Annotated in this window: 105 protein-coding genes, 7 tRNA genes and 1 pseudogene (1 of these 113 only partly in view); 80 read left to right on the plus strand and 33 right to left on the minus strand. The window is 73.1% G+C overall.

Features of this window, described 5'->3' with window-relative positions; all coding sequences use genetic code 11:
* Window positions 1–53 precede the first annotated feature (53 nt).
* Window positions 54–365: an SCO5918 family protein gene (locus AMK24_RS18020; RefSeq protein ID WP_073769796.1), complete on the plus strand. Its 312-nt coding sequence runs from the start codon at window positions 54–56 to the stop codon at window positions 363–365.
* A gap of 128 nt (window positions 366–493) precedes the next feature.
* Here the strand turns inward: AMK24_RS18020 and AMK24_RS18025 are convergent, their stop codons facing one another.
* Window positions 494–853 (minus strand): hypothetical protein, encoded by a 360-nt coding sequence (locus AMK24_RS18025; protein WP_073765473.1) that lies wholly within the window; start codon window positions 851–853, stop codon window positions 494–496.
* 286 nt (window positions 854–1139) lie between these two features.
* Here AMK24_RS18025 and AMK24_RS18030 point away from each other — a divergent pair, with 286 nt between their 5' ends.
* Complete coding sequence (locus AMK24_RS18030) at window positions 1140–1595, plus strand: hypothetical protein (RefSeq protein WP_338012698.1); 456 nt, start codon at window positions 1140–1142, stop codon at window positions 1593–1595.
* A 51-nt stretch (window positions 1596–1646) separates the two neighbouring features.
* Here AMK24_RS18030 and AMK24_RS18035 read toward each other — a convergent pair whose 3' ends face one another.
* Window positions 1647–2504 (minus strand): 3-hydroxybutyryl-CoA dehydrogenase, encoded by an 858-nt coding sequence (locus tag AMK24_RS18035; RefSeq protein WP_073769797.1) that lies wholly within the window; start codon window positions 2502–2504, stop codon window positions 1647–1649.
* A gap of 201 nt (window positions 2505–2705) precedes the next feature.
* Between AMK24_RS18035 and AMK24_RS18040 the strand changes: the two genes are divergently transcribed.
* On the plus strand, window positions 2706–4004 hold the full coding sequence (locus tag AMK24_RS18040) for a glycoside hydrolase family 10 protein (RefSeq protein ID WP_443333911.1): 1299 nt from the start codon (window positions 2706–2708) through the stop codon (window positions 4002–4004).
* 97 nt (window positions 4005–4101) lie between these two features.
* Here the strand turns inward: AMK24_RS18040 and AMK24_RS18045 are convergent, their stop codons facing one another.
* The gene (locus AMK24_RS18045; protein ID WP_073769799.1) at window positions 4102–4314 is read right to left on the minus strand and encodes a DUF1918 domain-containing protein; all 213 of its coding nucleotides are present in this window, start codon (window positions 4312–4314) and stop codon (window positions 4102–4104) included.
* Between the two features lie 66 nt (window positions 4315–4380).
* Window positions 4381–5406: a DMT family transporter gene (locus AMK24_RS18050; RefSeq protein ID WP_079190549.1), complete on the minus strand. Its 1026-nt coding sequence runs from the start codon at window positions 5404–5406 to the stop codon at window positions 4381–4383.
* Between AMK24_RS18050 and AMK24_RS18055 the strand changes: the two genes are divergently transcribed.
* The 3 genes from AMK24_RS18055 (at window position 5405) to AMK24_RS18065 (ending at window position 8091) form a co-directional block, all read left to right on the plus strand.
* A complete protein-coding gene (locus AMK24_RS18055; RefSeq protein WP_073769801.1) occupies window positions 5405–6859 on the plus strand; it encodes an aminotransferase-like domain-containing protein in 1455 nt (484 codons plus the stop codon). The two genes, AMK24_RS18050 and AMK24_RS18055, sit on opposite strands and share 2 nt — an antisense overlap.
* Window positions 6860–6921: 62 nt before the next feature.
* On the plus strand, window positions 6922–7497 hold the full coding sequence (locus AMK24_RS18060; RefSeq protein ID WP_073769802.1) for a histidine phosphatase family protein: 576 nt from the start codon (window positions 6922–6924) through the stop codon (window positions 7495–7497).
* Between the two features lie 96 nt (window positions 7498–7593).
* Window positions 7594–8091 carry a peptidylprolyl isomerase gene (locus tag AMK24_RS18065; protein WP_073769803.1) on the plus strand — a complete coding sequence of 166 codons (498 nt, stop codon included), beginning with the start codon at window positions 7594–7596 and terminating at the stop codon, window positions 8089–8091.
* A 508-nt stretch (window positions 8092–8599) separates the two neighbouring features.
* Here the strand turns inward: AMK24_RS18065 and AMK24_RS18070 are convergent.
* Window positions 8600–9001, minus strand: coding sequence for a DUF5997 family protein (locus AMK24_RS18070; RefSeq protein WP_073769804.1), 402 nt, complete (start codon window positions 8999–9001; stop codon window positions 8600–8602).
* Window positions 9002–9059: 58 nt separating this feature from the next.
* Between AMK24_RS18070 and AMK24_RS18075 the strand changes: the two genes are divergently transcribed.
* Together AMK24_RS18075 and AMK24_RS18080 are read left to right on the plus strand one after the other, a co-directional pair.
* The gene (locus AMK24_RS18075; protein ID WP_073769805.1) at window positions 9060–9890 is read left to right on the plus strand and encodes a LysR family substrate-binding domain-containing protein; all 831 of its coding nucleotides are present in this window, start codon (window positions 9060–9062) and stop codon (window positions 9888–9890) included.
* Between the two features lie 112 nt (window positions 9891–10002).
* Entirely contained in the window at window positions 10003–11394 is a 1392-nt protein-coding gene (locus AMK24_RS18080; RefSeq protein ID WP_073769806.1) for a hypothetical protein, read from the plus strand.
* On the opposite strand, the gene AMK24_RS18085 is transcribed toward AMK24_RS18080, so the two are convergent.
* From AMK24_RS18085 to AMK24_RS33210, 5 genes are all read right to left on the minus strand, one after another.
* On the minus strand, window positions 11305–12297 hold the full coding sequence (locus tag AMK24_RS18085; RefSeq protein ID WP_073769807.1) for a MerR family transcriptional regulator: 993 nt from the start codon (window positions 12295–12297) through the stop codon (window positions 11305–11307). The genes AMK24_RS18080 and AMK24_RS18085 overlap by 90 nt on opposite strands.
* 3 nt (window positions 12298–12300) lie before the next feature.
* Window positions 12301–13020: a HEAT repeat domain-containing protein gene (locus tag AMK24_RS18090; protein ID WP_073769808.1), complete on the minus strand. Its 720-nt coding sequence runs from the start codon at window positions 13018–13020 to the stop codon at window positions 12301–12303.
* Between the two features lie 38 nt (window positions 13021–13058).
* The gene (locus tag AMK24_RS18095; protein ID WP_073769809.1) at window positions 13059–13667 is read right to left on the minus strand and encodes a GOLPH3/VPS74 family protein; all 609 of its coding nucleotides are present in this window, start codon (window positions 13665–13667) and stop codon (window positions 13059–13061) included.
* A gap of 198 nt (window positions 13668–13865) precedes the next feature.
* Window positions 13866–14066 (minus strand): hypothetical protein, encoded by a 201-nt coding sequence (locus AMK24_RS18100; protein ID WP_073769810.1) that lies wholly within the window; start codon window positions 14064–14066, stop codon window positions 13866–13868.
* A 131-nt stretch (window positions 14067–14197) separates the two neighbouring features.
* Window positions 14198–15079 (minus strand): helix-turn-helix domain-containing protein, encoded by an 882-nt coding sequence (locus tag AMK24_RS33210; protein ID WP_073769811.1) that lies wholly within the window; start codon window positions 15077–15079, stop codon window positions 14198–14200.
* 188 nt (window positions 15080–15267) lie between these two features.
* Here AMK24_RS33210 and argC point away from each other — a divergent pair, with 188 nt between their 5' ends.
* Genes argC through AMK24_RS18130 form a run of 5 tightly spaced genes read left to right on the plus strand, consistent with a single transcriptional unit; the run spans window position 15268 to window position 20167 of the window.
* Window positions 15268–16296 (plus strand): N-acetyl-gamma-glutamyl-phosphate reductase, encoded by a 1029-nt coding sequence (argC, locus tag AMK24_RS18110; protein ID WP_073769812.1) that lies wholly within the window; start codon window positions 15268–15270, stop codon window positions 16294–16296.
* Window positions 16293–17447 (plus strand): bifunctional glutamate N-acetyltransferase/amino-acid acetyltransferase ArgJ, encoded by a 1155-nt coding sequence (argJ, locus tag AMK24_RS18115; RefSeq protein WP_073769813.1) that lies wholly within the window; start codon window positions 16293–16295, stop codon window positions 17445–17447. Before argC ends, argJ begins: the two co-directional genes overlap by 4 nt.
* Window positions 17444–18373 (plus strand): acetylglutamate kinase, encoded by a 930-nt coding sequence (gene argB / locus AMK24_RS18120; RefSeq protein ID WP_073769814.1) that lies wholly within the window; start codon window positions 17444–17446, stop codon window positions 18371–18373. Before argJ ends, argB begins: the two co-directional genes overlap by 4 nt.
* Window positions 18370–19605: an acetylornithine transaminase gene (locus AMK24_RS18125; protein ID WP_073769815.1), complete on the plus strand. Its 1236-nt coding sequence runs from the start codon at window positions 18370–18372 to the stop codon at window positions 19603–19605. Before argB ends, AMK24_RS18125 begins: the two co-directional genes overlap by 4 nt.
* 25 nt (window positions 19606–19630) lie before the next feature.
* Window positions 19631–20167, plus strand: a complete 537-nt coding sequence (locus tag AMK24_RS18130; protein ID WP_073769816.1) for an arginine repressor — start codon at window positions 19631–19633, stop codon at window positions 20165–20167.
* 10 nt (window positions 20168–20177) lie between these two features.
* On the opposite strand, the gene AMK24_RS18135 is transcribed toward AMK24_RS18130, so the two are convergent.
* The gene (locus tag AMK24_RS18135) at window positions 20178–20888 is read right to left on the minus strand and encodes a L,D-transpeptidase family protein (RefSeq protein ID WP_073769983.1); all 711 of its coding nucleotides are present in this window, start codon (window positions 20886–20888) and stop codon (window positions 20178–20180) included.
* A 247-nt stretch (window positions 20889–21135) separates the two neighbouring features.
* On the opposite strand from AMK24_RS18135, the gene AMK24_RS18140 reads away from it, so the two are divergent.
* The 3 genes from AMK24_RS18140 (at window position 21136) to AMK24_RS18150 (ending at window position 24955) form a co-directional block, all read left to right on the plus strand.
* Window positions 21136–22329, plus strand: a complete 1194-nt coding sequence (locus AMK24_RS18140; RefSeq protein ID WP_073769817.1) for an argininosuccinate synthase — start codon at window positions 21136–21138, stop codon at window positions 22327–22329.
* Between the two features lie 124 nt (window positions 22330–22453).
* Window positions 22454–23881, plus strand: a complete 1428-nt coding sequence (gene argH / locus AMK24_RS18145) for an argininosuccinate lyase (protein WP_073769818.1) — start codon at window positions 22454–22456, stop codon at window positions 23879–23881.
* Between the two features lie 102 nt (window positions 23882–23983).
* Window positions 23984–24955 carry an aldo/keto reductase gene (locus AMK24_RS18150; RefSeq protein WP_073769819.1) on the plus strand — a complete coding sequence of 324 codons (972 nt, stop codon included), beginning with the start codon at window positions 23984–23986 and terminating at the stop codon, window positions 24953–24955.
* A gap of 126 nt (window positions 24956–25081) precedes the next feature.
* Here AMK24_RS18150 and helR read toward each other — a convergent pair whose 3' ends face one another.
* Complete coding sequence (gene helR, locus AMK24_RS18155; RefSeq protein WP_073769820.1) at window positions 25082–27250, minus strand: RNA polymerase recycling motor ATPase HelR; 2169 nt, start codon at window positions 27248–27250, stop codon at window positions 25082–25084.
* 330 nt (window positions 27251–27580) lie between these two features.
* Here helR and AMK24_RS18160 point away from each other — a divergent pair, with 330 nt between their 5' ends.
* The gene (locus AMK24_RS18160; RefSeq protein ID WP_073769821.1) at window positions 27581–28132 is read left to right on the plus strand and encodes a TetR/AcrR family transcriptional regulator; all 552 of its coding nucleotides are present in this window, start codon (window positions 27581–27583) and stop codon (window positions 28130–28132) included.
* The gene (locus AMK24_RS18165; protein ID WP_073769822.1) at window positions 28129–29673 is read left to right on the plus strand and encodes an MFS transporter; all 1545 of its coding nucleotides are present in this window, start codon (window positions 28129–28131) and stop codon (window positions 29671–29673) included. The genes AMK24_RS18160 and AMK24_RS18165 overlap by 4 nt, the downstream gene beginning before the upstream one ends.
* A 72-nt stretch (window positions 29674–29745) precedes the next feature.
* Here AMK24_RS18165 and AMK24_RS18170 read toward each other — a convergent pair whose 3' ends face one another.
* Complete coding sequence (locus tag AMK24_RS18170) at window positions 29746–30417, minus strand: lysophospholipid acyltransferase family protein (protein WP_030088450.1); 672 nt, start codon at window positions 30415–30417, stop codon at window positions 29746–29748.
* Between the two features lie 263 nt (window positions 30418–30680).
* Between AMK24_RS18170 and AMK24_RS18175 the strand changes: the two genes are divergently transcribed.
* From AMK24_RS18175 to AMK24_RS18185, 3 genes are all read left to right on the plus strand, one after another.
* Window positions 30681–31835, plus strand: coding sequence for a glycerophosphodiester phosphodiesterase (locus AMK24_RS18175; protein WP_073769823.1), 1155 nt, complete (start codon window positions 30681–30683; stop codon window positions 31833–31835).
* Between the two features lie 121 nt (window positions 31836–31956).
* Window positions 31957–32499, plus strand: a complete 543-nt coding sequence (locus AMK24_RS18180; RefSeq protein ID WP_073769984.1) for a sigma-70 family RNA polymerase sigma factor — start codon at window positions 31957–31959, stop codon at window positions 32497–32499.
* A gap of 46 nt (window positions 32500–32545) precedes the next feature.
* On the plus strand, window positions 32546–33049 hold the full coding sequence (locus tag AMK24_RS18185; protein ID WP_073769824.1) for a GNAT family N-acetyltransferase: 504 nt from the start codon (window positions 32546–32548) through the stop codon (window positions 33047–33049).
* 21 nt (window positions 33050–33070) lie between these two features.
* Here the strand turns inward: AMK24_RS18185 and AMK24_RS18190 are convergent, their stop codons facing one another.
* Entirely contained in the window at window positions 33071–33511 is a 441-nt protein-coding gene (locus AMK24_RS18190; protein WP_073769825.1) for a hypothetical protein, read from the minus strand.
* A 1-nt stretch (window position 33512) separates the two neighbouring features.
* On the minus strand, window positions 33513–33872 hold the full coding sequence (locus AMK24_RS18195) for a hypothetical protein (protein ID WP_073769826.1): 360 nt from the start codon (window positions 33870–33872) through the stop codon (window positions 33513–33515).
* Between the two features lie 619 nt (window positions 33873–34491).
* On the opposite strand from AMK24_RS18195, the gene AMK24_RS18200 reads away from it, so the two are divergent.
* The 8 genes from AMK24_RS18200 to AMK24_RS18235 all read left to right on the plus strand — a co-directional run bounded on the left by AMK24_RS18200 (window position 34492) and on the right by AMK24_RS18235 (window position 46036).
* Window positions 34492–35577: a methionine ABC transporter ATP-binding protein gene (locus AMK24_RS18200; RefSeq protein ID WP_073769827.1), complete on the plus strand. Its 1086-nt coding sequence runs from the start codon at window positions 34492–34494 to the stop codon at window positions 35575–35577.
* Complete coding sequence (locus AMK24_RS18205) at window positions 35574–36245, plus strand: methionine ABC transporter permease (RefSeq protein WP_073769828.1); 672 nt, start codon at window positions 35574–35576, stop codon at window positions 36243–36245. Before AMK24_RS18200 ends, AMK24_RS18205 begins: the two co-directional genes overlap by 4 nt.
* Window positions 36246–36326: 81 nt before the next feature.
* Window positions 36327–37193, plus strand: coding sequence for a MetQ/NlpA family ABC transporter substrate-binding protein (locus tag AMK24_RS18210; protein WP_073769829.1), 867 nt, complete (start codon window positions 36327–36329; stop codon window positions 37191–37193).
* 140 nt (window positions 37194–37333) lie between these two features.
* Window positions 37334–37981: a GNAT family N-acetyltransferase gene (locus AMK24_RS18215; protein ID WP_073769830.1), complete on the plus strand. Its 648-nt coding sequence runs from the start codon at window positions 37334–37336 to the stop codon at window positions 37979–37981.
* A 142-nt stretch (window positions 37982–38123) separates the two neighbouring features.
* Window positions 38124–39362 (plus strand): precorrin-6y C5,15-methyltransferase (decarboxylating) subunit CbiE, encoded by a 1239-nt coding sequence (gene cbiE, locus AMK24_RS18220; RefSeq protein WP_073769831.1) that lies wholly within the window; start codon window positions 38124–38126, stop codon window positions 39360–39362.
* Between the two features lie 334 nt (window positions 39363–39696).
* Window positions 39697–43524 carry a nicotinate-nucleotide--dimethylbenzimidazole phosphoribosyltransferase gene (cobT, locus tag AMK24_RS18225; RefSeq protein ID WP_073769832.1) on the plus strand — a complete coding sequence of 1276 codons (3828 nt, stop codon included), beginning with the start codon at window positions 39697–39699 and terminating at the stop codon, window positions 43522–43524.
* Between the two features lie 285 nt (window positions 43525–43809).
* Window positions 43810–45120 (plus strand): uroporphyrinogen-III C-methyltransferase, encoded by a 1311-nt coding sequence (gene cobA, locus AMK24_RS18230; protein WP_073769833.1) that lies wholly within the window; start codon window positions 43810–43812, stop codon window positions 45118–45120.
* Window positions 45121–45217: 97 nt separating this feature from the next.
* Complete coding sequence (locus AMK24_RS18235) at window positions 45218–46036, plus strand: TrmH family RNA methyltransferase (protein ID WP_073769834.1); 819 nt, start codon at window positions 45218–45220, stop codon at window positions 46034–46036.
* Window positions 46037–46071: 35 nt separating this feature from the next.
* On the opposite strand, the gene AMK24_RS18240 is transcribed toward AMK24_RS18235, so the two are convergent.
* The gene (locus tag AMK24_RS18240; RefSeq protein ID WP_073769835.1) at window positions 46072–47460 is read right to left on the minus strand and encodes a serine/threonine protein kinase; all 1389 of its coding nucleotides are present in this window, start codon (window positions 47458–47460) and stop codon (window positions 46072–46074) included.
* 683 nt (window positions 47461–48143) lie between these two features.
* Here AMK24_RS18240 and AMK24_RS18245 point away from each other — a divergent pair.
* From AMK24_RS18245 to AMK24_RS18255, 3 genes are all read left to right on the plus strand, one after another.
* Window positions 48144–48350, plus strand: a complete 207-nt coding sequence (locus AMK24_RS18245) for a hypothetical protein (RefSeq protein ID WP_073769836.1) — start codon at window positions 48144–48146, stop codon at window positions 48348–48350.
* Between the two features lie 357 nt (window positions 48351–48707).
* Entirely contained in the window at window positions 48708–49772 is a 1065-nt protein-coding gene (locus AMK24_RS18250) for a phosphotransferase family protein (RefSeq protein WP_073769837.1), read from the plus strand.
* A gap of 65 nt (window positions 49773–49837) precedes the next feature.
* Window positions 49838–50125 (plus strand): TFIIB-type zinc ribbon-containing protein, encoded by a 288-nt coding sequence (locus AMK24_RS18255; RefSeq protein WP_073769838.1) that lies wholly within the window; start codon window positions 49838–49840, stop codon window positions 50123–50125.
* A 103-nt stretch (window positions 50126–50228) separates the two neighbouring features.
* On the opposite strand, the gene AMK24_RS18260 is transcribed toward AMK24_RS18255, so the two are convergent.
* The 5 genes from AMK24_RS18260 to AMK24_RS18280 all read right to left on the minus strand — a co-directional run bounded on the left by AMK24_RS18260 (window position 50229) and on the right by AMK24_RS18280 (window position 50694).
* Window positions 50229–50300: transfer RNA gene (locus AMK24_RS18260), tRNA-Val, on the minus strand.
* A gap of 28 nt (window positions 50301–50328) precedes the next feature.
* A tRNA-Val gene (locus AMK24_RS18265) sits at window positions 50329–50400 on the minus strand.
* A 36-nt stretch (window positions 50401–50436) separates the two neighbouring features.
* A tRNA-Val gene (locus tag AMK24_RS18270) sits at window positions 50437–50508 on the minus strand.
* 1 nt (window position 50509) lies between these two features.
* Window positions 50510–50583: transfer RNA gene (locus AMK24_RS18275), tRNA-Cys, on the minus strand.
* 38 nt (window positions 50584–50621) lie between these two features.
* A tRNA-Gly gene (locus AMK24_RS18280) sits at window positions 50622–50694 on the minus strand.
* Between the two features lie 145 nt (window positions 50695–50839).
* On the opposite strand from AMK24_RS18280, the gene AMK24_RS18285 reads away from it, so the two are divergent.
* The 3 genes from AMK24_RS18285 to AMK24_RS18295 all read left to right on the plus strand — a co-directional run bounded on the left by AMK24_RS18285 (window position 50840) and on the right by AMK24_RS18295 (window position 53652).
* On the plus strand, window positions 50840–51895 hold the full coding sequence (locus AMK24_RS18285) for a chorismate-binding protein (protein WP_199876449.1): 1056 nt from the start codon (window positions 50840–50842) through the stop codon (window positions 51893–51895).
* Window positions 51895–52716, plus strand: a complete 822-nt coding sequence (locus tag AMK24_RS18290; protein ID WP_073769839.1) for an aminotransferase class IV — start codon at window positions 51895–51897, stop codon at window positions 52714–52716. The genes AMK24_RS18285 and AMK24_RS18290 overlap by 1 nt, the downstream gene beginning before the upstream one ends.
* Before the next feature lie 96 nt (window positions 52717–52812).
* On the plus strand, window positions 52813–53652 hold the full coding sequence (locus AMK24_RS18295) for a GNAT family N-acetyltransferase (RefSeq protein ID WP_073769840.1): 840 nt from the start codon (window positions 52813–52815) through the stop codon (window positions 53650–53652).
* A 111-nt stretch (window positions 53653–53763) separates the two neighbouring features.
* On the opposite strand, the gene AMK24_RS18300 is transcribed toward AMK24_RS18295, so the two are convergent.
* Window positions 53764–54282 carry a DsbA family protein gene (locus tag AMK24_RS18300; RefSeq protein WP_073769841.1) on the minus strand — a complete coding sequence of 173 codons (519 nt, stop codon included), beginning with the start codon at window positions 54280–54282 and terminating at the stop codon, window positions 53764–53766.
* 166 nt (window positions 54283–54448) lie between these two features.
* On the opposite strand from AMK24_RS18300, the gene AMK24_RS18305 reads away from it, so the two are divergent.
* Both AMK24_RS18305 and AMK24_RS34235 read left to right on the plus strand, forming a co-directional pair.
* Entirely contained in the window at window positions 54449–54904 is a 456-nt protein-coding gene (locus AMK24_RS18305; protein WP_073769986.1) for a hypothetical protein, read from the plus strand.
* A gap of 157 nt (window positions 54905–55061) precedes the next feature.
* Window positions 55062–55217 carry a hypothetical protein gene (locus AMK24_RS34235; protein ID WP_167345063.1) on the plus strand — a complete coding sequence of 52 codons (156 nt, stop codon included), beginning with the start codon at window positions 55062–55064 and terminating at the stop codon, window positions 55215–55217.
* 32 nt (window positions 55218–55249) lie between these two features.
* Here the strand turns inward: AMK24_RS34235 and AMK24_RS18310 are convergent, their stop codons facing one another.
* Entirely contained in the window at window positions 55250–55822 is a 573-nt protein-coding gene (locus AMK24_RS18310; protein ID WP_073769842.1) for a CGNR zinc finger domain-containing protein, read from the minus strand.
* A 251-nt stretch (window positions 55823–56073) separates the two neighbouring features.
* On the minus strand, window positions 56074–56487 hold the full coding sequence (locus AMK24_RS18315; protein ID WP_030589699.1) for an SsgA family sporulation/cell division regulator: 414 nt from the start codon (window positions 56485–56487) through the stop codon (window positions 56074–56076).
* Between the two features lie 190 nt (window positions 56488–56677).
* Between AMK24_RS18315 and AMK24_RS18320 the strand changes: the two genes are divergently transcribed.
* Both AMK24_RS18320 and AMK24_RS18325 read left to right on the plus strand, forming a co-directional pair.
* Window positions 56678–57133, plus strand: a complete 456-nt coding sequence (locus AMK24_RS18320) for a TIGR02611 family protein (protein ID WP_073769843.1) — start codon at window positions 56678–56680, stop codon at window positions 57131–57133.
* A gap of 54 nt (window positions 57134–57187) precedes the next feature.
* A tRNA-Val gene (locus AMK24_RS18325) sits at window positions 57188–57259 on the plus strand.
* A 108-nt stretch (window positions 57260–57367) separates the two neighbouring features.
* Here the strand turns inward: AMK24_RS18325 and AMK24_RS18330 are convergent.
* On the minus strand, window positions 57368–60055 hold the full coding sequence (locus AMK24_RS18330; RefSeq protein WP_079190552.1) for an SCO7613 C-terminal domain-containing membrane protein: 2688 nt from the start codon (window positions 60053–60055) through the stop codon (window positions 57368–57370).
* Window positions 60056–60193: 138 nt separating this feature from the next.
* Between AMK24_RS18330 and AMK24_RS18335 the strand changes: the two genes are divergently transcribed.
* Window positions 60194–60265 (plus strand) — tRNA-Val (locus tag AMK24_RS18335).
* Between the two features lie 67 nt (window positions 60266–60332).
* On the opposite strand, the gene AMK24_RS18340 is transcribed toward AMK24_RS18335, so the two are convergent.
* Window positions 60333–61058, minus strand: a complete 726-nt coding sequence (locus tag AMK24_RS18340) for a 3'-5' exonuclease (RefSeq protein ID WP_073769845.1) — start codon at window positions 61056–61058, stop codon at window positions 60333–60335.
* Between the two features lie 227 nt (window positions 61059–61285).
* Between AMK24_RS18340 and AMK24_RS18345 the strand changes: the two genes are divergently transcribed.
* The 3 genes from AMK24_RS18345 to thrS all read left to right on the plus strand — a co-directional run bounded on the left by AMK24_RS18345 (window position 61286) and on the right by thrS (window position 65202).
* A complete protein-coding gene (locus tag AMK24_RS18345; protein WP_073769846.1) occupies window positions 61286–61873 on the plus strand; it encodes a DUF4365 domain-containing protein in 588 nt (195 codons plus the stop codon).
* A complete protein-coding gene (locus AMK24_RS18350) occupies window positions 61873–63126 on the plus strand; it encodes a hypothetical protein (protein WP_073769847.1) in 1254 nt (417 codons plus the stop codon). Before AMK24_RS18345 ends, AMK24_RS18350 begins: the two co-directional genes overlap by 1 nt.
* A gap of 99 nt (window positions 63127–63225) precedes the next feature.
* Complete coding sequence (gene thrS, locus AMK24_RS18355; RefSeq protein ID WP_073769848.1) at window positions 63226–65202, plus strand: threonine--tRNA ligase; 1977 nt, start codon at window positions 63226–63228, stop codon at window positions 65200–65202.
* A 30-nt stretch (window positions 65203–65232) separates the two neighbouring features.
* On the opposite strand, the gene AMK24_RS18360 is transcribed toward thrS, so the two are convergent.
* The gene (locus AMK24_RS18360; protein ID WP_073769849.1) at window positions 65233–65910 is read right to left on the minus strand and encodes a potassium channel family protein; all 678 of its coding nucleotides are present in this window, start codon (window positions 65908–65910) and stop codon (window positions 65233–65235) included.
* 66 nt (window positions 65911–65976) lie between these two features.
* Here AMK24_RS18360 and AMK24_RS18365 point away from each other — a divergent pair, with 66 nt between their 5' ends.
* Window positions 65977–66552, plus strand: a complete 576-nt coding sequence (locus AMK24_RS18365; protein ID WP_073769850.1) for an HIT family protein — start codon at window positions 65977–65979, stop codon at window positions 66550–66552.
* A gap of 76 nt (window positions 66553–66628) precedes the next feature.
* Here the strand turns inward: AMK24_RS18365 and AMK24_RS18370 are convergent, their stop codons facing one another.
* Window positions 66629–68299, minus strand: a complete 1671-nt coding sequence (locus AMK24_RS18370) for a hypothetical protein (RefSeq protein WP_073769851.1) — start codon at window positions 68297–68299, stop codon at window positions 66629–66631.
* A gap of 556 nt (window positions 68300–68855) precedes the next feature.
* Here AMK24_RS18370 and pgsA point away from each other — a divergent pair.
* From pgsA to AMK24_RS18445, 15 genes and pseudogenes are all read left to right on the plus strand, one after another.
* Entirely contained in the window at window positions 68856–69554 is a 699-nt protein-coding gene (gene pgsA, locus AMK24_RS18375; RefSeq protein WP_073769852.1) for a phosphatidylinositol phosphate synthase, read from the plus strand.
* A complete protein-coding gene (locus AMK24_RS18380; protein ID WP_073769853.1) occupies window positions 69551–70468 on the plus strand; it encodes a phosphatidylinositol mannoside acyltransferase in 918 nt (305 codons plus the stop codon). The genes pgsA and AMK24_RS18380 overlap by 4 nt, the downstream gene beginning before the upstream one ends.
* The gene (locus tag AMK24_RS18385) at window positions 70465–71625 is read left to right on the plus strand and encodes a glycosyltransferase family 4 protein (RefSeq protein ID WP_073769854.1); all 1161 of its coding nucleotides are present in this window, start codon (window positions 70465–70467) and stop codon (window positions 71623–71625) included. Before AMK24_RS18380 ends, AMK24_RS18385 begins: the two co-directional genes overlap by 4 nt.
* Window positions 71626–72012: 387 nt before the next feature.
* Complete coding sequence (locus AMK24_RS18390; protein ID WP_073769855.1) at window positions 72013–72561, plus strand: hypothetical protein; 549 nt, start codon at window positions 72013–72015, stop codon at window positions 72559–72561.
* A gap of 170 nt (window positions 72562–72731) precedes the next feature.
* Window positions 72732–73652, plus strand: a complete 921-nt coding sequence (gene pdxS / locus AMK24_RS18395; protein WP_073769856.1) for a pyridoxal 5'-phosphate synthase lyase subunit PdxS — start codon at window positions 72732–72734, stop codon at window positions 73650–73652.
* A 6-nt stretch (window positions 73653–73658) separates the two neighbouring features.
* Window positions 73659–74252, plus strand: a complete 594-nt coding sequence (gene pdxT / locus AMK24_RS18400) for a pyridoxal 5'-phosphate synthase glutaminase subunit PdxT (protein ID WP_073769857.1) — start codon at window positions 73659–73661, stop codon at window positions 74250–74252.
* Window positions 74253–74313: 61 nt separating this feature from the next.
* Window positions 74314–75066, plus strand: coding sequence for a YebC/PmpR family DNA-binding transcriptional regulator (locus AMK24_RS18405; protein WP_073769858.1), 753 nt, complete (start codon window positions 74314–74316; stop codon window positions 75064–75066).
* A 164-nt stretch (window positions 75067–75230) separates the two neighbouring features.
* Window positions 75231–75827, plus strand: a pseudogene (gene ruvC / locus AMK24_RS18410) (crossover junction endodeoxyribonuclease RuvC); the annotation flags it as partial.
* A 140-nt stretch (window positions 75828–75967) separates the two neighbouring features.
* Window positions 75968–76594 (plus strand): Holliday junction branch migration protein RuvA, encoded by a 627-nt coding sequence (gene ruvA / locus AMK24_RS18415; RefSeq protein WP_073769860.1) that lies wholly within the window; start codon window positions 75968–75970, stop codon window positions 76592–76594.
* A gap of 30 nt (window positions 76595–76624) precedes the next feature.
* Window positions 76625–77713, plus strand: a complete 1089-nt coding sequence (gene ruvB, locus AMK24_RS18420; RefSeq protein WP_073769861.1) for a Holliday junction branch migration DNA helicase RuvB — start codon at window positions 76625–76627, stop codon at window positions 77711–77713.
* A gap of 166 nt (window positions 77714–77879) precedes the next feature.
* A complete protein-coding gene (gene yajC, locus AMK24_RS18425; protein ID WP_073769862.1) occupies window positions 77880–78353 on the plus strand; it encodes a preprotein translocase subunit YajC in 474 nt (157 codons plus the stop codon).
* Between the two features lie 150 nt (window positions 78354–78503).
* Complete coding sequence (gene secD / locus AMK24_RS18430; protein ID WP_073769863.1) at window positions 78504–80270, plus strand: protein translocase subunit SecD; 1767 nt, start codon at window positions 78504–78506, stop codon at window positions 80268–80270.
* A 1-nt stretch (window position 80271) separates the two neighbouring features.
* Window positions 80272–81360 carry a protein translocase subunit SecF gene (gene secF / locus AMK24_RS18435; RefSeq protein WP_073769864.1) on the plus strand — a complete coding sequence of 363 codons (1089 nt, stop codon included), beginning with the start codon at window positions 80272–80274 and terminating at the stop codon, window positions 81358–81360.
* Between the two features lie 3 nt (window positions 81361–81363).
* The gene (locus tag AMK24_RS18440) at window positions 81364–81915 is read left to right on the plus strand and encodes an adenine phosphoribosyltransferase (RefSeq protein ID WP_073769865.1); all 552 of its coding nucleotides are present in this window, start codon (window positions 81364–81366) and stop codon (window positions 81913–81915) included.
* 217 nt (window positions 81916–82132) lie between these two features.
* Window positions 82133–84685 (plus strand): RelA/SpoT family protein, encoded by a 2553-nt coding sequence (locus AMK24_RS18445; RefSeq protein WP_199876454.1) that lies wholly within the window; start codon window positions 82133–82135, stop codon window positions 84683–84685.
* Between the two features lie 72 nt (window positions 84686–84757).
* On the opposite strand, the gene AMK24_RS18450 is transcribed toward AMK24_RS18445, so the two are convergent.
* Complete coding sequence (locus AMK24_RS18450) at window positions 84758–85987, minus strand: DUF349 domain-containing protein (RefSeq protein ID WP_073769867.1); 1230 nt, start codon at window positions 85985–85987, stop codon at window positions 84758–84760.
* Window positions 85988–86199: 212 nt separating this feature from the next.
* Window positions 86200–86991 carry a peptidylprolyl isomerase gene (locus AMK24_RS18455; RefSeq protein WP_073769868.1) on the minus strand — a complete coding sequence of 264 codons (792 nt, stop codon included), beginning with the start codon at window positions 86989–86991 and terminating at the stop codon, window positions 86200–86202.
* Window positions 86992–87140: 149 nt separating this feature from the next.
* Between AMK24_RS18455 and AMK24_RS18460 the strand changes: the two genes are divergently transcribed.
* The 4 genes from AMK24_RS18460 to AMK24_RS18475 all read left to right on the plus strand — a co-directional run bounded on the left by AMK24_RS18460 (window position 87141) and on the right by AMK24_RS18475 (window position 91614).
* Entirely contained in the window at window positions 87141–87830 is a 690-nt protein-coding gene (locus tag AMK24_RS18460; RefSeq protein WP_073769869.1) for an MBL fold metallo-hydrolase, read from the plus strand.
* Window positions 87831–87847: 17 nt separating this feature from the next.
* Window positions 87848–89110 (plus strand): histidine--tRNA ligase, encoded by a 1263-nt coding sequence (gene hisS / locus AMK24_RS18465; protein WP_073769870.1) that lies wholly within the window; start codon window positions 87848–87850, stop codon window positions 89108–89110.
* Between the two features lie 372 nt (window positions 89111–89482).
* A complete protein-coding gene (locus tag AMK24_RS18470) occupies window positions 89483–90121 on the plus strand; it encodes a vitamin K epoxide reductase family protein (protein WP_073769871.1) in 639 nt (212 codons plus the stop codon).
* A 122-nt stretch (window positions 90122–90243) separates the two neighbouring features.
* Window positions 90244–91614, plus strand: a complete 1371-nt coding sequence (locus AMK24_RS18475) for a replication-associated recombination protein A (RefSeq protein ID WP_073769872.1) — start codon at window positions 90244–90246, stop codon at window positions 91612–91614.
* Window positions 91615–91678: 64 nt separating this feature from the next.
* On the opposite strand, the gene AMK24_RS18480 is transcribed toward AMK24_RS18475, so the two are convergent.
* Window positions 91679–92380 carry a DUF2470 domain-containing protein gene (locus AMK24_RS18480; RefSeq protein ID WP_073769873.1) on the minus strand — a complete coding sequence of 234 codons (702 nt, stop codon included), beginning with the start codon at window positions 92378–92380 and terminating at the stop codon, window positions 91679–91681.
* A gap of 196 nt (window positions 92381–92576) precedes the next feature.
* Here AMK24_RS18480 and rpsD point away from each other — a divergent pair, with 196 nt between their 5' ends.
* A complete protein-coding gene (gene rpsD, locus AMK24_RS18485; RefSeq protein ID WP_003970343.1) occupies window positions 92577–93191 on the plus strand; it encodes a 30S ribosomal protein S4 in 615 nt (204 codons plus the stop codon).
* Window positions 93192–93208: 17 nt separating this feature from the next.
* Here rpsD and AMK24_RS18490 read toward each other — a convergent pair whose 3' ends face one another.
* On the minus strand, window positions 93209–95440 hold the full coding sequence (locus AMK24_RS18490) for an ATP-binding protein (protein ID WP_073769874.1): 2232 nt from the start codon (window positions 95438–95440) through the stop codon (window positions 93209–93211).
* A 220-nt stretch (window positions 95441–95660) separates the two neighbouring features.
* On the opposite strand from AMK24_RS18490, the gene AMK24_RS18495 reads away from it, so the two are divergent.
* The 13 genes from AMK24_RS18495 to nusB all read left to right on the plus strand — a co-directional run bounded on the left by AMK24_RS18495 (window position 95661) and on the right by nusB (window position 109016).
* The gene (locus tag AMK24_RS18495) at window positions 95661–96116 is read left to right on the plus strand and encodes a DUF948 domain-containing protein (RefSeq protein ID WP_073769875.1); all 456 of its coding nucleotides are present in this window, start codon (window positions 95661–95663) and stop codon (window positions 96114–96116) included.
* A gap of 7 nt (window positions 96117–96123) precedes the next feature.
* On the plus strand, window positions 96124–96468 hold the full coding sequence (locus AMK24_RS18500; RefSeq protein ID WP_073769876.1) for a DUF6167 family protein: 345 nt from the start codon (window positions 96124–96126) through the stop codon (window positions 96466–96468).
* The gene (alaS, locus tag AMK24_RS18505) at window positions 96468–99137 is read left to right on the plus strand and encodes an alanine--tRNA ligase (protein WP_073769877.1); all 2670 of its coding nucleotides are present in this window, start codon (window positions 96468–96470) and stop codon (window positions 99135–99137) included. The genes AMK24_RS18500 and alaS overlap by 1 nt, the downstream gene beginning before the upstream one ends.
* An 8-nt stretch (window positions 99138–99145) precedes the next feature.
* A complete protein-coding gene (ruvX, locus tag AMK24_RS18510) occupies window positions 99146–99619 on the plus strand; it encodes a Holliday junction resolvase RuvX (protein WP_199876455.1) in 474 nt (157 codons plus the stop codon).
* 101 nt (window positions 99620–99720) lie between these two features.
* Complete coding sequence (mltG, locus tag AMK24_RS18520) at window positions 99721–101493, plus strand: endolytic transglycosylase MltG (protein WP_073769879.1); 1773 nt, start codon at window positions 99721–99723, stop codon at window positions 101491–101493.
* Complete coding sequence (locus tag AMK24_RS18525) at window positions 101490–102317, plus strand: shikimate dehydrogenase (protein WP_073769880.1); 828 nt, start codon at window positions 101490–101492, stop codon at window positions 102315–102317. Before mltG ends, AMK24_RS18525 begins: the two co-directional genes overlap by 4 nt.
* A 146-nt stretch (window positions 102318–102463) precedes the next feature.
* Window positions 102464–103648, plus strand: coding sequence for a chorismate synthase (aroC, locus tag AMK24_RS18530; RefSeq protein ID WP_073769881.1), 1185 nt, complete (start codon window positions 102464–102466; stop codon window positions 103646–103648).
* Entirely contained in the window at window positions 103645–105282 is a 1638-nt protein-coding gene (aroB, locus tag AMK24_RS18535) for a 3-dehydroquinate synthase (protein ID WP_073769882.1), read from the plus strand. Before aroC ends, aroB begins: the two co-directional genes overlap by 4 nt.
* Window positions 105279–105719, plus strand: a complete 441-nt coding sequence (gene aroQ / locus AMK24_RS18540) for a type II 3-dehydroquinate dehydratase (protein WP_073769883.1) — start codon at window positions 105279–105281, stop codon at window positions 105717–105719. The genes aroB and aroQ overlap by 4 nt, the downstream gene beginning before the upstream one ends.
* Window positions 105720–105860: 141 nt before the next feature.
* Window positions 105861–106763 (plus strand): Pro-rich N-terminal domain-containing protein, encoded by a 903-nt coding sequence (locus tag AMK24_RS18545; protein WP_073769884.1) that lies wholly within the window; start codon window positions 105861–105863, stop codon window positions 106761–106763.
* A gap of 95 nt (window positions 106764–106858) precedes the next feature.
* Window positions 106859–107965 carry a M24 family metallopeptidase gene (locus AMK24_RS18550; protein WP_073769885.1) on the plus strand — a complete coding sequence of 369 codons (1107 nt, stop codon included), beginning with the start codon at window positions 106859–106861 and terminating at the stop codon, window positions 107963–107965.
* Window positions 107966–108015: 50 nt separating this feature from the next.
* A complete protein-coding gene (efp, locus tag AMK24_RS18555; protein WP_073769886.1) occupies window positions 108016–108582 on the plus strand; it encodes an elongation factor P in 567 nt (188 codons plus the stop codon).
* 2 nt (window positions 108583–108584) lie between these two features.
* A complete protein-coding gene (gene nusB, locus AMK24_RS18560) occupies window positions 108585–109016 on the plus strand; it encodes a transcription antitermination factor NusB (protein WP_073769887.1) in 432 nt (143 codons plus the stop codon).
* A 171-nt stretch (window positions 109017–109187) separates the two neighbouring features.
* Here nusB and bldD read toward each other — a convergent pair whose 3' ends face one another.
* Window positions 109188–109688, minus strand: coding sequence for a transcriptional regulator BldD (bldD, locus tag AMK24_RS18565; RefSeq protein WP_006123181.1), 501 nt, complete (start codon window positions 109686–109688; stop codon window positions 109188–109190).
* A 222-nt stretch (window positions 109689–109910) separates the two neighbouring features.
* Between bldD and pyrR the strand changes: the two genes are divergently transcribed.
* The 3 genes from pyrR to AMK24_RS18580 all read left to right on the plus strand — a co-directional run.
* Window positions 109911–110495: a bifunctional pyr operon transcriptional regulator/uracil phosphoribosyltransferase PyrR gene (pyrR, locus tag AMK24_RS18570; RefSeq protein ID WP_073769888.1), complete on the plus strand. Its 585-nt coding sequence runs from the start codon at window positions 109911–109913 to the stop codon at window positions 110493–110495.
* A 94-nt stretch (window positions 110496–110589) separates the two neighbouring features.
* Entirely contained in the window at window positions 110590–111576 is a 987-nt protein-coding gene (locus AMK24_RS18575; RefSeq protein ID WP_073769889.1) for an aspartate carbamoyltransferase catalytic subunit, read from the plus strand.
* A 2-nt stretch (window positions 111577–111578) separates the two neighbouring features.
* Window positions 111579–112440: the 5' portion of a dihydroorotase gene (locus tag AMK24_RS18580; RefSeq protein ID WP_073769890.1), read on the plus strand. It continues 425 nt past the right edge of the window; the window shows 862 of its 1287 coding nt (coding positions 1–862); it begins with the start codon at window positions 111579–111581; the stop codon falls past the right edge of the window.

A 112440-nucleotide genomic window follows, 5' to 3' on the forward strand; every position in this document is an offset into this window, starting at 1 on the left:
GTCCCCACCGCGGCGGAATCCCTCCCTCTTCGTCCCTCTCCCTGTGAGGCATCATGCGTTGTGTCATCGCCCGCTTCCCGTTCGACCTCACCAAGAGCGGCGTACTGGAATCGATGAAGGGCATCAAGCCCGAGCAGCTTTCCGGCGAGTCCGTGACCATCGGCCGCCGCACCTTCCCCCTCAAACAGGTCGGCCAGGTCATCACGCGCCAGGACCGCCGCGACTTCACTGCGGGAGAGGTCCTGCGGGCCATGACCCAGCTCGGGTTCACCTGCCGTGAACTTCCCCGGGCCGCCGCGCCCGCGCCGGTACGCACCCCGATGCAGCAGGCTTCCGCGATGCTCGGCGCCTCCGCGGCGGCCTGACCGGCGGGCGGCCGCGAGCCGTCCGCAGCGCTGGGACGAGGGCCCGACCGGAGTGCGCCGGTCGGGCCCTCGCCCCGTTCTGCCGGGGTGGGGCTTCCCGGTATGGGGCTTCTGGGTGGGGTGGTGGGTCAGTGGTCGGAGTAGCTGAAGTCGCCCATGGTCCAGGCGCTGACGTCCTGGATGGCGACGCGGTACATGCCGCCTGTCTCGGGGATGCCGATGGTGCCCTGGAGGATGCGGGCCACGTGGAAGTGCAGGTGGGTGGGCGGTTCTTCCGCGGTCTTCGTGGCGGTGAAGACGGTGGAGAAGTCGCTGAGGTGGTCGGAGTCGGCCAGGACCTCCGAGACCCGCTGCCTCCAGACGGCTTCGGGGGCCAGTCGGCCGGTGATGACGGCGCCACCGGCGACCACGGTCAGAGTCATCTGGTTGCTGTGCCCTGACTCCACCAGGGCGGCAACGTCGACAAGCAGTGCGTCAGGCTTCGACATGGAGCCGATTGTATTCGCCGGTCCCCGGCCGCCCCTGTGCGGTGCCCGTACGCCCCTGTGCGGCGCCCCTGCCGCGGGCCGGACGGTGCTGAGATACCGGCGTTGAGGCGGTGAAGGCGCCGGCGGCGCGGCAGCCCCATGAGTGGAATGAGTTCATGGCTGAAGTGATCGCAATGCTGGAAGAGCTCAGGAACATCGCCCCGCTGACCGCCGCGGCTGCGGCGGCGCGGTTCTCGGCTCAGGAGTGGACGCCCGGGGGCAAGGTCCGTGAGGGCGTGGAGACGTCGTGGGACAAGGGCGGCGTCGGGGGCTGGATCCAGACACGTCCGGCGATGGGGAGGTCAGCGTTTCGTTCTTCGTCTGGACCCGAGATGTCGACGAGTCGGGCTACTTCGACGACCTGGATGCCGTCTACGAGCAGGGGGAGCAGATGCTGGCCGGCTTCCTCCCCGGGATCGAGGAGTCCCCGCTCGCCGGTCACCTCATCGAAGCCGAGGTGACGGAGGCGGACGGGGACGAGTTCGTCAAGCTGAAGAAGTGGGCCCTCGACGGCCGGGTTCTGACCGCCGGTGTGATCCAGCACGACACCGATCTTCCGGTGATGGTCGTGGTGGCGCTGGAGGAGCCTGGGCTTCGGGCCCACGTATCCGCGCCGTCGCTCCGCAGTGCTCCGGCACGGAGTCGGGCCGGAGGTGGAAGACGAGGCTCTGTCGGGGCCGCACACGGTCCTGACCTCGGGTAACGCGCCCCGGCGGGCCCGGCTGCATGAGCGCCGGCCCCGCCGGTAGGACGGTCAGTACGGGTAGAAACCCGAGCCCGTCTTGCGGCCGAGGCGGCCCGCGTCGACCATGCGCTGGAGCAGCGGGGGAGCGGCGTACAGCGGCTCCTTGTACTCGGCGTACATCGAGTCCGCGACCGAGGCCACGGTGTCCAGGCCGATCAGGTCGGCCAGCTTGAGCGGACCCATCGGGTGGGCGCAGCCCATCTCCATGCCGTTGTCGATGTCCTCGCGGCTGGCGATGCCCGACTCGAACATCCGGATCGCGGAGAGCAGGTACGGGATCAGCAGCGCGTTCACGACGAACCCGGACCGGTCCTGGGCGCGGATCGGGTGCTTGCCGAGCACGTCCTGAACGACGGCCTCGGCGCGCGCGATCGTCTCGTCCGAGGTGGTCAGCGCCGGGATCAGCTCGACGAGCTTCTGCACCGGGGCCGGGTTGAAGAAGTGGATGCCGATGACCTGGTCCGGGCGCGAGGTGGCGACGGCCAGCTTCACCAACGGGATCGAGGAGGTGTTGGAGGCCAAGATCGCGTCCTGGCGGGTCACCACCTGGTCGAGCACCTGGAAGATCTCGGTCTTGACCTGCTCGTTCTCCACGACGGCCTCGATGACGAGATCGCGGTCGGCGAACTCCCCGAGGTCGGTGGTGAAGCTCAGGCGTCCCAGCGTCTCGTCCCGCTCCGCCGCTGTGATCTTGCCGCGCTCGGCGGCCTTCGAGAGGGAGTTGTGCAGACGGGTGCGGCCGATCTCCAGCGCTTCGCCGGTGGTCTCGGCGACCTTCACTTCGAGGCCGCTGCGCGCGCACACCTCTGCGATACCTGCGCCCATCTGGCCGCAGCCCACCACTCCGACGCGTGCAATATCGGCCATAAGGTCCGTCACCTCGTGCCTTTCGCTGTTCTCCGTATCGCAGGGTCCGTCTGATTCCGGTGCCCGCTTCGACCCCCCGACGTTACTCCGCATGCCGACCCCGAGGTCTGGCGGGTCGCGGCGGCTACGGATGGGAAGGATGCGGTTACGTAGAGCCAGTCCGGTCAGGTGCGGGATCACGGCGGAGAGAGGCGGATCAGAATGTGGCGAACGGGCTTGGCGAGGAGGGCGTTCGTGCTCGGCGCGGCCGGGCTGCTGGCGGCGATGACGACGAGCGGCGACGCGATCGCCTCCCCGGTGGAGAGGAAGGGGGGCGGCGGCCTGCCGGAGGCGGCGCCGGGCCAGGTGCGGGGCATGTGGATCGCCACGGTCGCCAACATCGACTGGCCGTCCAAACCGGGGCTCACAGCCGCCCGGCAGGAGTCCGAACTGCTCGCGTACCTGGACCGGGCGGTGGAGCTGCGGCTCAACACGGTGGTGCTCCAGGTCCGGCCGACCGCCGACGCCCTGTGGCCCTCGCCCCACGAACCGTGGGCCGCCTGCCTCACCGGCGCCCAGGGCGAGGACCCGGGCTGGGATCCGTTGGGCACGGCGGTGCGCGCCGCGCACGACCGGGGCCTTGAGCTGCACGCCTGGTTCAACCCCTACCGGGTGGCGAACCACACCGACCCGTCTCGGTTGATCGCCTCCCACCCCGCCAGGAAGCATCCCGACTGGGTCGTGCCGTACGGCGGGAAGCTCTACTACAACCCGGGGCTGCCGGAGGTCCGCCGTTTCGTCCAGGACGCGATGCTGGACGCCGTCCGCCGCTACGACATCGATGCGGTGCACTGGGACGACTACTTCTACCCCTACCCGGTGGCCGGGCAGTCCTTCGACGACGACGCGGAGTTCGAGCGGTACGGGGGCGGGTTCGCCAACCGGGCGGCCTGGCGGCGCGACAACATCGACCGGCTCGTCCGCGAGACGGGCGAGCGCATCCGGGCGATCAAGCCGCAGGTCCGCTTCGGCGTCAGCCCCTTCGCGGTCTGGCGCAACGCGGCCACCGACCCGAAGGGATCGGACACCCGGGCGGGCGTGCAGACCTACGACGACCTCTACGCCGACACCCGCAAGTGGGTCAGGAAGGAGTGGGTCGACTACATCTGCCCCCAGATCTACTGGCACATCGGGCAGAGCGCCGCCGACTACGCCAAGGTCCTCGACTGGTGGAGCCGCACCGTCCGGGGGACCGGCGTCGATCTGTACGTGGGCGAGGCGCTGTACAAGGCGGGCGACCCGGCCCAGGCGGAGGCGTGGCAGGACCCGGCGGAACTCTCCCGCCACCTCACCCTCGGCAAGAACCACGAGGAGGTGGGCGGCCACGTCTACTTCTCCGGCAAGAGCGTGCTGGCGGACCGGATCGGCGCGATGCGGCGGGTGGTGGCCGACCACTACGCGGACCGCGTCCGGCGCTCCCCGGACCGGGGGAGGGGCCACCCGCGGAGGGGCCGGCCGTAGAGGGGCCCGGGGCGGACCCGCCGCCCCCGTCCGGCGCGTCCGGAGCCCGTCTCCGGACGCGCCGGACGGGCCTTCGCCCCGTGATCCGTCGCCGTTCCTACTGCGGCCGCCGCCCGTCCCGCGTCGTCCCGCGGGGCTGGACGACGCTGTCGGGACCGGGTGACATCAGGGATTCATGACCGTCGTCGAAGCGGAGCCGGTACGGGGGAGCGCCCCCGTCGCCGAGCACCTCGACGATCTCCGCGACCCGGTCGTGCTGCCCCACGGTCCTGCCGTGCGTCAGCAGCCGGTCGCCCTTGTGTGCCTCCATCGGGAGCCACCTCCTCGCAGAGGGAGACGGGCCCGTCCGGTGAAGACGGTGCCCATGTCGACAAGTCTATGACCGTACGGGCCGGGTCTCCCGCGCTGCGCCGCGGCCGGCCCGCTGGGTGGCGGCGATGCAGACGAGGACGGCCACCGCCGCGACCGGGGCCGAGGCCGAGATCTCCTCGCCGAGCAGGAGGAAGGACCACACCAGCGTCAGCAGCGGCTGGGCGAGCTGGAGCTGGCTGGCACGGGCGACGCCGATCGCCGCCATGCCCCGGTACCAGACGTACAGCCCGAGGAAGGTCGATCCGGCGGCGACCCACACCAGGCCGACGACGCCGTGCGCGGTCAGGCGGACCGGTTCCAGCGGCAGCGCCACCAGGCTGCCCGCGACCGCGAGCGGCAGGCACAGGACCAGTGCCCAGCCGATCACCTGCCAGCCGGGCATCGTCCGGGCCAGCCGGCCGCCCTCGGTGTACCCGGCCGCGCACACGAGCAGCGCGCCGAAGAGGTACAGGTCGCCGGAGGCGAGGGCCCCGCCGCTCTCCCGCACGGTGAAGGCGATCACCACGGCCGCCCCGGCCAGCGCCGCGCCCCAGAACAGGCGCGAGGGCCGTTCGCCGGTCCGCAGGGTTCCCAGGGCCGCCGTGGTCAGCGGCAGCAGGCCCACGACCACGGCCGCGTGCGAGGTGGTGGAGGTCTGCAGGGCCAGCGTCGTCAGCAGGGGGAAGCCCACCACGACCCCGCCCCCGACGACCGCGAGCCCCGCCCAGTGGCGGCGGGCGGGCGGCGGGATCCGGGCGGCCAGCAGCACGGCGCCCGCCACCAGGGCGGCGAGCACGCTGCGCAGCGCCACCAGCGACCAGGGGCCGAAGCTCTCCAGCCCCCACGCCGTGGCGGGGAAGGTGAGCGAGAACGCCACGACGCCGAGCCCGGCGAGCACGGTGCCGCTCCGGCCGGGCGCGGGCCCGTCGCCGGGCGCCGCCGGAGCGCCCCCGCGAGGGGCCGCCGGAACGGTGCGCGAGGGGGTGTGCTCGGGGAGCGACTCGATGACCGCTATCGATGAAGGCGGGGTAGCGCTATTCTCTGTTCTCATGCAAGAGCGTAGCAGCGTCGCCGAACTGGCCACTTCTCTACGGGCTGAGCTGGACCGCTACTCTCCAGGTGGAAAGCTCCCGTCCAGTCGGGCCCTCGTCGAACGGTTCCGGGTCAGCCCCGTCACCGTCTCCCGTGCCATCGCCCAGCTGGCCGCCGAAGGACTCGTCACCACCCGCCCCGGCTCCGGCGCCTTCCGGGCGCATCCCCGCACCGAGCCGGCCGCCCCGGGCGACACGTCCTGGCAGGAGGTCTCGCTGAGCGGCGACGGAGGGCCCGAGGCGGTCCCCCGTACGGTCGACGCCTCCGGGGTGCTGGTCACGCTCGCCGCACCGCCGCCCGGCGTCATCGAGTTCAACGGCGGTTACCTCCACGCCTCGCTCCAGCCCGAGCGGGCGCTCTCCGCGGCCCTGGCCCGCGCGGGCCGCAGGCCGGGGGCCTGGGGCCGGCCCCCGGCGGACGGCCTGCCCGAGCTGCGGTCCTGGTTCGCCCGTGAGATCGGTCCCGCCGTCTCCGGGGCCGACGTCCTGATCACCGCGGGCGGCCAGAGCGCCCTGGCCACCGCCCTGCGCGCGCTCGCCCCGCCCGGCGCCCCGGTGCTCGTGGAGTCGCCCACCTACCCCGGGATGCTCGCCGCCGCCCGTGCCACCGGCCTGCGTCCCGTCCCCGTCCCGATGGACGCCGACGGGGTCCGCCCCGACCTGCTCGCCGACGCGTTCCGGGCCACCGGCGCCCGGGTCTTCGTCACCCAGCCGCTCTTCCAGAACCCCACCGGGGCGGTCCTCGCCCCCGCCCGGCGCCCCGAGGTGCTGGCCATCGCCCGGGCGGCCGGGGCGTTCGTCGTCGAGGACGACTTCGCCCGGCGGCTCGTCCACGACGACGCCGGGCCGCTCCCCGCACCGCTGGCCGCCGACGACCCCGACGGCGTCGTCGTCCACGTCTGCTCGCTGACCAAGGTGACCTCGCCCAGCCTGCGGGTCGGTGCGCTGGCCGCCCGGGGGCCGGTACTGGAACGGCTGCGGGCCATCCAGGTCGTGGACAGCTTCTTCGTGCCCCGGCCGCTCCAGGAAGCCGCGCTGGAGCTCGTCGGCTCCCCGTCCTGGGGCCGCCACCTGGCCGCCGTCGCCACCGAACTGCGCCACCGCCGTACAGCGATGGCGGCCGCCCTGACCGCCGAGCTTCCCGAGGTCGCGCCGCCGCACCTCCCGGCGGGCGGCGGCAGCCTCTGGCTCCGGCTCCCGGGCGGCTGCGCGGGGACGGACGCCGACGAGCCCGCCGTCGTCGCCGCCGCCCTGCGCGCCTCGGTCGCCATCGCCCCCGGCCGCCCCTACTTCTGCGCCGAGCCCCCGGCCGGACACGTCCGCCTGAGCTTCGCCGCGGTCTCCGGAGCGGGCGAGATCGCGGAGGGTGTCCGCCGGCTGCGCACGGCGTTCGACCGGCTGTCGGGCGACTGAGGGCCGCGCCCGGGCCCGCAAGCCCCCTTGACCAAACAGACGTTCGGCCCGACGATCCCGCCATGACGCTTCGGGTCACCCTGGTCGCAGCGGCGCGCGGCTCCTCCCGAACGGCCGAACGCTTCGACGACGGCCGGCCGCTCGACGATGCCGGCCGGCACGAGGTGCGGTCCGTCGCCCCCGCGCTCGTCCCCCTCGGCGCGGCCGAGCTGCGCTACTGCTCGCCCACCCCGCGCAGCCGGGCCACCGGGAACGCCCTCGGCTTCGCGCCGATGGTCCAGCCGGCCCTGCGCGACTGGGACATGGGGCGCTGGCGCGGACTGACCCTGGGCGAGGCGACCGCCCGGGAACCGGCCGCCGTCGGCCTCTGGCTCACCGACCCGCGCAGTGCCCCGCACGGCGGTGAGACCATGCTCGACTTCATCGGGCGGGTGGGCGGCTGGCTCGACACCCGCCCCGCGGACGACATCCTCGCCGTCGCCGTCGCCGAACCCGCCGTGATCCGGGCCGCCCTCCTCTACGCCCTGAACGCGCCGCCCTCCGCGTACTGGAACCTGGACGTCCGCCCGCTGTCCGCCATCACGCTGACCGGCCTGCCGGGCCGCTGGGTCCTGTGCCTGGAGCCGGGCGTCCGCTGAGCCGGAAAGCGGGCGCGGCCCGGCGGAAACCGGACATCCCACGTGCCGGCCAACCCGGGTTTCGCCTGCGGACGCCAGGAATGTGAGGATGTCACCATGACAACCAAGGTCTACTTCGACATCACCATCGACGACGCGCCCGCAGGGCGGATCACGTTCAACCTGTTCGACGACGTCGTCCCCAAGACGACGGAGAACTTCCGCGCGCTCGCCACCGGCGAGAAGGGCTTCGGCTACGCCGGCTCGTCCTTCCACCGCGTCATCACCGACTTCATGCTCCAGGGCGGCGACTTCACGCGCGGCGACGGCACCGGCGGCAAGAGCATCTACGGCGAGAAGTTCGCCGACGAGAACTTCAAGCTCAAGCACGACCGCGTGGGCCTGCTCTCGATGGCCAACGCCGGTCCGAACACCAACGGCTCGCAGTTCTTCATCACCACCGTGCTCACCCCGTGGCTGGACGGCAAGCACGTGGTCTTCGGCGAGGTCGCCGACGAGGACGGCATGGCCCTGGTCCGCAAGATCGAGGCGCTCGGCTCCCCCAGCGGCCGCACCCGCGCCAAGGTCACCATCGCCGAGTCCGGCGTTCTCTGACCGAGCCCCCGACCGGTCTGCGACCGCTCCGGTTTCCGACGGGCCCGTGGCAGGACCGCTTCCCCGCGTACGTGTACGCGCCGGGGGAGCGGACCGGCCGCGGGCCCGCGGCATGCGCCCGCCCCGACCCCGGTGCCGCCCCGAGGCCGGGCGGGACCGACGTGTCCACGATGGGGGGAGGGGGCGATGCGGCGTTACGCGGGCCGCCCGGGGACCGGGCGCATCCCTTCGCGAACACCGCACCGACAGCGGCGGGCCGGGGGACGGGCTCCGGCTGTGCCGTCGGCCTGTGCGGCGGACGGAAAATCCGAGGGGAGGCGTTCAGCGAGGACGCCCGGGAGACGGCCGGGACGCCGCAGCGGGCGGTGAACCCGGACGAGCCGTCCCGGGGGCGGGGGCGCCGCTCCCGACGCCGTCCCGGCCGGACGCTGAGCGGCTGCCGAGAAGCGGGCGGCTGTCGGCGGCCGGGCCGCACACGGGCCCCGCTCGGCCGGACCGCCGCTGGTCCTTACTCCTGACCGGCGGCCCGCGCGGCCCGCTCGGCGTTGCGCTCCTTGATGCGAGCGGCCTCCTTGCGCACCTCCGCCTGCGTGGCGCGCTCCTGCCGCAGCCACTCCGGCATCTCGTCCTTCAGCGCCTCGATCTGCTCGGTGGTGAGCGGCTCGGTGACCCCGCCGCGGGCGAGCCCCGCGATGGAGACGCCGAGCTTCGCGGCGACGACCGGGCGGGGGTGCGGGCCGGTGCGGCGCAGCTCCACGAGCCAGGCGGGCGGGTCGGTCTGGAGGGCGTTCAGCTCGGTGCGGGAGACGGCACCCTCCTGGAACTCGGCGGGGGTGGCCTGGAGGTACACACCCAGCTTCTTCGCCGCCGTGGCGGGCTTCATGGACTGGGCGGTCTTGTGCGACGTCATGGGTCCAGGGTATCGACCATGGGACATACCTCCGACCACCGACCGGTAGCCTGACCTCGTGACAGGCTCGGACACCCCCTCATCCTTCAGACTCGCGTACGTCCCCGGCGTGACGCCCACCAAGTGGGTGAGGGTCTGGCACGAGCGGCTGCCCCGCACCCCGCTGGAGCTCGTCCAGGCCACCGCGGCCGACGCCCCGGGACTGCTGGTGGACGGCGGAGCCGACGCCGGTCTCGTACGGCTGCCGGTCGACCGGTCCGTCCTGAGCGCGATCCCCCTCTACACCGAGACGACCGTCGTCGTGATCCCCAAGGACCACGTGGCGACCGCCGCCGAGGAGGTGTCGCTCGACGATCTGTCCGACGAGATCGTGCTGCACCCCCTCGACGACGTCCTCGGCTGGGATTCCCCGCCCGGCCGCCCCGCCTTCGAGCGCCCGGCGACCACGGCGGACGCGGTCGAGCTGGTCGCGGCGGGCGTGGGCGTCCTGCTCGTCCCGCAGTCCCTGGCCCGCCTGCACCACCGCAAGGACCTCACCTACCGGCCGGTCCGGGAAGCCCCCGAGTCGCGGATCGCGCTGTCCTGGCCCGAGGCGGAGACCACCCCCGACCTGGTGGAGGAGTTCATCGGGATCGTCCGGGGCCGGACCGTCAACAGCACCCGGGGCCGCGTGGGCGCCGAACGGCAGCGCCCCACGGAGAAGGCCAAGGAGAAGGCCGGGGACAAGCAGCGGTCCGGCGGGTCGGACGGCGCCCGGCAGAAGCCCGCGGCGGGCGGGAAGCCCTCCTCGGGCGGGCGCTCCGCCCAGCGTGCCGGAGGCCGCGGCGGACAGGGCGGCAAGCGCACGGGCGGCCAGAGCGGCAAGCGCGGGAAGCCGCGCGGCCGGTAGCGCACCGAGCGGCCCGGTCCCCGCGGTCCCGGCCGGGCGCCCGAGGAACGCCACCCCGCGCCGGTTCGCTCGTTGATGGGGCGACCGCCGTACGCAGGGGAGCGCCCGTCCGATGCCGAACATCCGCAGAACCCAGCACCGTGGCCTCATCGGGATGCTGCTCGTCGCCGTGGTCTTCACCGGCCTCCAGCTGACGGCGGTCACGGGACGAGCCTCGCCCGACACCAAGAACTACCTCTCCTACGCTCTGAGCCTCAGCGGTGAGAGCCGTGCGGAGGCGGGCCGCCGGGCCGTCGCGTACACGTGCGAGAGCGCGCGGCACGCGCCTTCGCCCACGATCCCCTGGACCAGCGGGAAGGCGCCGGGGGAGACCGGGGAGCAGTGCGTGCGCCGGCTGAACGACTCGATGGCGTACTGGACCCGGCGGGGAAACACGTCCGGCATGACGGCGCCGTTCGCCAACCGGCGGTTCATGGCCATCTTCGAGGCCAGGCCGGGCTACCCGCTGTTCCTGGTCCCCTTCGTGACGGTCCTCGGGGTGACGTGGGGCCTCTGGCTGGCCGGCCTCCTCGTCGCGCTCGCCGGAAGCGTCTGCGTCCTGCTCACTCTCCGCGCGGCGGGCGCTTCCCGGCGCGCCGGCCTGGCCGGGCAGGCGCTGTACCTCGCCCTGCCCACCGGCACCGTCGCCATGAACCCCCTGAGCGACGGGCTCTCCCTGGCGCTCGGCACGGCGGTCGTCCTCGGCTGCACGCTGCTGCTGCGGGACCGGCCGACCGGTACGCCCCGTACCGCCGGGCCCCGTGCGAGCGCGGGGCGATGGGCGGGCGCGGCCGGGCCCCGTACCGGCGTGGCGCTCGTCGTGGGCGGGCTCGCGCTGATGTTCCCCGTCCGCTACTCGCAGGCACTGCTGCTGGCGGCCGCTCTGGCGGCCGTCCTCCTGATCCGGGCGGCGTGGCTCCACCGGAAGGGGCGGCGGCCCGCTCCCGTGCTCCGGGCGGCCGGACTGTGCGGGGTGCTGGCGGTGCTCGTCCACGCCGGTGCGCACCTCCTGTCCTGGCCGATGGGCCAGGACAGCGCCCAGGACCTGCTGACCCATCACTACCAGCGCCCCGACCGGCCCGACCCCTGGCCCGAGTTCTTCGCCCGGGAGCGGGTCTTCTGGTCGGCCTGGCTCCGGCTCCAGGCGAGCCGGCCGGTCCTGCCCGCCCTGCTCGCGCTCTCCGCCTGGGCCCTGCTGAGACGGCGATCGGCGGTGCTGCCGGTGGCCGTGGCCGCCGCGGCGGCCGGCCTCCTCAACCAGGCGGGCCACCCGAACCTGGACCAGCTGCTCGGCCACCGCCTCATCGTGTTCGTCTGGCTGCTGCCCGTCCTGGCGGTCCCCCTGCTCCTGGACCGGCCGCGGACCGAGGGAGCCTCACCGCTCCCCGCGCAGCCGGAGAAGGTAGGCGGCGGTCAGCGCGACGGCGCGGTCCGCGTCGTCCAGCAGGCGGGTGAGGGCGCGTGAGGCCGTAGCCCCCGGGATACCCGCCAGCGCCTGGGTCAGCCGTCCGCGCGCGGGCGCCCCGGTGGCGTCCTGGTCCAGCCGGCCGACGAGGAGGGAGGCGATCCGGTCCGCCGCGTCCCCGGCGGCCAGGACGTGCAGAGCGTCCGCCGCTTCGGTGTCGTTCTCCCCGGCGGCGATCAGGTCCACGAGCACCGGGACCGCCGCCGCTTCGCCCCGGGCCCCGAGCGTCAGGGCGGCGTGGCCGCGGACCACGGCGTCGGGGCTCGCGACGGCGGCCCGCAGCACGGCGTCCGCCTCGTCGCCGGGCAGCTCGGCGAGGGCCCGCACGGCACGTTCCCGTACGGCCCCCACCGGGGAGTCGAGCCCCTGGGCCAGCAGGGCCGTGCCGCCGCCCGAGCGTGCCAGGGCCCACCGGAGGGCCCCGGAGACGTACGGGTCGCTCTCCCCGAGCGCCGCCTCGGCCAGGGCCTCGGCCGGGACGTCGTCGGCCGAGGCCAGGGCCGCCCGGTGGCGGGCGGCGGCGTTCTCGTCCCCGAGGGCCCGCAGGAGGGCGAGGACCTGAAGGACCTCCTCCCAGCCGGCCGGTTCCCGGGCGTGGACCCGGTGCAGCCGGGTGAGCAGCTCGGTCTCCGCGGCGATGCGCTCGCGCGTGCGGCGGATGAGGTCGTCGACGAGCGCCGAAGGCGTGAAGCCGGGGTCGTCGAGGGCGCGCCCGATCTCCCGCAGAGACAGCCCCAGCGCGCGCAGGCTCTCGATGTGGAAGATCCGCCGGATGTCCTCCCCGGAGTACTCCCGGTAGCCGGAGCCGGTGCGGCCCGAGGGCCGTACCAGGCCGAGCGACTCGTAGTGCCGGAGCATGCGGGCGCTGACGCCGGACCGCCGCGCGACCTCACCGATCAACACGCGCTACGCCCCTCCCTCGCCGCCGCCCGCCCCGCCGAGGGCCACGGCCCGCTCCGCCTCCTCCAGGGCGAAGGCGAATCCGGTGTCCGGCTCGTGCCACATCCGCTCGGTGGCGAGGGCGTGCGCGCGTACCGCCGGGTCGGGGGCCCGCCGCGCGTCCTCCAACGCCGGCGCCATCGCCCCGCCCAGGGCGATCAGCGCCTGGCTGAGGCTCAGCCGCGTCGCGCGTCCACCGCGCCCGAGCCCCGTCACCAGCACCGCCGCCAACGCGGCCTCCTCTCCTTCCGGTACGAGCAGGACCGCCGCCCGCCAGGCACTGCGCGCCACCTCCTCGTCGGCGTCGGTCAGTACGGCCCGTGTGATCGCCGACCACCCCCGGGGATCCCCGACCTTGGACAGGGTGTGCAGCGCCTGACTCCGTGCCTGCGCCCGCTCCGAGCGGACCTCGCCGAGCAGCCGGGGCAGCGTGTCGGCGACCGGATGGCGGGTGAGCGCCCAGGTGAGCATGTCGCGGACGAAGAACTCCGGCTCGACCGCGCACCTCTCGATCAGCCCTTCCACGCAATGCGGGGCCGGGGCCGAACCGATCACCAGAGCGGCGCGCAGCCGCACCGACGCGTCCTCGTCCCGCAGCGCCCGCAGCGCCGCCCCCTCGTCCGTCCCCTGCCGTCCCGTGACCGTCACCGAGACCACCTCCTCGGTGGACAGTGAAGGGCTTGTCACCGTGTCAAGGTCAACCCGGCCCGGACGCCCCCCCCGGCTCAGGGGCCGCGCCAGACGTTGGCGAAGGCGGTGTTCTCGATGGTCCGCCTCTGCCGTACGGCCTCCAGCTCCATCACCGCCTCGTGGACGGTGGCGACCACGGTGGTCACCGTCTCGTCGCCGAGGCCGGACCCGTCCTCCTCGGGCCGCTCCCCGCCGAGGCCCACGGCCGACGCGAGGGAGGCCAGCACGGGGTCCCCCTCCTCCCGGCGGGCCACGGCCCGGCGGCGTGCGGGCGTGTCCACCGGCTCCACCTCCTTGGGCCCGAAGGGGAGCAGGCCGCTCCGCTTCCGGGTGAGTTCGCCGTCCTCCTCCAGCGCGTCCTGGTAGGCGGCCGCGAGGTCCCGGCCCCGGCGCCACAGCCAGTCCTCGACCCGCTCGTACGGCGGCTGCCGGGTGATCCCCTCCGCGGCGGCGGCGAGCAGCCGGTCCTCGGGCACCGACGACCCGCCCGGGACGACGAGGTCGCCGTCCACGGTGACGGTCCCCGCCTCCAGCAGGTCGAGCAGTTCGGCCCCGGCGAGCGCGAGGGACAGGTCGCCCTGTCCCACCGCCTGCTCCGGCGCGGGGTCCAGCGCGATGATGAACAGGTCTTTCGCCGTGGTCATGAAGGGTTCCCCTCGAAGGCATCGACGCGATCGGCGCAGGCGGGCCCCCGCCGGCCCGCCCGGCGGGGCGCCGGTTCGGGGGCGGGCGACTGCTGCGACCAGTATCGCCCCCGTCCGCTCCGGTCCGGCGGCCGCGGCGCAGCGCGAAGGCCTCAAGCACCGGTGAGCCGCCCGGGGGCGCAGCGCGTGGCGGCCTCGTCACCGCGCCAGGGCGGCGAGGGCGGCGGTCGCGGCGGCGAGGAGTGTCACGACCGCGGCGAACGCCGCCGCGGCGCGCGTGATCGCGGCGGGGTACGTGGCGCCGTCCAGACGGGCGAGCTTGCCCGCCACGGCGGCGGCCAGGACGGCCAGGACGAGGGCCACGGCGGTGCCGAGCAGAACGGTGGCGAAATCGGACATGACGACTCCCGGAGGTGTGAGGGCTCGGGCTGGTGCGTCGAAGGTCCCGTGGACGCCGTTCGGCGGGGTTCGGGGGAGTCGAAGACGAACACGGGTGAACACGGCTGAACGACCCCGCGTCGTCGGCGGGTTCAGAAGCGGTCGGGGAAGCAGGGACCCGGCACCTGGCCGTCGAACGCGTCGAGCGAGGGCCAGGGGGCGTGGACGCCGCCCTCCGTCTCGGCCTCCAGGAACCACTGCAGCTCGTGGAAGAGGAGCGAGTCGATCTGGAAATCGGCCAGGAACACCATGGCGGTGCCGTAGACCTCGTCGTACACGTCCGCCACCGCCGCATCGGACGGGTACCGTTCCTCCAGCACCACGGCGAGGTAGACGAGGAGGAGCATCACCTCCACCCCGTCGCGGCGGCTCTTGATCCGGTTCTTGAACGCGAGGCATTCGTCCGCGCACCGCACCATCAGTGCGGGGAGCGCCGGATCGTCGAGGCGCACGGAGCGGTGGACCTCCACAGCTCGGATCCTCAGCCGGACCAAAGGGGAATCCCCCAGCTTCCCGTGGAGCACGCGGAGCAGACTCGTGGGCCGCCGGTCCAGGTAGTCGTAGGTGAACCGGGTCTCGTGGGGCTCCGAAGACCCGCCGGTCCGGTCCCCGGCACGCTCCGGCGGCGGGGCCGCGCGCCCGGAAGCCGCTGCGGCCGGTGCGTCGCCGACCGTGCGGGCGAGGGCCCGGAGTTCGAGCAGCGGGTCGGCCGGCGTCCTCAGGGCTTGCGCCAGGGAGACGAGCGTGGCTTCGCTCGGTAGGGTCTCGCCGTTGAGCGCCTGACTGGTCGTGGTGCGACCGAGCCCGGCGCGGTGGGCGAGGCCCCCCATGCTGAGGCCCCGCTCCACCCGGAGGCGCCGAAGAAGGCGCTTCAGCCTCTCCAGAGCCGCTCCCGCGGTCTGTTCCGGCCGCGCCTCCGCCGGAAACACCGCACCGGCCGGTCCGGGCCCGCCCGGGTGCTCGTCTGTGTCCATGCGGCTGTCCATGCCGACAGCCTGCACGGCGGAACCCCTCGCCGGGAGCGAAAGCGCACACCCGGCCACGCGGCCCGCCGCCCGGAACCGAAGCGCCCCTTCGCGGCCCGGTGCGCCCCGGTCGGCACACTCTTTGCATAAAACTGCGTGTGTGCGTATAGTCATGCCATCGATCAGGAGGGTTGCCGATGGCGGTACGAGCAGCAGTGGCAGGGGCGAGCGGATACGCCGGCGGGGAACTGCTCCGTCTTCTCCTGGCGCACCCCGGGGTCGAGATCGGCGCCCTCACCGGGCACTCCAACGCCGGGCAGACGCTCGGATCGCTCCAGCCGCACCTGCGGCCCCTCGCGCACCGGGTGCTGGAGCCCACGACCGCCGACGTGCTCGCCGGGCACGACGTCGTCTTCCTCGCGCTGCCGCACGGGCAGTCCGCCGCCGTCGCCGAGCAGCTCGGGCCGGAGGTCCTCGTCGTCGACATGGGGGCGGACTTCCGGCTGAAGGACGCGGGGGACTGGGAGGCGTTCTACGGCTCCCCGCACGCCGGGACCTGGCCCTACGGGCTGCCCGAGCTGCCGGGCGGGCGGGCCGCGCTCGCCGGGGCGAAGCGGATCGCGGTGCCCGGCTGCTACCCGACCGCGGTGTCCCTCGCGCTCTTCCCGGCGTACGCGGCCGGCATCGCCGAACCGGAAGCCGTGATCGTCGCCGCGTCGGGCACCTCCGGTGCGGGCAAGGCGGCCAAGCCGCACCTGCTCGGCTCCGAGGTGATGGGCAGCATGACCCCCTACGGCGTCGGCGGCGGGCACCGCCACACGCCCGAGATGGTCCAGAACCTCAGCGCCGCCGCCGGTGAACGGGTCGCCGTCTCCTTCACCCCCACCCTCGCCCCCATGCCGCGCGGCATCCTCGCCACGTGCAGCGCGAAGGCGAGGCCCGGGGTGAGCGCGGAGAGCCTGCGCGCGGTGTACGAGAAGGCGTTCGCGGACGAACCGTTCACGGACCTCCTGCCCGAGGGGCGGTGGCCCGCCACCGCCGCGGTGTACGGCTCCAACGCCGTACAGGTCCAGGTCGCCCACGATCCCGCCGCCGGGCGGATCGTCGTCGTCTGCGCCATCGACAATCTCGCCAAGGGCACCGCGGGCGGCGCCCTCCAGAGCATGAACATCGCCCTCGGACTCCCCGAGGACACAGGTCTCACGACGATCGGAGTGGCACCGTGAGCGTCACGGCAGCACAAGGGTTCTCGGCGGCGGGCATCGCCGCGGGAATCAAGGAGAGCGGGAACCCGGACCTGGCCCTCGTGGTCAACCACGGCCCGCGCCGCGCCGCCGCGGGCGTCTTCACCTCCAACCGCGTCAAGGCCGCCCCCGTCCTCTGGTCGGAGCAGGTACTCAAGGGCGGCGAGGTCACCGCCGTCGTCCTCAACTCCGGTGGCGCCAACGCCTGTACGGGCCCGCAGGGCTTCCAGGACACCCACGCCACCGCCGAGAAGGCCGCCGAGGTGCTCCCGGGCCACAGCGCGGGCGAGATCGCCGTCGCCTCCACCGGGCTCATCGGCATCCCGCTCCCCATGGACAAGCTGCTGCCCGGCATCGAGAAGGCCGCCGCCGCCCTCAGCGAGCACGGCGGCGAGAAGGCCGCCATCGCCATCAAGACCACCGACACCGTGCACAAAACGGCCGTCGCGGGCGGGGCGGGCTGGACCGTCGGCGGCATGGCCAAGGGCGCGGGCATGCTCGCCCCGGGCCTCGCCACCATGCTCGTCGTCCTGACCACCGACGCCGACGTGGAGGCCCCCGCGCTGGACGCCGCACTGCGCGACGCCACCCGCACCACCTTCGACCGGGTCGACTCCGACGGCTGCATGTCCACCAACGACACCGTGCTGCTCCTCGCCTCCGGCGCCAGCGGCATCACCCCGGAGCGGGCCGAGTTCGCCGAGGCCGTACGGACCGTCTGCGCCGACCTCGCCCGCCAGCTCATCGGCGACGCCGAGGGCGCGTCCAAGGACATCCGGATCGAGGTGGTCAACGCGGCCACCGAGGACGACGCCGTCGAGGTCGGCCGGTCCATCGCCCGCAACAACCTCCTCAAGTGCGCCATCCACGGCGAGGACCCCAACTGGGGCCGGGTCCTCTCGGCGATCGGCACCACGAAGGCCGCCTTCGAGCCGGACCGGCTCAACGTCGCCATCAACGACGTCTGGGTCTGCAAGGGCGGCCAGGTGGGCGAGGACCGCGACCTCGTCGACATGCGCTACCGGGAGGTCAGGATCACCGCCGACCTCGCCGCCGGCTCCGAGTCCGCCGTCATCTGGGCCAACGACCTCACCGCGGACTACGTCCACGAGAACAGCGCGTACAGCTCATGACGACGGCGCGGAAGCACACCGCACTCCCGAAGGCGCAGATCCTCATCGAGGCGCTGCCCTGGCTGACCCGCCACCACGGCAGGACCGTCGTCATCAAGTTCGGCGGCAACGCCATGATCGACGAGGAGCTGAAGGCCGCCTTCGCCCAGGACGTCGTCTTCCTGCGGCACGCCGGGCTCAAGCCCGTCGTCGTGCACGGCGGCGGCCCCCAGATCAGCGCCCAGCTGGACAAGCAGGGCCTGGTCAGCGAATTCAAGGCGGGGCTGCGCGTCACCACCCCCGAGGCGATGGACGTCGTCCGGATGGTGCTCGCCGGGCAGGTCCAGCGCGAACTGGTCGGCCTCCTCAATCAGCACGGCCCCCTCGCCGTCGGTATGACCGGCGAGGACGCCCACACCATCACCGCCACCCAGCACCGGCCCACCATCGACGGCGAGTCCGTGGACATCGGCAGGGTCGGCGAGATCACCGCCATCGACACCGGAGCCCTCCAGGCGCTGCTGGACGACGGCCGCATCCCGGTCGTCTCCTCCATCGCCCGCTCCGCCGACGACCACCACGTCTACAACGTCAACGCCGACACCGCCGCCGCCGCGCTCGCCGCCGCGCTGAACGCCGAGACGCTGATGGTCCTCACCGACGTCGAGGGGCTGTACGAGGACTGGCCCCACAGCGACGACGTCATCAGCCGGCTCACCGCGAGCCAGCTGGAGAAGCTGCTGCCCGAGCTGTCCAGCGGCATGGTCCCCAAGATGCAGGGCTGTCTGCACGCCGTGCGCAACGGCGTCGAGACCGCCCGCGTCATCGACGGCCGCGTCCAGCACGCGATCCTGCTGGAGATCTTCACCGACGAGGGCATCGGCACCATGGTCGTGCCGGACGCCCCCATCGACGTGCACACCGGGACCGACCAGGGGGAATCATGACGACCGACACCGACACCGGAAGCGAGACCGCCGCCGGAACCGGCACCGCGCTCACCTCGCGCTGGCAGGGCGCGCTGATGGACAACTACGGCACCCCCCGCCTGCCCCTCGTCCGCGGCGAGGGCGCCCACGTCTGGGACGAGGACGGCGCCCGCTACCTCGACTTCGTCGGCGGTATCGCGGTCAACGCTCTCGGCCACGCCCACCCCGCCGTCGTCCGGGCCGTCTCCACCCAGATCGCCTCCCTCGGCCATGTGTCGAACCTGTTCATCGCCGAGCCGCCCGTCGCGCTCGCCGAGCGGCTGCTCCAGCTGTTCGGCCGCCGGGGCCGGGTCTTCTTCGCCAACTCCGGCGCGGAGGCCAACGAGGCCGCGTTCAAGATCGGCCGGCTCACCGGACGCACCCGCATGGTCGCCACCGGCGGCGGCTTCCACGGCCGGACGATGGGAGCGCTCGCCCTGACCGGCCAGCCGGGGAAGCAGGAGCCCTTCCGCCCGCTGCCCGGCGATGTCACCCATGTGCCGTACGGAGACGTGGACGCCCTGCGCGCAGCGGTGACCACCGACACCGCGCTGGTGATCATCGAGCCGATCCAGGGCGAGAACGGCGTCGTCGTCCCGCCCAAGGGCTACCTGGAAGCCGCCCGGGAGATCACCCGGGCCACCGGCGCCCTCCTCGTCCTGGACGAGGTCCAGACCGGGATCGGGCGCTGCGGCCAGTGGTTCGAGCACCAGGCCCACCAGGGCGTCGAGCCGGACGTCGTCACGCTCGCCAAGGGGCTCGGCGGCGGCCTGCCGATCGGCGCGACGGTCGCCTTCGGCCCGGCGGCCGACCTGTTGAAACCGGGGCACCACGGCACGACGTTCGGCGGCAACCCGGTCGCCTGCGCCGCCGGACTCGCCGTCCTGGACACCCTCGCGGCCGACGGCGCACTCGACGAGGTCAAGCGGCTCGGAGAGAGGATCCGGGCCGGCGTGGAGGCGTGGGGACACCCGCTGGTCTCCCACGTCCGCGGTGCGGGCCTGCTGCTGGGTATCGTGCTCACCGGACCCCTCGCACCGCAGGTGCAGCAGGCGGCCCAGGGAGCCGGCCTCCTGGTGAACGCGCCCGCCCCCGATGTCGTACGGCTCATGCCGCCGCTGATCATCGGTGACGCGGAGGTGGACGCGTTCCTGGAGATCCTGCCGGGCGCTCTCGACGCGGCACACGGGGACGGACGATCCGGAGCATGACCCTCCGGAGAATGAGGCGACGACGATGACCGAGGCGCAGGAAACCGAGCACGGCGGACCGTCCGTGCCGCAGACCCGCACCGCCCGCCACCGCCGGATCGTGGACATCCTGAACCGGCAGCCGGTCCGCTCCCAGAGCCAGTTGGCCAAGCTCCTCGCCGACGACGGGCTGAGCGTCACGCAGGCGACGCTCTCCCGCGACCTGGACGAGCTGGGCGCGGTGAAGATCCGCAACACCGGCGGCGAGCTGATCTACGCGGTGCCCAGCGAGGGGGGATTCCGCACCCCCCAGGCCCCGCTGGGAGGCTCGGCCAAGGAGGAGCGGATGCGCCGGCTCTCGGCCGAACTGCTCATCTCGGCGGAGGCGTCGGCCAACCTCGTGGTGCTGCGCACCCCGCCGGGTGCGGCCCAGTTCCTCGCCTCGGCCATCGACCAGGCCGAACTCCACGACATCCTCGGCACCATCGCCGGGGACGACACGCTGATGCTCATCAGCCGCGACCCCCACGGTGGCCAGGCGCTCGCCGACCACCTGCTGAGGCTCGCTCAGAACGACCGCTGAGCGCCCCCGTTCAGTAGCGCGTGATCGCGGTCGGGCCCGCCGAGGTCCCGACCGCGATGTGCGGGGCGCGCTCCGGGTCCGCCCAGGCGAGGATCTCCGCCATCGCGCCGGCCGGGACCGAGACGCATCCGGCCGTCGCCCCGCGCCCGTTCACATGCAGGAAGATGCCCGCGCCCCGGCCCCGTACGGGCCGCTCGTAGTTGAAGCCGATCACCAGCGCCCGGGCGTACTGCGTGCCGTAGGAGAGAAGGTGCTCCGCCTCGTCCGCCCGGCAGTGGGCCGGGAGCGGTTCCACCCAGCGGTTGTACGCCTCCGAGTCGTTGTCCTGGCACCACCAGGAGGCGTCGTTCGCCTTCCGGTACGGGTACCTCGTGCCGGCCGGGGCGTCCTCGGAGCCGAAGGCGTACGGCAGGTCGTACAGCCCGGTCGGCGTGGTGCCGGTGCCCTGCTCCCGGGCCGCCCCCTCGACCAGTCCGTTCGCCCCGAACCGCGCGGGGGCGGACCCCGCCTCGGCCCACCGGCCGCCGCGCCGCTCCCACCAGGTCACCGTGCCCGTCGTGGAGGCGGCGTCCGGGGCTTCGGCGGTGATCAGCTGGGAGCCGCCGCCGGTGTCGGCGAGCCGGTCCGGCAGCGGAGGCGCGTCCGCGGCGTCGGAGGGGCCGGCCCCGAGGGAGCTGGCCAGGGCGAGGAGTACGGCGGCGGTCACCAGTGGTCTGCGCATGCTCCGGACCGTACGGCCGCCGGGGAGGCGCCCCCACCGGGCCTGCTCCGTACGGCCCAGCGGCACGCTCCGCCGGCCGGCGCCGCTTCCGGCGGCCTCGGCCGCGTGCTCCGTGGTCAGGGCCCGAGAAGCGCCAGGATTATCCGTTCATACGCCCAGTCCCACCACTCTGACCTGCCGCTTTGACAAAGCATACGGGCAACCGCATAGTTATACCCATCAGTGATTGCACCGTAAGGAGAAACCCGTGACCGAGCGCGTCGTACTCGCCTACTCGGGCGGCCTGGACACCTCCGTCGCCATCGGCTGGATCGCCGAGGAGACGGGCGCCGAGGTCATCGCCGTCGCCGTGGACGTCGGCCAGGGCGGCGAGGACCTGGACGTCATCCGCAAGCGCGCGCTCGCCTGCGGTGCCGTCGAGGCCGAGGTCGCGGACGCCAAGGACGAGTTCGCCGAGGAGTACTGCCTCCCGGCGATCAAGGCCAACGCCCTCTACATGGACCGCTACCCGCTGGTCTCGGCGCTCTCCCGGCCGACCATCGTCAAGCACCTCGTCGCCGCGGCCCGGAAGCACGGCGCCGGGATCGTCGCCCACGGCTGCACCGGCAAGGGCAACGACCAGGTCCGGTTCGAGGCCGGCATCTCCGCGCTCGGCCCCGACCTGAAGTGCATCGCCCCGGTCCGCGACTACGCCATGACCCGGGACAAGGCGATCGCCTTCTGCGAGGAGAAGAACCTCCCGATCGCGACCACCAAGAAGTCCCCGTACTCCATCGACCAGAACGTCTTCGGGCGTGCGGTGGAGACGGGCTTCCTGGAGGACATCTGGAACGCGCCGATCGAGGACATCTACGAGTACACCTCCGACCCCGCCGCCCCGCGCGAGGCCGACGAGGTCGTCATCTCCTTCAAGGAGGGCGTGCCGGTCGCCCTCGACGGCCGCCCCGTCACCGTCCTCCAGGCGATCCAGCAGCTCAACGAGCGGGCCGGGGCCCAGGGCGTCGGCCGGATCGACATGGTCGAGGACCGGCTCGTGGGCATCAAGTCCCGCGAGGTGTACGAGGCGCCCGGCGCGATCGCGCTGATCACCGCCCACCAGGAGCTGGAGAACGTCACCGTCGAGCGCGAACTGGCCCGCTACAAGCGGCAGGTCGAGCAGCGCTGGGGCGAGATGGTCTACGACGGCCTGTGGTTCTCCCCGCTGAAGCGGGCTCTGGACGGCTTCATCAACGAGGCCAACCAGCACGTCACCGGCGACATCCGGATGACCCTGCACGGCGGCCGTGCCGTCGTCACCGGCCGGAAGTCCGAGGAGTCGCTGTACGACTTCAACCTCGCCACCTACGACTCGGGCGACACCTTCGACCAGTCCAAGGCGCAGGGCTTCATCGAGATCTTCGGCCTCTCCTCGAAGATCGCCGCCAAGCGCGACCTCGTCTGACCCTTCCTCGTTGTACAGCCGCCTCCCCTCCCACGCGGCGGGGAGGCGGCCGCATATCCGCACCCTGCCTTCGCTTACGTCTTCCACGTCTTCGCCTGGGCCCTCCCCTTCCAAGGAGCACGCAGTGAGCAGCAACAACGGTGACGTCCGGCTCTGGGGCGCGCGGTTCGCCGACGGACCGGCCGAGGCCCTGGCCAAACTGTCCGCCTCCGTCCACTTCGACTGGCGGCTCGCCCCGTACGACATCGCCGGCTCCCGCGCCCACGCCCGCGTCCTCCACAAGGCCGGCCTGCTCACCGAGGACGAGCTGACCCGGATGCTCGCCGGGCTCGACCGGCTGGAGGCCGACGTCGCGGACGGCTCCTTCACCGGCACCGTCGCCGACGAGGACGTCCACACCGCCCTGGAGCGCGGCCTCCTGGAACGGCTCGGCCCCGACCTCGGCGGCAAGCTCCGGGCCGGCCGCTCGCGGAACGACCAGATCGCCACGCTCTTCCGGATGTACCTGCGCGACCACGCCCGGATCATCGGCGGTCTCCTCGCCGACCTCCAGAGCGCGCTGACCGGCCTCGCCAAGGCCCACGCCGACGTCGCGATGCCGGGCCGCACCCACCTCCAGCACGCCCAGCCCGTCCTCTTCGCCCACCACGTGCTCGCCCACGTCCAGTCCCTCTCCCGGGACGCGGAGCGGCTGCGCCAGTGGGACGCGCGCACCGCCGTCTCCCCGTACGGCTCCGGGGCGCTCGCCGGATCCTCGCTCGGGCTCGACCCGGAGGCGGTCGCCGCCGACCTGGGCTTCGAGCACGGTTCGGTCGCCAACTCCATCGACGGCACCGCCTCGCGGGACTTCGTCGCGGAGTTCGCCTTCATCACCGCGATGATCGGCGTCAACCTCTCCCGGATCGCGGAGGAGGTCATCATCTGGAACACGAAGGAGTTCTCCTTCGTCACCCTCCACGACGCCTTCTCCACCGGCTCCTCGATCATGCCGCAGAAGAAGAACCCGGACATCGCGGAGCTGGCCCGGGGCAAGTCCGGCCGCCTCATCGGCAACCTGACCGGCCTGCTCGCCACGCTCAAGGCGCTCCCGCTCGCGTACAACCGGGACCTCCAGGAGGACAAGGAGCCCGTCTTCGACTCCTGCGACCAGCTCGAAGTCCTGCTCCCCGCCTTCACCGGCATGATGGCCACCCTCACCGTCAACCGCGAGCGGATGGAGGAACTGGCCCCGGCCGGCTTCTCGCTCGCCACCGACGTCGCGGAGTGGCTGGTCAAGCAGGGCGTCCCCTTCCGGGTGGCCCACGAGGTCGCCGGAGCCTGCGTCAAGGAGTGCGAGCGGCACGGCATCGAGCTGGACCAGCTCACCGACGAGCAGTTCGCCGCGATCTCCGGGCACCTGACCCCCGAGGTGCGCACGGTCCTCAACGTCCGGGGCGCGCTGGCCTCCCGCGACGGCCGGGGCGGAACGGCCCCCTCCGCCGTCGCCGTACAGCTCGCCGAGGTCAAGGAGGACCTGGCGGCCCAGTACGCGTGGGCGGCCGCCCGCCGGTAGGAGGTCCGCCCCCGGCGCGGCGGCGCACCGGATGGGCGAAGGGTGTCGCGGGCGGCGCTCCCCGGGGTAGGAGTATCCGAAACCCGACCCGAGGAGTCCCTGATGCCCTTCGCCGCCCTGGCCGCCGCGACGACCCCGACCGCCCACATCGGGCTGGGCCTGGCCGCCGTCGGGAGGCCCGGCTACATCAACCTCCACCGAGACCGGGACCTGCCCGCCGACCGCGACCCCGACGCCCTGCGCGCCCGCGCCCACGAACTGCTGGACGCGGCCTACGCCCAGGGCGTCCGGTACGTCGACACCGCCCGCTCCTACGGCCGCGCCGAGGAGTTCCTCGCGGAGTGGCTGAACGCCCGGCCCTCCTTCACCGACCTCGTCGTGGGCTCCAAATGGGGCTACACCTACACCGCCGGCTGGAGCGCCGACGCCGAGCGGCACGAGGTCAAGGACCACAGCCTCGCCGCCTTCGAGCGCCAGTACGCCGAGACCCGGGACCTCCTCGGGGAGCGGCTCAGCCTTTACCAGGTCCACTCCGTGACCCCGGACAGCCCCGCGCTCACCGACAAGGAACTGCTCCACCGCCTCGCCGCCCTGGCCGCCGACGGCGTCACCGTCGGACTCTCCACCAGCGGGCCCGCCCAGGCCGACGCGATCCGGGCCGCCCTCGCCGTCACGGTCGACGGCGAGCCCCTCTTCCGTACGGTCCAGGCCACCTACAACGCGCTGGAGACCTCGGCCGCGCCCGCGCTCGCCGAGGCCCACGACGCCGGGCTCACCGTGATCGTCAAGGAGGGCATGGCCAACGGCCGCCTCGCCGGGGAGGAGGCGCCCGCCGTGTTCCAGGAGATCGCCGCCGACGCGGGGGTGGGAGGCGACGCGGTCGCCCTCGCGCTGGTCCTCCACCAGCCCTGGGCGGACGTCGTGCTCTCCGGGGCCGTCACGGCGGCCCAGCTCTCCGGGAACCTCCACGCCGCCGTCGTCGACCTGGACGAGGAGCAGCGGGCGGGCCTCGACGCCCTGGTCGAGGAGCCGGAGGCGTACTGGCGGCACCGCGCGGGGCTGCCCTGGCACTGACACCCGCACGGGTGGCGGGCCCCGGCGCCCTTCCGCCCCGGCGCGCCCGGACCCGGACGCCGCAGACGCCGCTGCGGCCCCGGGGCCCGCCCGCCCCGGCACGCCCCGGAGCGGGGCTTCGCGGCCTCAGGGACTCGTCAGGACCACGAGTTCCCGGGTCGCCCGGGTCATCGCCACATAGCGGTCGACCGCCCCCGCGACGCCCCCGCCGAAGCCCTCCGGATCGACGAGGACGACCAGGTCGAACTCCAGGCCCTTCGCCAGCTCCGGGGTCAGCGACCGCACCCGGGGCGTCGCCGGGAACGCGGGCGCGCCGATGACGCAGGCGCTCCCGTCCTCGTGCGCGGCGAGCCACCGTCCGAGGACGGTCTCCAGCTCGTCGGCGCGGCCGCGGGTGACCGGGATGCCGCTGCTGCGGACGGAGACCGGCACGTTGGCGTCGGGGAGCACGGCCCGGACGACCGGCGCCGCCTCCGCCATGATCTCTTCCGGCGTGCGGTAGTTGATGGTGAGGGAGGCCAGGGTGATCCGGTCGAGGCCGACCCGCTCCAGCCGCTCCCGCCACGGTTCGGGGAACCCGTGCCGGGCCTGCGCCCGGTCCCCGACGACGGTGAAGCTCCGGGAGGGGCAGCGCTGGATCAGCATCTGCCACTGGGCGTCGGTCAGTTCCTGCGCCTCGTCCACGACGATGTGGGCGAACGGCCCGGACAGCAGGTCGGGCTCCACCCCGCCCGGCCGGTCGGCGGTGGCCAGCGTCTCCCGCAGGTCCGCCCCGCGCAGCATCACCAGTGCGCCCTCGCCGTCCGCGTCCGCGTCGGCCAGCGTCTCGTCCGCGAGCAGGCTGTCGACGACCCGGTCCATCTGCTCGCGTTCGGCGGCGGCAGCCGCCTCGTGGCGGCGCCTGCGCCGGGACGCCTCCGGATCCCCGAGCCGCTGCCGTGCCGCGTCGAGGATCGGCAGGTCGGACTCGGTCCACGCCCGCGCGTCCGCCCGCTGCAGCCGCCGCACCTCCTCGGAGGACAGCCAGGGGGCGCAGGTGCGCAGATAGGCGGGTACGGACCAGAGGTCGCCGACCAGGTCGGCCGCCTCGATCAGCGGCCAGGCACGGTCCAGGAGCGCGGACAGCTCCCGGTTCCGCCGCAGCGAGGCGCGCAGCTGATCCTCGGGCGCTTCGCCGTCGTGCTTGTCCACGAGGATCGTCAGCAGTTCCTCCCCGATCTGGTCGCGCGCCTCGTTGTGCGGGGTTCCCGGCTCCGCCGCCCCGAAGGCGGCGGCCCAGTCGGCGGGGCTCAGCCAGATGTCGGACCAGTGGGTCTCCACCAGCACGCCCTCGGTGGGCGGTTCCTCGTAGAAGCGGACGGCGGCCTCGACCGCTTTCACCAGCTCCGCCGACGCCTTCAGCCGCGCCACCTCCGGATCGCTCTCGGTCCCCGCCGCCGCGCCCTCCGCGACCAGGTCCCGCAGGGTGCACGTCTGGACGCCCTCCTCTCCGAGGCTGGGCAGGACGTCGGCGACGTACCCGAGGTAGGGCTCGTGCGGGCCGACGAACAGCACGCCCCCGCGGCGGTGGGCCAGGCGCGGGTCGGAGTAGAGGAGATAGGCCGAGCGGTGCAGGGCGACGACGGTCTTCCCGGTGCCGGGCCCGCCGTCGACGACGAGCGTGCCCCGGGAGCCCGCCCGGATGACGGCGTCCTGGTCGGCCTGGATGGTGCCCAGCACGTCGCGCATCCGGGCCGAGCGGGTGGAGCCGAGGCTCGCGATGAACGCGGACTGGTCGTCCAGCGCGGCGGCGTGCCCGGCGAAGCCCTCCGGGGCGAACACCTCGTCCCAGTAGTCGCTGATCCGGCCGCCGGTCCAACGGTAGCGGCGGCGGCTCGCCAGGCCCATCGGGTCGGCGTGGGTGGCTCCGAAGAACGGCTCGGCGGCGGGCGAGCGCCAGTCGACCAGCAGCCGGCGGCCCGAGCTGTCGGTCAGGCCGAGCCGCCCCACGTACAGCGGGCCGGAGCCGTCGGCGGCGACCATGCGCCCCAGGCACAGGTCCAGGCCGAACCGGCGCAGGGCGCGCAGCCGGGCGGTCAGCCGGTGGATCTCCACATCCCGGTCCATCGCCTGCCGGCTCGCCCCGCCGGGCGCGCGGCGCTCGGCCGCGAGCCGGTCGGTCAGCTCCGCGACCGACTGCTCCAGGCAGTGGGCGATGTCCGCGAAGTGCCGCTCGTCGTCGGCGATCAGCACCGGGTCGGCCTTGGCGGAGAGGCGGTCGGGGAGGTCGAACGCGCGGGTGGTCAGGGGGTTCACGTCGTCGGTTCCGATCTGCGGGAGTGAGGTGGGCGGCGTCCCGTCCCGGCTACGGCGGACGATTCTGCGGCATATGGGGGGTCTTGCCGCAAGACCCCCCATGCGCTATAAGTTGAGAGTGGCGAGGAGAGGATTCACCTCCGGCCGCTTTTTCTTTTCCGGGACCTTTCGCTTCCCCTTCGCCGCCCTCCTCCGGGCGATCGCGCCCCTTCACCGCCCTTTCTCCGGCGGTGCCGCCCCGCGCACCCTCCGTCCGCCCCTTCGCCCGTGGCAGCGCCGACGCCTTCCCTCGATGAGACTTCGATGTCTCATGTGGGTTATGGTTGTCTCATGACTCTTGACCGCCAGCAGGTGCTGCGCAGTGCGGCCGCCCTGCTGTCCCGCAAATCGACCGCCACCATGGACGAAGTCGCCAGGGCGGCCGGTATCGGGCGGGCCACCCTCCACCGGCACTTCGCCGGGCGGGACGCCCTGGTGAAGGCGCTGGAGGATCTCGGCATCCAGGAGTTCGAAGCGGCCCTGGACGCCGCCCGGCTCGACGAGGGCTCCTGCGAGGAGGGGCTGCGCCGCCTCATCGCCGCCGTGGAGCCCAGCGCCGGGCTGATGTCCTTCCTGGTGAGCGAGAACCAGCTCTTCGAGGGCGACGAGGTCAACGAGGGCTGGAACCGGGCCGACGCCCGCGTCTCCGCCTTCTTCCGCCGGGGCCAGGAACGCGGCGAGTTCCGCATCGACCTCACCCCCGCCTGGCTGACCGAGGCCCTCTACGGGCTCATCGGCACCGCCGCCTGGTCCGTCCAGGCGGGCCGGGTCGCCGCACAGGACTTCCCCCACATGATCGTCGAGTTGCTGCTCGGCGGAGTACGCCGGAGCGTGGAACGATGACCAGTACCGACCGGAACGGGACCACCATGGACGCGGTACGCCGTCCGGGGCGGTGGATCGCGCTCGCGGTCCTCGTCCTCGCCGTGCTGCTGGTGGCCGTGGACGCCACCGTCCTCGGCCTGGCCACCCCGTTCCTCAGCGAGGACCTGAAACCCACCGGAACCCAGCTGCTCTGGATCGGTGACGTCTACTCCTTCGTCATCGCCGGCCTGCTCGTCTCGATGGGCAGCCTCGGCGACCGCATCGGCCGCAAGAAGCTGCTGCTGGTCGGAGCCGTCGCGTTCGGCGCGGTCTCCGTGCTCAACGCGTACGCCACCTCGCCCGAGATGATGATCGTGGCCCGGGCGCTGCTCGGTGTCGCGGGCGCCACCCTGATGCCCTCGACCCTCGCCCTCATCCGCAACCTCTTCCACGATCCGCGTGAGCGCAGCCTCGCCATCGGGATCTGGGGGGCGATGGCCTCGGCGGGCGCGGCGGTCGGGCCGGTCGTCGGCGGGTTCCTGCTCGAACACTTCTGGTGGGGCTCGGTCTTCCTCATCAACCTGCCCGTGATGGCCGTCCTCGTCGTCGTCGGCGTCAAGCTGATCCCCGAGTCGAAGAACCCGGCTCCCGGCCCGTGGGACATGGCCAGCGTCGGGCTCTCCCTGGTCGGCATGTTCGGCGTCGTCTACGCCATCAAGGAGACGGCTTCGCACGGAGCGAGCTGGGACTCGATCACGGCCGCGGCCATCGGCGCGGGGGCGCTGGTCTGGTTCGTCCGCAGGCAACTGCGGCTGCCCACGCCCTTGCTGGACATGCGGCTCTTCCACCACCGGGGCTTCTCCGGTGCGGTCCTCGCCGACCTGCTGACCATCCTCGGCCTGTCGGGCCTGGTCTTCTTCCTCTCCCAGTTCCTGCAACTGGTGCAGGGCCGCGGGCCGCTGGAAGCCGGGCTCGCCGAACTGCCCGCCGCCATCGGGGCGGTGACCGCCGGTCTGCTGGCCGGGTTCGCCGCCCGCCGCTTCTCGGTCCGCTCCGTGGTCTCCGGCGGCCTCGCCGCCGTCGGGCTGGCCCTGGGCAGCGTGACCCTGCTCGACCAGCACACCGACTACCCGCTGCTCGGCGCCATGCTGCTGGTCGTCGGGCTCGGAGCGGGCTTCGCCTTCACCGTCACCGCCGACGTGATCCTCTCCAGCGTGCCGAAGGAGCAGGCGGGCTCCGCGTCGGCCGTCTCCGAGACCGCGTACGAACTGGGCGCCGCCCTCGGCATCGCCCTGCTCGGCTCCATCGTCACCGGCGTCTACCGGGGCTTCCCGACGCCGTCGGGCATTTCCGCCGACGTGGAATCGGCCGCCCACGAGTCCTTGGGCGGGGCGGTCGAGGCGGCCGGGGCCCTGCCCGCCGCCCAGGCGGGACCGCTGGTCTCGGCGGCCCAGGAGGCGTTCGTCGAAGGACTGCGGTCGGCCGCGGGCATCGGCGCGGCGGTCCTGCTGGTGGCGGCCGTCGCCGCGTGGTTCCTGCTGCGGGGCCAGAAGCTGGAGGAATCCGCCGAGCACCCGTAGGCCGGGTACGACGGGAGGGCCCGCACCCCGGTACCGGGGTGCGGGCCCTCCCGCCGTCGTCGCTTCGCGCGCTCAGGCCGCCTTCGCCTTCGTCGCATACATGTCCACGTACTCCTGGCCGGAGAGCCGCATGACCTCCGCCATCACCGAGTCCGTCACCGCCCGCAGCACATAGCGGTCGCGGTCCATCCCCTCGTAGCGCGAGAACTCCATCGGCTCGCCGAAGCGCACGGTGACCTTGCCCGGCCGGGGCAGGCCCGCGCCGCCCGGCTGGAGCTTGTCGGTCCCGATCATCGCGAACGGGACCACCGGCGCGCCCGTCATCAGCGTCAGCCGGGCGATACCCGTACGGCCCCGGTAGAGCCGGCCGTCGGGGGAACGGGTGCCCTCCGGGTAGATCGCGAACGCCTGGCCCTCCTCCAGCACCCGGCGGCCCGTCATGAGCGCCGCGACGCCGCCGCGGCCGCCGTCCCGGTCCACCGGGATCATGCCGCAGCCGGTGAAGAACCAGGCCATCAGCCGGCCCTTGAGGCCCTTGCCGGTCACGTACTCGTCCTTGCCGATGTAGAACACCGGCCGGTCGCAGCAGATCGGCATGATCATCGAGTCGATGAAGGTGAGGTGGTTGCCCGCGAGGATCACCGGCCCGGTCCCGGGAATGTTCTCGGCGCCCTCCACCTGTGGGCGGAACATCAAACGCAGAATCGGTCCGAGCACTGCCTTGATGACCGTGAGACGGGACAACGGTTCCTCCGGTGTCGTGGCCGGGCCTGTCGCGGTGGAACGGGTCCACCGGGCGGTGGCCGGTGCCGACGGATATGGGTCGGTGCAGGTGAGGACGATACTCGCGGGTACGAGCTGATCGCACATCGGGTTCACGGAGCGGATACCCGGTGTTGACATGTGTTTCCGCCACGTTGGCCGAAGGTCTGCCCTCGCGTACGTCCCCCAGCCTACGATCGGGCCTCGCTCGAACGGACCCGGACATCACCAAGCGAGGAGCATTCATGACGGAGCGTGCGTGGACGACCCCCGGCCGGCGGGCCCTTCTGGGCGCCGCGGTCCTCGGCACCGCGGCCCTGGGCATGCCCGCCGCCGCCCAGGCGGCCGAGCGGGGGCGCGGCCACGGCGGCCACGGCTCGCTGCGCGACCTGCCGGTGCCGACGGTGATCGGCCACCGCGGGGCCAGCGGCTACCGCCCCGAACACACCCTCGGCTCCTACCAGCTCGCCCTCGACATGGGCGCGCACATCGTCGAGCAGGACCTCGTGCCGACCAAGGACGGCCACCTGGTCTGCCGCCACGAGAACGACATCACCGCCACCACCGACGTCGCCGACCACCCCGAGTTCGCCGGCCGCAGGACCACCAAGAGCATCGACGGCGTCTCCCTCACCGGCTGGTTCACCGAGGACTTCACCCTCGCCGAACTGAAGACGCTGCGGGCCAAGGAGCGCATCCCGGGCACCCGCCCGGACAGCACCCTCTACGACGGCCGCTGGACGATCCCCACCTTCGAGGAGGTCCTGCGCTGGGCGGAGAAGGAGGGCCGCAAGCGGGGCAAGCCGGTCTGGCTGTACGTGGAGACCAAGCACCCCACCTACTTCCGTGAGCTCGGCCTCGGCCTGGAGGAGCCGCTCGCCCGGCTGCTGCGCCGCCACGGCCGGGACCGGAAGAACTCCCCGCTCATCCTCCAGTCGTTCGAGCCCACCTCGGTCCAGCGCCTGGCGCGGCTCGTCGACACCCCGCGCATCGTGCTGCTGTCCGGCGCGAAGACGCGCCCCTGGGACTTCGTCCGGACCGGCGACCCGCGCACCGTCGCCGACCTGGTGAAGCCCGCCGGGCTGAGGTGGACGGCCTCCTTCGCCCAGGGCATCGGCCCCACCCTCGACCTGGTCATCCCGAAGGACGCCGCGGGGCGGCTCACCACCCCGACCACGCTGGTGCGGGACGCGCACGCCGAGGGCCTGCTGCTGCACCCGTACACCCTGCGCAACGAGAACGGCTTCCTGCCCGCCGACTTCCGCCGCGGCACCGACCCCAACGCCTACGGCGACGTGTTCGGGGCCTACGCCGCCTACTTCGCCACCGGCATCGACGGCATCTTCGCCGATCAGCCCGACACGGCCCTGCTGGCGGCGGCGGACCACGCCGGACGCTGACCCGGCCGCGGACGACGGGGCGGTCGCGACGACCCGTCAGCCGCCCGCCCCGGCGTGCCCCGGACGGGTGGTACGGCGCGCCCGGCGCAACCGGGAGCCGTCGCGGCACGTCCGCCGGGGCATGACGCTTCTCGACCACGATCCCGGCCCCGCCCCCTCCACCGCCCTCGTCGTCCGCGCGTTACACCCTCTGGTGCGCGCGGAGGCGAGGGCCGAGGCCCCCGCCGCGGGGGTCGACCCCGCCGACCTCGAACAGACCGTCTGGGTACGGCTGCTGGAGCGGCCGGCCGCCGGGCCCCCCGCCGACGCCGCCCGCTGGGTGCGCGACACCGTCCGGGCGGAGGCCCGCCGCGGCCGGCGTACGGCCCTGCGCGAACGCCCGTACGCCGGAACGGAACCCGCCGCCGGACCGGCCGACTGCCCGGAACGCGCCGCGCTCGGAGCCGCCGAACGCCGGGCGCTCCGCTCCGCCCTGGCCCGGCTGCCCGGCCGCTGCCCCAGGGTGTTGGAGGCGTTGCTCGCCCCCGGCGACCCGACCTACCGGGAAATCGCAGGGGAGTTGGGTATGTCACAGGGGAGTTTGGGTCCGATCCGTTCCCGTTGCCTTGGATGTCTGCGCAGAATGCTGGCTGCGGAGGTTGTCGCTCCATCCGTGCGGGGATAGGAAGCGTGAGGCAACCGGCGGACAGGTGAGCGGGAGGCGTGCACACATGGGCATGAGCGTGACCATCTCGGCGGCGACGGCACAGGACGTCGAGCAGATCTTCAGACTGCAGTACCTCTGCTTCCAGCGCGAAGCCGAGCTGTACGACAACTACCGGCTCGACCCGCTCGTCCAGAGCCTCGCGTCCCTGCGCGCCGAAGTCGCCGACGACCTGGTGTTCGTGGCCCGCCTCGGGGACGAAGTCGTCGGATCGGTCCGGGGGTTCACCGATCCCGACGGCGCGGGGCAGATCGGCAAGCTCTGCGTGCACCCCCGCCTCCAGGGGCACGGCCTCGGCTCCCGGCTGCTGCTCGCCGCCGAGTCCGCGCTGGCGGCACAGCGGGCGGCGACCCGGTTCCGGCTGCACAGCGGGCACCGCAGCGAGACCAACCTGCGGCTCTACCGGCGGGCCGGCTACGCCCGGGTCGGGGCCGTCACCGGAGCCGACGGCGTCCGGATGATCCTGCTGGAGAAGGACGCCGCCGACCGGGACTTCGTGGCCAGCGCCTGACCGTGCGCCGCGCGGCGGCCCTCAGGCCGCGACCGTCTTCGCGCGGCGCAGCCAGATCATCCCGGTGACCGGCAGGATCACCGGGATGAAGAGGTAACCCATCCCGAAGTCCGACCACACGGTCGCGTCCGGGAAGGCGGCCGGATCGGCCAGCGTCCACGCGCCGACGACCAGCACGCCCACCAGCTCGGCCGCACAGCACACCAGCGCCGCCCGGCGCGCCTTCTCCCCGCCGCGCACCAGCGAGTAAGTGATGAAGCCGTACACCAGGGCCGCGACGGCCGAGAGCGTGTACGCCAGCGGCGCCCGGTCGAAGCCCCTGACCATCTCGACGACCGTTCGTGAGGCCGCCGCGACGGTGAACACCCCGTAGAACCAGACCAGGACCCGGCCGGGGCCGGCGCCCAGTTCGAAGGACGGCTTCGGGGCCGCGGCCACCTCGGGGCGGTCGGTGTCGCTCACGTCAGTCTCCCCAGATGTCATAGAGCCGGACCTCCAGAACCGCCAGCACGAGCGCGCCCGCCGCCACCGTGATCGAACCCCACCGGGTCCGCTCGGTCAGCGACAGGAATCCGGCCGCGGGCACGGCGGCGAACGAACCGATCAGATAGGCGATGAACACCGCCATCCCCTGCTCCGGCCGCTCCCCGCGGGCCAGCTGTACGATGCCCACCACCAGCTGGGCCAGCGCCAGCACGGTGACGACCGCCATCCCGATGAAGTGCCAGTCCTTCGTCGGCTGGTCCCGGTAGGCGGCGTGTCCGCACCAGGCGGCGAGGGCGAGCGCGGCCACGGCGACCGCGACCGTCAGGGCGTCAAGCATGTAGTGAGGGTATTATGGACGGAACGCCCGTCCGCGTGCGGCCCCGGCGACCGCGAAGGGGGCCCGCCCCGCGGGGCCGGGCTACCCGCGCGGAAGGTGGCCTTGACCACAACCGGGGGACGGAATTCCGCTCACAGCTCGCGGGAGCGCCTCGGCAGCCGCCCCCGAGCACACCCCGCCGCCCCCACGTCTTCGCAGGTCACGGCCGTGGGAAAAGGGTCCGGCCAGTGAACCGGAACGGAGGCGTCCGGGTGTCCGGCGCTGTCCGCTATGCGGACAGAGGGGCTCGCGGCGACCTCACGTCTGTTTTACTTGGCCCATGACCACGACGAGCAGCCGCACCTTTGCGACCGAGGCGATCAGCACGCCCGGTGCTCGTTGTATGTGTCGAATGCGCGCCTTCTGAGGGCCCCCGCCTGAGCCTCGCGCCCCGAAGCGAGACCGAGCCTGCGCCGTCCGCCCCCTGCGGAACGAGCGCGCCCGCGCATGTGCCGCCCCGGCAGACCGCCGCGTACAGCCATGCCGAGACCACGGCCGACCAGCCCGAACAGTCTCTTCAGACGAACGCCCCGTGCCCGGCGGACACCGCGCCGCGCACTCGACAGTGACGGAAACCCCTGTGATCACCACGACGGGCCTCACCAAGGTCTACCAGTCGCGCGACCGTGAGGTCACCGCACTCGACGGCGTCGACCTCCACGTCCGCGAAGGCGAGGTGTACGGCGTCATCGGACAGAGCGGCGCCGGGAAATCCTCCCTCATCCGCTGCGTCAACCTCCTGGAACGCCCCACCTCCGGCACCGTGACGGTGGCCGGCCGGGACCTCACCGCCCTCGCCGGCCGCGGCCGGCGGGCGAGCGCCGAGCTGCGCCGCGCCCGCACCCGCATCGGCATGGTCTTCCAGCACTTCAACCTGCTGGACTCCCGGACCGTCCTGGACAACGTGGAACTGCCGCTGGAGATCCTCGGGGTCTCCGGCCGGGAACGCACCCGCAAGGCCGGGGAACTGCTCGACCTGGTCGGCCTCGCCGACAAGGCGAAGTCCTACCCCGGTCAGCTCTCCGGCGGTCAGAAGCAGCGCGTCGGCATAGCCCGCGCCCTCGCGGGCGACCCCCAGGTGCTGCTCTCCGACGAGGCGACCTCCGCACTCGACCCCGAGACCACCCGCTCCATCCTCCAGCTGCTGCGCGACCTCAACCGGCAGCTCGGCCTGACCGTCCTCCTCATCACCCACGAGATGGACGTCGTCAAGACCGTCTGCGACTCCGCGGCGCTCATGCGGCGCGGCCGGATCGTCGAGTCCGGGACCGTCGGCGAACTCCTCGCCACCCCCGGCTCCGAACTGGCCCACGAGCTGTTCCCGGTCGGCGGCTCCGCCTCCGGCCCGGACCGTACGGTCCTCGACGTCACCTTCCACGGCGAGTCGGCCTCGCAGCCGGTCATCTCCCAGCTCTCCCGTACGTACAACATCGACATCTCGATCCTCGGCGCCGCGATGGACACCGTCGGCGGCAAGCAGATCGGCCGCATGCGCATCGAGCTGCCCGGCCGCTTCGAGGAGAACGTCGTGCCCATCGGGTTCCTGCGCGAGCAGGGCCTCCAGGCCGAGGTCGTCGACGGCGAGCCCGCCCCGGGCACCCCTGCGGGTACCGCCGCCGTACCGGAGCAGTCGTCCGCCCCGCTCGCCAAGGAGGCCGTCAAGTGACCTGGTCCGAAATGCAGCCCCTGCTGACCCAGGGCACCGTCGACACCCTCTACATGGTGCTGTGGTCCGCGCTGGCCACCGTCGTCGGCGGCCTGCCGCTCGGCGTCCTGCTGGTCCTCACGGACAAGGGCGGACTGCTCCAGAACACCGTGGTGAACAAGGTCATCGGCGTGGTCGTGAACATCGGCCGCTCGCTGCCGTTCATCATCCTGCTGATCGCCCTGATCCCCTTCACCACCTGGGTCGTCGGCACCTTCATCGGCCCCACCGCGATGATCGTGCCGCTCGCCGTCGGCGCCATCCCGTTCTTCGCCCGGCTCGTCGAGACGGCGATCCGCGAGGTGGACCACGGGCTCGTCGAGGCGGTCCAGTCGATGGGCGGCTCCATTCCCACGATCGTCCGCAAGGTGCTCCTCCCGCAGGCCCTGCCCTCGCTCGTCTCGGGTGTCACCACCACCCTGATCGTCCTCATCGGCTACTCCGCGATGGCCGGCGCGGTCGGCGGCGAAGGACTCGGCTCCAAGGCCGTGACCTACGGATTCCAGCGCTTCGACAACCAGTTCATGCTGATCACCGTCGCGCTGCTGATCGTCATCGTCACCGTCGTCCAGCTCATCGGCGACCTCGCCGTCCGGCTGCTGGCCCGCCGAGGCCGCACCGCCTCCTGAGGCCAGGCCCCACAACCTTCCTTCCTCACCGAGCCCGAACTCCTTGTCCGGGCGCACCACCACAAGAAAGAGGCACTTTTCGTGCGCAAGAACATCAAGATCACCGCTGCCGCCGCTTCCGCCGCCGCCCTCGCCCTGGGGCTGAGCGCCTGCGGTACGGACTCCGACCCCGCCTCCAAGGGCGGGACCGGAGCCGGCGCCGACACCTCCAAGGCCCTGGTCGTCGCCGCGTCCCCGACGCCGCACGCCGACATCCTGGAGTTCGTCGAGAAGAACCTGGCGGCGAAGGAGGGCCTCAAGCTGGAGGTCAAGGAGTTCACGGACTACGTCCTGCCGAACACCGCCACCCAGAACGGCCAGGTCGACGCCAACTTCTTCCAGCACAAGCCCTACCTGGACGACTTCAACGCCAAGCAGAAGACCACCATCGTGCCGGTGGTCGACGTGCACCTGGAGCCCCTCGGCCTCTACTCCAAGAAGGTCAAGGACCTGGGGGACATCAAGGCCGGCCAGACCATAGCCGTCCCCAACGACACCACCAACGGGGGCCGCGCCCTCCAGCTGCTCGCCGAGAACGGCCTGATCACCCTCAAGGACGGCGTCGGCACCAGCGCCACCCTGAGCGACATCACCGACAAGAAGGGCCTGGAGTTCAAGGAGCTGGAGGCCGCCACCGTGCCCCGCGCCCTGAACGACGTGGACGCCGCCGTCATCAACGGCAACTACGCGATCCAGGCCGAGCTCTCCCCGGCCAAGGACTCCCTCGCCCTGGAGAAGGCCGAGGGCAACCCCTACGCCAACTTCCTCGCGGTCAAGAAGGGCAACGAGAAGGACCCGCGCGTCGAGAAGCTCGCCAAGCTCCTCAACTCCGACGAGGTCAAGAAGTACATCGAGGACACCTACAAGGGCTCGATCGTCCCGGCCTTCGGCGCCCCCGCCAAGTCCTGACCCCCGACCGGCAGTTGACCCGGAGCCCCGCTTCCGCCGTCCGGCGGGCGCGGGGCTCCGCGGTGCGCCCCCGCCCATGCGCGTCACCCCCCCGATGCTGCATGCTGTGCTTTTAACCGGTCTTCGGCATGGAGCTGCGCATGACTACCACCTTTCCGTCCATCTCCATCAGCACGGACAGGTTGGTGATGCGCCCCTTCGAGATGGCCGACGTCCCCGCGTACATCGAGATGATGAACGACGAGGCGGTCGTCGCCTGGATGGACGGGCCGAACCCCTACACCCAGGTCGACGCCGAACGCTGGGTCCGCAGGATCGCCCCCGCCGAGCGCACCGGAGGCCACGGCATCGCCCTCGCCGTCACCGAGTTCCTCACCCAGCGGCTCGTCGGCAGCGTCCGCCTCCTCAACACCGACTGGCGCACCCGCTCCACCGAGGTCCGCTACATCACCGCCCCCTGGGCCCGCGGCGAGGGGTACGCCACCGAATCCGTGCTCGCCATAGCCGAGTGGCTCTTCCGCGACCAGGGTTTCGAACGGATCGAGCTGCGCACCCCCGCCGACAACACCGACTCCCAGCAGGTCGCCCAGAAGCTCGGCTGCATCAGCGAAGGCGTCCTGCGCAACGCCCGCATCGCCCGCACCCGGACCGAGAACGGCACCGACGGCGGCTGGACCGACATCCGCACCGACCTGATCGTCTGGGGACTCCTGCCCGAGGACCTCGAAGGCGTCGCCGAACAGCTCGCCGACGCGGGCGGCTACGGCACGTACAACGACTGGAAGTAGCGCGACCGGTCCCGCGCACGGCCGCCCGCCGGGCCGAGGTACGGACCAGGTACTCTCACCCCTGCCCGCGTGCGACGAGCCCCGCCCCGCGTACGACGGGCGCCCGCCCCGCTCCCTCCCCACCTCCAGGAGACAGACGACGATGGCCGACCGGGTCACGGTGATCGGCTGGGACGGCTCGCCACTGACCGCGGCGGCCACGGCCGCCCTCTCGGCCGCCACCCTCGTCGCGGGCGCCGCCCACCACCTCGCCCTGCCGGAAGTGCCCCCGAACGCCGAACGCATCCGCCTCGGCAGCCTCGACCTCGCCGCCCGCCGGATCGCCGGACACCGCGGCAGCGCCGTCGTCCTCGCCGACGGCGACCCCGGCTTCTTCGGCGTCGTCCGCACCCTGCGGGCCCGCGAACACGGTCTGGAGGTCGAGGTCGTCCCCGCGGTCTCCGCCGTGGCCACCGCCTTCGCCCGAGCGGGCATGCCCTGGGACGACGCCCAGATCGTCGTCGCCCACCCCCGCACCCTGCGCCGCGCGGTCAACGTCTGCCGCGCCCACCACAAGGTCGCCGTCCTCACCTCGCCGGGCGCCGGACCCGCCGAACTCGCCCTCCTCCTCGACGGGGTCCACCGCACCTTCGTCATCTGCGAGGAACTCGGCAGCGCACGCGAGCGCGTCACCGTCCTGACCTCCGACAAGGCCGCCGACCACGCCTGGCGCGACCCCAACGTCGTCATCGTCATCGGCAGCGGCCCCGAGACCACCACCGCGGGCGCCTGGATCGCCGGCCGCCAACCCGCCTACCCCCAGGGCATACGGGGCTGGGCCCTGCCCGCCGACGCCTACCGGGCCGCCGGGGCCGAGCGCATGCAGGAGTCCGGCGAGGGCGAGTTCCCCGGCCTGCGCGCCGCCCAGCTCGCCCGCCTCGGGCCGCGCACCGGCGACCTGGTCTGGGACATCGGCTCCGGCAGCGGCGCCCTCGCCGTCGAAGCGGCCCGTTTCGGCGCCGCCGTCCTGGCCGTGGACGCCGACCCGGCCGCCTGCGCCCGCACCGAGGCCGCCGCCCGCGCCTTCGGCGTGCCCGTCCAGATCGTCTGCGGCCGTGCCCCGCACATCCTGGAACGGCTGCCCGAACCGGACGTCGTACGGATCGGCGGCGGGGGAGTGCCGGTGGCCCGCGCCGTCGTGGACCGCCGCCCGGAGCGCATCGTCACGCACGCCTCCACCCGGGACGAGGCCGAGGCGCTCGGCGCCGCCCTCACCGGCAACGGCTACACCGTGGAGTGCTCGCTGCTCCAGTCCGTCGACCTGGACACCGAGGTGTGGACCGAGCGGGAGAGATCCGTCGTGTTCCTGCTCTCCGCCTGCCGTTCCGACCTCGCCCCCTGACCCGTTCGGCCCGGTACGGGAGGTAGGCTGGCCGATTGTTGTACCGCGCCCGGCCGTTCGTCGCTTCGTTCGTCAATGTCCGGAAAAGTGGACTGTTTTGGTCCGCACTGTGGTACGGCACAACCCGGGGGACGCGCAACGTGGCGCAGTCCACAGTGAGCCGTGGCAGAACTGCCTGTCGCGGCGGCGAACGGCCGCGAGAATAGGAAGCCGCGCGGGCGTTTCGTGCCGCGCGGCGAGCCCGCTCGTTCTTGATGACGAGCACCGGCGTGCCGTGGTTCGGCGTCCCGGGGCGAAGGGCCGAAGGAGCACTGACGATGGGCGAGGGGTACGCATGACTGACACCGGCCAGGTCCCGGGCGAGGGGCTGCCGGAGAACGCAGGCATGGTGGAGCAGCCGGGCGTCCCCGCCCCGGACGCGTACACCTTCCTCGATCCCTCCGAGCACACCCCCGAGGACGACGACCTCCTGCTGATGCCCGCCTCCCAGGGCGCCTGGAGCGACCCGCAGGCCGCACCGGCCCCCGCGCAGGCGCAGCCGGCCGCGCCCACCGCCGTGGCTCCGCCCGCCCCCGAGCACGGGGGTCCGCAGATTCCCCTGCAGCAGGGCCAGGCGGCCCCGGCCCCCGCCGAGCCGCACGGCACCCACGAGTCCGGCGGCCGTGACTTCGGCCAGGCGGACCTGAACGGCGTACGCATCCCCGCGCCCGCCCCCGCCCCGGTCGGCACGCACATCGCCGCCACCCCCGCCCGCCGCCCCCTGCACCGGGGCCCGGCCGCCCCCGAGGCGCCGGCGTACGGCGGCACGCAGGGCGGCGTCGTCCGCTCGCTGGCCGACCGGGGCCCGGCCGGGGCCGCCCGCACCGCTGCGCCCGCCCGCCATGCGGGCCCGCAGACGAACGGCGCCGAGCATTCCGAAGCTCTCGCCGATGACCCCTCGGCCCTGCCCGGCCCGCAGCCGGGCGAGATCCCGCCGCAGGCCGGCGCCCCGTGGGGCGCCCCGCAGCCGGTGGCGGAGCCCGCACCCGAGCAGCCGGCCGTGGAGCCGGAGGGGGCCGTCGCCGAGCCGGTGGCCGTCGAGCAGGCCGTGACCGAGCCGGCCGCCACCGAGCCGGCCCTCGTCGAGCAGACCGTCGTCGAGCAGACCGGGGAAGAGGCACGGCAGCCGGGGCAGACCGAACAGCCGGAGGCCGGGCCGGTCGAGGCCGAACAGCCCCCCGCCGCCGAGCAGCCGGTGGTGGAGGCCCCGGCAGCCGAGCCGCCGGTTCAGGCGGTGGAGGAAGCACCGGCCGAGCAGCCCGTGCGGCAGGCTTCACCGGACCGTGCGGCGGAGCCGGTGGCCGAGTCCGCTCCGGCGGCGGCCCCGGTGGCTCCGCCCGCGCAGCCGCAGCCCGACGTCGAGGCCGGGCAGCCGGTGGCGGCCGTCGAGACCGAGCAGTCGGCGCAGCCGCTGGAGCCCGTTGCCGAAGCCCGGCCCGAGCCTGCCCCGCAGGCCGTCCCGGCGGAACTCCGGAGCGCCCCGCAGGCCGTCCCGGCAGAAACGGTCGTCCCGGAGCCGGCCGCCGGGGAGCAGCCGCCCACCGGCCCGGTCGTCCTCCCGCGGACCGAGGCGAGCCCGGCGCAGGCCCAGGCACAAGCACCTGTTCCGGCCCCGGCCGAGGAGCCCGCAGCCCCGGAGCGGCCGGAGGCGTGGCACGCCGCCGCGGCCCCGCAGGCCGCCCCGGTCGTTCCGGTGGAGGACGCGGCTGCCACGCAGCCCGCGGCGCAGATCCCGGCGCCCGGCGAGGCGGCGGCGCGGGAACCCGCCCCGGTGGAGTCCGCACCGGCGGAGCCCGAGGTTCTGGAGCCGTCCCCTCAGGAGCAGTCCGCGGAAGCGGTGGCCGAAGCGGTGGCCGAGCCCGTCGTGGCCCCGGCTGCCGAACCGGTCCCGGCCGCCGAAACGGCCCCGGACGCGGCGGCGGCCCCGGACGCGGCGGCCGACAGCCCGCAGGCCGTCACGGTTCCGGAAGCGGTCGTCGCTGCGGAGCCGCCCGCACCCCGGGCCGCGCAGCCCGAGCCGTCCGCCGAGCCCGTGGCGGAAGGCGCCGCGGGAGAGGACGCTCCAAAGCCCACGGACCAGCAGCCCCCCGCGCCTGAGCAGGAGACCGCCCCGGCCCCCGAGTCCGCGGAAGCGGCGCGGGCGACCGCGCCCGACGACGAGGACGGCGCCGGACCCGAGATCATCGAGACGCCGCAGCTTCCGGAGCCGCTGGAGGCCGCACGACAGGCGCAGAGCGCCGACCGGCCGGCCGAGGCTGTGGGCCGGCAGGCGCTGGAGCCGCAGCAGGCCGAGGCGCAGCCGCGGAGCGAGGCCCCCGAGCAGTCCGGAACCGGCGACCACCCGGACCAGGCGGACGGCCCGGCGCCCGAGGAGCCCGTCCGGCCGGCCACCCCGCCCGCCCCCGGCTACGACGACGCCGAGCGCGAAGCCGTGCTGCGGGTCATGCGGGAGCGCCGGGACATTCGCAACGGCTTCCGCGGCGACCCCATTCCGCACGAGGTGCTGCTGCGGGTCCTGGAGGCGGCGCACACCGCGCCGAGCGTGGGCCACTCGCAGCCGTGGGACTTCGTCGTCATCCGCTCCGCGGAGACCCGCCGCTCCATGCACGAACTGGCCCAGCGGCAGCGCGACGCCTACGCCGAGTCGCTGCCCAAGGGCCGGGCGAAGCAGTTCAAGGAACTGAAGATCGAGGCGATCCTCGACACCCCGGTCAATATCGTCGTCACCGCCGACCCCACCCGCGGCGGCCGCCACACCCTCGGCCGGCACACCCAGCCGCAGATGGCGCCGTACTCCTCCGCCCTCGCCGTCGAGAACCTGTGGCTCGCCGCCCGCGCCGAGGGCCTCGGCGTCGGCTGGGTCAGCTTCTTCGACGAGCGGGAGATGGTCCGCGCACTGGGCCTGCCCGAGCACCTGGAAGTGGTGGCCTACCTCTGCGTCGGCTACGTCGACGAGTTCCCCGAGGAGCCCGAGCTGATGCAGGCGGGCTGGTCCAAGCGCCGCCCGCTGTCCTGGGTCGTCCACGAGGAGACGTACGGCCGACGCGCGCTGCCCGGCGCCGAACCGCACGACCTGCTGCAGGAGACGATCTCCGCGATCCGGCCATTGGACGCGAAGGCGCTCGGGGAGGCGTGGGAGCGCCAGAAGCGGATGACGAAGCCCGCCGGGGCGCTCGGCATGCTGGAGATCATCTCCGCACAGCTCTCCGGGCTCTCGCGGGCCTGCCCGCCGCCGATCCCGGAGCCCGCGGCCGTGGCGATCTTCGCCGGGGACCACGGGGTGCACGCCCAGGGGGTCACCGCGTGGCCGCAGGAGGTCACCGCCCAGATGGTGGCGAACTTCCTCGGCGGCGGAGCCGTCTGCAACGCCTTCGCGGCCCAGGTGGGCGCGGAGGTCTGCGTCGTGGACGTCGGCGTGGCGGCGGAACTGCCCGCGACCGCCGGTCTGCTGCCCCGCAAGGTGCGGCCCGGCACGGCGGACTTCACGACCGGCCCCGCGCTCAGCCGAGATGACGTGCTCGCCGCGATCGAGGTCGGCATCGAAACCGCCCGCGACCTGGTGGCCGCGGGCAACAAGGCCCTGCTCACCGGTGAGATGGGCATCGCCAACACCACCGCGTCGGCCGCGCTGATCTGCGTGTACACCGGGGCCGACGCCTCCGAGGTGACCGGCCGGGGGACCGGCATCAACGACGAGATGCACGCCCGCAAGGTCGACGTCGTCCGCCGCGCCCTCGACCTGCACCAGCCGGACCCGGCCGACCCGGTCGGCGTGCTCGCGGCGGTCGGCGGCCTGGAGCACGCGGCGATGGCCGGCTTCCTCCTCGGCGGAGCCTCCCTGCGCACGCCGGTGATCCTGGACGGCGTGAGCGCCGGCGCGGCCGCCCTGGTCGCCCGTGCCATCGCCCCCGAGGCGCTGGCCGCCTGCATCGCCGGCCACCGCAGCGCCGAGCCCGGCCACGTCGCCGCGCTCAACAAGCTGGGCCTGCGCCCGCTGGTCGACCTCGACCTGCGTCTGGGCGAGGGGACCGGCGCCCTGCTGGCCCTCCCGATCGTGCAGAGCGCGGCCCGCGCGATGCACGAGGTGGCCACGTTCGACTCGGCGGGCGTGACGGAGAAGTAGCCCCGCCCACCACCCCGGGCCCCGCTCCGATCAGCCCTTTCGGCGCTTGAGGAGCGGGCCCGGGACGAAGTCCCGCACCCGGGCGGGGGAGGGGTCCGACCCAGGCGCCGCCCACCCCACCCCACCCCGCCCCGGGGCGGGGCGGGGCGGACGCCGGGCGACCGGTCCCCGCCCACCCCCGCCCCGTATCGTGTTCCCCACCCGGAACCTCCGCTTTCCGCACGTCACAGCCGCTTCACCGCCGCAGCGGCCTCCGCAGCACCCGCACGAGGAGCCCGTACCGCCATGGCCGAGCACGCAGACCACGCAGGTCACGCCGAGAGCGCAGGTCGAGCCGACCACGCCGACCACCCCGCGTACCCCGTGGGACTGCGCCTGCACGGCCGCCGCGTCGTCGTCGTGGGCGGCGGCCAGGTCGCCCAGCGCAGGCTGCCGCAGCTCATCGCCACCGGCGCCGCCATCACCCTGGTCTCCCCCTCCGCGACCCCCTCCGTCGAGGCGATGGCGGACGCCGGGGAGATCCGCTGGGAGCGCCGCCGCTACCGGGAAGGCGACCTCGCCGACACCTGGTACGCCCTGGTCGCCTCCTCCGACACCGCCGCCAACGACGCCGCGTCCGCCGAGGCCGAGCGCACCCGCACCTGGTGCGTACGGGCCGACGACGCCGAGGCCGCCACCGCCTGGACCCCGGCCACCGGCCGCATCGAGAACATCACCGTCGCCGTCCTCAACACCACTCCCCGGGGCCGCGACCCCCGGCACTCCGCCGCCCTCCGCGACGCCATCGTCGAGGGCCTGCGCGACGGCACCCTCGCCGCCCCCCGCCGCCGCACCCGCGCCCCCGGCGTCGCGCTGGTCGGCGGCGGCCCCGGCGACCCGGACCTGATCACCGTGCGCGGCCGCCGCCTCCTCGCCGAGGCCGACGTCGTCATCGCCGACCGCCTCGGCCCCCGCGACCTGCTCGACGAACTCCCGCCGCACGTCGAGGTCATCGACGCCGCGAAGATCCCCTACGGCCGGTTCATGGCCCAGGAGGCGATCAACCGGGCGCTCATCGAACACGCCAAGGCCGGCAAGTCCGTGGTCCGGCTCAAGGGCGGCGACCCGTTCGTCTTCGGCCGCGGCATGGAGGAGGCCCAGGCGCTGGCCGCCGAGGGCATCCCCTGCACGGTCGTCCCCGGGATCTCCAGCACCATCTCCGTCCCCGGAGCCGCCGGGATCCCCGTCACCCACCGGGGCGTGGCTCACGAGTTCACCGTGGTCAGCGGCCATGTGGCCCCCGAGGACCCGCGCTCGCTGGTCGACTGGGCGGCCATCGCCCGGCTGCGCGGCACCCTCGTCCTCCTGATGGCCGTCGACAAGATCGGGGCCATCGCCGCCGCCCTCATCGCCCACGGCAAGGACCCGGACACCCCGGTCGCCCTCGTCCAGGAGGGCACCACCGCCGCCCAGCGCCGGATCGACGCGACGCTCGCGGACGTCGGCGAGCGCGCGGCGGCCGAGGACGTGCGCCCGCCCGCCGTGATCGTGATCGGCGCGGTCGTGGGGGTCGGCCCCGACTCCGTCCCGCGGGCAGCCGGGGGCGCCGCCGAATGACACCGGGCCCGCGGCGGGGCCCGTACCCCGCCGCCCGCTCCCACCCCGCTCCCTTCCAGGCGTCGGCGCCCCCCACCGGACAAGGCGGTATCACCCCGTGGCAGATCTCATCACCATCGACGACCCCGCCGACCCCCGGCTGAGCGACTACACCGGACTGACCGACGTCGAGCTGCGGCGACGGCGCGAACCCGCGGAGGGCCTGTTCATCGCCGAGGGCGAGAAGGTGATCCGCAGAGCCCGGCAGTCCGGGTACGAGATGCGGTCCATGCTGCTCTCCGCCAAGTGGGTGGACGCCATGCGCGACGTCATCGACGAGTCCCCGGCCCCGGTGTACGCCGTCGCCCCCGAGCTGGCCGAACGCGTCACCGGCTACCACGTCCACCGCGGGGCGCTCGCCTCCATGCAGCGCAAGCCGCTGCCCGCCGCCGACGAACTGCTCACCACCGCGCGCCGGGTGGTGGTCATGGAGTCGGTGAACGACCACACCAACATCGGCGCCGTCTTCCGCAGCGCCGCGGCCCTGGGCATGGACGCGGTCCTGCTCTCCCCGGACTGCGCGGACCCGCTCTACCGGCGCTCCGTCAAGGTCTCCATGGGCGCGGTCTTCTCCGTCCCGTACGCCCGGCTCGAAGCCTGGCCGAAGTCGCTGGGGACGGTACGGGAAGCCGGCTTCCGGCTCCTCGCGCTCACCCCGGACGCCAAGGCCACCAGCATCGACGAGGCTGCCCCGCACCAGTTGGAGCGGGTGGCGCTGATGCTCGGGGCGGAGGGCGACGGGCTGTCCACGCGGGCGCTGGCGGCCGCCGACACATGGGTCCGCATCCCGATGGCGCACGGCGTCGACTCGCTGAACGTGGGCGCGGCCGCGGCCGTCGCCTTCTACGCGGTGACGGCGGGCCGCCCGGAGAGCTGAGCGCGGGCGGTCCCGGCCGGTCCGGGCGCCCTGCGTCAGGACGCCGATGCCGCCGGACCCACGGGCCCGCCGCCGGAACGGGAAGCGGAGGCGGCTCGCGGCCACCCCGCCCCGTCCTGCGCGGAACCGGCCCGCGCCTGCGCCACCCCGCCCGGCCGCTCGTCCCCGCCGAGCCCGCGCGCCGGCCCCTGGCAGCCCTGTGCCGCCGCGATGCCCAACGCCACCAGCAGCGTCACCACGACGAACACCACCAGCCGCTGACGCAGCAACCGCGGATTGGCCGGCCGCCGCCCCGCCGAGGTCGTACGGCTCCCGGAGCGGGTGCTCGGGCGGCCGTTGGTCCCGGCCGGCGCCCCCGGCCGCTTCCCGGTCTTCCCGCCCGAACGCGCCGTGTCGCGCGACGCCTGCTGCGGGCGGGAACCACCGGTGCGGGGCGGCCCCGAACGCGCGGGCGCCCCGCGCCGGCCAGGCTGGGGGCGGGAGCCGGACGGGCCCTCGGAACGCCGGGTGTGCTGGTCGGCGTACGGATCGGCCATGCGCCCGGTCGGCCGGTCCGCCTCCTGCGCGGACCGCTGCGCCGGGGGCCGGCTCTCGTGCAGCCCCTGAGCCTCCCGCGCCGCGATCTCCTTGAGCCGCATGGACAGTTGCAGCGTGCTGGGCCGCTCCTCCGGGTCCTTCGCGAGGCAGGCGCTGATCAGCGGGGCCAGCGCGTCGTGCACCCCGCGCAACTGCGCTTCCTCGTGCACCACGCGATACAGCATCACCTCGGAACTGCCGTGCCCGAAGGGGGAGTCGGCCGTCGCCGCGTACGCCAGCGTCGCGCCGAGCGAGAAGACGTCCGTCGCGGGCGTCACGGCCGCGCCCCGGACCTGCTCGGGCGCGAGGAACCCGGGCGACCCCACCGCCGTACCGACGTGGGTGAGCGTGCTCGCCCCGGTCGCCCAGGCGATACCGAAGTCGATGATGCGGGGGCCCTTGGGGGAGAGCAGGATGTTCGACGGCTTCAGATCACGGTGGACCACGCCCGCTTCGTGCACCGCGACCAGCCCCTCGGAGAGCGCCGCCCCGATCGAGGCGACCTCGGCGGCGGACAGGGGGCCCTCCTCCGCGACCTTGTCGTGCAGGGAGGGGCCGGGCACGTACTGGGTGGCGAACCACGGGCGGTCCGCCTCCAGATCGGCGGCGACCAACCGGGCCGTGCAGCCGCCGCGGATCCGCCGGGCCGCCGACACCTCGCGCGCGAACCGCGAGCGGAACTCCTGATCCTCCGCCAGGTCGGGCCGGATCACCTTGAGCGCGACCCGCTGGCCGCGACGGTCGGAGCCGAGGTAGACGACGCCCATGCCGCCCGCGCCGAGCCGCCGGTGCAGCCGGAACGAGCCGACGAGACGCGGGTCCTCGCGCCGGAGCCGCATCATCGCCATCGTCTGCCCATCCCCGCTGCCTGATCCGCCTGACGAGGCACAGCTTACGTACCCCGCGCCCGGCACGCTCAGAGGCCGCGCCCTCACCGGGGATTCGATTGGCCGCGGCGCTCCGGAGAGACGAAGAGGGGCCGGGGCGCGGCGGATCGGCGTCCCCCGTCCGGACGGGCCGCTCAAGGAGCCACCGGGCAAAGGGGATTGGATCACCGGGGAAACACCGGGACGCGGTGGCCGGGAGGGCGGCGGCCGCCCCCTCGGCATGGGGGGCGCCGGGGTCCCGGGCGGCCCCCGGAAGGGGGACGACCGGTCGGCGAAGGGCGCCCGACGTGAGTGAAGTCACCCGGTGGACAGGCTCGCGCGGGCGACGGGGCATGCCGGGCCCGCCGCGGGGGAAGGACGCCCGGCACCCCCCGGCGGACGGCGTGCTCCCGGACCCGGTCCCCCCGGACGGCGGGCGGCCCCGGTCGCCCCCTCCGGGATGACCCCAACCTCCGGAGGCCCTTCTCCACCCAGGGGAGTACACCGCCCGGCGACGGCTCATCCTCCGGGAGGCCCGGGAATCGGTACGCGGGCATGACGCCCCGTGCGCACCGCTTACCTAATGTGGTGACCAAGCGGTGGGCGAGGTACTCGTCCCCCGAGGTCACACGCCCACCGCTCCCGATCGCGTCAGGAGAGGAACCATGGCGGACACGGCAACGCGGACGATGGTCCGTACGGGCGGACGCAAGGCGTACGCCGCGTTCGGCGTCCGTCCGTCCGGCACCCGCCACCCCTTGGTGGCGACGGCGATGGTCCTTCCCCTGGCGGCCCTGCTCGTGGTCGTCTTCGGCGGCTGGGAAGCGGTGGTCACACAGGCGTCGTCCGTGGCGGTGATGCTGGGGCGCTGAGCGGCGCCCGGGGCCCGGAAGAGCGGTCCGGACCCACACATCCGGCCAACAGCCCCGTGGGGACGGGGGTGCGGCGGACGACAGCGTTTGCCCGGTCAGCTGGGGAGCTGACCGGGCATCGCGCTGTCCGGGCCCGTGCCGCCCCGGCCGGGCCCGCCGTCCGGGCCGCCCGGCCGTGCGGCTCCCAGGCCGGGCCCCGCGCCCCCGGCAGGCCGCCGTGCCCCGGCCCTCCGCACGGCGCCCCGCCCCCTCGTGCCCCTCGCCCGGGCGGAGTACGTCGCCAGCCCTCCCCGGTCCGCCCCGCGTTAGGCTCACGGCTGGACCGGTGCACGGCCGGGCCGACCGCCGGGGGAGCCGTTGACCACCACCCAGACCTCACTCGTCCACGAACTGGGCGTCCTCGCGCACCGCCTCGCCCACCCGTCCGGGACGCCGTGCGTCTGCGAGCCGCCGCAACTCCTCGCGGACCGGGCCGACGGCACCGTGGTCCGCAGCGGCGCGGTCGTCGCGAAGGCCCACGCCGCCGATGCCGACCGCGAGGCGCTGGCGGCCCGGATCGCGCTGGCCGCCGCCCCCGAGCTCACCGGCATCCTGCTGCCGCCCCTCACCGGCCCGGAACGCTTGGAGCCGGACGGAGCGCTCCGCTCCCCGGAGCCCTTCGGCGAACCCGTGGACGCGGCGCTCTCCGGCGATCCCCGGGGCCCGCGCCCGGTCGGCCGCCCCGCCGCGCCCGGGGACCGCCCCGTCACCCTCTGGCCGCTCGGCACCCCGGTGGACCCCGCCGACCCCGGGGCCGCCCCCTGGGCCGAGGCCGCCGGGCTGCTCGCCCGTCTGCACCGCACGAACCCCCCGCTCCCGCTGCCGCCGATGCGGGGACCGGCCAAGGCGGCGCGGGCCGTCGCCCGGATGTGCGCCGCCCGCCCCGGCGACCCGGCCGTCCTGCCCGTGCTGGCCGGGTGGCGCGCCCTGCCGGCCTGGGCCCGGGACGAGGCCCCGCCGCCCCCGCGGCGCGGCCGCTTCCTGTGCCACGGAGACCTCCACCTCGGCCAGCTCGTGCGCCATCCCGCTCCGGACGGCCCGTGGCTGCTCATCGACGTGGACGACGCGGGCGCGGGCGACCCGGCCTGGGACCTCGCCCGGCCCGCCGCCTGGTATGCGGCCGGGCTCCTCGCCCCCGAGGACTGGTCGGTCTTCCTGAACGCCTACCGGTCCGCCGGGGGACCCGCCGTCCCCGCCGTCGGCGACCCCTGGCCCGTGCTGGACGTCCCGGCCCGTGCGCTGACGGTGCAGACGGCGGCCGTCGCCCTCGCCAAGTGCGCTGCGGAGCAACGGGAACCGGACGCCCACGAACAGCTGATGATCGCATCCTGTGCCCGAATCGCTACGTTGCCGCCCGACTTGGCCACCGGTACCGCGTCGTAGGGTGAACCGACCGTCGCGGGGCAGACATTCCGGCGACGGCACGACGAGGGCGAGGAGCCGAGCCGATGATGCAGTGTCCGAAGTGTCACGCGCCGATGAACACGTACAACCGCAACGGCGTCCAGATCGAGCAGTGCAGTGGGTGCCGGGGGATATTCCTCGACTACGGCGAGCTGGAGTCGCTGACCCGCCTGGAGTCCCAGTGGTCCCAGCAGGCTCCGCCCGCCCCGCCGCAGGCCTACCCGGCCGCTCCTCCCGCCGCCCACGCTCCCGCCTGGGGCGCACCGCAGCACGGTGGCCACTACGGCCATCACCGCCAGAAGGGCTTCGGCCGGATGCTGTTCTCGTCCTGAGCTTTCCCGTGGGGCCGGGGGCTCTCGGGCGCCCGGCCCCACGGGGGCGGGCCGTACGACGAAAGAACCCCCGGCCGTGGAGACGGCCGGGGGTTCCTGTCGGTGCGCGATACTGGGATTGAACCAGTGACCTCTTCCGTGTCAGGGAAGCGCTCTCCCGCTGAGCTAATCGCGCGGGGGACCTGCGGGTACGGCGAACTGCGTGCGCGATACTGGGATTGAACCAGTGACCTCTTCCGTGTCAGGGAAGCGCTCTCCCGCTGAGCTAATCGCGCGGGGATCCTTGCGGACCGGTGATCCTTGCGGATCAGTGGACGATACTGGGATTGAACCAGTGACCTCTTCCGTGTCAGGGAAGCGCTCTCCCGCTGAGCTAATCGTCCTTGGAGGTGGAGACGGGATTTGAACCCGTGTAGACGGCTTTGCAGGCCGTTGCCTCGCCTCTCGGCCACTCCACCAGGGATGGGGGCTCGGGAAGGATCCCCCACCTTCTGCGAGCGGACGACCAGGTTCGAACTGGCGACCTCAACCTTGGCAAGGTTGCGCTCTACCAACTGAGCTACGTCCGCTTGTCTTTCCCGGTCCGCTTGCGCGTCCCGGCGACGTGTTGAACTCTAGCGGATTCCTGGGCCAGTACAAAAACGCGTTTGCGCAGCGTGCTGCGGTCGCCTCGCCCCGGCGCGGGTCACCGCGCCCCGTCCTAGACTCGTGGACGTGTCCGACCTCGCCCCCTTGGCCCGTTTCGACGGCCTCACCGCCTCCGGTCTGCAGGACGTGACCCACGATCCCGCGGCGCTCGACTCGTCCGGCTTCTGGGCGGTGTCCGCGGACTTCGAGGGCCGTGTGGTCTGCGCCCGCTTCTCCGACGTGCGGAGGGAAGCGGTGCCCGCCCCCGTCCCCGGCGCCTGGCGGGGGCCCGCCGCCGGGGACTGGACCTCCTCACTGGACCGTGACGCCTACACGGCGGGCGTACGGCGGATCCGTGAACACATCGCGGCGGGAGACGTCTACCAGGCCAACCTCTGCCGGGTGCTGTCCGCCCCGCTCCCCGGCGGCGGGGCCGGGGCCGATGTGGACGCCCTGACCTCCCTGCTCGCCCGCGGCAATCCCGCCCCCTACGCGGGCACGATCCGGCTGCCGGGCCACGGCGTGGAGATCGCCACCGCCTCCCCGGAACTCTTCCTGCGGCGCGACGGACGGACCGTGGAGTCCGGACCGATCAAGGGCACCGGCCGTACCGAGGCCGACCTGCTGGAGAAGGACCACGCGGAGAACGTGATGATCGTGGACCTGGTCCGCAACGACCTGGGCCGCGTCTGCGCCACCGGGAGCGTGAGCGTGCCCGATCTCTGCGTGGTGGAGAAGCATCCGGGCCTCGTCCACCTCGTCTCCAGCGTCCGGGGCCGGCTGGCGGACGGGGCCGGCTGGCCCGAGCTGTTCGCGGCGGCTTTCCCGCCCGGGTCGGTCACCGGCGCGCCGAAGTCCAGCGCGCTGCGGATCATCGGCGAGCTGGAGCGGGGCCCGCGCGGGCCCTACTGCGGGGCGGTCGGCTGGGTCGACGCCGACCGGGGCGCCGCCTCGCTCGCGGTGGGCATACGGACGTTCTGGATCGACCGGACCGGGCCCGCGCCGCTGCTGCGGTTCGGGACGGGCGCCGGCATCACCTGGGGCTCGGAGCCCGAGCGCGAGTGGGACGAGACCGAACTCAAGGCATCCCGGCTGCTCGCTGTAGCGTCGGGCACCTATCCGGAGACAGGAAGGACCGCATGATGAGGATCTGGGTCAACGGAGGGCTGCGGAACGCCGACGACGCCCGGCTTTCGGTGCTGGACCACGGGCTGACCGTGGGCGACGGCATCTTCGAGACGGTGCGTACGAGCGAGGGGCGCCCCTTCGCGCTGACCCGGCACCTCGACCGCCTCACCCGCTCCGCCCGGGGCCTGGGCCTGCCCGACCCGGACCACGACGAGATCCGCCACGCCGTCGCCGCGGTCGTCGAGGCCAACCCCGTTCCCCTGGGGCGCCTGCGGATCACCTGCACCGGAGGGCCCTCCCCGCTCGGCTCGGACCGGGGAACGGACGGGCCGAGCCTGGTCGTCGCCCTCGACGGGGTGGACCGCCGCCCGGACAGCACGGCGGTGATCACCGTCCCCTGGACCCGCAACGAACGCGGTGCGCTCGTGGGCCTCAAGACCACCTCGTACGCCGAGAACGTCGTCGCCCTGGCCCGGGCGCGGGAGCGGGGCGCGTCCGAGGCGCTGTTCCCCAACACCGCCGACCGGCTCTGCGAAGGTACCGGCTCCAACGTCTTCGTCGTCCTGGACGGCCGTATCCACACCCCGCCGGTCGCCTCCGGCTGCCTCGCCGGGATCACGCGCGCGCTGACGGTCGAGTGGACCGGGGCCGAGGAGACCGATCTGCCGATGGACGTGCTCGCCGAGGCCGACGAGGTGTTCCTGACCTCGACGCTCCGGGACGTCCAGGCGGTGCACCGGATCGACGACCGCGCCCTGACGCCGGAGGTCGGACCGGTGACGGCGAAGGCGATGCGGATCTTCGCCGAGCGGGCGGACGACGACCTCGACCCGTGAGCCGGGGCCGTCGAGAGCCCCGCCGCCGGGCCGCCATGAGTCCGAGGGCCCGGAAATCCGCGTGACGGGGCGGCGTCCAGGGGATACAACCTCTTGATGACCACGACACTCCGGCCGTCCGGGCCGCTCCAGCAGGGGGACGCCGGCGCGCGGTCCCGCCGCTACGACGTGTGCGACAACGGGCTGCCCGTCGGCGCCGTCGCGATCAGCACCGACGCGGCGTTCGGCCCGACCGCCGGGGTGCTGACCTCCCTCGCCGTCGACGAGGCGCGGCGCAGGCGCGGCCGGGGCACCATCGCCGCGCTCGCCGCCGAGGAGGTGCTCCGGGGGTGGGGCTGCACCCGGGTGCGGGTGGAGGTTCCCGCCGGCAACGAACCCGCCCGGCGCCTCGCGTCCGCCCTCGGCTACACCGAACGCAGCCGCAACATGGTCAAGCGCCTCGGCCCGGACGCCGCCCCGCTGCCCGCCGGGCTCACCGCCCGCCCCCTGAGCGAGGAGGAGTTCGCCGTCTGGCGGCAGGAGGCGGTCCGGGCGTACGCGCAGGAGTGGGTCGAGCGCGGGGCGGAGCCCGAACAGGCCCGGCTCAAGTCGGAAAGGGACCACGCCTCGCTCCTGCCGGACGGGCTGGCCACCGAGAAAACGCGCTTCGAGGTGCTGGTACGGGCGGGCGAGGTCGTCGGCCGGGTGTGGGTGGGGCCGGGGGAGCCGGAGCCGGGCGGCCCGCCGGCCGGCTTCGTCTTCGACGTCGAGGTACGCGCGGAGCACCGCGGCCGGGGCTACGGGCGGGCGCTGATGCTGCTGGCCGAGGACGTCGTCCGGGCCTGGGACGCGGACCGGATCGGCCTGCACGTCTTCGCCTCCAACACCCCGGCCCTGAAGCTGTACGAGTCCCTGGGCTACACGGCGACGCGGTACAACCTGGCCAAGGCGCTGTAGCGGCCTCGCGGCCCGAAGGGCCCCGGAGCCGGGTTCCGCGGGGCCGGTCCCAGGGGACGCCGGGCCGGCGCGGCCGCCGGCCCCGGACCGTGCGGCCGCCCCGGCGTCCGGTCACCGCCCCCGCGCGTCCAGCGCGCCGTCGACGAGCTCCTCGATCCGCTCGCGCAGCCCGTCCTGGCTCTTGCCGCCGTCCAGCCGCTGATCGCCGATCACATAGGTCGGGGTGCCAGTGACGCCGATCGCCTTGCCCTCCGCCTGGTCGGCGTCGACGATCAGCAGATGACGGCCGTCGACCAGTGCCGTGTCGAACTCCTCGGCGTCCAGCCCCAGTCCGCGTGCCACGTCGAGGAGCAGCGGCTCGCCCGAGCGCCCGAGGTCGTCGGTCCGGGCCAGCAGGGCCTCGATGTACGGCCAGCCCCGCCCCTGCCCGATCGCCTCCTCGGCGGCCTGGGCCGCGGCGTAGGCGTGCTTGTGCTTCTCCAGCGGGAAGTGCCGCAGCCGGATCTCGACGCGGTCCCCGTACCGCTCGCGCAGGGCGCGCACGTCGTCGAGGGCTCGGTGGCAGTCGGGGCACTGGAGGTCGCACCAGAGGTCGAGGACGACCGGCGCGGCGGGGGTGGAATCGCTCATGCGCCCAGTCTTCCAGGCCGGGCGGAGGCGGCCCAATCCGGACCGGGCCACCCCCTGGGGAGGAGCCCGGCCCTGAAATGTCCCTGAGGTGCACCGCAGCCGTGGCACCGCCGGCGACCGCCGGTGCAGGATGGAGGGGTCGTACCCCCTGCGCCTGGAGGCCGCCATGCTCGCCGAGACCATCTGTTCCGCGGTGTCGGCGGCGGGCCTGGGGATCGCCGCGGTGACCGCGTACCGCAAGCGGTTCCTCACGGCGACGCGGATCGCCGCCTACTCCCTGGTCCCGGTCGGACTCGTGCTGACCGGGGTCGTCGAATGGGCCGCCGGGATCGCCCTCAAGCCGAGTGTCTGGATCGGCTTCGGGGTCCTCGGCCTCTCCTGGCTGCTGTTCACGACCACCCGCGCCGTCGAGCGCCGCAGCGGCGCCACCCGCGCGGAGCGCAAGGCCGCGCGGGCGGCCGGGCGGAACGAGGCGGTCGCCCCGACCGCGTCCGCACCCTCGCTCGGCGCGGGCGCCGCGACCGGGCCCGCCGCCGCGAAACCGCGGAAGAAGCAGGGGGCCGCCGCCTCCGACGACGACTTCGGCGACATCGAGGCGATCCTCAAGAAGCACGGCATCTGAGGCGCGGGCCGCCCCGGGCGGCGCCCCGTCGCACCGAACGCTTGGCGGCGATTCGCATGCCGGAGCGATTACCGATGGCCACGTGACGGTGAACTCCCGTGCTGAACCCCCTGGTTGAACGGCAACCCGGTCGTCGATGCGTCATGATCACCTCGAGATGGTGGACACTTCCCGGGGCGAAGCCCCCGCACGCACCGCCGAAGAGCCTCGCGGCTGCCTCTTCGCGCTTTCCCAGCCGCCCCTGATGATCTTCCTGACGGTGGTCGGGGGCCTGTTACTGATGGCCGCTCTGCACGACCTCTTCATGCTGTGACCCGCGGCGCCCGGGCGGGGCCGCGTGGGGCGTCAGCCCGCCGCTTCCTTGCGCCGGGCCCGGTACGCCGCGACGTGGAGCCGGTTCCCGCACGTACGGCTGGAGCAGTAGCGGCGGGAGCGGTTGCGCGACAGGTCGACGAAGGCGTGCCCGCAGTCCGGCGCCTCGCAGCGCCGCAGCCGCTCCTGCTCGCCCGCCACGATGATGAACGCCAGCGCCATGCCGCAGTCGGCCGCGAGGTGGTCGGCGATCGAGGCGTCCGGCGCGAAGTAGTGCACGTGCCAGTCGTAGCCGTCGTGGTCGGTGAGCTGGGGGGTGGTCCCGGCGGCTGCGACGAGCCGGTTGACCAGGTCGGCCGCGGTACGGGGGTCGGGGGCCGCGAAGACCTCCGCGAAGCGTGCCCGGACGTCGCGCACGGCGGACAGGTCCCTCACGCCGAGGGCGCCGACCCCGCTGATGTGATGCCGCTCCGCGAAGGCGTACAGCGCCGCCACGTCGGGAAGGCCGTCCGCGGGGTCGTCCCGGGGCGGCTCGCTCTCCGGTGCGGTGTTCACCAGATCGACCACCGTGTCGAGGGCGATCCGGGTGTCGTGAGGGATCAGCACGCTTCGCTCCCTGGCCTCCGGCGGGCGGGCGCCCGCCGATGGCGGCTGACTCTACTGGCTCGCCGTGCCGGCTCCGGGCCCGGCGGGGGGCGGAACGAGCCCCTCCGGCGACGGGGAGCGGAGGGGGCGAACGCGTCGGCGCCGTCGCCGCGGTGGGTTCCGCGACGACGGCGCCGATGTCAGCCCTATGCGGTTGTCGCGGCGACGCCGTCGCCCCGAGTCGGACGGCGTCGTGCGGCTCTCTGCCTGGCTCAGCTCTCGGCCAGGATGTGGGAGAGCTCCGTGTCCAGATCGAAGTGGCGATGTTCGGTGCCGGGCGGAACCGCGGCGTCGGTCCTCTTCAGGAACGACTCCAGGGCCCGCGCCGGAGCTTCGAGCAGGGCTTCGCCCTCCGGGGAACTCAGGGCGATGCAGACGACGCCTTGACCGTGACTACGAGATGGCCAGACGCGGACGTCACCGGTGCCGGTGGGCCTGTGCAGCCCCTCGGCGAGGAGGTCGCGGGCGAATACCCATTCGACCGTCTCCTCCGCTCCGGTGTGGAAGGTGGCGTGCACGGCATAGGGATCGGCCGTGGCATACCGCAGGCCCGCAGGTACAGGCAGTGAGGACTCGCTCGACACAACGAGGCGCAGGTGCAGCTCGCAGCTGACCGTGGTGTTCATAAGCGCCAGGGCCTTTCGCTCAGTGTGCGCTCGGGGATTCGCACGTCGGCGAAATCGACATGCCACCTACGGTGGCGTTGTAAACCCCTCTGACCCATTTGTGATGCTTCGGATCCCCCGCTCGGCGGCGTGTAACTTTGAGTTATGCACCCATTCCGGTGACGACGACGGGTCGGGTAAGTTGAGTTTCATGAACGCGGAGAGTGACGAGCGGACCAAGGTCGCGGAGCAGACCGACGCGGCGGCCGCCACGGGGGAACCGGACCGGGAGGAACGCGAGCTGGGCTCGCGGGCCCCGGGCTTCATCAAGGCGTCGAAGGCGCTGCACCTGAGCTGGCAGGTCGGCGTCTTCATCGTCGGGCTCGGGGTCGTGATCGCGGGGGTGCTCATGCTGGTGCTGCCCGGCCCCGGCTGGCTGGTGATCTTCGGCGGCATGGCGATCTGGGCGACCGAGTTCGTCTGGGCCCAGCTCGTGCTGCGCTGGACCAAGCGCAAGGTCACCGAGGCCGCCCAGCGGGCGCTCGACCCCAAGGTCCGGCGGCGCAACGTCATCCTCACCACCGTCGGTCTGGTGATCGTGGCGGTGCTGGCCGGGATCTACGTCTGGAAGTTCGGGCTCACCATGCCGTGGAAGATCAGCGAGTGATCCCGGCCCGGTCCGGAAGCGCCGCTGACATGGGGTAATGTTTGCGGTGCGCCCGGGCGATTAGCTCAGTGGGAGAGCGCTTCGTTCACACCGAAGAGGTCACTGGTTCGAACCCAGTATCGCCCACCCGGACAGAGGGCCCGGGAGACGGATTCCGTCTCCCGGGCCCTCTGCGTTGCCCGCTTCCCGGCTCCGGGGCCGCCGCTCATGGCGGCCCCGGAGCCGGGGCGGTGCTCACCGCATCCGACCCAGCGCGTCCTTCAGCCGGCGGGCGTCGCGCAGCCGCTGCTCGTAGGTCGCGCCCACCACCAGCAGGAGCAGCCCCGCCAGGGCCGGCGGCAGCCACCGGGGGAGCGCCCCCGCCACCTGCACCACGTACGGGGCCAGCTCGTGCAGCCCGTCCAGCGCCAGCACCGCCCCGCCCAGGATCAGCAGCGCCTGGAGGCGGTGGCGCGCTCCCAGCAGGGTGATCACCAGCGCCGCCGTCCCCAGCGCCAGCGGTCGCACCCAGTCCGGGTCGGTCCAGGCGACCGCCAGGCTCGGCAGCAGCGTCGCCGCGAGCCCCGGCCCGTACGCCGTCCAGGAGGACGCCTCCGGGTCCTTGCGCCGCCGCAGGAAACCGACCACCAGCGCGGGCACCGTCACCGGCAGCGTGTACGCCTCGGGGAACGACACCCCCGAAGCCGCCAGCCGCACCCAGGCGGCCAGCACGAACAGTCCCGCCGCCGACCGCCCCGCCACCGGCCGCCGCTCGGGCCGCACCGCGGCGCCCGCCGCCAGCACCCCGCACAGCGCCAGCGTCAGGGCCAGGAACGGCGCGTCGGCCGCCGACAGCCCCACCGCGACCAGCGCACCCGGCACGCCCGCCAGTTCCACCGGCACTGCCACCGGGTTCCGCCGCAGCCGCGCCCCCAGCAGCACCGTCAGGGCGGGCGTCAGCAGCAGCAGCGGCGCGGACTCATGCCCAGCGAGCCCCAGGGACCGGCCCGCGAAACCCGTGAGCACCGTGCCCCAGACCACCGCGGCGACGGCGAACACCGCACGCGGCACCCCGGCCCCCGCCCGGAACGCCGCCCCCGCGAACAGGGCGGCCAGCGCGGCGAACACCGCGTAGGACGCCCCTTCGGAGGCCAGCGACAACAGCCCGGCGCTCACCGCCCCGGCCACCGCCGCCGCCGACGCGGTCACCGCCACCGCCGCCGAAGCCCGCCCGCCGCTTCCCGCGCCCCGTACGGCCAGGGCGAGCAGGCCGGCCACCAGCAGCGTCTCGGCCACCACGGCGAGGGCGTACGGCACGTCCAGTACCGCCCCGGCCGACAGCAGCGCGCCCCAGCCGAGCGCCACCGCCCCGGCGCCCGCAGCCCCGCGCAGCGCCGCCCCGGAGGGCCACCCGCGGGCGCGGCCCCCGCCGACGGCGTACCAGGGCGCTCCCGCGGGGCCCCCGGCGTACCAGGGCGCTCCGGTCCCGTACGCCGCCGTTCCGGGCGCCCCCGGCGGCCTGCCGCCCGGCACGCCCGCACCCGGCGCCCCGGCCTCCGGCGCCCCGGCCTCCGGCGCCCCGGGCGCGCCCGGCTCCCGCACCGTCAGCGGCGCGACGGCACGCACCAGCGACGGCCACCACCGGTACGCCGAACCCAGCAGCCCGGCCGCCAGGGCGAGCACCACCGGCGCCGCGGCCGACTCCGACCACGGCAGCGTCGAGCCCAGCGCGGACCGGAAGCCCTGCGGCGACCCCGCCCATACGTCCGACAACAGCGTGATCGGGCCCAGCAGCACCGCCGCGACCGACGGGACCGATCCCGCCAGGGCTCCGGCCGCCACCGCCGCCGACGCCACCAGCACCCCGCGCGCCGCGTCCTTCGGCAGCCGGGTCCGCAGGACCGCGGTCAGGGCGAGGCCGCACAGCAGGTACGCGAGCACCCGCCAGCCGTCCGCCACCGCCGCCGCGGGAACGCCGCCCACCGCCGCCACCGCGGCGAGCCCCGCCACCACGCCGCCCACGAGCGCGAAGCCCTTCGGGGCGCGCCACGCACCGGCCAGGGCCGCCGCCGCTGCCGCCAGCAGCAGCGCGCCCGGCGCCAGAGCGCCGATCGGCCCGGAGGCCGTCGCGGACAGCGTCAGGCCCACCAGCAAGGCCGAGAGACCCAGCACCGAACCGCCGACGCACGCGGTGATCCGCACCCCCGGGCCCCGGCCCCGCAGCGCGATCACCCCGTCCATCACCGCGGTCGCCAGCAGCGCCCAGCCGACCACCGGCGCCGGCGCGCCCGCGGCCCACGCCCAGAACAGCAGCGGCCACTGCGCCAGCACCACGGCGACCGGCAGCGGCAGGCGCAACGTGCCGAGCGCCAGGCCGTACGCCGTCCACAGCGCCGCCAGCACCGCGCAGGCGACGGCCGTGAAGCCGAGCCCGTCCGCGTCCGGGGCCGCCACGGCGTGGACCGCGTAGACGTCGAGCAGGGTCAGCACCAGCGCCAGAGCCGTCAGCGCCTCGGCGGTCGCGGTCAGCCCGCGCCGCAGCAGCACCGCCGGGGCGGCCAGGGCGCCCAGGGTCACCACGGACAGCACGGCCGACCGGCCGCCGATCCCCATCGAGCCCCAGCTCACCAGGGTGAAGGCGACGGCCGCGACCGCCAGCAGCAGCCCGCCCAGCGTCAGCAAGACGTTCTGCGCGCTGCGCGGCGCGGACGCCCCCTTCCCGGGGACGTAGCCCCACGGCTGTGCCGGAGCGGCCGGCCCGCCGCCGGGCGGTGCGCCCCAGGCCGACGGGTTCCAGCCGGGGGCGGCGGCCGGGACGGGCGGCCGCAGCGCGGCGAGCAGCCAGGCGCGCCGGGTCAGCAGCTGGGCGCGGCGGGCGTCCAGCTCGGCCAGTTCTCGGTCGAGGCGGGCCAGTTCCTCGGCGGGCGGGGGCACAGGTTCCATGCGGGGAGTGTGGTCCCGGCCACCCGGCTCGTACATGCGCTCGGATACTCACTTCCCGGACTGGGGGCACTGAGTAGAGCCTCACCGGAAGCGGTTTGAACGAAGCCCGCGGAGCCCTGTATGGTTCAACCCGTTCCCGGGCGATTAGCTCAGTGGGAGAGCGCTTCGTTCACACCGAAGAGGTCACTGGTTCGAACCCAGTATCGCCCACCGGGGAAAGCCGGTCCGCAGACGTCACGCGGACCGGCTTTCGCATGTCCGGGACCGCTGCGGCCCCTCATGCCGCCGCGGGCAGGTCCGGGCGCAGCGGCCACGACGGGTCCACCGTCTCCGGCGTCCCGCTCTTCGCGAACCACGCCTCCAGGCCCCGCGCCTGGGCCGCGTGCCAGGTCGCCTGGAGAGCGTGCAGTTCGGACGGCGACAGCCGCTCCAGCCGGTGCGAGAACCGTCGGCACACCGCTCGTACCAGCTCCAGCGAGGCCGTCGCGTCGGCCGCCGCGTCATGGGCCCCGTCGAGCACCACCTCGTACCGCGCGCACAGGTCCGTGAGCGTGCGGCGGCCCTTGCGGTAGCGGTCCAGGTGCTTGTCCAGCACCCGCGGGTCCACCACCCGCATCGGGGCCCCGTCGAGGTACCCGGCCAGCGACGACGCCCGGTGCCGCCTCAACTCCCGGTCCAGCAGCGTCAGGTCGAAGGGCGCGTTCATCACGACGAGCGGTCGGCCCGTCGCACAGCTCTCCGTCAGCGCGCGGGCTATCTCGTCCATCACCGGCGCGGGCCACCGCCCGTTGCGCTGGAGGTGGTCGTCGGTCAGGCCGTGGATCCCGGTCGCCGCGGGCGGGACCGGAACCCCCGGGTTGACCAGCCACCGGGTGACGCGGACGCGACCGCCCGCGGTGTCCTGCGCGACGAGAGCGGCCGAAACGATCCGGTCCCGCTCGACGTCCACGCCTGTCGTCTCCGTGTCAAAAGCGGCCAGTGGCCCCTCGAACCAGTGCGTCATCTCCGAACTCCTCGCACCCGCACGGCAGATGGAGTGATTCCTCTGCCCGATATCGGTGATACCCGGACCGTTTGCCGGATACGCCGTTTGCGGGCGGTCCGATGCGGTGACAACACAGGTGTGACGTCGAGGAGTTGTTCCCGGCGCCTCTCGATCCGTCCCGCCCACGACATCGCGACGGCAGCCCGCCTGCCGTCGGCCGGCACGCCCGGAAGGCACACGGAGCCATGGCGCTCGCGCAGCCCGACCCCGGGGGAACCGCCCGAGCCGAGGCCCCCGGGCCCCGGCCGCCCGACGCGCCGCTGCGCGGCTCCCTCGCCACCACCGCCTGCATGGAGACCCTTCAGGTGGGCTACCTGCACGCCGCCGCGGCGGCCGCCGGCTGCTCCCTGTCCCAGCCCTTCCCCGACAACGGCGTCGACTGGCACGTGAGCCACGGGGCCGCGGCCCACACCGTCGACGACGAGGTGACCATCAAGGTGCAGCTCAAGTGCACCTACCAGATACCGCCGCACCCGGCGGGCGGGGCGTTCCCCTTCACCCTCGACAACGCCCACCTCGTCAAACTCGCCCGCGACCCGGTGACGGTGCACAAGATCCTGGTCGTGATGATCGTCCCCCGCAGCCAGGGCGACTGGCTGCGCGCCGGACCGGCCGGCCTCGACCTGCGCCACTGCTGCTACTGGACCAACCTGGCCGGCCACCCGGTGACGGGCCGGCGCCGGACCACTGTGCGCGTCCCGACCTCGCGGATCTTCGACGACCGCGCGCTCTGCGACATCATGGCCCGGGTCGGGGCCGGAGGGAGACCCTGATGCACCGGTCGATGGACGAGCCCACCGGCGGGACGGGACCGCCCGCCGCCCGCTCCCACCCCGCCGCCCGCTCCTGGCCCCCGCCGCTCGCCGAGGGGGGTGCGGAGCCGCCCGACCCCGCCGTCCTCGGCGCGCTGCTGCGGCGGTACGGCTGGCAGCGGCGCGGGGGAGCGCCCGGCCGGTACGGCCGCTGGACCCCGCCCGGGCCCGGCGCCGGGGCGACCAGCCTGCTGGTGCCCGAGAGCGCCGCCTTCTCCGACAGCGGAGAGCTGGTGGAGGAGGCTCTCCTCGCCCTGCGCCGCAGCTCCGACCCCTCCGCCCGCGGCATCCTCCTCTCCCTCACCGTGCCCAGCGACGAGGTCCGCTGGTGGCGCGAGGCCCCCGAGACGGCGGCCGGGGCGGTGGGAGCCGCGGGCTGGAGAGAGGCGGAGGAACTGCGGTCGGCGGCCCGGCAGGTCCTTCTGGCCGGGGCCCTCGCGGCGCGCCGCCGGGCCGGCTACCACGGGGCCCGCCACCGCCGGAAGGCGCGGGCCGCCCTGGACGACGTACTGCTCGGGCCGGGGGCGGACGGCCGCGGCCTCACCGCGTACCTCCCCGTCGCCTCCGGGCGCGCCGTCGCCGTCCGGCTCTGCCACGCCCTGCACGCCACCCGCGACGCGGTGGACTACCAGCGGGCCACCGGCAGCCTGGACGCCTTCGGCAGCGCGGTCGCGGCGGGCGCGGGCCGGGAGCTGACCGAGGCGCTGATCACCCTGGTGCGCGGCTCCGAGGGGGCCCGCATCGACCTGCGGTGGGCGCCCGCGGTGGGCGTCCCGGACGGCTGCCCGGCCCGCCCCGCCCCCGTGGAGTTCTCCCCGGGCGACCTGCCGGCCCTGCGCGCCGCCGGGGCCCGCTACCTCCGCGACGAACCCGCCGTACGGGTCCGGCTGACCGGCGCGGTGGTCCGGCTCCGGCGCTCGGGACCGGGCGGCGCCGGGATCGTACGGCTGCGGGTGCTGGCCGGGGCCGAGGTCGGGCACGTCCGGGTGGAGCTGGACGAGGAGGCGTACCGAATCGCGGGCCACGCCCACCTGGTGGGGCTGCCGCTGCGGGTGGAGGGGCGGTTGGAGAGCCGGGGCGGCTTCCGGCGGCTCACCGGGGCCTCGCGGGTCGCACCCGTGCAGGTGGACGAGGCGGAGCGGGACCGGCTGATGAAGGCGCTCCAGGAGAACGTGGACTTCTTCGAGGAGGCGTGCGCGGGGGAGGAGCCGTAGGGCCTACCGGAAGGCGTTCGCATCGGGGGCGTACGGCTCGGTACGATTCGCAGTGCTTGGCCATATGAAGGCAGGCATCCCCTCAGTCAGGAGAGACCGGTGTCAGACGTCCGTGTGATCATCCAACGCGATTCCGAGCGGGAAGAGCACGTGGTGACGACGGGCACGACCGCCGGCGAGCTCTTCCCCGGTCAGCGCACCGTCGTCGCCGCCCGCGTCGGCGGCGAGCTGAAGGACCTCTCCTACGTGCTCCAGGACGGCGAGAGCGTCGAGCCGGTGGAGATCTCCTCCCCGGACGGCCTCGACATCCTGCGCCACTCCACCGCGCACGTCATGGCCCAGGCCGTGCAGGAGCTGTTCCCCGAGGCCAAGCTCGGCATCGGCCCGCCGGTCAAGGACGGCTTCTACTACGACTTCGACGTCGAGAAGCCGTTCACCCCCGAGGACCTCAAGGCCATCGAGAAGAAGATGCAGGAGATCCAGAAGCGGGGCCAGAAGTTCTCCCGCCGCGTGGTCTCCGACGAGGACGCCCGCCAGGAGCTGGCCGACGAGCCGTACAAGCTGGAGCTCATCGGCATCAAGGGCTCCGCCTCCTCCGACGACGGCGCGGACGTCGAGGTGGGCGGCGGCGAGCTGACCATCTACGACAACCTGGACCCCAAGACCGGCGACCTGTGCTGGAAGGACCTCTGCCGGGGCCCGCACCTGCCCACCACCCGGTTCATCCCCGCGTTCAAGCTGATGCGCAACGCCGCCGCGTACTGGCGCGGCAGCGAGAAGAACCCGATGCTCCAGCGCATCTACGGCACCGCCTGGCCCACCAAGGACGAGCTGAAGGCGCACCTGGAGTTCCTGGAGGAGGCCGCCAAGCGCGACCACCGCAAGCTCGGCAACGAGCTGGACCTCTTCTCCTTCCCCGACGAGATCGGCCCCGGCCTCGCGGTCTTCCACCCCAAGGGCGGCGTCATCCGCCGGGCCATGGAGGACTACTCGCGCCGCCGCCACGAGGAGGAGGGCTACGAGTTCGTCTACAGCCCGCACGCCACCAAGGGCAAGCTCTTCGAGAAGTCCGGCCACCTGGACTGGTACGCCGACGGCATGTACCCGCCCATGCAGCTCGACGACGGGGTGGACTACTACCTCAAGCCGATGAACTGCCCGATGCACAACCTGATCTTCGACGCGCGCGGCCGTTCCTACCGCGAACTGCCGCTGCGCCTCTTCGAGTTCGGCACCGTCTACCGGTACGAGAAGTCGGGCGTCGTGCACGGCCTGACCCGCTCGCGCGGTTTCACCCAGGACGACGCGCACATCTACTGCACCAAGGAGCAGATGGCCGAGGAGCTGGACCGCACGCTCACCTTCGTGCTGAACCTGCTCCGCGACTACGGGCTCACCGACTTCTACCTGGAGCTGTCCACCAAGGACCCGGAGAAGTACGTCGGCTCCGACGAGACCTGGGAAGAGGCCACCGAGACGCTGCGCCAGGTCGCCGAGAAGCAGGGCCTCCCCCTGGTCCCGGACCCGGGCGGCGCCGCGTTCTACGGCCCGAAGATCTCCGTGCAGTGCCAGGACGCCATCGGCCGCACCTGGCAGATGTCGACCGTGCAGCTCGACTTCAACCTGCCGGAGCGCTTCGACCTGGAGTACACCGGCCCCGACGGCTCCAAGCAGCGCCCGGTGATGATCCACCGTGCCCTGTTCGGTTCCATCGAGCGCTTCTTCGCCGTGCTCCTGGAGCACTACGCGGGCGCGTTCCCGGTCTGGCTCGCCCCGGTCCAGGCGGTCGGCATCCCGATCGGCGACGCCCACATCCCCTACCTCCAGGAGTTCGCCGCCAAGGCGCGCAAGCAGGGGCTGCGGGTGGACGTGGACGCCTCCTCCGACCGGATGCAGAAGAAGATCCGCAACCAGCAGAAGGCCAAGGTGCCCTTCATGATCATCGCTGGTGACGAGGACATGGCCAACGGGGCCGTCTCCTTCCGCTACCGCGACGGTTCCCAGGAGAACGGCATCCCGGTCGACGAGGCCATCGCCAAGATCGCGAAGGCCGTCGAGGACCGCGTACAGGTCTGACCCCGTACGAGGGACACGGCCCCCGGAGCGTCACCCGCGCTCCGGGGGCCGTTTCTCGTCCTCCCGGGTGAACACCTGGATCAGCCACGAGGAGAACGACCCCGTCACCGCGCCCAGCAGCGCCAGCCCGCAGGCCATCAGCCCCGCCGCGACCGTCCGGCCCCAGAAGGTGACCGGGGCGGCGTCCCCGTAGCCGACCGTCGTGAGCGTCGCGCACGCCCACCACACCGCGTCGCCGAACGTGCGGATGGAGGCGCCCGCCGCCGTGTGCTCCAGGTGGTAGACGGCGAGGGAGGCGGCGAACCCCAGGAGCGCGGCGGTCGTCCCCGCGTACGCCATCACCCGCGCGTACAGCTCCAGCCGCGGCCGGTCGCGGCGGCGCTGGACCGCCGTGTACACCCTGACCATCCGCAGCGGACGCAGCAGCGGCAGCAGCAGGACCACGGTGTCCAGCCAGTACACGCGCGGGAAGCGCGCGCCCAGGCCGCTGAGCCGCAACCGGGCCGCGTAGTCCAGGAGGAAGATCAGCCAGGTCGCCCACACGAGGACCGGCGCGATGTCGGTCCAGGGCTCGGCGCCGGGCGGGGCCAGCACCCGGACCGCGTATCCCGTGAGGAAGACCAGCCCCGCCAGGAAGAGGGGGACCTCCGTGCGCTGCTCCCAGCGGGCCAGCCGGGCGGGCGGATCGAGGACGGGACGATCGCTCATCGCCTCAGCATCGCGGGCGGCCGGACGGCGCGGCCCCGGCGACACGCCCCGTCGAGGTGACGCCATATGCTGATCCGCATGACGAGTGAGCCGGAGCAGCAGATCGGGGTGGGGACGCCCGACGCATTCCAGCGCCTGTGGACGCCTCATCGGATGGCGTACATCCAGGGCGAGAACAAGCCGAGCGGCCCGGGGGCCGAGGACGGCTGCCCGTTCTGCTCGATTCCCGCCAAATCCGACGAGGACGGGCTCGTGGTGGCCCGCGGCGAGCACGTCTACGCGGTGCTGAACCTGTACCCGTACAACGGCGGCCACCTCATGGTCGTGCCCTACCGGCACGTGGCCGACTACACCGAGCTGAACGGACCCGAGACCGTCGAGCTGGCGGACTTCACCAAGCGGGCCATGACCGCGCTGCGGACGGCCTCCGGAGCGCACGGTTTCAACATCGGCATGAACCAGGGCTCCGTCGCCGGCGCCGGGATCGCCGCGCACCTGCACCAGCACCTGGTGCCGCGCTGGGGCGGGGACGCCAACTTCATGCCGGTCATCGGCCACACCAAGGTGCTGCCCCAGCTGCTGGGCGACACCCGGGTGATCCTGGCCGACGCCTGGCCGACCGGGGACCTGCCGGTCCACTGAGGCGGGCCCCGGCGCGTCGTACGGAGGGGGAGGGCCGGGTCACCGGCCCTCCCCCTCACTCCGTACGAACGGCCTCCTACGCTTCGTAGACGTCGGCCTTGCGCGGCGCCGGGTCCTGGACGAGGCCGCTCAGGACCATCGAGCGGTTGTCGAAGCGCTCGGTGTCGACGCCGTTCTCCGCGAGGACGCGCATCGCCGCCGTGTGGACGGCCCGCAGCACCGGGGTGGCGGCGCGCATCGCGTCGTCCGCCATGAAGCGGTGGTTCCACGGCTTGGCCGCCCACGCGTGCCGCAGCCCGAACGGCTCGGGCAGCACGATCTTGCCGCCCAGGTAGTCCAGCAGCGGCGGATACCAGGTGAGGGGGGCCCGCAGAGCGAGCCGGACGACCTCCTTGGCGTCCACCAGCGCCAGCTGGATGTCCCGGGTCTCCCAGAAGCGGACCGTCTTGTTGACCGTCTTCGTCTTCGCCGCCGGCTTGGAGAGGAACAGGCCGTGCACCGGGCCGAGCGCGTGCCCGGTGACCTCGATGCGCAGCGTCTCGTGGAGCACGGTCACGGTGATCATCATGGTGATGACCAACTGGCCGTCCCACAGGGTGAACTGGACGCCCAGGTAGTGCCGGTCGCCGCTGCCGAACTGCTGGTGGTTGCAGATCCGCTGTATCTCGTGGGGCTTCACCTGGAAGGTGGCGACGTCCTCCCCTTCCGGGCGGGTGACGGAGTCGGCGTTCTCCCCGATGGGCGAGACGATCCAGTGCTTCACGGACGGCGTGGGGAAGCCGCCGGTGTTCAGCGGTCCGCGCTCCAGCATCTTCAGCTGGTCGTGGATGATCCGGATCAGGTCCCAGCTGCGGAACTGGTGGATCTCCTTCGTCGGGTCCTTGGGGACCAGCTCCTCGGCCAGCTGCCAGCTGCCCCAGCGGGTGCCCATCCCGAGGATGCCCTTGGGCCCGGCGTAGAAGACCGAGTTCGACTGCTGCTCGGCCGACAGCTTCTCCAGGCTCTGGCGCAGCGCCTCGCGGTCGGTCTCGTTGGGATTCTTCGGCACCGCCTCGGGGATCTTCGCGATCACCCCGGCGCCCGAGAGCAGGCCCGCCCAGCGGGCCCGCAGGTCCTTGGCCGAGGTCTCCGCGATCCGCTTGGCGATCAGCCAGCCGATCAGCGGGGCGATGAGCGCCCCCCGGACGTACAGCGCGAGCAGCCCGGTCAGCGGGAGTGTGACCATCAGGACCAGCGCGCCGATCCCGAAGGCGGCCAGCAGCACCGTGCCGACCGCGCGGAACGCGGTGTCCTTGGACTTGTTGAGCGCGTCCCGGATCCGGAACGCGATCACCCAGGCCACCATGCCGGGCAGGAAGAGCACGCCGAACACCAGGGTCACCAGGGTGAGCCGGATGTCCCGGGCCTTGCGCAGGTTGTTCGCCGACAGGCAGTGCTCCACCACGGTCTGCGGATCCGTGCCGAACGACTGGATCAGCGCCTTGCGGGCGCCGCCGAGCGTCCGCTCCTGGACGGCACGGGCGAACGCCTCACCGAGATTCGGCTTGAAGTAGTCCGACTTGAAGAGTTTGGAGGAGCCCGGCTTCACCTGCGAGGCGTGCCACTCGCTGTTGGCGTCGAGGATCGTCTCCACCGGACTGTCCCGATACGCCGCCGAGGCCAGGGCGTTGGTCGCCACCGTCTGGCCGCCCGAGCCCTGGATCGGGACCTGGGCCCCGGGTGAGAAGTCGAATCCGTCGTTGGCCACCTGTCGCCCCCACTCGCCGCACGTCTGCTCCTGCGGTGTGCCCAACTACCGTACGCGGCATACCTTCTGAGCTGCGCCCACAGCGTATCGTCCGGATCGCGCCACTGCCCGTCACCGGCGTGTCCGGAGGAGGTGTATGCGTCAGTGCGCCGGTCACGCGCCGGGGGCCGGCTCGGGGATTCGGCGCGGGCGTGCGCCCAGGGGCCTTCTCGGCGGGGGCCACGCCGGGGAGTGGTCGGGCAGCCGCCTGCTCGACGGCGTGGTCGGCCCTCGGCGCTCCCGCGGCGGCTCCGGAGCGGGCGTGCGCCGGGCCGCCGGGAGCGTGCCTCCCGGGCGACCCGGCGCGGCACGGGAGAGGGCGGCCGGACGCGGAGCAGCGGGGGCCGCGGACGCGGGGAGCGACGTGCGCGGTGCGCACGGCGTCCCGCCGGCCGGGCCGGGGCCCGATGACACCCGGACCGCGGGTGCCCGTCCGGTGGGAGGCACGGGCGGTGACTACGATGGGCCAGCCGGTGGCCGAAAGGGCCGCTCGGCGAACCGAACCCCCGGGAAGGCCATGCTGAACAAGTACGCGCGTGCATTCTTCACGCGTGTCCTCACGCCGTTCGCCGCTCTGTTGCTCCGCCTGGGAGTCAGCCCCGACGCGGTCACTCTCGTCGGTACGGCCGGAGTGATGGCGGGCGCGCTGGTCTTCTTCCCGATGGGGGAGTTCTTCTGGGGCACGATCGTCATCACGATTTTCGTCTTCTCCGACCTGGTCGACGGCAACATGGCGCGGCAGGCCGGGATCTCCAGCCGCTGGGGCGCGTTCCTCGACTCGACGCTGGACCGGGTCGCCGACGGGGCTATCTTCGCCGGCTTCGCCCTCTGGTACGCGGGCCGCGGGGACGACGACATTCTCTGCGCCGTCGCGATCTTCTGCCTGGCCAGCGGCCAGGTGGTCTCGTACACCAAGGCGCGCGGCGAGTCGATCGGCCTGCCGGTCGCGGTCAACGGCCTCGTGGAGCGCGCCGAGCGCCTGGTCATCTCGCTGGTCGCCGCCGGTCTCGCCGGACTGCACGCGTTCGGCGTCCCGGGCGTCGACGTGCTGCTCCCGATCGCGCTGTGGATCGTCGCCGTCGGCAGTCTCGTCACGCTGATCCAGCGGGTGGTGACCGTACGCCGCGAGTCGGCGGAGGCGGACGCGGCCGAGGCCGCCGCCGCGGGGCCGAGGGACGCGGACGCCCCCGGCCGGGGGAGCGAGGCCGACCGGTGACCGCCTCCGACCTGAAGGGCCGGCTCACCGACGGGCTGTACGGACTGGGCTGGGGCGCGGTCAAGAAGCTGCCCGAGCCCGCCGCCGCCCGGCTCTTCCGCACCATCGCCGACCAGACGTGGAAACGGCGCGGCAAGAGCGTGCTGCGGCTGGAGTCGAACCTCGCCCGGGTCGTCCCCGACGCCACCCCGCAGCGGCTGGCCGAGCTGTCGCGGGCCGGGATGCGCTCCTACATGCGGTACTGGATGGAGTCGTTCCGGCTGCCCGCCTGGACCCCGGAGCGGATCAGGGCGAGCGTCGACGTCAGGGACGCCCACCTGCTCACCGAGGGCCTGGACGCCGGGAAGGGCGTGATCCTGGCCCTGCCCCACCTCGGCAACTGGGACCTCGCGGGCGCCTGGGTCACCACCGCTCTCAAGGTCCCCTTCACCACCGTCGCCGAACGGCTGGAGCCCGCCACCCTCTACGACCGGTTCGTCGCCTACCGCGAGGGCCTGGGCATGGAGGTCCTGCCGCACAGCGGCGGGTCCGCCTTCGGCGCCCTGGCCCGGCGGCTGCGCGCGGGCGGCCTGGTCTGCCTGGTCGCGGACCGGGACCTGTCCGCGACCGGCGTCGAGGTGTCGTTCTTCGGCGCCGCCGCCCGGATGCCCGCGGGACCGGCGCTCCTCGCCCAGCAGACGGGCGCTCTGCTGCTGCCGGTGACGCTCTGGTACGACGGCACGCCGGTGATGGGCGCGCGCGTCCACCCGGCGGTCGAGGAGCCCGAGGAGGGCGCCCGCGCCGAGAAGACCGCCGCCATGACCCAGGCCCTGGCCGACGCCTTCGCCGACGGCATCGCCGAGCACCCGGAGGACTGGCACATGCTCCAGCGGCTCTGGCTGGACGACCTGGACCCCCGGAAGGAACCGACGTGAAGATCGGCATCGTCTGCCCGTACTCCTGGGACGTACCGGGCGGCGTGCAGTTCCACATCCGGGACCTCGCCGAACACCTGAACCGGCTCGGCCACGAGGTCTCCGTCCTCGCCCCCGCCGACGACGAGACCCCCCTGCCGCCCTACGTCGTCTCGGCGGGCCGGGCCGTCCCCGTCCCGTACAACGGGTCCGTGGCACGGCTGAACTTCGGCTTCCTCTCGGCGGCCCGGGTGCGGCGCTGGCTGCACGACGGAACGTTCGACGTCATCCACATCCACGAGCCGACCTCTCCGTCGCTGGGCCTGCTGGCCTGCTGGGCGGCCCAGGGGCCGATCGTGGCCACCTTCCACACCTCCAACCCCCGCTCCCGGGCGATGATCGCCGCGTATCCGATCCTCCAGCCCGCGCTGGAGAAGATCAGCGCCCGGATCGCCGTCAGCGAGTACGCCCGGCGCACCCTGGTCGAGCACCTGGGCGGGGACGCGGTCGTCATCCCCAACGGCGTCGACGTCGGCTTCTTCGCCGACGCCGAGCCGAAGGCCGAGTGGCAGGGCCAGACCCTCGGCTTCATCGGCCGCATCGACGAGCCCCGCAAGGGCCTGCCCGTCCTGATGAAGGCGCTCCCCGCGATCCTCGCCGCCCGCCCCGAGGCCCGGCTGCTGGTCGCCGGGCGCGGCGACGAGGAGGAGGCGGTGGCCGCACTGCCGAAGGAGCTGCGCGGACGCGTCGAGTTCCTCGGCATGGTCAGTGACGAGGACAAGGCCCGGCTGCTGCGCAGCGTCGACGTGTACGTGGCCCCCAACACCGGCGGCGAGAGCTTCGGCATCATCCTGGTCGAGGCGCTGTCGGCCGGTGCGCCGGTCCTCGCCAGCGACCTGGACGCCTTCGCGCAGGTGCTGGACCAGGGCGCGGCGGGCGACCTGTTCGCCAACGAGGACGCCGACGCGCTGGCGGCCGCCGCGATCCGGCTGCTGGGCGACCCCGAGCGCCGGGCCGGACTGCGTGAGCGCGGCGAGGCCCACGTACGCCGCTTCGACTGGGGGACGGTGGGGGCCGACATCCTCGCGGTGTACGAGACGGTCACCGACGGGGCCGCCTCGGTCGCGGCGGACGAACGCTCCGGGCTGCGGGCCCGGTTCGGACTCGCGCGGCCCTGAGGGCCTGTCGTCGCACTGCCGCCTGCCGGGCGGCGCCTGGCACGCACGCTCGCGGTGTTGCCGACATGCCCCGGCAGCTCCGCTGCAAGACCGTCCCGGCGCCTTGCGATCGCACGCACCATGCACCGCCCGGCCGCCCTCCGGGCGACGACGGCGGTGTGACGACAGGCCCTGAGGGCCCTCCTCCGGGCCAGGAGGCTTCCGTCCGGACCGGGCCGACCGGGTGGACCAGCCGGTTCAGGGGGGATCAGGGGGCTCGTGCCGGATCCCGCGGGCCGGCGCGAGCCCGCCGGGAGGCCCTTCACGGGCCGCTCCCCGCTCCGGAACCGAGCCTTCCCCTCCCGGGGGTGCGTGCCGGGCCCGAGCGCGACGGTAGCGTGTGGGCCCGTGACCGTAACCCTCATCGTCTGGATCGTCGTCGCCCTCGTCGCGATCGGCGTGTACCTCAGCTGGACCGCCGGCCGGCTCGACCGCCTGCACTCCCGGATCGACGCGGCCCGCGCCGCCCTCGACGCCCAACTCCTGCGCCGCGCCTCGGTCACCCAGGAGCTGGCCACCTCCGGCGTCCTGGACCCGGCCGCCTCGATCCTCCTGTACGAGGCCGCGCACGCCGCCCGGCAGGCCGAGGAGGACCACCGGGAGGTGGCGGAGAGCGAACTGAGCGCCGCCCTGCGCGCGGTCTTCGGCGAACCGGTCCAGGTGGACGCGGTGAAGGAGGTCCCCGGTGGCGAGGAGGCGGCCACCGAACTGGCCGCCGCCGTACGCCGCGTGCCCATGGCCCGGCGCTTCCACAACGACGCCGTACGCGCCGCCCGCGCCCTGCGCCGCCACCGCACCGTCCGGCTCTTCCGACTGGCCGGGCACGCGCCGTTCCCGCTCGCCGTCGAGATGGACGACGCCCCGCCGGTGGCCCTCGCGGACCGGCCCGGCACCTGAGCGGAGGGCCGGAAGCCCGGGCCCTCCGCGACCGGGCGCCGGGCCCTCCACGACCGGTGCTCCCACACTCAAAACGATCCACGGCCTGTCCATTGGCCCTTGCTGTGGCCTGGTCCCGGGGCGTTTGCTCGGCGGTGCAGAGTTCAGCGTCTTTCACCGAGTGAGGTCCCGTGTCCACGCTTCCCAGCACCCCGCAGTCCGCCGATTCCCCCGCCACCGGCACCGCCCGCGTCAAGCGCGGCATGGCCGAGCAGCTCAAGGGCGGCGTGATCATGGACGTCGTCGACGCCGAGCAGGCGAAGATCGCCGAGGACGCGGGCGCCGTGGCCGTCATGGCCCTGGAGCGGGTTCCGGCCGACATCCGCAAGGACGGCGGCGTGGCCCGGATGTCCGACCCCAACATGATCGAGGAGATCATCGGGGCCGTCTCCATCCCCGTCATGGCCAAGTCCCGCATCGGCCACTTCGTCGAGGCCCAGGTGCTCCAGTCCCTCGGCGTCGACTACATCGACGAATCCGAGGTCCTCACCCCGGCCGACGAGGTCAACCACAGCGACAAGTTCGCCTTCACCACCCCCTTCGTCTGCGGCGCCACCAACCTGGGCGAGGCCCTGCGCCGGATCGCCGAGGGCGCGGCCATGATCCGCTCGAAGGGCGAGGCCGGCACCGGCAACGTCGTCGAGGCCGTCCGCCACCTGCGCCAGATCAAGAACGAGATCGCGCGGCTGCGCGGCTTCGACAACAACGAGCTGTACGCCGCCGCCAAGGACCTCCGCGCCCCCTACGAGCTGGTCAAGGAGGTCGCGGAGCTGGGCAAGCTGCCCGTCGTGCTGTTCTCCGCCGGCGGGGTCGCCACCCCGGCCGACGCCGCGCTGATGCGCCAGCTCGGCGCCGAGGGCGTCTTCGTCGGCTCCGGCATCTTCAAGTCCGGCGACCCGGCCAAGCGCGCCGCCGCGATCGTGAAGGCCACCACCTTCTACGACGACCCGAAGGTCATCGCGGACGCCTCCCGCAATCTGGGCGAGGCCATGGTCGGCATCAACTGCGACACCCTGCCCGAGTCCGAGCGCTACGCCAACCGCGGCTGGTAACCACTGATGAGCGACACCCCCCTGATCGGCGTCCTCGCGCTCCAGGGCGACGTACGGGAGCACCTGATCGCCCTGGCCTCGGCGAACGCCCTGGCCAGGCCGGTCCGGCGCCCCGAGGAGCTGGCCGAGGTGGACGGCCTGGTCATCCCGGGCGGCGAGTCCACCACCATGTCCAAGCTGGCCGTGCTCTTCGGGATGCTGGAGCCGCTGCGCGAGCGCGTGCGGGCCGGGATGCCGGTCTACGGCACCTGCGCGGGCATGATCCTGCTGGCCGAGAAGATCCTCGACCCCCGCTCGGGCCAGGAGACCGTCGGCGGCATCGACATGATCGTGCGACGCAACGCGTTCGGTCGGCAGAACGAGTCGTTCGAGGCCGCGGTCGAGGTCGCGGGCGTGGAAGGCGGCCCGGTGGAAGGCGTGTTCATCCGCGCGCCCTGGGTCGAGTCCGTCGGGGCCGGAACCGAGGTCGTCGCCGAACACGACGGGCATATCGTGGCCGTCCGGCAGGAAAACGCCCTCGCCACCTCGTTCCACCCCGAACTGACCGGCGACCACCGCATGCACGCCCTGTTCGTGGACATGGTGCGCGCGGTGAAGTGAGCGGATCCCGGTAGGATCTCTCGGGTTCTACTCGATTTTGGTGACGCGAAGGAGAAGGCAGATGTCCGGCCACTCTAAATGGGCTACGACGAAGCACAAGAAGGCCGTGATTGACGCCAAGCGCGGCAAGCTCTTCGCGAAGCTGATCAAGAACATCGAGGTCGCGGCCCGCTCCGGCGGCGTCGACCCCGACGGCAACCCCACGCTCGTCGACGCCATCCAGAAGGCGAAGAAGAGCTCCGTCCCGAACAAGAACATCGACTCCGCGGTCAAGCGCGGCGGCGGTCTCGAAGCGGGCGGAACCGATTACGAGACGATCATGTACGAGGGTTACGGCCCCAACGGTGTCGCGGTGCTCATCGAGTGCCTCACCGACAACCGCAACCGCGCCGCCTCCGACGTACGCGTCGCCATGACCCGCAACGGCGGCTCCATGGCCGACCCGGGCTCGGTCTCGTACCTGTTCAACCGCAAGGGCGTCGTGATCGTGCCCAAGGGGGAGCTGACCGAGGACGACGTCCTCGGCGCGGTCCTCGACGCGGGCGCCGAGGAGGTCAACGACCTCGGCGAGACCTTCGAGGTGGTCAGCGAGGCCACCGACATGGTCGCGGTGCGCACCGCCCTCCAGGAGGCGGGCATCGACTACGACTCCGCCGAGGCCAGCTTCCTGCCCACCATGCAGGTCGAGCTGGACGAGGAGGGCGCCCGCAAGATCTTCAAGCTCATCGACGCGCTGGAGGACAGCGACGACGTGCAGAACGTCTTCGCCAACTTCGACGTGTCCGACGAGGTCATGGAGAAGGTCGACGCCTGACGGCACGGCCGGCAGGTCTTCACGCGACGGGCCGACGGGGCACTCCCCGCCGGCCCGTCGTCCTGTGGGTGCGAGGGTTTGTCAGTCCGAGCCGATAGCCTGCGGGAACAGATGATCGAGCGGGCGCGTCGCGCGTCGGCCACGACCGAGGACAGGGGGCCCCTATGCGGGTTCTGGGCATCGACCCGGGGCTGACCCGGTGCGGCGTCGGCGTGGTCGAGGGGGTCGCCGGACGACCGCTGACCATGATCGGCGTCGGCGTCGTGCGCACCCCCGCCGACGCCGAGCTGGGCGACCGGCTCGTCGCCGTCGAGCGCGGCATCGAGCAGTGGCTCGACGAACACTCCCCGGGCTTCGTCGCCGTCGAGCGCGTCTTCGCCCAGCACAACGTCCGCACCGTGATGGGCACCGCCCAGGCCAGTGCGGTCGCCATGCTCTGCGCCGCCCGTCGCGGCATCCCCGTCGCCCTGCACACCCCCAGCGAGGTCAAGGCCGCCGTCACCGGCTCCGGCCGGGCCGACAAGGCCCAGGTGGGCGCGATGGTGACCCGGCTGCTGCGGTTGGACGCGCCGCCCAAGCCGGCCGACGCCGCCGACGCGCTGGCCCTCGCGATCTGCCACATCTGGCGGGCCCCCGCCCAGAACCGGCTCCAGCAGGCCGTCGCCGCCCACCGCGCGCCCCGGGCGGCCGGCCCCCTCGGCGCGTCGCGGACCCCGGGAGCCGCCCGCACACCGCGCGGGTCCGCCGCCCCGGGCGCCCCCCGCTCCACCGCCGCCCCCGGAGCTACCGGCACGCCCGGCGATCCCGCCGCCCCCGGGCCCACCGGCACGTCCGGGGCCTCCAGCACCCCCGGCACCTCCAGCACCCCCGGCACGCCCCGCACGCTGAAAGGCCGCATCGCATGATCGCCTTCGTCTCCGGCCCGGTGGCCGCCCTCGCTCCGACCACGGCCGTCATCGAGGTCGGCGGCATCGGCATGGCCGTCCAGTGCACCCCGCACACCCTCGCCGGCCTGCGCGTCGGCAAGGAGGCCCGGCTCGCCACCTCGCTGGTCGTCCGCGAGGACTCCCTCACCCTGTACGGCTTCGCGGACGACGACGAGCGGCAGGTCTTCGAACTCCTCCAGACCGCCAGCGGCGTCGGCCCCCGCCTCGCCCAGGCGATGCTCGCCACCCACAGCCCCGACGCCCTGCGCCTCGCCGTCTCCACCGGCGACGAGAAGGCGCTGACCGCCGTCTCCGGCATCGGGAAGAAGGGCGCCCAGAAGCTGCTCCTGGAGCTCAAGGACCGCCTCGGCGAACCGGTCGGAGCGCACACCGGCCGGCAAGGCGTCGGCGCCCCCGTCACCTCCGGGTGGCGCGACCAGCTCCAGGCCGCGCTGATCGGCCTCGGCTACGCGAGCCGCGAGGCCGACGAGGCCGTCAACGCCGTCGCCCCGCAGGCCGAGGCCGCCGTCGCCGAAGGCGCCGCACCCCCCGTGCCGCAGCTCCTGCGGGCCGCCCTGCAGACTCTCAACCGCGCACGCTGACCGGCACCGAACCACCGAAGAGGCCCCGAAATGAACTGGGACGAGACCGGACCCGAGACCGACGAGGCGACCGGCCCGGTCTTCGACGACCGGCTGGTCGACGCCGGCCACCTCGACGGCGAGGACACCGCGGTGGAGGCGGCCCTGCGCCCCAAGGACCTGGAGGAGTTCGTCGGCCAGGAGACGGTCCGCGAACAGCTCGACCTGGTCCTCAAGGCCGCCCGGGCCCGGGGCGCCACCGCCGACCACGTGCTGCTCTCCGGCGCCCCCGGTCTCGGCAAGACCACCCTCTCGATGATCATCGCCGCCGAGATGAACGCCCCGATCCGTATCACCTCGGGCCCCGCCATCCAGCACGCCGGCGACCTCGCGGCGATCCTCTCCTCCCTCCAGGAGGGCGAGGTCCTCTTCCTCGACGAGATCCACCGCATGTCCCGGCCCGCCGAGGAGATGCTGTACATGGCGATGGAGGACTTCCGGGTCGACGTCATCGTCGGCAAGGGCCCCGGCGCCACCGCGATCCCGCTGGAGCTGCCGCCGTTCACCCTGGTCGGGGCCACCACCCGGGCCGGGCTGCTGCCGCCCCCGCTGCGCGACCGCTTCGGCTTCACCGGCCACATGGAGTTCTACGCCCCCGCCGAGCTGGAGCGGGTCATCCACCGCTCCGCCCGCCTCCTCGACGTCGGCATCGACGCGGAGGGCGCGGCCGAGATCGCCGGCCGCTCCCGGGGCACCCCCCGCATCGCCAACCGGTTGCTGCGCCGCGTCCGCGACTACGCCCAGGTCAAGGCGGAGGGGACGATCGACCGGGAGATCGCGGCGGCCGCCCTCAAGGTGTACGAGGTTGACGCCCGCGGACTCGATCGGCTGGACCGCGCCGTCCTCGGCGCCCTGCTGAAACTGTTCGGCGGCGGCCCCGTCGGCCTGTCCACCCTGGCGGTCGCCGTGGGCGAGGAGCGGGAGACCGTCGAGGAGGTCGCCGAACCCTTCCTCGTACGGGAAGGGCTGCTGGCCAGGACACCGCGCGGCCGGGTCGCCACCCCCGCGGCCTGGGCACACCTGGGACTGGTCCCGCCGGCCCACGGAGCAAAGGGACAACAGGGTTTGTTCGGGGCGTGAGCCGTCGCGGGTTCGCCCGCACGGGAACCGGGGTGCCATGCTGGGCGTTGTTCCATCGATGCGGACTCGCTTAGACTCCGCCGATGCCGCCCTTACCGGTCGGTGTACCCACCCCCGTATATACAGGCCGCATTCCAGCGCGGTCGTGCGAAGGAATTCCCGTCCCGTGGATATCTTGACTTTCCTCCCCTTCATCGTGCTCATCGGGGCCATGTTCCTGATGACCCGCTCCGCCAAGAAGAAGCAGGCGGCGGCCGCGCAGATGCGCAACGACATGCAGCCCGGCACCGGCGTCCGGACGATCGGGGGCATGTACGCGACCGTGAAGGAAGTCCACGACGACACCGTCCTCCTCGAGGTCGCCCCGGGCGTGCACGCCGTCTACGCGAAGAACTCCATCGGCGCCGTCCTGGACGACGCGGAGTACAACCGCATCGTGCACGGCGACGACCCGGAGCTGGACACGGACGACGCCGTGGTCCCCGACGACGCGTCCTCGCTCACGGGTGACGCGGAGGTCGCCAAGATCGACCTGGGCAAGGACGACGACGCCTCGGAGGACGCCCCGGCCAAGGACGTCAAGGACGTGAAGGACGCCAAGGACGAGGGCAAGACCGACGGCGAAGCCGACACCAAGTAGTTCTCACGATCCCGGGGACGTCGCGCGCCCACCGGCGCGCGGCGTCCCCGGGACCGTGCGGTCGTCTGCGGGGGCGGGGTCCCCACTACATTTCGTGGCCGTTCCGACGCGTACCCGGCGCGGGGCGGTTGGACAGGGAGAAACGAGAAGGTGGCAGCACCCAAGAAGGGCCGAGGGCCGTCCGGCGGTCATGGCCGACCGGGGCGTGCCCTGGCTCTGATCCTCATCGCCATGATCGCGCTCGTCGGCGGGATGTTCCTGTCCGGGCACACCACGCCCCGGCTGGGCATCGACCTCGCCGGCGGTACGTCGATCACGCTGGAGGCGCAGAACCAGCCCGGCAAGCCGAACGCGATCAACCCGACCAATATGGACACAGCGGTCGGGATCATCGAGCGGCGAGTCAACGGGCTGGGCGTCTCCGAGGCTGAGGTTCAGACCCAGGGCTCCAAGAACATCATCGTCAACATCCCCAAGGGGACGAACTCCAAGCAGGCCCAGGAGCAGGTCGGCACCACCGCCCAGCTCTACTTCCGGCCCGTTCTGACGGTGCAGGCGAGCGGCCCCGAGGCGCCCACGCCCTCCGGCTCCGCCACCCCCAAGCCCGGCGAGTCCGCCCAGGGCGGGGAGAAGGAGAAGGACAAGCCCGCGGGCGAGGAGGCCACCGGCACGGAGGCCACCCCCTCGGCGAGCGCCACCACCCAGGGCCGCGCGGTCACCGGCGCCCTGACCAAGGACGACCCGACGCCCGGCGCCTCCGACAAGCCGAAGGCGTCCGGGACCCCCCCGGCGACGCCGCCGGCGGACCCGGCGACGGCCAAGCTCCAGAAGGAGTTCGCCGAGCTCGACTGCACGGACCCCAAGCAGCGGACCGAGGCGGGCAAGAACGCCAAGGCCACCGACACCATCGTCGCCTGCGGTTCCAACGTTCCGGGCAGCTACGAGAAGTACATCCTCGGCCCCGCCGAGGTCTCCGGCAGCGACGTCGACGACGCCAAGGGCGCCATCGACCAGCAGACCGGTGAGTGGATCGTGTCGATGGAGTTCACCTCCGCCGGCGCCAAGAAGTTCCAGACGATCACCGGCCGGCTCTCGCAGCAGCAGCCGCCGATGAACCAGTTCGCGATCGTCCTCGACGGAGAGGTCGTCTCCGCTCCCTCGGTCCGCACCGCGCTCAGCAAGAACGCCCAGATCTCCGGCAACTTCACGCAGCAGTCGGCCGAGGACCTCGGCAACATCCTGTCGTACGGCGCCCTGCCCCTGACCTTCAAGGAGGTCAGCGTCACCACGGTGACCGCGGCGCTCGGCAGCGAGCAGCTCAAGGGCGGACTGATCGCCGGCGCCATCGGTCTGGCACTCGTCGTCGTCTACCTGGTCGTCTACTACCGGGGCCTCGCGTTCATCGCGCTCCTGAGCCTCCTGGTCTCCGGCGTCCTGACGTACACGATCATGGCCCTGCTGGGCCCGGCCATCGGCTTCGCGCTGAACCTCCCGGCGGTCTGCGGCGCCATCGTCGCCATCGGCATCACAGCCGACTCGTTCATCGTCTACTTCGAACGCGTCAGAGACGAGATCCGCGAGGGACGCACGCTCCGTCCGGCCATCGAGCGCGCCTGGCCGCGCGCCCGTCGCACCATCCTGGTCTCCGACTTCGTCTCGTTCCTGGCCGCCGCGGTGCTCTTCATCGTCACCGTCGGCAAGGTGCAGGGCTTCGCCTTCACCCTGGGGCTCACCACCCTGCTCGACGTCGTCGTGGTCTTCTTCTTCACGAAGCCCCTCATGACGCTCATGGGACGGACGAAGTTCTTCTCCCGGGGCGGCTCGTGGTCCGGACTGGACCCGAAGCGGCTCGGCGCCCAGCCGCCGCTGCGCCGCTCGCGCCGTGTCAACGCCCCCACCGAACCGAAGGAGGCGTGAGATGTCGCGACTCGGCAATCTCGGCGCCCGGCTCTACCGCGGCGAGGTCGGCTACGACTTCATCCGCAACCGCAAGATCTGGTACGGCATCTCGATCCTGATCACCATCACGGCCATCATCGGCGTGGCGGTCGGCGGGCTGCGGATGGGCATCGAGTTCAAGGGCGGCGCGGTCTTCACGACCGACACCAAGGCCCGGATCTCCACCGCCCAGGCCACCGACGTGGCGACCGAGGCGTCCGGCCACATGGCGATCGTCCAGGAACTCGGCAACGGCGGTCTGCGCATCCAGATCACCGAGGTCGACACCGCCAAGGCCAACGAGATCAAGGAGACCCTCTCCGACGAACTCGGCATCCCGGCCAACGACATCAACGCCGACCTGGTCGGCCCCAGCTGGGGCGAGCAGATCGCGAACAAGGCGTGGACCGGCCTCGGCGTCTTCATGGTCCTGGTGGTGATCTACCTGGCCATCGCCTTCGAATGGCGGATGGCCGTCGCCGCCCTGGTCGCGCTGATCCACGACATCACCATCACGGTCGGCGTCTACGCCCTGGTCGGCTTCGAGGTCACGCCGGGCACGGTGATCGGTCTGCTGACCATTCTCGGTTACTCCCTGTACGACACGGTGGTGGTCTTCGACAGCCTCAAGGAGGGCCAGAAGGACATCACCAAGCAGACCCGCTTCACCTACAGCGAGATCGCCAACCGGTCGATCAACAGCACCCTGGTCCGCTCCATCAACACCACCGTGGTGGCGCTGCTGCCGGTGGCCGGTCTGCTGTTCATCGGCGGCGGCGTCTTCGGCGCGGGCATGCTGAACGACATCTCGCTCTCGCTGTTCGTCGGTCTCGCCGCCGGCGCCTACTCCTCGATCTTCATCGCCACGCCGCTCGTCGCCGACCTCAAGGAACGCGACCCGCAGATGAAGGCGCTGAAGAAGCGGGTGCTGGCCAAGCGGGCCGCCGCGGCCGCCAGGGGCGAGTCCCCGGAGGACGGGACCGAGGACCCGCGCGACACCGCCGAGACGGCGGGCACCGCGGCGATCGGCCGCCCCCGGTCCCACGGCCGCACCCCCGGGAAGCACTGAGCGATGACGAGCACCACCGAACCCCTCCGCGAACTGCTGCTCAGCCGGATCCGCGATGTCGCGGACTACCCGAAGCCGGGCGTGATGTTCAAGGACATCACCCCGCTGCTCGCGGACCCGGTCGCCTTCACGGCGCTCACCGACGCCCTCGCGGAGCTGTGCGTACGCCACGGCGCCACGAAGGTCGTCGGGCTGGAGGCGCGCGGTTTCATCCTGGCCGCGCCCGTCGCGGTCCGGGCGGGCCTCGGCTTCATCCCGGTCCGCAAGGCCGGGAAGCTCCCCGGAGCCACGCTGAGCCAGTCCTACGAGCTGGAGTACGGCAGCGCCGAGATCGAGATCCACGCCGAGGACCTCGACCCGGCGGACCGGGTCATGGTCATCGACGACGTCCTGGCCACCGGCGGCACCGCCGAGGCGTCGCTGGAGCTCGTCCGGCGGGCCGGCGCCCGGGTCGCGGGCGTCGCGGTCCTCATGGAGCTCGGCTTCCTCCCGGGCCGGGCCCGGCTGGAGCCGCACCTGGCCGGCGCCCCGCTGGAGGCCCTGATCACGGTCTGATCCAGGGCCGCGGTCCGGCGACGGACACCGAGCACACCTGAACGGGCACCCGGACACACCGGGTGCCCGTTCTTCGTCGTCCCGTCTCCCGCCGTCCCCGGGCGAGGTCCCGCCGGGGGATCGATACCATGGGCTCTCCGGGTACCCCGGATCCGCACGAGGAGCGCTCTTGCCAGACGAGGCCCAGTCAGCCGCCGCCCCGCAGCCCGAGAAGCCCGTGGCGGCTCCCGCCACGCCGGACAAGGCCGCGCCCTCGAACGCGCCGGAGCCCGCGCCCGCCGACGCCGCGCGCCCCCCGGGGACGCCGCCGCCCGCCAAGCCGGCCGCCCCCGAAGCCCCGCCGAACCCGGCCGGGACGACGGGCCCGGCGCAGCCGCCGGCCAGGAAGCCCGCCCCCGCCGCGCCCAAGCCCCCGCCCCCCGGGCCCCCCGCGAAGTCCGGAGCCGTTGCCGGCTCCGGCTCCCGCTCCGGCGGCTCCTCCAACCGCGTACGGGCCCGCCTCGCCCGACTGGGCGTACAGCGCTCCAGCCCGTACAACCCGGTCCTGGAGCCCCTCCTGCGGACCGTCCGGGGCAACGACCCCAAGATCGAGACGGCCACGCTCCGCCAGATCGAGAAGGCCTACCAGGTCGCCGAGCGCTGGCACCGGGGCCAGAAGCGCAAGAGCGGCGACCCCTACATCACCCACCCGCTGGCCGTGACCACGATCCTCGCCGAGCTGGGGATGGACCCGGCGACGCTGATGGCGGGCCTGCTGCACGACACCGTCGAGGACACCGAGTACGGCCTGGACACCCTGCGCCGCGACTTCGGCGACCAGGTGGCCCTGCTCGTCGACGGCGTCACCAAGCTGGACAAGGTCAAGTTCGGCGAGGCCGCCCAGGCCGAGACCGTGCGCAAGATGGTGGTCGCCATGGCCAAGGACCCCCGGGTCCTGGTGATCAAGCTCGCCGACCGGCTGCACAACATGCGCACCATGCGCTACCTCAAGCGGGAGAAGCAGGAGAAGAAGGCCCGCGAGACGCTGGAGATCTACGCCCCGCTGGCGCACCGGCTGGGCATGAACACCATCAAGTGGGAGCTGGAGGACCTCGCCTTCGCGATCCTCTACCCCAAGATGTACGACGAGATCGTCCGCCTCGTCGCCGAGCGCGCCCCCAAGCGCGACGAATACCTCGCCATAGTGACCGACGAGGTCCAGGCCGACCTGCGCGCCGCCCGCATCAAGGCCACCGTCACCGGCCGCCCCAAGCACTACTACAGCGTCTACCAGAAGATGATCGTGCGGGGCCGCGACTTCGCCGAGATCTACGACCTGGTGGGCATCCGCGTCCTCGTCGACACCGTCCGCGACTGCTACGCGGCGCTCGGCACCGTCCACGCCCGGTGGAACCCGGTCCCGGGGCGGTTCAAGGACTACATCGCGATGCCCAAGTTCAACATGTACCAGTCGCTGCACACCACGGTGATCGGGCCCAGCGGCAAACCCGTCGAACTGCAGATCCGCACCTTCGACATGCACCGCCGCGCCGAGTACGGCATCGCCGCCCACTGGAAGTACAAGCAGGAGGCCGTCGCCGGCGCCTCCAAGGTGCGCACCGACGTCCCCCGGAACACCGGGCGCGGCCAGGACACCGTCAACGACATGGCGTGGTTGCGCCAGCTCCTGGACTGGCAGAAGGAGACCGAGGACCCCAGCGAGTTCCTGGAGTCCCTGCGCTTCGACCTCTCGCGCAACGAGGTCTTCGTCTTCACGCCGAAGGGCGACGTGATAGCGCTGCCCGCGGGGGCGACCCCCGTCGACTTCGCGTACGCCGTCCACACCGAGGTCGGCCACCGGACCATAGGGGCACGCGTCAACGGGCGGCTCGTCCCGCTCGAATCGACGCTCGACAACGGAGACCTGGTCGAGGTCTTCACCTCCAAGGCGGCCGGGGCCGGGCCCTCCCGGGACTGGCTCGGCTTCGTCAAGTCGCCGCGCGCCCGCAACAAGATCCGCGCCTGGTTCTCCAAGGAGCGCCGCGACGAGGCCATCGAGCAGGGCAAGGACGCCATCGCGCGCGCCATGCGCAAGCAGAACCTGCCGATCCAGCGCATCCTGACCGGCGACTCCCTGGTCACCCTGGCCCACGAGATGCGCTATCCCGACATCTCCTCGCTGTACGCGGCGATCGGCGAGGGCCATGTCGCGGCGGCCGGCGTCGTCCAGAAGCTGGTCCAGGCGCTCGGCGGCCACGACGAGGCCAACGAGGACATCGCGGAGTCCACCCCGCCCTCCCACGGCGGTCGCGGCAAGCGCCGCGCCAACGCCGACCCCGGCGTCGTCGTCAAGGGCGTCGAGGACGTCTGGGTCAAACTCGCCCGCTGCTGCACGCCCGTGCCCGGCGACCCGATCATCGGCTTCGTCACCCGGGGCAGCGGCGTCTCCGTCCACCGCGCCGACTGCGTCAACGTGGAGTCGCTGTCGCAGCAGCCCGAGCGCATCCTCGACGTCGAATGGGCCCCCACCCAGTCCTCGGTCTTCCTGGTCGCCATCCAGGTCGAGGCGCTGGACCGCTCCCGGCTGCTCTCCGACGTCACCCGGATCCTCTCCGACCAGCACGTCAACATCCTGTCGGCGGCCGTCCAGACCTCCCGCGACCGGGTGGCCACCTCGCGCTTCACCTTCGAGATGGGCGACCCCAAGCACCTGGGCCACGTCCTGAAGGCCGTGCGCGGGGTCGAGGGCGTCTACGACGTCTACCGGGTCACCTCGGCCCGCAGGCCGTAGCGGACGACGTAGAGGCCCCCGGTACGCGACGCGTACCGGGGGCCTCTACGTCAGCGGCCTTCGGGGTCCGTCTCAGCCGCCGAACTCCTCCAGGCCCTTCAGCGCCTGGTCCAGCAGCGCCTGACGCCCCTCCAGCTCCTTGGCCAGCTTGTCCGCGCGCGCGTTGTCGCCCCGGGCTCGCGCGGTGTCGATCTGGCCGCGCAGCTTGTCCACGGCGGCCTGCAGCTGACCGGTCAGACCCTCGGCGCGGGCCCGCGCCTCCGGGTTCGTCCGGCGCCACTCGGCCTCCTCGGACTCCAGGAGCGCCCGCTCCACCGCCTGCATCCGGCCCTCGACCTTGGGACGGGCGTCACGCGGGACGTGGCCGATGGCCTCCCAGCGCTCGTTGATCGACCGGAACGCGGCGCGGGCCGCCTTCAGGTCCTTCACCGGCACCAGCTTCTCGGCCTCGTCGGCGAGCTCCTCCTTCAGCCTGAGGTTCTCGCCCTGCTCGGCGTCCCGCTCCGCGAAGACCTCGCCGCGGGCGGCGAAGAAGACGTCCTGGGCGCCGCGGAAGCGGTTCCACAGGTCGTCCTCGGCCTCGCGCTGGGCGCGGCCCGCCGCCTTCCACTCGGTCATCAGGTCGCGGTAGCGCGCGGCCGTGGCCGCCCAGTCCTGGGAACCGGACAGCGCCTCGGCCTCGGCGACCAGCTTCTCCTTGGCCTTGCGGGCCTCCTCGCGCTGGGCGTCCAGTGCGGCGAAGTGGGCCTTGCGCCGCTTGGAGAACGCCGAGCGGGCGTGCGAGAAGCGGTGCCACAGCTCGTCGTCCGACTTGCGGTCGAGGCGGGGGAGACCCTTCCAGGTGTCCACCAGCGCCCGCAGCCGCTCACCGGCCGACCGCCACTGCTCGCTCTTCGCCAGCTCCTCGGCCTCGGCGACCAGCGCCTCCTTGGCCTGCTTGGCCTCGTCGGCCTGCTTGGCCTTGAGGACCTTGCGCTCCTCGCGCCGCGCCTCGACCGTCGCGACGAGCGCGTCCAGCCGTGTGCGGAGCGCATCCAGGTCGCCCACCGCATGGTGCTCGTCGACCTGCTGCCGCAGATGGTCGATGGCGGCCGTCGCGTCCTTCGCCGACAGGTCGGTGGTCTTCACCCGCCGTTCGAGGAGGCCGATCTCGACCGCCATGCCGTCGTACTTGCGCTCGAAATAGGCCAGAGCCTCCTCGGGGGAACCGGCCTGCCACGATCCGACGACCTGCTCGCCCTCGGCTGTACGCACGTACACGGTGCCCGTCTCGTCGACGCGGCCCCACGGGTCGCTGCTCACAGCGCCTCCTCCACCTGATGCCTGCGAGGGGGTTCGCCCCCGGGCATCGTCCACAGTTTCCTGGGGCGGGCACCGCCCGCCCTGCACAACGTCAATCTAGGCGACCGGCCGCCCGGCTGTCCGCACTCCGCGAGGCCGAAATTATTCGCTCGGGCGGGGAAGGGCCCCCGCCCGAGCGAAGGCCCTTCCCGACGGTCGCCCTCCCGTGCGGCTCAGCTCTTCTCGACGGTCGCCTTCTCCACGGTCACGGCCTTCTTCGGGGCGCCGTCGCCGGCCCCGCCCTCGACGCCGGCCTCGCCGACCTTCTGGACGGCCTTGAGCGAGGCGTCGTCCATCGTGCCGAACGGGGTGTACGTGGGCGGGAGCTTCGTCTCCTTGTACACCAGGAAGAACTGGCTGCCGCCGGAGTCCGGCTGGCCGGTGTTGGCCATCGCCACCGTGCCGGGCGGGTAGACGACGGAGCCGTCGGCGCCGGCCTTGCCGAGCGCGTCCAGGTTCTCGTCCGGGATGGTGTAGCCCGGTCCGCCCGTGCCGTCGCCCTTGGGGTCGCCGCACTGGAGCACGAAGATGCCCTGGGTGGTCAGACGGTGGCACTTGGTGCCGTCGAAGTAGCCCTTGTCGGCGAGCGCCTTGAAGGAGTTCACCGTCTGCGGGGTCTTCGCCGCCTCCATCGAGAACCCGATGTCGCCCTGGCTCGTCGTGAGCGACATCGTGTACGAGGCCTTCTTGTCGATCTTCATCGGCGGCAGCGGAGCCTTGCTCTCGCTCTCCGAGGGCTCCGGAGAGGGGCTCTGGCTCGACGCGGTGTCGCTCTTCTTGTCCTTGTCGTCGTCCTTGCCCGCCACGACGAACGCGCTCACACCCACGACGGCGATCACGGCCACGGAAGCGGCGACGATCGCGGTGATGCGCTTCGTCCGGCGGCGGGCCTCCTCCCTGCGCTTCTGCTGGCGCTCGAACTTCTCCCGGGCGAGCTGCCGCCGCCGCTGTTCGCTGCTGGACACCGGTTGGGCTCCTTGTTACGTCGTGAGGATGAGGGCGTGAGCTGCCCGTACCGTATATGGGTTACCTGTGTGATGAGGAGCGCCGGTAGGCTCTGATCCGCCGCATCCTCCGCCGCGGCCGCATCCTCCGCCGAACATTAAGGACGATCGTGCTCATTGCCGGGTTCCCCGCCGGGGCCTGGGGGACCAATTGCTATCTGGTCGCCCCCGCCGCCGGTGAGGAGTGCGTGATCATCGACCCGGGCCACCAGGCCGCCCAGGGCGTCGAGGAAGCGCTGAGGAAGCATCGGCTCAAGCCCGTCGCCGTCGTGCTCACCCACGGCCACATCGACCACGTCGCCTCGGTGGTCCCCGTCTGCGGCGCCCATGACGTCCCCGCCTGGATCCACCCCGAGGACCGCTACATGATGAGCGACCCGGAGAAGGCGCTCGGCCGCTCCATCGGGATGCCGCTCATGGGCGAGCTGACCGTGGGGGAGCCGGACGACGTCAAGGAACTGGCCGACGGCTCGAAGCTGACCCTGGCCGGCCTGGAGTTCGGCGTCTCGCACGCGCCCGGCCATACCAAGGGGTCGGTGACGTTCGGGATGCCCGAGGCCGCGGACGTTCCGCCGGTCCTCTTCTCGGGCGACCTGCTCTTCGCCGGCTCCGTCGGACGCACCGACCTGCCCGGCGGCGACCACGCCGAGCTGCTCGAGTCGCTGGCCCGCGTGTGCCTGCCGCTCGACGACTCGACCGTGGTGCTGTCCGGCCACGGCCCCCAGACGACCATCGGCCGCGAGCGCGCCTCCAACCCGTTCCTGAACGGTCTGGACGCGGCGCCGCGCCGAGGACTGTAGACGAGAGACGTATCCACGTGAGCACCTTTCAGGCCCCCAAGGGCACGTACGATCTGACCCCGCCCCGTTCCGCGACGTTCCTGGCGGTGCGCGAGGCCATCTCCGCGCCCCTGCGCGACTCCGGCTACGGCTACATCGAGACGCCCGGCTTCGAGAACGTCGAGCTCTTCGCGCGCGGTGTCGGTGAATCCACCGACATCGTCACCAAGGAGATGTACACCCTCACCACCAAGGGCGGCGACCAGTTGGCGCTGCGACCCGAGGGCACCGCGTCCGTCCTGCGCGCCGCCCTGGAGGGCAACCTCCACAAGGCGGGGAACCTCCCCGTCAAGCTCTGGTACTCCGGCTCGTACTACCGCTACGAGCGTCCGCAGGCGGGCCGCTACCGCCACTTCTCGCAGGTCGGCGCGGAGGCCATCGGTACCGAGGACCCGGTCCTGGACGCCGAGCTGATCATCCTCGCCGACCAGGCGTACCGCTCCCTGGGCCTGCGTCAGTTCCGCATCCTGCTGAACTCGCTGGGCGACAAGGAGTGCCGTCCGGCCTACCGCGAGGCGCTCCAGACCTTCCTGCGCGACCTGGACCTCGACGAGGAGACCCGCCGCCGCATCGAGATCAACCCGCTGCGCGTCCTGGACGACAAGCGGGCCGACGTGCAGAAGCAGCTCACCGGCGCCCCGAAGCTCCGCGACCACCTGTGCGACGCGTGCAAGGCGTACCACGAGGAGGTCCGCGCGCTGCTCACGGCGGCCGGGGTCGCGTTCGAGGACGACGAGAAGCTGGTGCGCGGCCTGGACTACTACACCCGCACCACCTTCGAGTTCGTCCACCACGGTCTCGGCTCGCAGTCGGCGGTGGGCGGCGGCGGGCGGTACGACGGCCTGTCCGAGATGATCGGCGGCCCCGCGCTGCCGTCCGTGGGCTGGGCGCTCGGGGTGGACCGCACGGTCCTCGCGCTGGAGGCGGAGGGCGTCGAGCTCGATCTGCCCGCCCCCACCAGCGTGTACGCGGTCCCGCTCGGCGAGGAGGCCCGCCGGGTGCTGTTCGGCGTCGTCACCGAACTGCGCCGCGCGGGTGTCGCCGCGGACTTCGCGTTCGGCGGCCGGGGGCTGAAGGGCGCGATGAAGAGCGCCAACCGGTCGGGCGCGCGTTACACCCTGGTGGCGGGCGAGCGCGATCTCGCCGAGGGAGTCGTCCAGCTCAAGGACATGGAGTCCGGCGAGCAGAGCGCGGTGCCGCTGGCCGAGGCCGTGGCGGAGCTGACGAAGCGGCTCGGCTGAGGACCGGGCGGCCCGGCCGGCGGAGCGGTCCGGCCCCGAGGGGCCGGGCGGTTCGGCCGGCCGGACCGTGCACGGGGCGCTGCCGCCGGGACCGTCGCGTCCCGGCGGCAGCGCCTTTCCGTCTTCCGTCAACCCGGTGAACGGTGATTCATCCTTGACGGTGCGATCCCTCGGGGGTCGCGCGTGCCCCGCGCCGGGCGTCCGGTGAGGGGGAGCCGTGCATCGTCCGTCGTCGGGGCCCCGCACCGCCGGGGGCCGGCCCGTCGAGGGCGTTCATCGACGGACATCTTTATGTTCATCGAACGGTTGTGCCGGGCGGGGGTGCGGCACAATGACCTTGCCCGGTTGACCACTCGGTGATGGAACGGCGATATGACGACTGCAGCGGTAGACCACCCCCTCTCCTCCGACCAGGACGAGGACGGCGGCAAGCGCGCCTTCGGGGCCGGCCGCGGTCTCGCCCTGCTCCTGGTGATCACCGGCGCGGCCGGAGTGCTGGCCGCCTGGGTCATCACGATCGACAAGTTCAAGCTGCTGGAGGACCCCTCCTTCACCCCGGGATGCAGCCTCAACCCCGTCGTCGCCTGCGGCAACATCATGAAGAGCGAGCAGGCGTCGGTGTTCGGGTTCCCCAACCCGGTGCTGGGCCTGGTCACGTACGGCATGGTCGTCGCCATCGGGATGGGGCTGCTCGCCGGCGCACGCTTCCGCGGCTGGTTCTGGCTCGGACTGAACGCCGGGACGCTGTTCGGCGTCGGCTTCTGCACCTGGCTCCAGTACCAGTCGCTGTACAACATCAACTCGCTCTGCCTGTGGTGCTGCCTGGCCTGGGTCGCCACGATCGTCATGTTCTGCTACGTCACCACCCACAACGTCAAGAACCGCGTCCTGCCGGCCCCGGCCTGGCTGCGGAACGGGCTCACCGAGTTCCCGTGGGTGCTTCCGGTGCTGTGGATCGGGATCATCGGCATGCTGATCCTGACCCGCTGGTGGGACTTCTGGACCAGCTGAGTACGGCCCGGGGGACCGGTCCGCCTCCGCGGACCCGCGGGTGGCCGTCGTCTCCGGAGCCGACGAGCGCCTCCGAAAATCCGTAGCTGGTTCTGTCGGCGGGGTCGCTTACGCTTCATGACGTGGAGCCCGACCTCTTTACCGCAGCAGCCGAAGACCGCCAGGAGAAGGACCCGTCCAGCAGTCCTCTCGCCGTCCGGATGCGTCCGCGCGTCCTCGACGAGGTGGTCGGCCAGCAGCATCTGCTGAAGCCGGGATCGCCCCTGCGCCGTCTCGTCGGCGAGGGCGTCGGCGGCCCCGCCGGGGCGTCCTCCGTCATCCTCTGGGGCCCGCCCGGCACCGGTAAGACGACGTTGGCGTACGTGGTCAGCAAGGCCACCAACAAGCGGTTCGTCGAGCTCTCCGCGATCACCGCGGGCGTCAAGGAGGTCCGGGCCGTCATCGAGGGCGCGCGCCGCGCCACCGGCGGCTTCGGCAAGGAGACCGTCCTCTTCCTGGACGAGATCCACCGCTTCTCCAAGGCCCAGCAGGACTCCCTCCTCCCCGCCGTGGAGAACCGCTGGGTCACCCTCATCGCCGCCACCACGGAGAATCCGTACTTCTCGATCATCTCGCCGCTGCTCTCGCGCTCCCTGCTGCTCACCCTGGAGCCGCTGACCGACGACGACCTGCGCTCCCTGCTGCGCCGCGCGCTCACCGAGGAGCGGGGCCTCGGCGGAGCGGTCGCCCTGCCGGAGGACGCCGAGGCGCATCTGCTGCGCATCGCGGGCGGCGACGCCCGCCGCGCACTGACGGCGCTGGAGGCCGCGGCGGGCGCGGCCATCGCCACGGGGGAGGCGGAGATCACCCTGGAGACGGTCGAGGCGACCGTGGACCGCGCGGCCGTGAAGTACGACCGCGACGGCGACCAGCACTACGACGTGGCCAGCGCGCTCATCAAGTCGATCCGCGGCTCCGACGTGGACGCGGCCCTGCACTACCTGGCCCGGATGATCGAGGCGGGGGAGGACCCGCGGTTCATCGCCCGGCGGCTGATGATCTCGGCCAGCGAGGACATCGGCCTGGCCGATCCCACCGCTCTGCCGACCGCGGTGGCCGCCGCCCAGGCGGTGGCCATGATCGGTTTCCCCGAGGCGGCGCTCACCCTCAGCCACGCCACCATCGCCCTGGCGCTCGCCCCCAAGTCCAACGCGGCGACGCTGGCGATCTCCGCCGCACAGGACGATGTGCGCAGGGGGCTCGCGGGGCCCGTCCCGGCCCACCTGCGCGACGGCCACTACAAGGGCGCGGCCAAGCTCGGCCACGCCCAGGGGTACGTCTATCCGCACGACGTGCAGGGCGGTATCGCCGCCCAGCAGTACGCTCCGGACGCGGTGCGCGACCGGCGGTACTACACCCCCACCCGCTACGGTGCGGAGGCGCGGTACGCGGACGTGGTCGAGCGGGTCCGCGAGCGCCTCGGCCGCGTCGGCGACGGGTCGGACCCGACGTAGGGCGACCGGCTCACCCCTCGTGACACCCCCCCCCGCTGGCCCGGCGGCCCCGGGGAGGACCGGCTCAGAGCGCCGCCGCCTCGAAGAGGGTGTGCAGGGCGCGGCGCAGCTCCGTGACGTCGCGCACCGGCTCGGGGAAGTCGAAGCGGGCGTCGAAGCAGGAGCCCCGGCCCTCGATGAAGCGGACCCGCAGCCCGAAGCGGTCCAGTGCCAGGGGCACGGCGTTCGGCCGGTCCGGCCTGTGGGCGGGGGCGGCGCGCTCGCCCAGCAGCCCGCCCAAGGCGCGCATCCGCTCGTCGTGGGAGGAGGCCAGGTGCTGGAGCAGCTCCGCCTCGTGGGCGGCCAGCGGATCGGGGACCGCGTCCCGGAAGTCCTCCGCCTCGACGTCCTCGGCGCCCCAGAGGTCGTCCACGTACGCCTCGCCGAACTCCAGGCGCAGAGCCATCCGGCCGGGCCCGGCGATGCCGGGGACGCAGGTGAGCCAGCCGGAGATCCAGGCGCGGCCCCGGACGCGGTGCGGTACGGAGACCGGGGCGACGTCCGTGATCTCCAGCACGGCGGTCACCTCGTCGTCCTGCGCGTGCGTCGCGGCCCGCACGGCCGGGGAATTCGCCGGGAATTCGAGGAACACGTCGCCTTCGGGCCCCACGTGCCTGCTGTCCGGGAGCAGCGGCTCCGCACGGGCCGGATCCAGCCCCGGTACGACGAGCAGCGCGGAGCAGGTACTCTGTACGAGAGTTCGTGTGCGCTCGGCTGCTGACGGCATCCGAGTGTTTTCTGGCCCGCTGGGACGCGGCTGACCACGATCTGATCGGCCTTCCGTCGTAGCAGCATCCTCCTTCGAGGTGCTGCCGCTGTCTGTGCTGTCCGTGACGTGAGTGGTGTTCCCAGGGCGAGACATGCGATCTCCTTGAGTAAGGTAAGCCTAACCTAACCTAACCTACAACGGAGGTCTGGAGAACGTGCCTAACCAGTCGCGTCCCAAGGTCAAGAAGTCGCGTGCCCTCGGCATCGCCCTGACGCCCAAGGCTGTCAAGTACTTCGAAGCGCGTCCGTACCCGCCGGGCGAGCACGGCCGTGGCCGCAAGCAGAACTCGGACTACAAGGTCCGTCTGCTGGAGAAGCAGCGCCTGCGCGCGCAGTACGACATCAGCGAGCGCCAGATGGCGCGTGCCTACGACCGCGCCAAGAAGGCCGAGGGCAAGACGGGCGAGGCGCTGGTCGTCGAGCTCGAGCGCCGCCTCGACGCCCTTGTCCTGCGTTCGGGCATCGCCCGCACCATCTACCAGGCCCGTCAGATGGTCGTCCACGGCCACATCGAGGTCAACGGCGGCAAGGTCGACAAGCCCTCCTTCCGCGTGCGCCCGGACGACATCGTCCAGGTCCGCGAGCGCAGCCGCTCCAAGGTCCCCTTCCAGGTGGCCCGCGAGGGTGGTTACGACACCGACGGTGAGACCCCGCGCTACCTCCAGGTGAACCTGAAGGCCCTGGCCTTCCGCCTGGACCGGGACCCGAACCGCAAGGAGATCCCGGTGATCTGCGACGAGCAGCTCGTCGTCGAGTACTACGCCCGCTGATCCAGGCGTAGCCGCTCTCACCAGCGCTCCGGCCCGCCCCTTCCCCTCATCGGGGAGGCGGCGGGCCTTCGCGTTCCCCCGGGCCCTCCCGCCCCCGGTCCGCCCGCACCGGGCGGACCGGGCGCATCCGGTGCGGCCCGCCCCGCGTCGGGGCCGCCTCCCGCCAGGGCCCGGTCCACCGCGGCCGCCGGGTCCAGTCGCCGGCCCGCCCGCAGCCCCTCCTCGTACGCCGTGTTCCCCAGCTCCCGGCGCGCCCGCTCCTCGCACTCCGCCCGCGGCCGCCCGTAGAACACCGAGCCGAACAACGGCAGCCCCACCGAGGGCCAGATGCCCTCCGCCGCCCCCTGGAGCACGGCGGCCTCCCCGGCGTCCCCCTCCACCGCCGTCACCAGGGCGAGAAGCTCCAGGGACAGCACCGTGCCCAGCAGATCGTTGAACGTCCGGCCGATCGCCAGGCACTCCCGGAGCATCTGCCGCGCCGCTCCGGGCCGTCCCCGGTGCACCGCCGCGTACGCCAGGACGTACAGCGCGTACGCCAGCGCCCACCGCTCCCCGTGGTCCTCGCAGACCTCCCGGACCTCGTCGCAGATCGCCGCCGCCGCGTCCGGATCCCCGAGGAACGCCACCGCCATGGCCAGCTCGACCTGCGCCATCAGCACATTGCTGTTCAACTCGCCGACCTCGCGGTACCGGCCCAGCGCCTCGCGCAGCAGCTCCTCGGCGCGCGGCATGTCGTCCGTCACGATCGCCAGGCAGCCCATGCGGTGCACCGCGTACGCCAGGGCCCTCGCGTTGCCGGTCCGCTCGGCCTCCTCCCGGCACTCCCGCAGCGCCGCGACCGCCGCGACCGCGTCGCCCTGGAGCACCGCCACGTAGCCCAGTACCCACAGCACCTTCAGCCGTGCCGCGTCGTGGGGGGAGGACTCCTCCAGCACGTGCTCCAGCCAGTGCCGCCCCTCGGAGAGCCGCCCGCAGCCGACCCAGTAGAACCACAGGGTGCCGGCCAGGTACTGCGCCAGATGCACCTCGTCGGGGTCCTCCATCGAACATTCCATCGCCCGGCGCAGGTTGGGCAGCTCGCCGTCGATCCGCGCCGCCACCTCCGCCTGCCGGGGGCTGAACCAGTCCAGCTCGCACCAGGTCGCGAGCCCCAGGAACCAGTCCCGGTGCCGTCGTCGCAGCCGCTGGGCGTCCCCGGCCGCCGTCAGCCACTGCGCCCCGTATTCGCTCACCGTGTCCAGCAGCCGGTAGCGGGCCCCGGCCGGACCCTCCTCGCGCTCCACCACCGACTGGGCCAACAGCTCGTCCAGCACGTCGAGCACCGATTCGGTCGGCAGGTCCGGGCCGCCGCAGACGTACTCGGCGGCCTCCAGGTCGAACTGCCCGGCGAAGACCGAGAGCCGTGCCCACAGCAACCGCTGTTCGGGCGAGCACAGTTCGTGGCTCCAGCCGATCGCCGTACGCAGCGTCTGATGGCGGGGCGGGGCGCCCCGGCGGCCTCCGGTCAGCAGCCGGAACCGGTCGTCCAGCCGCAGGAGCACCTGCTCCACCGACAGGGCGCGAAGCCGCCCGGCCGCCAGCTCCAACGCCAGCGGAATCCCGTCGAGACGGCGGCAGAGCTCCAGCACCGCTCCGCGTTCGTCCTCCGTCGGCTCCCAGCCCGGCCGGACGCCGCGCGCCCGTTCGGTGAACAGCTCCACCGCCTCCTCGTCGCACATCGGTGCGAGGGGGAACGTGCGCTCCCCGTCCATCCGCAGCGGGCAGCGCCCGGCCGCGAGCACCTGGAGACCCGGAGCGCGGCGCAGCAGTTCGGTGACGAGACCGGCGCACGCGTCCAGGAGGTGCTCGAAGCCGTCGATCACCAGCAGGGTCCGGCGCTCGCGGAGGTGTTCCACGAGGACGGTGCGCGGCGGCCGGTTGGTGTGGTCGGTCAGTCCCAGAGCGTCGACGAGGGCGTGTTCCAGCAGGCCGGGATCGCGTACGGCGGACAGCTCGGCCAGCAGGACCCCGTCGCAGTACCGTTTCTCCTGGAGGGCGGCGACCCGGATGACGCACCGGGTCTTGCCCACGCCCGCCACCCCGACGACGGTGACCACCCGGGCCCGCGCCGCCAGCAGCGCGCCCACTTCGGCCAGTTCGTCCTCCCGGCCCACGAAGGAGTTCAGCTCGGCCGGGAGACCGCCGGGTGACGCGGCGGGGCGGGCGTTCGGCTCGCCGGGATTCGGGAAGGGGTCCTGCAGGCGTCGCATGAGACACGGAGCGTACTGGCTTGAAAGCTCTCCGTACAATCTCGTCGGACGGCCGCCGCCCGGCCCGCGGAGAATGCGGTAGGGGAGGGGACGCACGGCGCGATAGGCTCGAAGGACGACGATCGGGCGCGGCCGGCTGCAGCCGGCCGCACCGACGCGGACAAGCCCCCGAGGGGGTCGATCGACGAGCAGGGAGCGGTGCACTGTGTCCGGTGGAGAGGTGGCCGGGATCATCGTGGCCGTCTTCTGGGCGATCCTGGTCTCGTTCCTCGCCGTGGTGCTGGTGAGGCTCGCCCAGACGCTCAGGGCGACCACCAAGCTCGTGGCGGACGTGACCGATCAGGCCGTTCCGCTGCTCGCGGACGCCTCGGCGACGGTGCGTTCCGCCCAGACCCAGCTGGACAAGGTCGACGCCATCGCGAGCGATGTCCAGGAGGTCACCTCCAACGCCTCCGCGCTCTCCACCACCGTCGCCTCCACCTTCGGCGGCCCCCTCGTCAAGGTCGCCGCCTTCGGCTACGGCGTACGGCAGGCGCTCGGCCGCCGCGCCGCCCCCGGACCGGAACCGGCGCAGGGCCGCGGCTCCGGCCGCCGTACGGTGATCGTCGGCCGGACCGTACCCTCGGCGCGCGAACGCAGGCGCGAACGCCGAAACGCCCGCGGACAGAAGGACTGATCGAGCGATGTTCCGCCGCACTTTCTGGTTCACCGCCGGCGCGGCCGCCGGCGTGTGGGCCACCGCCAAGGTCAACCGCAAGCTCAAGCAGCTGACCCCGGAGAGCCTCGCGGCGCAGGCCGCGGACAAGGCGATCGAGACCGGTCACCGCCTCAAGGACTTCGCCCTCGACGTACGGGAGGGCATGGTCCGGCGCGAAGCCGAACTGGGCGGCGCGCTGGGCCTTCAGGCCCCCGTCGACCAGGACCTTCCCGTACAGCGGCACTGGGCCGTCGAGGCGGCCGGACCGCCCGCGGACGCCCCGTCCCGCACCCTCCCCTCCAACTCGAACAACCGGAATGAGGACCACTGATGGAGTCGGCCGAAATTCGCCGCCGCTGGCTGAGCTTCTTCGAGGAGCGCGGTCACACCGCCGTGCCTTCGGCGTCGCTCATCGCGGACGACCCGACTCTGCTGCTGGTCCCCGCCGGCATGGTCCCCTTCAAGCCGTACTTCCTCGGCGAGGTCAAGCCGCCCGCCCCGCGCGTCACCAGCGTGCAGAAGTGCGTGCGCACGCCGGACATCGAAGAGGTCGGCAAGACCACCCGCCACGGCACCTTCTTCCAGATGTGCGGCAACTTCTCCTTCGGGGACTACTTCAAGGAAGGGGCCATCAAGCTCGCCTGGGAGGCCCTGACCAGCTCGGTGGAGGACGGCGGCTACGGCCTCGACCCCGAGAAGCTCTGGATCACCGTCTACCTGGACGACGACGAGGCCGAGTCCATCTGGCGCGACAAGATCGGTGTCCCCGCGGAGCGCATCCAGCGCCTGGGCAAGAAGGACAACTTCTGGTCCATGGGCGTCCCCGGCCCCTGCGGCCCCTGCTCCGAGATCAACTACGACCGCGGCCCCGAGTTCGGCGTCGAGGGCGGCCCGGCCGTCAACGACGAGCGCTACGTGGAGATCTGGAACCTGGTCTTCATGCAGTACGAGCGCGGCGCCGGCGACGGCAAGGAGGACTTCCCGATCCTCGGGGACCTGCCGTCGAAGAACATCGACACCGGCCTCGGCCTCGAACGCCTCGCGATGATCCTGCAGGGCGTGCAGAACATGTACGAGACCGACACCCTGCGCGTCGTCATGGACAAGGCCACCGAGCTGACGGGCGTCCGCTACGGCGCCGAGCAGTCCACGGACGTCTCGCTCCGCGTCGTCGCCGACCACATCCGCACGTCGGTGATGCTCATCGGCGACGGCGTCACCCCCGGCAACGAGGGCCGCGGCTACGTGCTGCGCCGCATCATGCGCCGCGCCATCCGCAACATGCGCCTCCTGGGCGCCACCGGCACGGTCGTCAAGGACCTGATCGACGTCGTGATCGACACCATGGGCCTCCAGTACCCGGAGCTGATCACCGACCGCAAGCGCATCGAGACGGTCGCGCTGGCCGAGGAGGCCGCCTTCCTCAAGGCCCTCAAGGGCGGCACCAACATCCTGGAAACCGCGGTCACCGAGACCAAGGCCGCCGGCGGCAAGGTCCTCGCCGGGGACAAGGCGTTCCTGCTCCACGACACGTGGGGCTTCCCGATCGACCTGACCCTGGAGATGGCCGCCGAGCAGGGGCTCTCCGTGGACGAGGACGGCTTCCGCCGCCTCATGCAGGAACAGCGCGACAAGGCCAAGGCCGACGCCCGCGCCAAGAAGACCGGCCACGCCGACCTGTCCGCCTACCGCGAGGTCGCCGACACCTCCGGCGCCACCGAGTTCACCGGCTACACCAGCGTGGCCGGCGAGTCCACCATCGTCGGCCTGCTGGTCGACGGCGTGCCCTCGCCCGCCGCCCTCGAGGGCGACGAGGTCGAGGTCGTCCTCGACCGCACCCCCTTCTACGCCGAGGGCGGCGGCCAGCTCGCCGACACCGGCCGCATCCGGCTCGACACCGGGGCCGTGATCGAGGTCCGCGACGTCCAGAAGCCGGTCCCGGGCGTCCACGTCCACAAGGGCGTCGTCCAGGTCGGGGAGGTGACGGTCGGGGCCCCCGTCTTCGCCTCGATCGACGCCACCCGCCGCCGCGCCATCGCCCGCGCCCACAGCGCCACGCACCTCACGCACCAGGCGCTGCGCGACGCGCTCGGCCCGACGGCCGCCCAGGCCGGCTCGGAGAACTCGCCGGGCCGCTTCCGCTTCGACTTCGGCTCGCCCGCCGCCGTCCCCGGCACGGTCCTCACCGACGTGGAGCAGCGGATCAACGAGGTCCTCTCGCGGGAGCTCGACGTCCAGGCCGAGGTCATGTCGATCGACGAGGCCAAGAAGCAGGGCGCCATCGCCGAGTTCGGCGAGAAGTACGGCGAGCGGGTCCGCGTCGTCACCATCGGCGACTTCTCCAAGGAGCTGTGCGGCGGCACCCACGTCCACAACACCGCCCAGCTGGGTCTGGTGAAGCTGCTGGGAGAGTCCTCCATCGGCTCCGGCGTGCGCCGTATCGAAGCCCTGGTCGGGGTGGACGCGTACAACTTCCTCGCCAAGGAGCACACGGTCGTCGCCCAGCTCCAGGAGCTGGTCAAGGGCCGCCCCGAGGAGCTTCCCGAGAAGATCGCGGGCATGCTCGGCAAGCTGAAGGACGCCGAGAAGGAGATCGAGAAGTTCCGCGCGGAGAAGGTCCTCGCGGCCGCCGCCGGTCTGGTCGATTCCGCCAAGGACGTCCGCGGCGTCGCCCTGGTCACCGGCCAGGTCCCCGACGGCACCTCCGCCGACGACCTGCGCAAGCTGGTCCTGGACGTCCGCGGCCGCATCCAGGGCGACCGCCCGGCCGTCGTGGCGCTGTTCACCACCGCCAACGGGCGCCCGCTCACCGTCATCGCCACCAACGAGGCCGCCCGCGGGCGCGGTCTCAAGGCCGGCGACCTCGTGCGCACCGCCGCCAAGACCCTCGGCGGCGGTGGCGGCGGCAAGCCGGACGTGGCCCAGGGCGGCGGCACGAACCCGGCCGCCATCGGGGACGCCGTCGCCGCGGTCGAACGCCTCGTCACCGAGACGGCGTGACGAGCGGGATGACGCGGATGCGCCGAGGCCGGCGGCTCGCCGTCGACGTCGGGGACGCCCGGATCGGGGTCGCCTCGTGCGACCCCGACGGGATCCTGGCCACGCCGGTGGAGACCGTGCCGGGACGCGACGTCCCGGCCGCCCACCGGCGGCTCCGCGCACTCGTCGAGGAGTACGAGCCGATCGAGGTCGTCCTCGGCCTGCCGCGTTCGCTCGGCGGGGGCGAGGGCCCCGCGGCGGCCAAGGTCCGGGCCTTCGCCCAGGAGTTCGCCCGCTCGATCGCGCCCGTTCCGGTGCGGTTGGTGGACGAGAGGATGACCACAGTGACGGCCGCCCAGGGGATGCGCGCCTCGGGCGTGAAGTCCAGGAAAGGCCGTTCTGTCATCGACCAGGCTGCCGCTGTGGTCATCCTTCAGAACGCTCTGGAGTCCGAACGGGCGTCAGGCAACCCCCCCGGCGAGGGCGTCGAAGTGGTTGTCTGATCGCGATACGGTAACGTTCCGCGCGATGCGGCGGTGCTCGAACACATCACCGCTCGGCTAAGCGAAGAGACGGAACGGCGTCTCGCGGCTCTAGGGGATCGATGACTGAGTATGGCCGGGGCCCCGGCTCCGAACCGTGGCATCCCGAAGACCCCTTGTACGGGGACCAGGGGTGGGGAGGCCGCCAGGCCGCCCACGACGGCCAGGGCCAGGGCCAGTACGGCGACCAGCAGCAGTCCTACCCGCACGACCCGTACGCCCAGCAGCACCAGAACCAACAGCACGCGCCCCAGCACCAGAACCAGCAGTACGCGCAGCAGTCGTACGACCAGCAGTACCAGCAGTACGGGCAGCAGCCGCCCCACCACCAGCAGTACGGAACGCCCCAGCACGACCCGTATGCCCAGCAGCCGGCGCCCCCGCCGCAGTACAACGGCGGCTGGGACTCCGGGCAGCAGGCCGCCATGCCGTACGGGGCCGATCCCCACGACCCGTACGCACAGCAGGCCGGCGGTTACGACGCCCCGCAGGACTACTACGGCACGCCCGAGGCGTACCCCCCGCCGCAGCCCCCGGGCCGCCGGGAGACCCCCGCCGAACAGCGGGAGCCACAGTCCTCGACGGACTGGGATCCGGACGAGCCGCAGCAGGAGACGCACCCCTTCTTCACCGGTGCGGACGAACCGGCCGGCCGCGAGCCGCGTGACGAGGACGACGGCCCCGACGACGACGGGTCGCGCTCCTCGCGCCGGGACCGCGGAGGCAACGAGCGCCGGGGCGGCAAGGGCAAGAAGAAGAGCCGCAGCGGCGTCGCCTGCCTGGTGGTCTCCGTCGTCCTGGTGGGCGGCGTCGGCGGCATCGGATACGTCGGCTACACCTTCTGGCAGAAGCAGTTCGGAGCCCCGGCCGACTACGCGGGGCCGGGCACCGGCCAGGTCGAGGTCGAGATCCCCGAAGGGGCCTTCGGCTACGACATCGCCAACATCCTGCGCAAGAAGGGCGTCATCAAGTCCTCCGACGCGTTCGTCGCGGCGCAGAACGACAACCCGAAGGGCAAGTCGCTCCAGGCCGGGGTCTACCTCCTGAAGAAGGAGATGTCGGCGGCCGGCGCGATCACGCTCATGCTCGACCCGAAGAGCCAGAACGCGTACGTGATCCCGGAGGGCACGCGTAACGTCACCGTCTACGCCGCGATCGACAAACGGCTGGGGCTGGAGAAGGGCACCACCGCGAAGATCGCCAAGACCAAGGCGGAGTCGCTGGGCCTGCCCGACTGGGCCGACGACGACCCGGACGTGAAGGACCCGCTGGAAGGCTTCCTCTACCCGGCGGCCTACCCGGTCGCCAAGGGCTCCAAGCCCGAGGACGCGCTGAAGCGGATGGTCGCGCGGGCGAACAAGGAGTACGGCAAGCTCGACCTGGAGGGCAGTGCGAAGAAGCTCGGCCTGGAAAGTCCGTGGGAGCTCATCACGGTCGCGAGCCTCGTGCAGGTCGAGGGCAAGTACAAGCACGACTTCGACAAGGTCGCACGCGTCGTCTACAACCGCCTGAAGCCGGGCAACATGGAGACGGTGGGCCGGCTGGAATTCGACTCCACGGTCAACTACATCAAGGGTCAGAGCACGCTGGACATCGGCGCCGTCGACGAGCTGCGGAAGATCGACGACCCGTACAACACGTACAAGATCATCGGTCTTCCCTCCGGCCCGATCAGCAACCCGGGCGCGGACGCCCTGCACTCGGCGATGAACCCCGCGCCGGGGCCCTGGTACTACTTCGTCTCGATCAACGAGGACAAGACCGTCTTCGCCGAGACCAACGAGGAGCACGAGAGGAACCGGCGGGAGTACGAGGAAGGGAAGTCCGGCCAGTGAGCGAGCCGCGCCGGGCCGCCGTCCTCGGCTCGCCCATCGACCACTCCCTCTCCCCGGTCCTGCACCGCGCCGCCTACACCGCGCTCGGCCTGGACGACTGGTCCTACGACCGGTTCGAGATCGACGAGGCGGCGCTGCCCGGGTTCGTCGAGGGGCTGGACCCCTCCTGGGCGGGGCTGTCCCTGACCATGCCGCTCAAGCGGGCGGTCATCCCGCTGCTGGACGAGGTCAGTGCGACGGCCGCCTCCGTGGAGGCCGTCAACACGGTCGTGTTCACCGACGACGGCCGCCGGGTCGGCGACAACACGGACATCCCCGGCATGGTCGCCGCCCTGCGGGAACGCGGCGTCGACAAGGTGGAGTCCGCCGCCGTCCTCGGCGCCGGCGCCACCGCCTCCTCCGCCCTCGCCGCGCTCGCCGTCGTCTGCGCCGGACCGGTCACGGCGTATGTGCGCAGCCCCGAGCGCGCCGCCGAGATGCGGGGCTGGGGCGAGCGGCTGGGGGTCGAGGTCGGGACCGCCGACTGGAGGGACGCGGCCGACGCCCTCGGCGCGCCGCTGGTCATCGCCACCACCCCGGCCGGCGCCACCGACGTCCTCGCCCGTGCCGTGCCCGGCGCCCCGGGCATCCTCTTCGACGTGCTCTACGAGCCGTGGCCCACCCCTCTCGCCGCCGCCTGGTCCGCGCGGGGCGGGGCGGTGGTCGGCGGTCTCGACCTCCTCGTGCACCAGGCCCTGCTCCAGGTCGAGCAGATGACGGGCCGGACGCCGGCCCCGCTGGCCGCCATGCGGCAGGCCGGGGAAGCGGCGCTCGCGGCCCGCTGAGGGGACCGCCCGCCGCGACCGCCCCGTCCGTCTGCTGGACCGGCGGCCGGACCGCGCCCCCGGTCGTGGGAGGATCGGAGGCGGCGGGCCAGGGCCGCGCACCCGGTGGCGCCGTTGGATTTCAGGCGCGAGCAAGAGGAGCACCGTTGAGCAGGTTGCGCTGGCTGACGGCGGGGGAGTCGCACGGCCCCGCACTGGTGGCGACGCTGGAGGGTCTTCCCGCCGGCGTCCCGGTCACCACGGAGATGGTGGCGGAGGCGCTGGCCCGGCGACGGCTCGGTTACGGCCGCGGTGCGCGGATGAAGTTCGAGCAGGACGAGGTCACCTTCCTCGGCGGCGTACGGCACGGCCTCACCATGGGCTCCCCGGTCGCCGTCATGGTGGGCAACACCGAGTGGCCCAAGTGGGAGCAGGTCATGTCGGCCGACCCGGTCGACCCCGAGGAGCTGTCCCAGCTCGCTCGCAACGCCCCGCTGACCCGCCCCCGCCCCGGCCACGCCGACCTCGCGGGAATGCAGAAGTACGGCTTCGACGAGGCCCGGCCGGTCCTGGAGCGCGCCAGCGCCCGGGAGACCGCCGCGCGCGTCGCCCTCGGGGCCGTCGCCCGCTCCTACCTCAAGGAGACCGCGGGCATCGAGATCGTCAGCCATGTCGTCGAGCTGGCCGCCGCCAAGGCGCCGTACGGCATCGTCCCGGTCCCCGGCGACGTGGAGAAGCTGGACGCCGACCCGGTCCGCTGCCTGGACGCGGACGCGTCCAAGGCGATGGTGGCCGAGATCGACCAGGCTCACAAGGACGGCGACACCCTCGGCGGCGTCGTCGAGGTGCTGGCGTACGGCGTGCCGGTCGGGCTCGGCTCGCACGTGCACTGGGACCGGCGGCTGGACGCCCGGCTCGCCGCCGCGCTCATGGGCATCCAGGCCATCAAGGGCGTCGAGGTCGGCGACGGCTTCGAACTGGCCCGGGTCCCCGGCTCCCAGGCGCACGACGAGATCGTCGCCACCGACGAGGGCATCAAGCGCACCTCGGGCCGCTCCGGCGGCACCGAGGGCGGCCTGACCACCGGTGAGCTGCTGCGCGTGCGCGCAGCCATGAAGCCCATCGCCACCGTGCCGCGCGCGCTCGCCACCGTGGACGTCACCACCGGCGAGGCCACCAAGGCCCACCACCAGCGCTCCGACGTCTGCGCCGTCCCGGCGGCGGGCATCGTCGCGGAGGCGATGGTCGCCCTGGTCCTGGCCGACGCCGTCGCGGAGAAGTTCGGCGGCGACAGCGTGGCCGAAACCCGTCGCAACGTGCAGTCGTACCTCGACCACCTCCAGATCCGATGAGCGGGCCCCTGGTCGTCCTCGTCGGCCCGATGGGCGTCGGCAAGTCCACGGTGGGCGAACTGCTCGCCGCCCGGCTCGGCGCCACCTACCGGGACACCGACGCAGACGTCGTCGCCGAGGCCGGCAAGCCGATCGCGGAGATCTTCTACGACGAGGGCGAGGAGCACTTCCGCGCCCTGGAGCGCCGGGCCGTCGCCGCGGCCGTCGCCGGGCACACCGGGGTCCTCTCCCTCGGGGGCGGGGCCGTGCTGGACGGGGCGACCAGGGAGCTGCTGGCCGGCCGCCCGGTCGTCTACCTCTCCATGGACGTGGACGAGGCCGTGCGGCGCGTCGGTCTGAACACCGCCCGCCCGCTGCTCGCGGTCAACCCGCGCCGCCAGTGGCGCGAGCTGATGGACGCCCGCCGCCACCTGTACGAAGAGGTCGCCCGTACCGTCGTCGCCACCGACGAGCACACCCCCGAAGAGGTCGCCCAGGCGATCATCGACGCACTGGAACTGCCGGAGGGCCAAGCCGCCCCCGGCGTGGAGAGCACCGGCATGACGCTGCAGGAACCCACCCGCATCCAGGTCGCAGGCTCGGCGGGCTCCGACCCGTACGAGGTCCTGGTCGGCCACCGGCTCCTGGGCGAGCTGCCCCGGCTGATCGGCGACCGCGCCCGGCGGGTCGCCGTGCTGCACCCCGAGGCGCTGGCGGAGACCGGCGAGGCGGTCCGCCAGGACCTCGCCGGCCAGGGGTACGAGGCCATCGCCATCCAGCTCCCCAACGCGGAGGAGGCCAAGACCGTCGAGGTCGCCGCCTACTGCTGGAAGGCGCTCGGCCAGACCGGCTTCACCCGCACCGACGTCGTCGTCGGCATCGGCGGCGGCGCCACCACGGACGTCGCCGGGTTCGTCGCGGCCACCTGGCTGCGCGGGGTCCGCTGGATCGCGATCCCCACCACCGTGCTCGGCATGGTGGACGCGGCCGTCGGCGGCAAGACCGGCATCAACACCGCCGAGGGCAAGAACCTGGTGGGCGCCTTCCACCCGCCCGCCGGGGTCCTGTGCGACCTCGCCGCGCTGGAGTCGCTGCCGGTCCACGACTACGTCTCCGGCCTGGCCGAGGTCATCAAGGCGGGCTTCATCGCCGACCCGGTCATCCTCGACCTGATCGAGGCCGACCCCGAGGCGGCCCGTACGCCCGCCGGACCGCACACCGCCGAGCTGATCGAGCGGTCCATCCGGGTCAAGGCCGAAGTCGTCTCCGGCGACCTCAAGGAGTCGGGCCCGCGCGAGATCCTCAACTACGGCCACACCCTGGGCCACGCCATCGAGAAGAACGAGCGCTACAAGTGGCGCCACGGCGCGGCGGTCTCCATCGGGATGGTCTTCGCCGCCGAGCTGGGGCGGCTCGCCGGACGCCTCGACGACGCCACCGCCGACCGGCACCGCACCGTCCTCGAGTCGGTGGGCCTGCCGCTGGCCTACCGCGGCGACCAGTGGCCCAAGCTGCTGGAGAACATGAAGGTCGACAAGAAATCGCGCGGCGACCTGCTGCGCTTCATCGTCCTGGACGGCATCGGCAAGCCCACCGTCCTGGAGGGCCCCGACCCGGCCGTGCTGCTCGCCGCGTACGGGGAGGTCTCCGCGTGACCCGCAGGGTCCTCGTCCTGAACGGCCCCAACCTCGGCCGGCTCGGCTCGCGCGAGCCCGACGTCTACGGGGCCACCTCCTACGCCGGACTCGTCGAGACCTGCACGGCTCTCGGCAGGGAGCTCGGCTTCGACGTCGAGGTGAGGGAGACCAACGACGAGGGCGAGCTGATCCGCTGGCTCCACGAGGCGGCGGACGGCGCGACCCCGGTCGTCCTCAACCCGGGCGCCTTCACGCACTACTCGTACGGCATGCGGGACGCGGCGGCCCAGCGCACCGCCCCGCTGATCGAGGTGCACATCTCCAACCCGTACACCCGCGAGGAGTTCCGGCACACCTCCGTGGTCGCCGCGGTGGCCACGGGTACGGTCGCCGGGTTCGGCGTCGGCTCCTACCGGCTCGCCCTGCGGGCCCTGGCCGACGAACTGACGGACTGACACCGGGGCGGCGCCCGTCGGCCTTTTCGCGGCCGGCGGGCACGTCGCGGCCCCCCGGGCCGTTCACCCCGGGAGGGCCCGGGAAGGTACGGTAGCCCTCCCATCAGCGTCAGTCGCGGTTACGAGACGGAGTGGCACCGGATGCAGCACGCAGTGGGGGCCCCGCTGCCACCACCCCACGGACCCGGCATCGGGCACGTCGGACGGCCGTACCAGGCCCAGCACCCCGGCCACCCCGGGCCGCCCCCGATACCCCCGCCGCCGCACCCGGCCCCCGGCCAGGCCCCGCCTCCGCACGGCCAGGCCCCGCCTCCCGGCCACGTTCAGCAGCCGCCCCCCGCGCACGGCCGGCCCCCCGGCGCCGGCTGGAGCGGCACCGGCCCCACGCCTCCCGCCAGGGAGGCCGCAGGCCCCACCGGACACGTCCAGCTGCCTCCGGGCGGACCCGTTCCGCTGCCCGCGCCGCCCGCCGAGGCCGGCACCGGGGGCGCGACGCTCGCCGTCCTGCTCATCGGCCCGGCCGGGGCGGGCAAGACCACCGTCGCCAAGCTCTGGGCGGCCCGCCGCCGGGTGCCCACGGCCCACGTCTCCCTCGACGACGTGCGCGAGTGGGTCCGCTCCGGCTTCGCCGACCCGCAGGCCGGCTGGAACGACCACTCCGAGGCGCAGTACCGGCTGGCCCGCCGCACCTGCGGCTTCGCCGCCCGCAACTTCCTCGCCAACGGCATCTCCTGCATCCTCGACGACGCCGTCTTCCCCGACCGCCCGGTCGTCGGCCTCGGCGGCTGGAAGCGCCATGTGGGCCCCGGCCTGCTGCCCGTGGTCCTGCTGCCCGGCCTGGAGATCGTCCTGGAACGCAACGCGGCGCGCAGCGGCAACCGCCGGCTCTCCGACGAGGAGGTCGCCCGCATCCACGGCAGGATGGCCGGCTGGTACGGCTCCGGCCTCCCGATCATCGACAACTCCACCTACGACGTCGAGACCACCGCCCGCGTCCTGGACGACGTGCTGGCCCGTTCCATCGCGAGCCCGCCCGCCTGGTAGCCGCCCGGGCCCGCCGGTCCCGGCCCGCCGCCCGCGGTGCCCCGGTCGGATGCGCCCGCCGGGCGGCCCGCCGCCCCCGCTCGTACGCTCGGACCATGTCTGAGGTGCACGCCGTCCGACGCGGGCTGCTCCGGGACCGGTGCGCCGCCGCGGGCTCCGCGGCCGCCCTGGTCTCCCGCCCCGCCAACGTCCGCTACCTGGCGGGCGGAGCGCCCCCCGGCGCCGTGCTGCTGCTCGGCGCCGGGGAGGACGTTCTGCTCTGCCCCCGCGCCCCGGCCGGGGAGTCAGCCCACGGGCGGCCCGACGAAGCGCTCAGGGTCGATCTGCTGCCCCCGCCGGACGGCGACCCGGTGGTCGCCGCGGCGGGCCTCGCCGCCGCCTCGGGGGTGGAGTCGCTCGCCGTCGAGGAGCACGACCTGACCGTGGCCCGGCACCGCGCCATGGAGCGGGCCGCTCCGCGCCTGAGACTGGCCGATCTGGGCTTCACCGTGGAGCAGCAGCGGATCGTGAAGGACGAGGAGGAGATCGGCTGCCTCCGGATCGCCGCCGAGATCACCGACCAGGCCCTCGGCGAACTCCTCGAATCGATCCTGGTCGGCCGCACCGAGCGGCACCTCGCCCTCGAACTGGAACGCCGCCTGGTCGACCACGGCGCGGACGGACCCGCCTTCGCCACCTGCGTGGGCACCGGCCCCAACTCCGGCCAGGGGCGCCACCGGCCCTCGGACCGCAGGGTGGAGGAGGGGGATTTCCTCTCCGTCCGGCTCGGCGCGAGCTACCGCGGCTACCGCTGCGAGATCGGCCGGACCTTCGTCATCGGCACCGCCCCCGCCGAGTGGCAGATCGAGCTGTACGACCTTGTTTTCGCCGCTCAACGGGCCGGCCGGGAGGCGCTGGCGCCGGGCGCCGCCTACCGGGAGGTGGACCGCGCGGCCCGCCAGCCGTTGGAGACGGCGGGGTACGCGGAGAGCCTCCAGCCGAGGACCGGGCACGGGGTGGGGCTCGAAATCGAGGAGGACCCGCAACTGGCACCGGCAGCCATGGGTAAACTGGACGCTTGTGTGCCGGTCACCGTCGGACCGGGGGTCCACCTCCCGGGCCGGGGCGGTGTCCGGATCGATGACACGCTCGTCGTGCGCCCCGAGGCGGACGGCGGACCCGAGCTACTCACCATGACGACCAAGGAGCTGCTCGCGCTCTAGCGCGGATCCTCGGTCGTTCCACCAGCTTCAGCCCAGGAGATTCCGCAACCGTGGCTTCCACGAACGACCTCAAGAACGGCATGGTGCTCAAGCTCGACGGAGGCCAGCTCTGGTCCGTCGTCGAGTTCCAGCACGTCAAGCCCGGCAAGGGCCCTGCCTTCGTGCGCACCAAGCTCAAGAACGTGCTCTCCGGGAAGGTCGTCGACAAGACGTTCAACGCCGGCGTGAAGGTCGAGACGGCCACCATCGACCGGCGGGACATGCAGTTCTCGTACATGGACGGCGAGTACTTCGTCTTCATGGACATGGACACGTACGACCAGCTCATGGTCGACCGCAAGGCCGTCGGCGACGCCGCCAACTTCCTGATCGAGGGCTTCACCGCCTCCGTCGCGCAGCACGAGGGCGAGGTGCTCTACGTCGAGCTGCCCGCGGCCGTCGAGCTGACGATCCAGCACACCGACCCCGGCGTGCAGGGCGACCGCTCCACCGGCGGCACCAAGCCCGCCACCCTGGAGACCGGTTACGAGATCGGCGTGCCGCTCTTCATCAGCACCGGCGAGAAGATCAAGGTCGACACCCGCACGGGCGACTACCTCGGCCGGGTGAACAGCTAACCGTGGCCGCCCGGAACAAGGCCCGCAAGCGCGCCTTCCAGATCCTCTTCGAGGCCGACCAGCGCGGTGAGTCCGTGCAGACCGTGCTCGCGGACTGGGTTCGGCTCTCGCGGACCGACGACCGTCAGCCGCCGGTCGGTGAATTCACGATGGAGCTGGTCGAGGGGTACGCGCAGTACGCGGACCGGATCGACGACCTCATCGTCACCTACGCCGTGGACTGGGAGATCGACCGCATGCCGGTCGTCGACCGGAACATCCTGCGGCTCGGCGCGTACGAGCTGATCTGGCTGGACGAGACCCCGGACGCCGTGGTGATCGACGAGGCCGTCCAGCTCGCCAAGGAGTTCTCCACCGACGACTCCCCGTCCTTCGTGAACGGCCTGCTGGCCCGTTTCAAGGACCTCAAGCCGAACCTCCGCCGGGCCCCCTAGGGGGCGACGGTTCGGTCGCGCACGCACCGAAGGGCCCGCGGTCGATCCGCGGGCCCTTCGGGCTGTGCGGCCGAACCGGGGGCGGGCGGGTACGAGAACGCCGGACGGGCGGGGCCCGAAGGCCCCGCCCGTCCGGCGGCACGTTTCTGCGACGGGGCTCCCCCCGCCCGCTCAGCTCTCGTCGTGGGAGACCGCGCGGCGCGCGTCCGCGTCCAGCACGCCCCAGCTGATGAGCTGCTCCGTCAGCACGGACGGCGACTGGTCGTAGATCACGGCGAGGGTGCGCAGGTCGTCCTGGCGGATCGAGAGCACCTTGCCGTTGTAGTCACCGCGCTGGCTCTGGATGGTCGCCGCGTAGCGCTGCAGCGGACCGGCCTTCTCCGGCGGGACGTGGGCGAGGCGCTCCAGGTCCAGGACGAGCTTCGGCGGCGGCTCGGCGGCTCCGCCCGGCGTCGTGCCGGGCAGCAGCTCCTGCACCGGAACCCCGTAGAAATCCGCCAGCTCGGCGAGGCGCTGCACGGTCACGGCACGGTCGCCGCGCTCGTACGAGCCGACCACGACGGCCTTCCAGCGACCCTGGGACTTCTCCTCCACGCCGTGGAGGGAGAGGCCCTGCTGGGTGCGGATGGCACGGAGTTTGGCCCCGAGCTGTTTTGCGTATTCGCTGGACATATGGCTCCCCGGACGCTGGAACAGTGTGCGGCTCCGCCGCGTGGCTGGTAACTCACTGTGAGGTTACGCAGCGTTACTTGGATGCGTCAAGCCGAATGGTCCGGACCGGCGGCCTCCCGGGGGCGGTGTCAGGGCCGGGTGCAAGCCCTGGTAGCGTGGATGACGCAATTTCGACGTCCTTTAACGATCCGTCCCGTGAGGCGGAGAAGGAGGTCCGTTCCCATGGACGCACAGCACGACGGCACCGGCAACGCGGCGCGCCCCGTTCTCGAGGCCCCCGACATCGCCCGTGTCCTGACCCGTATCGCCCACGAGATCGTCGAACGCGCCAAGGGCGCCGACGACGTGGTGCTCCTCGGCATCCCGACGCGGGGGGTCTTCCTCGCCCGCCGGCTGGCCGACAAGCTGGAGCAGATCACCGGCCGGAAGACGCCGGTCGGATCGCTCGACATCACCATGTACCGCGACGACCTGCGGCTCCGCCCGGCGCGTGCCCTGGCCCGCACCGACATCCCCGGCGAGGGGATCGAGGGCGGCCTGGTCGTCCTGGTCGACGACGTGCTCTTCTCCGGCCGCACCATCCGGGCCGCCCTCGACGCGCTCGGGGACATCGGCCGCCCCCGGGCGGTGCAGCTCGCGGTCCTCGTCGACCGCGGCCACCGCGAACTCCCGATCCGCGCGGACTACGTCGGCAAGAACCTCCCCACGTCGCTGCGGGAGACGGTCAAGGTCCAGCTCGCCGAGGAGGACGGCCGCGACGCCGTGCTGCTCGGCGTCAAGCAGACCGCCCCCGCGGACCCGCGGTAGCCCGAACCCTCCCGTACGCCCTTTCGGGGGCCGTACGGCGGCTCCCGTGCGCCCGCATGCCTGAAACTCCCTCCAGCCCCCCGGAGTACCCCAGATGAAGCGCCACCTCATCTCGGCCGCCGACCTCACCCGCGACGACGCCGTCCTGATCCTCGACACCGCCGAGGAGATGGCCCGGGTCGCGGACCGGCCGATCAAGAAGCTCCCCACCCTGCGCGGCCGTACCGTCGTCAACCTCTTCTTCGAGGACTCGACCCGTACCCGGATCTCCTTCGAGGCGGCCGCCAAACGGCTCTCCGCCGACGTCATCAACTTCTCCGCCAAGGGCTCCTCGGTCTCCAAGGGCGAGTCCCTGAAGGACACCGCGCTGACCCTGGAGGCGATGGGCGCCGACGCCGTCGTCATCCGGCACGGCGCCTCCGGCGCCCCCTACCGGCTCGCCACCTCCGGCTGGATCGACGGGGCCGTGGTCAACGCCGGGGACGGCACCCACGAGCACCCCACCCAGGCCCTGCTGGACGCCTTCACCGTGCGCCGCCGCCTCGTCGGGGCCGACGCCGGACTCGGCCGCGACCTCGAAGGCCGCCGCATCACGATCGTCGGCGACATCCTGCACAGCCGCGTCGCCCGCTCCAACGTCCACCTCCTCACCACCCTCGGCGCGCACGTCACCCTGGTGGCCCCGCCCACCCTGGTGCCCGTGGGCGTCGAGCAGTGGCCCTGCGAGGTCAGCTACAGCCTCGACGACGTGCTGGCGACGTCCGACGCGGTGATGATGCTGCGTGTGCAGCGCGAGAGGATGAACGCCGCCTACTTCCCGACCGAGCGCGAGTACTCCCGCCGCTACGGCCTGGACGGCGAGCGGATGGCGAGGATGCCCGAGCACGCCGTCGTCATGCACCCCGGCCCGATGGTCCGCGGTATGGAGATCACCGCCGAGGTGGCCGACTCCGACCGCTGCACCGTCGTCGAGCAGGTCGCCAACGGCGTCTCCATCCGCATGGCCGTGCTCTACCTGCTGCTCGGCGGCTCCGACACCGCGCTGTCCGCCGCCCCCGCCCGTACCGAGGAGAACAAGTGACCATGAGCAAGACCATCATCCGCGGCGCGCGGATCCTCGGCGGCGAGCCCGCGGACGTCCTGATCGACGGCGAGACCATCGCCGAGGTCGGCACCGGCCTCGACGCCGACGGCGCCACCGTCGTCGAAGCCGAGGGCCGGATCCTGCTGCCCGGCCTGGTCGACCTCCACACCCACCTGCGCGAGCCCGGCCGCGAGGACTCCGAGACCGTCCTCACCGGCACCAGGGCCGCCGCCATCGGCGGCTTCACCGCCGTGCACGCCATGGCCAACACCTTCCCCGTCGCCGACACCGCCGGCGTCGTCGAGCAGGTCTGGCGGCTCGGCAGGGAGTCCGGCTACTGCGACGTCCAGCCCGTCGGCGCCGTCACCGTGGGCCTGGAGGGCAAGCAACTCGCCGAACTCGGCGCGATGCACGACTCCGCCGCCGGGGTGAAGGTCTTCTCCGACGACGGCAAGTGCGTCGACGACGCGGTGATCATGCGCCGCGCCCTGGAGTACGTGAAGGCCTTCGACGGCGTCGTCGCCCAGCACGCCCAGGAGCCGCGCCTCACCGAGGGCGCCCAGATGAACGAGGGCGTCGTCTCCGCGGAACTCGGGCTCGGCGGCTGGCCCGCCGTAGCCGAGGAATCGATCATCGCCCGCGACGTCCTCCTCGCCGCCCACGTCGGCTCCCGCGTCCACATCTGCCACCTCTCCACCGCCGGCTCCGTGGAGATCGTCCGCTGGGCCAAGTCCAAGGGCTGGAACGTCACCGCCGAGGTGACCCCCCACCACCTCCTCCTCACCGACGAGCTGGTCCGCACCTACGACCCGGTCTACAAGGTGAACCCGCCGCTGCGCACCGAGGCCGACGTCCTGGCCC

Origin of the sequence: Streptomyces sp. CB02366 (genome assembly GCF_001905905.1) — a bacterium.
Lineage (GTDB): Bacteria > Actinomycetota > Actinomycetes > Streptomycetales > Streptomycetaceae > Streptomyces.

Bases quoted from the DNA above. Each gene is read 5' to 3' on its own strand.
- ruvX (WP_199876455.1), top strand. From the start codon at position 99,146: ATGACGCGGATGCGCCGAGGCCGGCGGCTCGCCGTCGACGTCGGGGAC.
- AMK24_RS18215 (WP_073769830.1), top strand. From the start codon at position 37,334: ATGACTACCACCTTTCCGTCCATCTCCATCAGCACGGACAGGTTGGTG.
- AMK24_RS18295 (WP_073769840.1), top strand. From the start codon at position 52,813: ATGACCACGACACTCCGGCCGTCCGGGCCGCTCCAGCAGGGGGACGCC.
- AMK24_RS18365 (WP_073769850.1), top strand. From the start codon at position 65,977: ATGCTGATCCGCATGACGAGTGAGCCGGAGCAGCAGATCGGGGTGGGG.
- AMK24_RS18360 (WP_073769849.1), bottom strand. From the start codon at position 65,910: ATGAGCGATCGTCCCGTCCTCGATCCGCCCGCCCGGCTGGCCCGCTGG.
- AMK24_RS18185 (WP_073769824.1), top strand. From the start codon at position 32,546: ATGGGCATGAGCGTGACCATCTCGGCGGCGACGGCACAGGACGTCGAG.
- aroB (WP_073769882.1), top strand. From the start codon at position 103,645: ATGAGCGGGCCCCTGGTCGTCCTCGTCGGCCCGATGGGCGTCGGCAAG.
- AMK24_RS18060 (WP_073769802.1), top strand. From the start codon at position 6,922: ATGACGCTTCGGGTCACCCTGGTCGCAGCGGCGCGCGGCTCCTCCCGA.
- AMK24_RS18290 (WP_073769839.1), top strand. From the start codon at position 51,895: ATGAGGATCTGGGTCAACGGAGGGCTGCGGAACGCCGACGACGCCCGG.
- AMK24_RS18195 (WP_073769826.1), bottom strand. From the start codon at position 33,872: ATGCTTGACGCCCTGACGGTCGCGGTCGCCGTGGCCGCGCTCGCCCTC.
- AMK24_RS18500 (WP_073769876.1), top strand. From the start codon at position 96,124: ATGTTCCGCCGCACTTTCTGGTTCACCGCCGGCGCGGCCGCCGGCGTG.
- AMK24_RS18345 (WP_073769846.1), top strand. From the start codon at position 61,286: ATGGCGCTCGCGCAGCCCGACCCCGGGGGAACCGCCCGAGCCGAGGCC.
- pdxT (WP_073769857.1), top strand. From the start codon at position 73,659: ATGAGCGACACCCCCCTGATCGGCGTCCTCGCGCTCCAGGGCGACGTA.
- AMK24_RS18020 (WP_073769796.1), top strand. From the start codon at position 54: ATGCGTTGTGTCATCGCCCGCTTCCCGTTCGACCTCACCAAGAGCGGC.
- AMK24_RS18575 (WP_073769889.1), top strand. From the start codon at position 110,590: ATGAAGCGCCACCTCATCTCGGCCGCCGACCTCACCCGCGACGACGCC.
- AMK24_RS18330 (WP_079190552.1), bottom strand. From the start codon at position 60,055: ATGGAACCTGTGCCCCCGCCCGCCGAGGAACTGGCCCGCCTCGACCGA.
- AMK24_RS18055 (WP_073769801.1), top strand. From the start codon at position 5,405: ATGCAAGAGCGTAGCAGCGTCGCCGAACTGGCCACTTCTCTACGGGCT.
- ruvB (WP_073769861.1), top strand. From the start codon at position 76,625: ATGAACTGGGACGAGACCGGACCCGAGACCGACGAGGCGACCGGCCCG.
- AMK24_RS18050 (WP_079190549.1), bottom strand. From the start codon at position 5,406: ATGAGAACAGAGAATAGCGCTACCCCGCCTTCATCGATAGCGGTCATC.
- AMK24_RS18180 (WP_073769984.1), top strand. From the start codon at position 31,957: ATGACGCTTCTCGACCACGATCCCGGCCCCGCCCCCTCCACCGCCCTC.
- AMK24_RS18300 (WP_073769841.1), bottom strand. From the start codon at position 54,282: ATGAGCGATTCCACCCCCGCCGCGCCGGTCGTCCTCGACCTCTGGTGC.
- AMK24_RS18065 (WP_073769803.1), top strand. From the start codon at position 7,594: ATGACAACCAAGGTCTACTTCGACATCACCATCGACGACGCGCCCGCA.
- AMK24_RS18095 (WP_073769809.1), bottom strand. From the start codon at position 13,667: ATGACCACGGCGAAAGACCTGTTCATCATCGCGCTGGACCCCGCGCCG.
- AMK24_RS18165 (WP_073769822.1), top strand. From the start codon at position 28,129: ATGACCAGTACCGACCGGAACGGGACCACCATGGACGCGGTACGCCGT.
- AMK24_RS18070 (WP_073769804.1), bottom strand. From the start codon at position 9,001: ATGACGTCGCACAAGACCGCCCAGTCCATGAAGCCCGCCACGGCGGCG.
- AMK24_RS18150 (WP_073769819.1), top strand. From the start codon at position 23,984: ATGCCCTTCGCCGCCCTGGCCGCCGCGACGACCCCGACCGCCCACATC.
- pyrR (WP_073769888.1), top strand. From the start codon at position 109,911: ATGGACGCACAGCACGACGGCACCGGCAACGCGGCGCGCCCCGTTCTC.
- AMK24_RS18160 (WP_073769821.1), top strand. From the start codon at position 27,581: ATGACTCTTGACCGCCAGCAGGTGCTGCGCAGTGCGGCCGCCCTGCTG.
- secF (WP_073769864.1), top strand. From the start codon at position 80,272: ATGTCGCGACTCGGCAATCTCGGCGCCCGGCTCTACCGCGGCGAGGTC.
- AMK24_RS18315 (WP_030589699.1), bottom strand. From the start codon at position 56,487: ATGAACACCACGGTCAGCTGCGAGCTGCACCTGCGCCTCGTTGTGTCG.
- AMK24_RS18045 (WP_073769799.1), bottom strand. From the start codon at position 4,314: ATGGAGGCACACAAGGGCGACCGGCTGCTGACGCACGGCAGGACCGTG.
- AMK24_RS18100 (WP_073769810.1), bottom strand. From the start codon at position 14,066: ATGTCCGATTTCGCCACCGTTCTGCTCGGCACCGCCGTGGCCCTCGTC.
- cbiE (WP_073769831.1), top strand. From the start codon at position 38,124: ATGGCCGACCGGGTCACGGTGATCGGCTGGGACGGCTCGCCACTGACC.
- AMK24_RS18480 (WP_073769873.1), bottom strand. From the start codon at position 92,380: ATGCCGTCAGCAGCCGAGCGCACACGAACTCTCGTACAGAGTACCTGC.
- ruvA (WP_073769860.1), top strand. From the start codon at position 75,968: ATGATCGCCTTCGTCTCCGGCCCGGTGGCCGCCCTCGCTCCGACCACG.
- alaS (WP_073769877.1), top strand. From the start codon at position 96,468: ATGGAGTCGGCCGAAATTCGCCGCCGCTGGCTGAGCTTCTTCGAGGAG.
- bldD (WP_006123181.1), bottom strand. From the start codon at position 109,688: ATGTCCAGCGAATACGCAAAACAGCTCGGGGCCAAACTCCGTGCCATC.
- AMK24_RS18245 (WP_073769836.1), top strand. From the start codon at position 48,144: ATGGCGGACACGGCAACGCGGACGATGGTCCGTACGGGCGGACGCAAG.
- AMK24_RS18255 (WP_073769838.1), top strand. From the start codon at position 49,838: ATGATGCAGTGTCCGAAGTGTCACGCGCCGATGAACACGTACAACCGC.
- cobA (WP_073769833.1), top strand. From the start codon at position 43,810: ATGGCCGAGCACGCAGACCACGCAGGTCACGCCGAGAGCGCAGGTCGA.
- AMK24_RS18125 (WP_073769815.1), top strand. From the start codon at position 18,370: ATGACGACCGACACCGACACCGGAAGCGAGACCGCCGCCGGAACCGGC.
- argB (WP_073769814.1), top strand. From the start codon at position 17,444: ATGACGACGGCGCGGAAGCACACCGCACTCCCGAAGGCGCAGATCCTC.
- AMK24_RS18470 (WP_073769871.1), top strand. From the start codon at position 89,483: ATGACGACTGCAGCGGTAGACCACCCCCTCTCCTCCGACCAGGACGAG.
- AMK24_RS33210 (WP_073769811.1), bottom strand. From the start codon at position 15,079: ATGGACACAGACGAGCACCCGGGCGGGCCCGGACCGGCCGGTGCGGTG.
- AMK24_RS18080 (WP_073769806.1), top strand. From the start codon at position 10,003: ATGCCGAACATCCGCAGAACCCAGCACCGTGGCCTCATCGGGATGCTG.
- mltG (WP_073769879.1), top strand. From the start codon at position 99,721: ATGACTGAGTATGGCCGGGGCCCCGGCTCCGAACCGTGGCATCCCGAA.
- AMK24_RS34235 (WP_167345063.1), top strand. From the start codon at position 55,062: ATGGTGGACACTTCCCGGGGCGAAGCCCCCGCACGCACCGCCGAAGAG.
- pgsA (WP_073769852.1), top strand. From the start codon at position 68,856: ATGCTGAACAAGTACGCGCGTGCATTCTTCACGCGTGTCCTCACGCCG.
- AMK24_RS18490 (WP_073769874.1), bottom strand. From the start codon at position 95,440: ATGCGACGCCTGCAGGACCCCTTCCCGAATCCCGGCGAGCCGAACGCC.
- AMK24_RS18175 (WP_073769823.1), top strand. From the start codon at position 30,681: ATGACGGAGCGTGCGTGGACGACCCCCGGCCGGCGGGCCCTTCTGGGC.
- AMK24_RS18405 (WP_073769858.1), top strand. From the start codon at position 74,314: ATGTCCGGCCACTCTAAATGGGCTACGACGAAGCACAAGAAGGCCGTG.
- AMK24_RS18350 (WP_073769847.1), top strand. From the start codon at position 61,873: ATGCACCGGTCGATGGACGAGCCCACCGGCGGGACGGGACCGCCCGCC.
- AMK24_RS18440 (WP_073769865.1), top strand. From the start codon at position 81,364: ATGACGAGCACCACCGAACCCCTCCGCGAACTGCTGCTCAGCCGGATC.
- AMK24_RS18035 (WP_073769797.1), bottom strand. From the start codon at position 2,504: ATGGCCGATATTGCACGCGTCGGAGTGGTGGGCTGCGGCCAGATGGGC.
- cobT (WP_073769832.1), top strand. From the start codon at position 39,697: ATGACTGACACCGGCCAGGTCCCGGGCGAGGGGCTGCCGGAGAACGCA.
- AMK24_RS18240 (WP_073769835.1), bottom strand. From the start codon at position 47,460: ATGGCGATGATGCGGCTCCGGCGCGAGGACCCGCGTCTCGTCGGCTCG.
- AMK24_RS18130 (WP_073769816.1), top strand. From the start codon at position 19,631: ATGACCGAGGCGCAGGAAACCGAGCACGGCGGACCGTCCGTGCCGCAG.
- argC (WP_073769812.1), top strand. From the start codon at position 15,268: ATGGCGGTACGAGCAGCAGTGGCAGGGGCGAGCGGATACGCCGGCGGG.
- AMK24_RS18025 (WP_073765473.1), bottom strand. From the start codon at position 853: ATGTCGAAGCCTGACGCACTGCTTGTCGACGTTGCCGCCCTGGTGGAG.
- AMK24_RS18340 (WP_073769845.1), bottom strand. From the start codon at position 61,058: ATGACGCACTGGTTCGAGGGGCCACTGGCCGCTTTTGACACGGAGACG.
- AMK24_RS18135 (WP_073769983.1), bottom strand. From the start codon at position 20,888: ATGCGCAGACCACTGGTGACCGCCGCCGTACTCCTCGCCCTGGCCAGC.
- AMK24_RS18550 (WP_073769885.1), top strand. From the start codon at position 106,859: ATGTCTGAGGTGCACGCCGTCCGACGCGGGCTGCTCCGGGACCGGTGC.
- AMK24_RS18320 (WP_073769843.1), top strand. From the start codon at position 56,678: ATGAACGCGGAGAGTGACGAGCGGACCAAGGTCGCGGAGCAGACCGAC.
- AMK24_RS18040 (WP_443333911.1), top strand. From the start codon at position 2,706: ATGTGGCGAACGGGCTTGGCGAGGAGGGCGTTCGTGCTCGGCGCGGCC.
- AMK24_RS18545 (WP_073769884.1), top strand. From the start codon at position 105,861: ATGCAGCACGCAGTGGGGGCCCCGCTGCCACCACCCCACGGACCCGGC.
- AMK24_RS18305 (WP_073769986.1), top strand. From the start codon at position 54,449: ATGCTCGCCGAGACCATCTGTTCCGCGGTGTCGGCGGCGGGCCTGGGG.